The sequence below is a fragment of the Paenarthrobacter sp. NyZ202 genome (genome assembly GCF_049860755.1).
Lineage (GTDB): Bacteria > Actinomycetota > Actinomycetes > Actinomycetales > Micrococcaceae > Arthrobacter.
Genome location: NZ_CP187556.1, coordinates 2,397,561 through 2,511,220, shown reverse-complemented (window position 1 = coordinate 2,511,220; position 113,660 = coordinate 2,397,561). Strand labels below are relative to the sequence as shown.

The following is a 113,660-nucleotide window of genomic DNA, read 5'->3' as shown; positions in this document are numbered from 1 at the left end:
GCGGAAACCCTGGTGGCAAGGTTGCAGGAGGCTTTGCCTGGTTGTCCTGCTCCGCAAATCAGCGCATTGCCGGCCGTTCTGGCAGCCCACGCAGGGCTGGGTGTCCTGGCTGTCATCGTGGGGGAAGGCAGCACGGCGCAGGAACCCTGATCCTGCTTTTCCACATAGGCAAATACGGCCGCACGGCGCGCCGTCGATCCCGCATAGGCTCGATCCATGCCCCGCTGGAATCCGGATGCGTCCCAGGACGCCGCAGCCCAGGCTGTCCGGCAGCGCTTTGCCTCCCGACTGGCCCCTGAAGGGAGTCCACCGCTTCTGGACCTTCCGGAAGAGGACCGCATGGCAGGGGATCATGCCGCCTCGCCTCCCCGGTTGCGCTGGCGGACTCCATGGCGGGCCGTCGTGGTGGTCCTGCTGGGTGGAGTACTGCTTCTGGTTTGGTTCTTCTGGCAGGCGCGTGCCGGGCAGATGGTCACAGAGCCAGTCAGCCAACCGCCCGCTGCAACGGAAGTCTCCGGGCCGGAAGGGGAGAGGCCCGGCACCACCACGCCCGGCACCACCACGCCCACCGCCCAGCTGCTGGTCCATGTTTCAGGTGCCGTGCCGAAGCCGGGAGTCGTGTCCCTGCCCCAGGGCAGCAGGGTATTCCAGGCCATTGAGGCCGCGGGAGGACCGGGGCCCGGTGCCCGGTTGGACCAGCTCAACCTCGCGGCAACCGTGGCGGACGGTGCCAAAATCCACGTTCCGGTGGCCGGGGAAGCTCCTCCTGCTGGTGTACAGGACGGATCAACAGGTCCGACGCCTGCAGACGGTCCGGGAAACGGCATCAATCTCAATTCCGCATCAGCTGAGGAGTTGGGAACCCTGCCCGGAGTGGGGCCTGTCATGGCCCAGAGGATCGTTGACTGGCGCAAGGAACACGGCCCGTTCTCTTCCGTGGACGAGCTGGATGCCGTCAGCGGGGTCGGTCCCAAACTCATGGAGCAGTTGCGGGACCTGGTGACGGTGCAGGGTGGGTGAAGCCGTGCAGTCCGCAGATTCTCCGCGCCGCCTTGATCTGCGCTTGCTGCCTGCCGTTACCACCACGTGGCTTTCAGTACTTGTGGCCATTGCCGTTCCCGCCATGCAGGCATTTGTGATGTGTACTGCCCTGTTGGTGCTGGCGCTTGTTCTCTGGGGTACGGCAGGCCTGCGGCGCAGGGGCGGACACCGCCGCCGGACCATGTGGGCCACGATGGCGTTGGCCTGTGCCGTGTCAGCTGCAGCTACCGGGCACGCTGCCGCGGATGCTGTCCAGCGGCAGGACGGACCACTGGCAGCTGCACCGCAGGATGGCGGCGCAGTCGTGGCCGAGGTGGAGATCTCGGGCATACCCACGGCCCTGCCGTTTCCGGGGCGGGGAGACGGAGGACTATGGCGGGTGCCGGCAACCATGGTCAGGATGACCGCCAAGGGGCAGGTGGTTCAAGGAGCCGCGCAGCTGGTTGTGCTCGGGACCGGGGAGTGGAGCAGTGTCCGGCCCGGCACACGCGTCCGCACCATAGGCAGGCTCAAAGAGCCGGGGCCGGGCAGCGCCGGGGCCATGGTCCTGTCTGCTTCCACCAAGCCGCAACTGGTGGGACAGGAGTGGAGCCTTGTGAACGCAGCTGCCCAGCTCAGGGCGCAGTTCCGCACGTCGGCGGCGTGGCTGCCCCCCGATGCCGCCGGGTTGCTGCCGGGAATGGTCACGGGAGACACCACGTCCTTGCCGGCACCTCTGGAACTGGACATGCAAACCACAGGCATGACGCATCTGACGGCCGTTTCCGGTGCTAATTGTTCGTTGGTTCTTGGCGGTTTCATCGTTCTGGCCAGGACCCTTCGCCTCCCCAGGCCACCGGCCGCCGCTTTCGCTGCCGGCGGGCTGGCGGCGTTCGTCGTGCTGGTGGGGACGGAACCCAGTGTCCTTCGGGCCGCCGTGATGGGCTGTGCGGGGCTGGTGCCGCTCATGGGTGGACACCGGGGAAGGTCACTGTCTTTTCTCTTCGCGGCCATCATTGTCCTCCTCATTGCAGAGCCTGCCCTGGCCGGCAGCCCAGGCTTCCTCTTATCGGTCCTCGCCACCCTGGGTATCGTGCTCCTCGCCACCCGGATCGGTTCGTGGCTCCCGGGACGCTTGCCTGCATGGCTGGCCACAGGGTTCGCTGTTCCGCTGTCCGCACAGGTTCTGTGCGGACCGGTCATCGTCATGCTCCAGCCCCAGTTGTCTCCCTACGCGCTGCCTGCGAATCTTCTTGCCGGTCTTTTCGTAGCTCCCATAACCATCCTTGGAACCATTGCCGTTCCCCTGAGCGCCGTCCATCCCGGACTGGCGGTTGTGCCGCTGGCTGTCGCGGGAGCGTGCGCCGGTGTGGTGGCCGGGATCGCCAGGTTCTTTGCAGCGCTTCCTGGGGCCGCGCTGCCCTGGGCTGAAGGGCCGGTGGGTGTCCTGGCGATGTGTACGTTGTCCGTAATGACCGTCATGGTGGTGTGGGCCGTGCTGCATCCGCGTGGTGTCCGGACCGGAGTTCTTGCCCTTCATCACCGGCTGGTGGTTGCCCTGGAGAGGGCCGGAGGCAACCGGCCGTCACGCAGAGCTGCCCCCGCGAACCGGCGCGATGCGCGCCCTGGGCATGGCAAACTTGGTATCTGCACCAAACCGTCCGGAAGGAAGTACCAGTGGCTGCCCAAAACACGCGGGCCAGGAGCGCAGCAGCGAACCAGATCACCTGGCGGGACGCATCGCCGGCTCCGGTAGTGCTGGTTAGCGGCCCGGAAGAGTACCTCGGGATCCGTGCCATGGACAGTATCCGGGCGCAGGTACGATCCTCGTCTCCCGATGTTGAGCTCACCAGGCTGTCCGCGGGCTCCTACGAGGCCGGATCGTTGGCCATGGCTGTAGCCCCTTCGCTCTTCGGCGAAGGGAAGCTCATCGAGGTGGACGGCCTGGAAGCCATGAACGATGCTTTCCTGGCCGACGGACTCGCATACCTTTCCAACCCTGAAGAGGACGTCGTCCTGGTGCTGAGGCACGCGGGCGGAACCCGGGGAAAGAAGCTGCTGGACGCGGTCAAATCAGCGGGTTGGCCCCTCGTCGATTGTCAGCCACTGAAGAAGGACTCGGACAAGACGGCCTTCGTCGTCTCGGAATTCAAGGCCGGAGGCCGCCGGATAGAGGGAGAAGCCGTCCAGGCGCTGGTCAATGCCGTGGGGGCCAACCTTTCCGAACTGGCGGCCGCATGCAACCAGCTCATTGCTGACGCCACCACTACGGTGGACGCGGCGACGGTGGAGCGGTACTACGGCGGCAGGGTGGAGGCGACCGCTTTCAAGGTGGCGGACGCTGCAATGGCCGGCAACGGGCCGCTGGCCCTGTCGACGCTGCGCCACGCCTTGTCCACGGGCGTCGACCCTGTCCCGCTTGTTGCAGCGCTGGCCGCAAAGCTGAGGACCTTGGCCAAGGTAGCGGGCGCACAGGGTTCTGCTGCTTCCATCGCCAGGAACCTCGGCATGCAGCCGTGGCTTGTTGAACAGGCCCAGCGCGATGTGCGTCGATGGACCCCCGAGGGGCTCATCCGGTCAATCCAGGTTGTTGCCGAGGCTGATGCCCAGGTGAAGGGGCTGTCCAGGGATCCTGTCTATGCAGTGGAACATGCGGTCACAGTGATTGCCACGTCCGCGCAGCGCCGTTGACCCGTGAGGCAGCGCCGTTGACCCGCGAGGCAGCGCCGTTGACGCGGCAGACGGCGAGAGGCCGGTACCCCGCGGGGTACCGGCCTCTCATCAGCTCAGTCGAACTGGAAAACCTTAGAGTGCGTTGACCTTCTTGGAGATCGCCGACTTGCGGTTTGCAGCGTTGTTCTTGTGAATAACGCCCTTGCTGACAGCCTTGTCCAGCTTACGGCTGGCAGCAACAAGTGCAGTTGCAGCAGCATCCTTGTCAGCAGACGCAACGGCGGTGTTGACGGCGCGGATGGCAGTCTTCAGCTCGGACTTGACGGCGTTGTTACGCAGGCGAGCCTTCTCGTTGGTGAGGATGCGCTTCTTCTGGGACTTGATATTAGCCACGTATGAACTCTCTTTTTAATGCGGAAATGGTCTAGAGGGTTATCAGGTTGGCCATCGACTGAGCGGCGTGGGGATGCCTATGGCAGCCAACCATGCGTGACCGTCGACCTGCACGGACACACAGCTACAAATACTAGCAGAAAGACCGGCGGCGTTGCGAGCCGTGGTCAGTTCCACTGATGCCGTTCCTTCATGGCCTTGGACACGGCATTGAACCGCGACTGGCCCAGGACCGCACCCTCACGCCGGACAGCCTGTGGATCCAGGCGGATAACCCTGTCCAGTTTCACCTCGCTGGGTCGTCCTTGGCGGTCCCATGGTCCGCTTCCAATATCAACGTAGTCGCCCGCACGGTATCCGTTGTCGTGGTCCTTGGACGTCAGCATGAGGCCCAGCAGCCAGCCTCCGTCGCGTCCCACCACCAGGACCGGACGGTCCTTGCCCCGCGAGTGGTCCTCTTCGTAAGGGACCCAGCTCCAGACAATCTCCCCGGGATCCGGTTGCCCGTCCGGCTTTGGCGCATAGTTCATGCGGGCCGTGCCGGTGAAGTCGCCCGGATATGCGATGGATTGTTTTCCGGCGCCGGGCGCCCGGCCATGCCTATGGGCGGAAGGTGCGGGGGTGCCCGGCTTTGACCCGGCACCCAGTGCTTTGAGGGAACGCAATACCAGTCTGCCAAGAGGGCGCAAGTCAAAAGCCATGCACCAAAGCTACCTTGCATACCACCTGTCCGGTCCCGGATGTACGGCGGAGCACTGGTTCATGGGAGACTAGAGGATCAGAGATACGGCGCGTCCCGGCCAGCCATAGCAAAGCCGGTGGAAAAGCCGTGTGAGTGTCGACAGTAAGGATCCTGCGTGTCTCCCATGGCCCGCACCGCACCGGTGCCCGCCGCAACAGATCCGGCCATCATCCGGAACTTCTGCATCATTGCCCACATCGACCACGGCAAGTCGACCCTGGCCGACCGCATGCTGCAGTTCACCGGCGTCGTACAACAGCGTGACATGAAGGCCCAGTACCTGGACCGCATGGACATCGAGCGGGAGCGCGGAATCACCATCAAGTCCCAGGCAGTCCGCATGCCATGGGAGGTTGAAGGCACGCCCTACGCCCTCAACATGATCGACACTCCCGGGCACGTCGACTTCACCTACGAGGTCTCCCGGTCACTGGCTGCGTGCGAGGGTGCCGTGCTGCTGGTGGACGCCGCGCAGGGCATCGAGGCCCAGACCCTGGCCAACCTGTACCTGGCCATGGAGAACGACCTCACGATTATCCCGGTCCTGAACAAGATCGACCTTCCGGCAGCACAGCCCGAAAAATACGCGGAGGAGCTTGCCAACCTCATTGGCGGCGACCCGGAGGAAGTCCTGAAGGTCTCCGGCAAGACCGGTGTGGGGGTCGAGGCCCTGCTGGACAGGATTGTCCGTGACATTCCCGCCCCGGTGGGCAACGCCGATGCTCCTGCGCGTGCCATGATCTTCGACTCCGTCTACGACACCTACCGCGGTGTCGTCACCTATGTGCGTGTCGTGGATGGCCAGCTCTCGCCGAGGGAGCGGATCCAGATGATGTCCACCAAGGCGAGCCATGAGCTGCTGGAGATCGGCGTCAGCTCGCCGGAACCGGTCCCGTCCAAAGGGCTGGGCGTTGGCGAGGTCGGCTACCTGATCACCGGCGTGAAGGACGTGCGCCAGTCCAAGGTAGGCGACACCGTCACCAACCACGCCAAGCCTGCGCAGGAGATCCTTGGGGGCTACCAGGATCCCAAGCCCATGGTCTTCTCGGGCCTCTACCCGTTGGACGGCACGGACTACCCCAACCTCCGCGAGGCCTTGGACAAGCTGAAGCTCAATGACGCTGCGCTGGTCTACGAGCCGGAAACCTCCGCGGCCCTCGGCTTCGGCTTCCGTGTCGGCTTCCTCGGCCTCCTCCACTTGGAGATCGTCCGCGAACGGCTGGAACGCGAATTCAACCTGGACCTCATTTCCACCGCTCCCAACGTGGTGTACGAGGTCACCCTCGAGGACAAGTCGATCGCCACCGTGACCAATCCGTCCGAGTTCCCCACGGGCAAGGTGAACGAAGTCCGCGAACCCATGGTGGCGGCGACCATCCTTGCGCCGAACGAGTTCGTGGGCGCGATCATGGAACTCTGCCAGAACCGGCGGGGTCAAATGCGGGGCATGGACTACCTGTCCGAGGACCGCGTCGAGATGCGCTACTGGATTCCGCTGGCGGAAATCGTGTTCGACTTCTTTGACCAGCTCAAATCCAAGACCCGGGGCTACGCCTCGCTGGACTGGAAGGCCGACGGCGAGCAGGTGGCCGACCTTGTCAAGGTGGACATCCTTCTCCAGGGCGAACAGGTGGACGCCTTCAGCGCCATTACGCACCGCGACAAGGCATACGCGTACGGTGTGATGATGACGTCCAAGCTGCGCGAGCTGATCCCGCGCCAGCAGTTCGAAGTTCCCATCCAGGCTGCGATCGGTTCCCGGATCATCGCCCGTGAAAACATCCGGGCCATCCGCAAGGATGTTCTTGCCAAGTGCTACGGCGGCGACATCACCCGTAAGCGCAAGCTGCTGGAAAAGCAGAAGGAAGGCAAGAAGCGCATGAAGATGGTTGGGCGCGTGGAGGTGCCGCAGGAGGCGTTCATCGCGGCGCTGACCACCGACGAGTCCAAGGACAAGGCCAAGAAGTAGTCATGCCCAGCGTCCTTCCTTTGGGCGACCCGGCACCTGCGGACGGCCTGCTGCCCCCGCAGGTGCAGTCCGGCGTCGAACACCGCAGGTTCGGGCTGTATGTCCACATCCCGTTCTGCGCCGTCAGGTGCGGGTACTGCGATTTCAACACGTACACGGCCACGGAACTGGGTGGAGGCGCGTCTCAGGATGCGTACGCCGGCACCGCGGTGGCCGAAGTCGCTTTCGCGGCATCGGCACTGGACGCTTCCGGAGTGCCGCGCCGCCCGCTGAGCACTGTGTTCTTCGGCGGCGGAACGCCCACGCTGCTGCCTGCCGGGGACCTCGCCCAAATACTGCGTGCCGCAGTCGCGGAGTGGGGCCTTGCGCCCGGTGCCGAAGTCACCACTGAGGCCAACCCGGATTCCGTTACTCCTGAGTCCCTGCAGGTGCTGGCCGACGCGGGGTTCACCAGGGTTTCTTTCGGGATGCAGTCGGCCGTGCCGCATGTGCTCAAGGTCCTCGACCGCACACATACTCCCAGTAAAGTCCCCCAAGTGGTGCAATGGGCCAGGGAAGCAGGCCTGGCGGTCAGCCTTGACCTCATTTACGGCACACCGGGGGAATCGATGGAGGACTGGCAGACCTCGTTGGAAACTGCCCTCTCCTACGAACCCGACCACATCAGTGCCTACGCGCTGATTGTTGAAGACGGCACCAAGCTTGCCGCCCAAATCCGCCGCGGTGAGGTGCCGGGTATTGACGACGACGATCACGCGGCCAAGTACGAACTCGCCGACGCCCTGATCTCCCAGGCCGGCCTGGAGTGGTACGAGGTCAGTAACTGGGCGCGGACCCCGGACCAGGCTTGCCGCCATAACCTCGCCTACTGGCGGGGCGACGACTGGTGGGGAATCGGCCCCGGCGCCCACTCACATGTGGGCGGCGTCCGTTGGTGGAACGTCAAGCACCCTGTGGCCTACGCCTCGCGGCTGGCCGCTGGGAGCTCACCGGCCGCCGGGCGCGAAACGCTCGACGCCGGAACCCGGGAAGTGGAGCGCATCATGCTGGAGGCGAGGCTCGCCTCGGGTCTGCTCGTTGATGCCCTGGGTGGCTCCGGCCGGCACGCCATGGCCGGGCTGATCGCCGATGGTTTGGTGGACCCGGCGGCTGCCTTCCGGGGCAGTCTGCAGCTCACCCTGAAGGGGCGGCTGCTTGCCGATGCTGTTGTCCGCAGGATCTTGCCGGAGTGAGCTACTTGATCCAGCGGAGGTTGAACCGGTAGCGGTGCGGCTGCCCGTGGTTGACGCGGATACCGGCTGAGACGGAGAAGCAGGTCAGGGCCACCCAGATGGCTGTGGCAATGACCGCGAAGATGTTGCCCACCACCGGCAGGAGCACCAGGATGTTCGCCACTGCGGCGGCAATGGTGGGAGGAAGCGTGAAATTCAGTGCTTCCTTGGATTCCTGGGCCGTGAAGGGCCCGCGGTCCTTGAAGATCAGGTAGATCAGCAGGGAGGGAATGCAGCCCAGGATGCCGCCGAAGTGCGCCAAGGTGGCCCACTGGCGGTCTTCGCCTGCGGTCAGGGGGAGTGCGTTCGCAGGTGCGCCATGGTACTGGGGCTGACCAGCGGCCCGGCCCGGCTCATCAGGTGCGTTGTCTGCCACGGTGTGTTCCCTTTGCTTCGAGGTGCTGCGGTCTTGCTGTCCCAGAATACTGTGTCCCGGCCGGGTTCCGGGACCACGGTGCCGTGACCCGCGCCGGGAATTTCCGCTAAGGGGCCGTGAGGAAGTCGATGACTTCTTCCACCCTCCCCAACAGCGAGGCCTCGAGATCGGCGTAGGTACGTACCGCCCCCAGGAGCCGCTGCCAGCCCAGGCCGATGTCCTCGGCGGTGGTGTGCGGCCACCCAAAAGCCTTCAGGATTCCGGTTTTCCAGTCCATGCCCCTGGGAACTGAGGGCCACTGCTCGATGCCGAGGACTTTGGGCCTGATCGCCTGCCATACGTCCACATAAGGGTGTCCGACAATCAGTACGTTTCCCGTGGCGCCGGGAAACGTCATCGCCTCCGCAGCGATCCGGGATTCCTTGGAGCCGGCCACAAGGTGGTCCACCAGGATGCCAAGCCGACGCCCGGGACCAGGCTTGAAGGCGGCAATCGCGGCCTTGAGGTCATCCACGCCGTGCAGTGGTTCCACCACGATGCCCTCGGCCCGCAAGTCGTCACCCCAGACTTTTTCCACGAGTTCGGCATCGTGCTTGCCCTCAACCCAGATCCGGCTCGCCTTGGCTACCTGGGCCCGCTGGCCCTCCACCCGCACCGAGCCGGATGCTGTACGGCCACCTGCCGGCGAGGCGGGCGCTTTCGCCGCGGGCGGCATGAGCCGGATGGCTTGGCCTTCCAGAAGGAAGCCATAACCGAGCTGAAAGGATTTGGTCTTGCCCCGGCGGTCCTCCAGCGACACGATATGCATTCCGCCGGATTTCTCCACGCGCGTGACTTCTCCCACCCAGCCGGACTGCACGTCCTCCAGGACCATGCCCCGCTGGACGGCGACTTCAGGGAGCCCGGTTTTGGCCGGGGCGGAGAGATCGGTGGGACCCCACGTGTCAAAGGCCAAGGGCCTGCCTCTCGTAGCTGGGCGGGATTAGCAGGACGGCAAGGGTGCGCGGCCCGCGCCCGACATCCCGGCGGGCGGTTTCCATGCTAACAACGCCGGGGCGCATACTAGACTATTAGCACTTGGGCATGTTGAGTGCTAAAAACGGTGTGAGCCGTCTGTCCCGCGATCAGTGGTCGGCGGGACCGGGGAAAGTCGTCAGGAGGTGTTGCAATGAGTGAGCCACGCAAGCTTGAAGTGCTCCGTGCCATCGTTGAGGACTACGTACACTCCCGGGAGCCCGTGGGGTCAAAGGCGTTGGTGGAGAGGCACCATCTTGGCGTGTCCAGTGCCACCATCAGGAACGACATGGCGGTCCTGGAAGAGGAAGGCCTCATCGCAGCGCCGCACACGAGTGCGGGGCGCATTCCCACGGACAAGGGCTATCGCCTGTTCGTGGACCGGATCTCACAGGTCAAGCCTCTGTCTGCTGCGGAACGGCGCGCCATCCATTCCCTGCTTGAAGGACCGGATGATCTTGATGACATCCTGGAGCGGACCGTACGGCTGCTGTCCCAGCTGACCAACCAGGTGGCCGTGGTGCAGTATCCCCACTCCAAGCAAGCCCTGGTACGCCACGTGGAATTCGTCCTCCTGGGCCCAACCCAGGTACTGGCAGTCCTCATCGCCGACACCGGCAGCGTGGGCCAGAAAGTCATCGAGACCGGATCTGAGGTCTCCAACGACGCCCTGATGGCTCTGCGCTCCAAGTTCCTTGGCAGCATTGCCGGCACGCAGTTGTCCCTCCTGCCCCAGGTTCTTCCCTCGGTGGTCGCGCTGTGCCGTCCCGAGCTCCGGGGCCTGGCGCAGAGACTTGCCCACGGACTCGAAACTTTGAGCGATACCAGCAGGGAGGAGCGGATTCTGCTGGCCGGAACTGCCAACCTGGCCCGCTCCAACGTCGACTTTCCCCTGAGCATCGGCCCGGTTCTTGAAGCCCTTGAGGAACAAGTGGTCATGCTCCGGTTGTTGTCGGATATGGGCGACGACCCACGGGGTGTAACGGTCAGCATCGGGCGCGAGAACCCCTACGACGGGCTGGCGGAAGCATCGGTGGTGGCTACCGGCTACGGCTCGGGAGCCAAAGTCGGAATCCTTGGTCCCACCAGGATGGACTATCCCACCACCATGGCCGCGGTACGCGCCGTGGCCAGATACCTGTCACGAATTCTCGGTGGCTGAAGCAGCCCCGTGGTAAAGAACTGCAGTACAACAAGGAAGAGATACCGACTTTGAGCAGCCACTATGACGTTTTGGGAGTCTCCCCGGAAGCGACCGGAGAAGAGATCAAAAAGGCGTACCGAAAGTTGGCACGAAAGCTTCACCCGGACGTCAACCCGGGCGAGGACGTCGCGGAACAGTTCAAAGCAGTGACCCATGCTTACGAAGTCCTGTCCGACCCCCAGAAGCGGCGGGTGTACGATGCAACCGGCAACGAGAACGGTACCGACAACGGGTTCGGTGGCGGCTACTCCGGCCAGGGTTTCGCGTTCCAGGACATCTTCGATACTTTCTTCGGCGGTGGCGCAGGCGGCCACGCAGGCCCGGCTTCCCGTGTACGCCGCGGACAGGACGCCCTCATCAGCGTCAGGATCGACCTCAAGGATGCCGTCTTCGGTGTCAATAAGAAGCTTGAAGTAGATACCGCCGTCGTATGCCCCACCTGTGACGGCAGTTGCTGCCGCCCGGGCACGCATCCGGAGCGGTGCGACATCTGTGGCGGAAGCGGCCAGGTACAGCGCGCGGTCCGGTCCATCCTCGGCCAGGTGATGACCACGGCACCCTGCGGTTCCTGTGAGGGCTTCGGCACCATCATCAAGGATCCGTGCAACGAGTGCAGCGGCCAGGGACGTATCCGCAGCCGCCGTTCGCTCACCATCAAGGTCCCCGCCGGTGTAGCCACAGGAACCCGTATCCAGCTCTCCGGCCAGGGCGAGGCCGGTCCTGCAGGTGGTCCGGCCGGCGACCTGTACGTGGAGATCCGGGTCAACAACGATCCCACGTACGTCAGGGAAGGCGACGACCTCCACGCAACGTTGAGCGTGCCGATGACTGCAGCCGCGCTCGGCACCGAATTGAACCTTGAAACCTTTGACGGCCCGCAGGAAATCGACGTCAAGTCCGGAACCCAATCCGGTGAAATCATCACCCTGCGTGGTCTCGGTGTGACACACCTGCGTGGGTATGGCCGCGGCGACCTCAAAGTGCACCTCCATGTTGAGACGCCCAGCAAGCTGGATGCGGCGCAGGAAGACCTGCTAAGGCAGCTCGCCAAGTTGCGCGGGGAACAGTTCACGGAGGGCAAGCTGGTGGCTAGCGGCGGCATGTTCGCCAAGCTCCGGGACAAGCTCGGTAACCTGTAGCGGTGAGCAATCCCGTTTTCTTCGCCTCGCCGGGTGCGCTGGATGGCGTCGGGCCGGGCTCGGTGTTCGTCCTGGACGGACAGGAAGCCCGGCACGCTGTCACGGTAAAGCGGATCGTGGCCGGTGAATCCGTGGACATCACCGACGGCGCCGGGACCCGCCTCACCGGGACGGTGGTTGAAGCCGGGCAGGGGTCGTTGTCCGTTGAGGCCGGTGAGGTTTCCTTCGAGCAGCGCCCTGCGGTCCGTCTGGTGCTTGTCCAGGCTTTGGCCAAGGGCGACCGCGACGAGCTGGCCATTGAGACGGCTACCGAGCTTGGAATTGATGCGGTGGTGCCGTGGCAGGCTGAACGTTCCATTGTCCGGTGGAAGGGCGACCGGGCAGCCAAGGCCCATGCCAAGTGGCAGTCCGTGGTGGCAGCTGCGGCCAAGCAGGCCCGCAGGTCCTGGATACCCGAGGTTCGTCCTGTGGCGGACTCGGCCGGCCTGTCCAAGGCGGTCGCGGCAGCAGACATGGCCATCATCCTGCATGAGGACGCCAGGAACTCTCTGCGGTCTGTCCTGGAAGCGGCAAGCCTGGTGGCTGACGGGACAGAAGCACCCCTTGAAGTGCTTTTGATCGTGGGACCGGAAGGCGGCATCTCACCGCGGGAAGTTACCCGGCTCAGTGACGCGGGGGCCGTTACGGCGCTCTTGGGTCACCACGTGTTGCGGTCGTCGACGGCGGGTCCTGCCGCCGTCGTTCTTGCCAGCGATGTCCTGGGACGCTGGTAGGCGCTGCCGACAGCCCCTCCCGGCTACCGCCCGGCAGGGTTATTGGACGCGGAACAGCCGGGTATCGGTAGTGCTTTCATCGGTTTGGCCGGATGCGTCCACCTGCGAAACACGAACCTCGTACTTCCCGGGGTTCAGCGTGGCGCTGAAGGAGAAGACGCCGAGTTGCCCGGCCTCGCCGGAAGCTTTCGTCTGGCCGGTCAGCAGGTTGGCCCGGTCCCCGTTGCCATTGTCCTGCAGAATCTGCCAGGCCACGGGCAGTGAGCTGTTGGTGGTGCGTCCATTGAACTTGACGGCTCCGGGCGGAAGGGCGTTGTCTTCCTGGGGATCGATAATCCACAGGGGGGCCACCAAGGAGGCATCCCGGGACATGGGCTGGCCGAGGCGGACCTGGCCGAAGGCCATGAAATCCGTATGTCCGTCCACCAGGATGACTACCTGGATCTGCTGCCCGGAATTGATCAGTCCCGACGACGAAGCAGCCGCGGTAGCCGTATAGACGAGCTGCTGGATTGCCCGCTGCGCCATGCCGGCGTCGAGGTTGGAGTTGAAGGCATCACGGGAAACGTCGACCGTGATGACGTTCTTGCCCGAAATTGAGGTGGCCAAACTGCCGGGCTCCTGCCACGGCGTGAAGAAGTCGTGGTCCAGCGGCTTGTCGGCCATCATGATCCGCAGGGCTGTGGTCACGGGGTTCCCATCACCCGAAATGTCCCGGAACTCGCGGTAGAGGTACACCTCGTCCTTGCTGCGACCGATCCAGTACACGGGAATCTTGGTGGAAGCCTGGGTTGTTTCCAGCGGTGCATTGCTGGCCGGGGCCTCCTGGAGACTGGCCGCCGGGGGGCTGGTGGACTCCGGAGTGGAACCACCGTTGGCGATGCAGCCCGTCAACAGGAGGACAGCAAGCATTGCCGGCGCGGCCACCACGGATTTCCTCCGTTGTGGTGCGCCATGCTGGGTGTGTGCCGGCTGCTTGATGGGGGGTCCTTGCCTTGGTTTCGGCGGTGTCCGCCGGAAGTTTTTCACGTGGCGTTGTTTCTGCCCGCCATGCCAGCTTGGCACATCGGCGGCGGCGGTCACCGGGGATTTCCGGGCATGCGCCGCAACTGAAACAGTATTGATACCCGCCCGATGCCGAGTTGAGACAAAATGTCGCAGGGTGCCTGCCTGCCCGGCCGGGCGACAGAAGGCGTCCGCCGAAGGGCGGGCTGGCGTAGGATTGAAGGCAACTGAGAACCAACCCGAGGAGAACAGGCCACACGGCCACCACTATGAGTGAATCCCTGAATGGGCGGCAGCGGACCGGCAACGGGAACCCGGCCTCCACAGAGTTCCCGCACACCTTACCGGGTACGCGCACGGAAATCGTCACGTTCGACAACTCCGATCAGATGGTTCACTCGCTGGGCAGCCACGACGAGGCCTTGCGATACATCGAGGAGCAGTTCCCGGATGTCAGCTTCCACGTCCGCGGCAACGAGCTGTCCATGACGGGCCCTACGACCGTTATCCCCAGGATCATGCGGCTTTTGGAGGAAGTCCGCGGACTGGTCGCGAAAGGCACCGTAGTCACCCCGGACGTCTTGCAGCAGCTCGTGTCCCTGCTGCGGTCGCAGTCGGCCCAGAACCCCGTGGATGTTCTGACCCACAACATCCTCTCCAGCAGGGGCCGGACCATCCGCCCCAAGACGTTGAACCAGAAGAACTACGTCGATGCCATCGATGACAACACGGTGATTTTCGGAATCGGTCCGGCCGGTACCGGCAAGACCTACCTGGCCATGGCCAAAGCGGTGCAGGCCCTGCAATTGAAGGAAGTCAACCGCATCATCCTCACCCGTCCCGCTGTTGAGGCAGGGGAGCGGCTGGGCTTCCTGCCCGGAACCCTCAGCGACAAAATCGATCCGTACCTGCGTCCCCTGTACGACGCATTGCACGACATGATGGACCCTGAGTCCATACCGCGCCTCATGGCCGCCGGAACAATCGAAGTGGCACCGCTGGCGTACATGCGCGGACGCACGTTGAACGACGCCTTCATCATCCTCGACGAGGCCCAGAACACCACCCCGGAACAGATGAAGATGTTCCTGACCCGCCTGGGATTCGGTTCCAAGATGGTGGTCACCGGGGACGTCACGCAGGTAGACCTGCCTTTCGGCGCGACCTCGGGCCTCCGGATCGTCCGTGAAATCCTCAAGGGCATCGACGGCATCAACTTCTCGATCCTCGAAGCTTCGGACGTTGTCCGCCACCGGCTCGTGGCAGACATCGTGTCCGCCTACAGCACGTGGGACGACGCCCACCGTTCGGGGGACGCCCATCACAAACGTGGAGAACGAAAATGAGCATTGAGGTCAACAACGAGTCCGGTGTGGCAGTGGATGAAGAGCAGCTTGTGACGCTGTCCCGCTACATCTTCGAACGCCTCTACATCCATCCCCAGGCGGAGCTGTCGATTCTCCTGGTGGATGAGCCGGCCATGGAGAAGCTGCACATCGAACTCATGGATGAACCCGGCGCCACCGATGTCCTCTCCGTGCCCATGGATGAGCTGACCCCCGGAACACCGGACAAGCCTGCCCCGCAGGGCATGCTCGGAGACATCGCCATCTGCCCCCAGGTGGCAGAGGTCCAGGCCCGCAATGCCGGTCATCCCACCCAGGAGGAAATGCTCCTGCTGACGACGCACGGCATCCTCCACCTGCTGGGGTTTGACCATGCCGAGCCCGAAGAAAAGGAAGAGATGTTCGGGCTGCAGCGCGAGCTTCTCTCCGGGTTCCTCGGCAAGGACGCCCCCATGGAGACCATGCAGTGACCTTATTGATCCTGGTCGGCATGGCTCTGGTTTTCCTCAGCTTTGTCGCCCTGTTGACTGCCGCCGAGGCAGCCTTCAATTTCCTGCCGCGGCACGAGGCCGAGCAATCCGTCCTCCGCAGCAAGGGAAGAGCCCTTGCAAGCATCCTGAAAGACCCTGTAGCGCACACGCGGGCGCTGCGGTTTTGGCGGGTGTGGTTCGAGATGGCTGCCGCTGTTGCTGTGGCGCTGGTCCTTCACAGCCTGCTGGACAATGTGTGGCTCACAGGGCTCGCAGCCACAGGCATCATGGCAGTCATTGGCTTCGTCCTCGTCGGTGTTTCGCCCCGGCAACTGGGCAGGACGCACTCCGGTCCGGTGGTGAGGTTCACCGCTCCTTTGATCAGGTTCCTCTGCTGGGTTCTGGGGCCCATTCCCGGCTGGCTGGTTGCCCTGGGAACTGCGGTGGCACCTGGTGCGCCGGCCGGTGACGATGCGTTCGTCAGCGAAGAGGAATTCCGCGAGTTCGTCGACCGTGCCGCGGAATCAGACATGATCGAAGACAACGAAGCCGAGCTTATCCAGTCCGTCTTTGACTTTGGCGACACGCTGGTCCGCTCCGTCATGGTTCCCCGCACGGACATCGTCAGCATTTCCACGGGCTCGGACCTGGAAGCCGCGATGGCACTTTTCCTGCGCTCAGGGTACTCACGTATCCCGGTCATCGGAGAGAACACTGACCAGATCCGCGGCATCCTCTACCTCAAGGATGTAGCTGCGGCCATGCACCGCACCGAACCCGGGCTCCCGCCACACGACGTCGATTCGCTGGCAAGGGAAGTACGCTACGTTCCCGAGTCCAAGCCTGTCAGCGATCTTCTGAAGGAGCTCCAGCAGGAGTCCACCCATGTGGCCATCGTTATCGACGAATATGGCGGAACTGCCGGCCTGGTAACCCTGGAGGACCTCATTGAGGAAATCGTGGGTGAGATTGTCGATGAATACGACGCCGCCGCCGAAGAGGCTGTTGACCTGGGCGACGGAAGCTTCCGCGTCAGTGCCCGGATGAGCATCGACGACCTCGGGGAACTCTTTGACATGGACCTTGACGACGACGAGGTCGACTCGGTAGGTGGCCTGCTGGCGAAGGCCCTGGGGCAGGTCCCCATCGTTGGCAGCGCCGTCGAGGTGCACGGCATCAGCCTTCGGGCCGACCGCCTGGAAGGACGGCGCAACAGGGTCAGCCACATCATTGCGGCGGCCATGCCAAAGGAAGACACTGACTTTGAGGACCTCTTCGATGAGGCCGATACAACGCAACAGGGAGTTCCACGTGAGCAAGCAAAATAAGACGCACGGCGCCGAAGAGCCTTACGGTGGCTTCCACGCCGGATTCTCGGTTTTGGTGGGGCGTCCCAATGCGGGCAAGTCGACTTTGACCAACGCGTTGGTTGGACAAAAAGTTGCCATCACCTCCGCAAAGCCGCAGACCACGCGCCACACCATCCGCGGGATAGTCCACCGCGAGGACGCGCAGTTGATCCTGGTTGACACTCCGGGGCTGCACCGGCCGAGGACCCTGCTGGGCAAGAGGCTTAACGAGTTGGTGGCTGACACCCTCGCCGAGGTTGACGCCATCGGGTTCTGTCTACCGGCCAACGAGAAAATTGGTCCGGGCGACAAGTACATCGCAGCCCAGCTCGCCGCCGTCGGGAAGAAGCCGATCGTGGCAATCGTCACCAAGACAGACCTGGTGGACCGGCAGGCCCTGACCGAACAACTGCTGGCCGTTGCAGAACTGGGCCGCGAGGTCCTCGGGGGCCAGGGGTGGGCCGACATTGTCCCGGTTTCGGCGGCCGATGGCTTCCAGGTGGGCACGGTGGCCGATGTCCTCATTAAGCACATGCCGCCGTCGCCACCTTTGTACCCCGACGGCGAGCTGACGGATGAACCCGAGGCGGTGATGATCGCCGAACTGATCCGGGAGGCGGCACTGGAAGGCGTCCGCGATGAGCTGCCCCATTCATTGGCCGTTGTGGTTGAGGAAATCGTGCCCAGGGAAGGGCGCGCGGAGGACAATCCGCTGCTCGATGTCCGGGTCAATCTCTATGTTGAGCGTCCCTCGCAAAAAGCAATCATCATCGGCAAGGGCGGCAGCCGGCTCAGGGAAGTCGGCACGAATGCCCGCAAGGGCATCGAGACCCTGCTGGGAACGCGGATCTACCTTGATCTGCACGTCAAGGTGGCCAAGGACTGGCAACGGGATCCCAAACAGCTGGTCAAGCTCGGCTTCTGACCGGTATCTCCACAACGGCGTGGCTGGGGGGTCGATAAGGAACTTCCCAGAATCGGCCACTATGATTGCGGAGATCCACGTGTTTGAGGAAAGGTAACCGAATAGTGCGACGTCGTGACGCCCGCCCAGAGGGCCCCGGCACCGCTTCCGATGCGGCGCGCCATGGCGGGGAGGCTCTGAACACCCCACGCCATATGAATGCGCCCAAGGGACTTCCCCTGTGGTTGAAGATCGTGACCGGTGTCGTGTCGGTGGCCTTGGTCGCAGGTGTCGCGTTTGCTGCGTTTTGGTACATCAGGCTCCAAAGCAACATCACCAAGGCACCCCTGAGCGCCGGTGAAACCAGGGATACCGGCGATGCCGTGGTTAACGACAAGTCCGACCGCCTCCAGATCCTCATCCTCGGTTCGGATACCCGCGACGGCAAGAATGCCCAGTACGGCAGCGTCGAAGACTCAACGGGATACGGACACTCGGATGTCATGATGCTGCTGGACATCTCAGCGGACAACAAGCGCGTGAGCGTTATGAGTTTCCCCCGGGACCTTCTGGTGGACGTGCCCGAGTGCACCGACCACACCAACAACCAGTCGTTTCCCGCCAGGAGCGGTGTGATGATCAACGCAGCCATGGCCGAAGCCGGCATCGGCTGCGCTGTTGACACTGTCAACAAGCTGACGGGGTTGGAAATCGACCACTTCATGATGGCTGATTTCAATGCGGTCAAGGAATTGTCCATGGCCGTGGGCGGCGTGGACGTCTGCGTCAGCGACCCGGTGTTCGACCCCGACTCGGGACTGCGTTTGGCGAAAGGCAACTCGCAGGTCGAAGGCGAGCAAGCCTTGGCGTTCCTGCGGACGCGACACGCCTTCGGGGATGGCGGCGACCTTGGCCGCATTAAAGGCCAGCAGGCGTTCCTGTCTTCCCTCACGCGCAAACTTAAGTCCGAGGGCACCCTGGGTAATCCGCAACGCCTGCTGCAGATCGCGGACGTCATTACCCAGAACCTTACTGTCGACGAAGGCCTCGCATCCGTCCCCACGTTGTTGACCATCGGCGGTCGACTCAAGGACATCGATGTGTCCAAGGTTGCGTTCGTTTCTGTTCCCACGCAGGCAGCCGCCCTGGACCCCAACCGCCTGGAACTGGTGGAACCGCAGGCATCGCAGTTGTTTGCAGCCTTGCGGGCCGACCTCGACCTGACGAATCCAGGTGCGACGTCCAGCCCTACCGCGTCCGAACCCGCTCCGGGTGCCGGGACCGAAGCGCCGGCCACCCCTGCGGCCCCCGCAGCTCCCGCCTACAACAAGGCCATCCAGCCCGTAGCCGTTGCCGACGGCAGCGGAGTGGGCACCCGGGCGCAGGAGATCCTGTCCGTGCTGACCGGCAACGGCTTCTCGCAGGCCGTTTCCTACCTCGCCAATCCCGTGGAACAAACAGCCGTCTACTACGGGCCAGGGTTTGCCGACGTAGCTACAGACGTAGCCACCCTGTTCGGGATTCCGGCAGCCCAGGTCCAGCAGGCGGCCGGGGTCTCGGGTGTGCAGCTCTATGTAGGTACGGATTTTGCTTCCGGCACGGCCTACGGAGCTACCTCGGTTCCCCCGGATGTCGTCAACCAGACCGCCAACGACGCCGTGTGTCAACAGGTGAATCCGTTGTACATCACGCAGTAGCGAGTCCGGTTCCATACCTGTAGAAACCACAAAGGGCCGGGAACCTGTGAACACTTCACAGGCTCCCGGCCCTTTTTGCTGCCCAGGGTTACCAGATGCTGACCCGTTCGCCGTGGTCCATCCACATGCCGTCTCCCTCGCGCACGTCAAAAGCCTGGTGGAAGGCGTCCAGGTTCCTCGCTATTGCGTTGGTCCGGAATTCATTGGGGGAGTGGGGGTCCGTGGCCAAGCGGCGGATGGCTTCCTCCGTCCGGATCACCTGACGCCAGCCAGCGGCCCAGGACATGAAGAAACGCTGCTCCCCGGTGAAACCATCGATCACTTCCGGTTCTTTGCCGTCCAGGCTGAGCTGGTACGCCTTGTACGCAATGGTCAGGCCGCCGAGATCGCCGATGTTCTCACCGAGGGTGAGCTTGCCGTTGACCTTGTGGTCCGGCGCAGCGTACGGAGACAACGCGTCGTACTGTTCCACCAGCTTTGCAGTGCGTGCTTCGAAGGCAGTGCGGTCTTCCTCGGTCCACCAGTTCCGAAGCGCTCCACTGCCGTCGAACTGTGAGCCCTGGTCATCAAAACCGTGGCCGATCTCATGGCCAATCACAGCACCGATGCCGCCGTAGTTGACGGCGTCGTCGGCGTCGGCAGTAAAGAACGGTGGCTGCAGGATGGCAGCCGGGAAAACGATCTCATTGAGCATCGGATGGTAGTAGGCGTTGACCGTCTGGGGCGTCATGAGCCACTTGTCGAGATCGACCGGCTTGCCCACTTCATCCAAATGCCGTTCAACGTCGGCATCGTGGGCCCGTTCGACGTTGCCCAGGAGATCCTGGGGATCGATCTTCACGCCCGAGTAGTCGATCCACTTTTCCGGGAAACCGATCTTGGGGCGGAATGCTTCAAGCTTCTTGAGGGCTTCGGCCTTTGTTTCTTCCCCCATCCACTCAAGGGAGGTGATGCTTTGGCGGTAAGCCTCGATCAGATTGGCCACCAGTGTCTGCATCCGTGCCTTGTGGCCGGCCGGGAAGTGGCGTTCCACGTAGATCTGCCCAACGGCCTCGCCCAAGGCGGCTTCGACGACGGCGACGCCCCGCTTCCAGCGTTCCTTGTTACGGGGCGTGCCGCTTAGGGTGGTTCCGTAGAATTCGAAGTTGGTGTCCACGAAGTCAGAGGACAGGTAGGGCGCAGCCGAGTTCAGGACGCGGAGCGTAAGCCACTCTTTCCAGGTTTCCAGGCTTTCCGATTCGAGCAGGGCTGTGGCGCCGGTAAAGAAATCCGGAGTGCTGACTACGAGTTCGCTTCGCTTGGATGCTTCGACCCGCGCTGCTGCAAACCACGTTTCCAGGAGCGGGAAGAGTGCCTTTGCTTCTTCCGCGCTCTTAAGGTTATACGTCTTCTGCGGGTCGCGGAGCGTGACCTTGTCCCAGTGGTGGGAAGCCAGCGCGGTCTCCAAGGCGACGATACGCCGGGAGGCGGCATCGGCGTCGGGAATTCCGGCCAGGCCGAAGAGCTTGGTGATGTATCCGCCGTAGGCTGCCACAATGGGCGCGAACTTTTCTTCACGGTAGTACGACTCGTCGGGAAGCCCCAGCCCGCCCTGGCCAATGTAGAGGAGGACCCGTTCCGGGTTGCCTGCATCAGGGGCAGGGTAGATGGAGAACAAGCCGGACACGTCCGAGCGGAACAGCCGCCCCATGAGTGAGGCGAACTCCGTCACGGACGAGGCGGCTTTGATCTCCTCCAGGCGGCCACGGATCGGATCAAGGCCCTTGGTTTCGGCAGCGGCTTCGTCCATGAAGCTGGCGTACAGCCCGCCCACCTGCTGTTCGACGCCGGAGGCGTCCTGTCCCTTGGCAGCGGCTTCCTCAATGATGGCCCTGACCGCAAGTTCGGCCTCGTCGCGCAATGCGGTGAAGGTACCTTCCAGCGGCCGGTCGTCAGGGATGGTGGTGCTGTTCAGCCAGGCCCCGTTGACGTGCTGGTAGAGGTCGTCCTGCGGCCTGACGCTGTGATCGATGTTGGAAAGTGTGATCCCCGACTCTGGCAATGTGGCTCCTTGGGTGGACGCTGCCGCCGGCGTTGCCACCGTCGCGGCGTCTGCATAGTGGACGTTGCATATGGTGTTGCACTGTCATCATACGCACCGTGCTAGGGTGAATCTGTGCGTGCGGGAATGCTTCTTCTTAGCTGCCGCGGCGAGGCCTGAAAGCTATCTGACGCTGGGCCACCCTCGCCGCGGAGTTTCGTTGTGCCCGGCTAAGCTTTCACTGATTACTTAGAGAAAAGGCCACACGACATGCGCAATGCACAAAAGCCCTCCGGTATGCCGATCCACCGGTACCTGCCTTTCCAGGACCAGATCACCGTTGAGGTCCCGGACCGGACCTGGCCGGACAAAGTCATCACCAAGGCTCCCCGCTGGTGCGCGGTGGACCTGCGCGACGGCAACCAGGCGCTCATCGATCCCATGAGCCCGGCCCGCAAGCTGAAGATGTTCCAGCTGCTCGTGAAAATGGGCTTTAAGGAAATCGAAGTCGGGTTCCCCTCGGCCTCGCAGACCGACTTCGATTTTGTCCGCCAACTGATTGAAGGCGGGCATATTCCGGACGACGTCACCATCCAGGTGCTGACGCAGGCGCGCGAGCACCTCATCGAGCGGACGTACGAGTCCCTGGTTGGTGCCAAGCAGGCGATCGTGCATCTGTACAACTCCACTTCCGTGTTGCAGCGCCGGGTGGTCTTTAACCAGGACGAGGACGGAATCCTGGATATTGCCCTGCAGGGTGCACGGTTGTGCAAGAAGTACGAAGAGACCCTGACGGACACGCACATCACGTACGAATACTCGCCGGAATCCTTCACGGGAACCGAGCTCGAGTACGCAGCCCGTGTCTGCAATGCAATCGCGGACGTTTTCGAAGCATCCGCGGACAAGCAGGTCATCATCAACCTGCCGGCGACCGTGGAGATGGCAACGCCGAATGTATACGCGGACTCCATTGAGTGGATGCACAGGAACCTGCACCCGCGTGAAGGCATCATCATCTCCCTGCACCCCCACAATGACCGTGGCACGGGTGTTGCGGCAGCTGAACTGGGCTACCTGGCAGGGGCGGACCGCATCGAGGGCTGCCTGTTCGGCAACGGTGAGCGGACGGGCAACGTGGACCTGGTCACGCTGGGCCTGAACATGTTTGTGCAGGGCATCGACCCGATGATCGACTTCTCGGACATCGACGAAGTACGCCGCACGGTCGAATACTGCAACCAGCTGCCAGTCCCCGAGCGTGCTCCCTATGGTGGGGACCTCGTTTTCACGGCTTTCTCCGGTTCGCACCAGGATGCCATCAAGAAGGGCTTCGAGGCACTGGAGAAGGATGCCGCCGCTGCCGGGGTTCCCGTCCAGGACTTCACGTGGCAGGTTCCCTATCTGCCCATCGACCCGAAGGACCTCGGCCGCAGCTACGAGGCTGTCATCCGTGTGAATTCCCAGTCGGGCAAGGGCGGCGTCGCGTATCTGCTGAAGAACGAGCACAACCTGGATCTGCCGCGCCGTGCGCAGATCGAGTTCTCCGGGGTCATCCAGCGCAGGACAGATGCGGTGGGCGGCGAGGTCAGCGGTTCCCAGCTGTGGCAGATCTTCCAGGACGAATACCTGCCCTCGGACGAGGAACAGGCCCAGTGGGGCCGGTATTCGCTGGGCAGTGTCAGCACGGAGACCGATGAAACCGGTGCCATGACCATGAACGCGAACCTTCGCATTGACGGTACCGAGGTGCGCCGGACCGGGCATGGCAACGGACCCATTGCGGCCCTGCTGGACATCCTGCACCACGACGGTGTGGACGTGCGTGTCCTGGACTACAGCGAACACGCTCTCTCTGAAGGCGGCAGCGCCAGTGCAGCCGCCTACGTGGAGTGCGCCGTGGGCGAACGTGTCCTCTGGGGTGTCGGAATAGACCCCAGCACCACCACTGCCTCGCTCAAGGCCCTGATCTCGGCAGTCAACCGCGCCGTTCGGGACGCCCAGGCGTAACTGCTGTTGCGTGTGGTGGCCCCCGGTGGGCCACCACACGCAACGCGCTGTCCATGCATGGCGTCAACTTGATGCGAAGATTAGGTGTGGCCAACCCATCGTCTTTTGCAGCCCGCTCCTACCGGGATGACGCCGTGGTGCTCCGTACCCACAAGCTGGGTGAAGCTGACCGGATCATTACGCTGTTGACCAAGCACCATGGCCAGGTGCGGGCCGTAGCCAAGGGCGTACGGCGTACAAGCAGCCGCTTTGGAGCCCGGCTGGAACCGTTCATGGTTGCGGACCTGCAGTTGGTGTCAGGCCGCACGCTGGACATCGTGACGCAGGCCGTCGCCAAAGGGGCATACGGCAGCAGCATCGCTTCCGATTACGGACGGTTCACCGTGGCAGCTGCCATGACGGAAACTGCAGAGAAACTCACCGACGCCGACGCCGAATCGGGGACAGCCCAGTACAACCTGCTCGTTGGCGCTTTGGCTGCGCTCAGCAGGTCGGAGCATCCACCGGAACTTATCCTCGATTCCTACCTGCTGAGGGCGTTAGCCACAGGAGGATGGGCGCCGAGCTTCACGGACTGTGCCAGGTGCGGCACACCCGGACCGCACACCGCATTTGCTGCTCCCCTCGGAGGGATGGTTTGTGGTGACTGCCGGCCCCCGGGGTCGCCGGCGCCTGCAGCGGAGACGGTCGTGCTGCTGGCCGCGCTCCTCACGGGAAACTGGGCCGTTGCGGATGTGTCCGATTCCCGGCATCGCCGGGAGGCTGCAGGTTTGGTGGCCAGCTACCTGCAGTGGCATCTTGAACGGGCCTTGAAATCACTCAAACACGTGGAGCGAAGCTGACTGTGGCACTAGGAAAGAAGAGCAAGACACCCCCGGCAAGGACAGCGCCGGTACAGGCACCTTATCCCCATTCGTCCGGAGCAGTGCCCCCCAGCATCCCCAGTGAATTGATTCCCCGCCACGTGGCGATCGTGATGGACGGCAATGGCCGTTGGGCAAACCAGCGGGGACTGCCGCGCATTGAAGGACACAAGGCCGGAGAACCCGCGCTCCTTGACGTCATGGCCGGTGCCATTGAGCTCGGGATAAAGTACGTGAGCGTTTATGCGTTCTCCACGGAGAACTGGCGGCGGTCTCCCGAGGAAGTCCGGTTCCTCATGGGATTTAACAAAGATGTGCTGCGTCGCCAGCGGAACCAGCTTGACGAATGGGGTGTCCGCATCCGCTGGGCAGGGCGCAGACCCCGCCTCTGGGGGTCGGTAATCAAAGAGCTGGAAGAAGCCGAAGACTACACACGCGCCAATGACACCTGCACGTTGACCATGTGTGTTAATTACGGTGGCCGGGCCGAGCTGGCCGACGCTGTGTCGGCCATTGCGCAAGACGTCGCTGCCGGCCGGCTGAAGCCCGGCTCTGTAACGGAAAAGACCATCCAGAAGTATCTGGACGAGCCCGATTTGCCAGACGTGGACCTCTTCCTCCGGAGCTCCGGCGAACAACGGCTCTCCAACTTCCTCCTGTGGCAGTCAGCGTATGCGGAGTTCGTTTTCATGGACACCCTGTGGCCGGATGTCGACCGCCGCACCCTCTGGGAGGCTGTGGAAATCTATGCCAAGCGGGACAGACGCTACGGTGGAGCCGTGGACGCCGCGCCTGCAGGGACGTAGCACGCCTGTGCCATTCAATCGGGATAGGCAGCCAACCACGCAGCAACGTCCCGGTATGCCTGCTCCCTGATCGTCCGCCGGGACAGAAAAATATCGTGCAGGGCACCCGGATATCGGAAGACTGCCGTCCGCCGGCCCAAGCCCAAGGCGCGCCTGGCCGTTTCTTCGACATCGATCACGGCGTCCGCCCGCATGAGATCTTCCGTCCATTCGGCCTGAATCCGGGTGCGGCCGGACAACAGGACCAGGACGGGCGCATCGATGGTGAGCTTGCGCTCCACTGAAGCATGCCCGGCCAGCACGGCTTTGGTCCAGCCTGCGCGGACAGGGAAAGAGGCGCGCGGCCGCCACGACGGGTCCAGGAACCATTCCCCGTGCGCTTCACTGCTGACGCTTTCCCAGTAAGCGGGCATCTCCGGGAACCGGAAAGGCCGCTTCGGGTCAGTGCGGGCAAAAGGCTCTACCAGGTGCATGGCGATGCTGCGGACCAGGCTGCTTCCCTGAAGTTCCAGCCAAGGGGAGTTGAGAACGAGCGTCCCGATGCGACCGGGATGGCGGTCTGCCCAAAGCGAGGCAATAAGACCCCCGAGGGAATGGGCCACGATATGCACACGGGCTGGTGCACTGTTACCGGTCCTGGCCGCGACGTCCTTGCCTGTTTCGGCCAGGGCCGCGGCGATGTCTTGGTCGTAGATTGATAGGTCGGAGGTGTATCCGGGTGTCTGGCCGGGCCTGAGGCTGCGCCCGAATTTCCGCAGGTCCAGAGCATAAAAGTGGAATCCTGATGACGTGAGGTACTCGGCCAGTTCTGTCTGCAGGAAGTAGTCCGCCCAGCCGTGCAGGTAGAGGACTACACGTGGGGGTCCTGCCGGAGCCGCCGCTGAACCGCGGTTCCGGCGTCGGAAGATTGTGGAAAGAAAGCCCGGCCCGGTAGCTGAAGCGGGTGGAACGGGCGGGGGAGCGTGGCGGATCAGGGTTGCCCTGACGTCCCCCTCGTCGTCCGGTGGCAGCGGCAGGTCCCTGCATTCAAACCCTGGTCCCAGGATGTCCGGCCGCCAGCTGACTGATTCATCCGTTGTGGTCATGCGTCCCTTTCTCCCCGTGCGTCGGCGCATCCATGTATCCCCGGATCCAGCGCGAAAGGCGTGCATAGGCCTCCGCCCGAACGTCCGGCGCGGACAGGAACACATCATGCAGTGCCCCCTCGATGCGTTCCAGCGTCACGCTGTGTCCAAGGGCCATCGCCCGAAGTGCAATGACATCCACGTCCAGGACGGCATCGGAGCGACGCATGGCTTCCTGCCACACCATGCCGTTGGCGCTGGTGGACGAGGTCAGGACGAGCACGGGGATTTCCAGGCGCAGTCCGCGGGCGACCTGGGTGTGACCGGCCAACACAGCGCTCAGCCAGCCTGCCCTGACAGGAAACGCTAAAGGGGGACGGTATCGTTCATCCAGCGGCCACTCACCCTCGGCGGTGTTACTGATGGAACGGAAGTAGAAGCCGCGCTCAGGCAGGCGAAGGACCGCCTCGGGGCGCACCCGTGCCAGAGGTCCCACCATGGCCTGGGCGGCGCGGCGGACCAAGGAACTGCCGTGCATCTCCAGCCAGGGACTGTTCAGGATCAGGTGCTTCACGCGGCCTGGATGCCGGCTGGTCCACAGCGCGGCGACCAGCCCGCCTGTCGAATGCCCCATCAGGGCTGTACCTGTTCCTGCACCTGCCGGCCGGTCCACCTCCATGGCCTCAAGCGCGCAGCTGATTTCCGCGTCGTAGTCATCCAGGTTTGCCACATAGCCCCCGGGATGCCCGTCGGTGAGGCTGCGTCCGTGGTTGTGCATGTCCAGCGCATAAAAGCCGTACCCTCGGGCGGTCCAGAACTTGGCCAGGTCCACGTTGAAGAAGTAGTCGCTCCAGCCGTGGAGGAACAGCACCGAGCCTCGTGAGCGCTCTTTTCCGGCCGGGAAGTCAACTGGCGGACTTGCTGGCGGATCGGTGTCGGCCGGACGGTGGCGGACCAGGGTTGCGCGGCGCACAGTACCGTCCCGCCCCGCTGCTTCGATACTGCAGGACTGGAAGTCGGGTCCCAGGATGTCAGTAGACCACTCCATGCCATCAGCTTAGGCATAATCGGCCACAGCCCACCTGATCCTTGTCATCATGGTGTTCCCCGTGGCCTACACATAGCCGCACGCCAGGTCGCCGGTTTGGCGAGCAGTGGCAGAACCGGAAAACTAGGACCATGCGTGTTTACCCCACCTTTTTCAAACTGGCTTTCTCGTGGATGGATGCCGAGCAAGCACACAAGATAGGCTTCCAGGCGATCCGGGCCGCCAACCGTACCGGTGCCGGGCGGCTGCTGGCGAGGTTGACGGCGCCGAGCCCCGTGCTGCGGACCGAAGCATTGGGCCTGACCTTCCCATCGCCGTTTGGCCTGGCTGCCGGTTTCGACAAGGAAGGCCACGGCATCGAAGCCCTTACAGAATTGGGGTTCGGGCATGTTGAGGTGGGCACCATTACGGGTCAGGCCCAGCCGGGCAACGAAAAGCCACGCCTGTTCCGCCTGATCGAGGACCGCGCGGTCATCAACCGGATGGGCTTCAATAACGACGGCGCAGTTGCGGTTTCTCCCCGCCTGAAGTCGGCGAAGGCCGCTTTGCAGCGGCGGCACGCGGGAGTGCGGCCGGTCATCGGAGTGAATATCGGCAAGACCAAGGTGGTCGAGCTGGAAGACGCTGTGGAGGACTATCTGGTGAGCGCACGCAATCTCGCTCCCGCGGCGGATTACCTGGTGGTCAACGTCAGTTCTCCCAACACTCCCGGTCTGCGGCTGCTCCAGAACGTTGAAACGCTTCGGCCGCTCCTGCGGGCCGTCGGGGACGCTGCAGACGAAGCAGCCGGGCGGCACGTGCCCCTCCTGGTCAAGATAGCGCCCGACCTCAGCGATGAGGACATCGACGACGTCGCGCGCCTTGCGTTGGACCTGAAGCTTGACGGCATCATCGCCACCAATACAACCATCAGCAGGGACGGCCTGCTCTCCGACCAGGGGAAAGTTGAATCGCTGGGCGCTGGAGGCCTTTCGGGAGCACCCCTGAAGCGACGCTCGCTGGAGGTCCTGAAGCAGCTCAGGGCAGCAGTCGGCGACCAGCTGGTCCTGATTGCCGTAGGTGGTGTTGAAACTGCCCGCGATGTCCAGGACCGGTTGGATGCCGGCGCCACGCTCGTCCAGGGGTACACGGCCTTCCTTTACGAGGGACCTTTTTGGGCCTCCCGCATCAACAAGGGCCTGGTGAAGCTTCGTCGCAACCGGGCCGCGTGACCTAAGGCCCACCAAGAAAGCCCCGGACCGCCAGGTCCGGGGCTTTCTTGGTGGTCTTGGGAACCTTGCGGTTGGGGGCTACGAAGGGTACTGGCCGCGCTTGACCTGGGGCTTGGGCAGGCGGAGCTTGCGGAACTGCAGTGCGCGCATGCAGCCGTACCAGACCGTACCGCGCTCCACTTCTCCGAACTTTTCCCCCAGGCGCTTCTTAAGCTTGCGGGAGAGAATGAAAACGTCCACGAACACTGCCAGGAACATGATCCAGAAGCCCACCAGCACGTAGGTGATCTGTTCGCTGGTGGAGGGAACAACGAGGGAGATGATGACGAAGAGCAAGGCGCCGAACATCAGGTATTCGCCGAGGCTGAAGCGGGCGTCAACGTAGTCCCGGGTGAACCTCTTCTGCGGCCCTTTGTCCCTGAGCGGCAGGTACTTCTCGTCGCCGGTATCCAGGGCCTGGCGCATTTTTTGCCGCTGGTCCTGGATGGCAATGCGTTCGGCTTCCTTGGAAGCTTTCCGGTCTGTCGGAACGAGGGGCCGCTTGCGGGCGGCTTCCTGGTCCTTCCGCCTGGGCGTGGGAGTGCCCTTGCCGACAACCGGCTGCGTGGCCTGGGGCTGGTCTACTGCTGATTGAGCGCTGGGCTCTTCCTTTTTGCGTCCGAACACCACAACAGAATACCCGCAAGGGGGTGGCGCAGGTTACGCGGGGTCAGGAAGCGAGACGGGCATGCGTTGCGTGCGGCCCGGCGGGACCTGGGCTGATCTCTGTCCATACGGCGTCCAGTGAAAGGCCCAGGACGTCGGCGATGGCCGCGACGGTGGGAAACGACGGTGTTGCCACCCGGCCCGATTCGATTTTGCGGAGCGTCTCGGGTGAGACGTTGGCTTCGAGTGCGACTTCGAGCATGGAGCGCCCTGCCCTGGCATTGCGGAGGAGGGCTCCGAGCCGCTGTCCGCGTTCAACTTCATCCGGTGTCAAAGGCAACCTGACCATGGCCCCAATTATAGTACCGGGATAATATGGCCGGGATAGTTATTGGCCAGCGAGGAAGAAGCCATCCATGATTGAAATACTGTCGGCTGCCGAAATTTCCCGGGCCAGGCGGACGGGAGCCCTGGTTGCCGCCATCCTGCAAGCCTTGAAGCAGCAGAGCACTCCGGGCACAAATCTGCTGGACCTTGACCGCGCGGCGGCGGTCATGATCAAAGAGGCCGGTGCCGTGTCCTGCTATGTGGACTATGCGCCGTCTTTTGGGCGGGGGCCCTTTGGGCACTACATCTGCACGTCCGTCAACGACGCAGTGCTGCATGGGCTGCCCCACGACTACACCCTTGCCGCTGGTGACCTCGTGTCGCTGGACCTGGCGGTCTCCCTGGCAGGAGTCGCCGCAGACTCGGCCATCAGCTTCGTGGTGGGGGACCCGGCGTCCCCGGGCGGCGATCCCCTGATCGCCGCCACGGAAGAGGCGCTGCGCGCAGGCATAGCTGCTGCTGGACCCGGGGCACGCATTGGCGACATTTCCTACGCCATCGGCTCGGTCCTTACCCAGGCGGGCTATTCGGTCAATACCCAATACGGCGGCCACGGCATTGGTTCCACCATGCACCAGGACCCGCACGTACCCAACCTTGGGCGGCCGGGCCGTGGTTACAAGCTCCGCCCCGGGCTGCTGCTGGCCCTGGAGCCGTGGGTGATGGCGGACACCGATCAGTTGGTGACCGATCCCGACGGTTGGACGCTGCGCAGTGCGAGCGGCTGCCGGACGGCGCACAGCGAGCACACCGTGGCCATTACATCCGACGGGGTGGAAGTCCTTACGCTCCCGGAGTAGCGGGCTGCACGCGGCCGCAGGCCATCACGGCATACCGCACCGCAGCGCCGGTTGTAGAGTTTGGGCATGACTCCAGAGCATGCGGATACCCCGCATACACAGCAACAGAATCCAGGCGATACCCCGGCCGGTTCCTTGCACGACACAGTGCGTGCAGGGGAACTTGCCCGCGCGGTGGACAGCGCCTTCGACTCAACGCTTGCCACCCTGAAGGACCTGGTGGCCATACCGGGCATTGCCTGGTCGAGTTTCGATCCCGCGCACCTGGACCGTAGTGCCGAGGCCGTGGCTGCCCTGGCCCGCAAGAGCGGTATGGAAGACGTCAGGATCCTGCGGTGCAACAAAGCGGACGGTACCCCCGGTGGGCCTGCCGTCGTCGCGCGCCGTCCCGCCCGGGAAGGGCAGCCGACCATCCTGCTGTACGCCCACCACGACGTCCAGCCCCCGGGAGATGCTTCCCTGTGGCATTCGGAGCCGTTCGTTGCGGAAGAACGGGAGGGGCGTCTCTATGGCAGGGGAGCTGCCGACGACAAAGCCGGCATCATGGCTCACCTGGCTGCGTTTGGCGCGGTGTCTGAAGTCTTCGGTGATGCGTTCGGAACCGGGGTGACGTTCTTCTTCGAGGGTGAAGAGGAAGCCGGGTCGCCGACGTTCCGTGCTTTCCTCGAGGAGCACCGGGAGCTGCTTCGATCCGACGTCATCGTGGTGGCCGACTCCAGCAACTGGAAAGTCGGCGTACCGGCGCTGACAACCAGCCTGCGTGGCTTGGTGGACGGAACGTTTGAGGTCCGGGTCCTCGAGCACGCCGTGCATTCAGGCATGTTCGGCGGTCCCGTGCTGGACGCGCCAACCGTGCTGGCACGCCTGATTGCCACCCTGCACGACGACGACGGCAACGTTGCAGTCGCAGGGCTGGTTGCCCGGGATGACGTAGCGGTCGACCTCACCGAGGCGGAATACCGCGCCGATGCATCAGTGCTCGACGGCGTGAAGCTCGCCGGAAGCGGTTCCATCGCCTCCAGGCTCTGGACCAAACCCGCACTCTCGATCATTGGCATCGATGTTCCTGCGGTGGCGGTTGCGTCGAACACCTTGATTCCTGCTGCCAAGGCCAAATTCAGCATGCGCCTTGCGCCCGGCCAAGACCCGGACGCTGCCATGGAGGCCCTGCGGCTGCATGTCGAGTCCAACGTGCCCTTCGGTGCTGCTGTAACGTTCACGCCGGGGGAGCGGGGCGACGCTTTCTCCACCGATACATCGTCCGCGGCCGCCAAGGTGGCCTTGTGGGCGCTGGAAGAGGCATGGGGCGTGAAACCCGTGGAAATGGGAATCGGTGGGTCCATCCCCTTTATCGCGGACCTGACCGAGGTTTACCCGGACGTCAGTATTTTGGTCACCGGGGTGGAAGACCCGGACTCACGGGCCCACAGCGCCAACGAATCCCTGCACATCGGCGATTTCCGGAATGCGGTTCTCGCCGAGGCGCTGATGCTGGCCCGGCTCAACGCCGACGGACTGGAAGCCTGAGGCACTTCGCTCCGTGGGTAGGGTCCTGCCGGGCACTCCGGCCACGGGGAACAATCAAAAGCCGGGACTGGTTACGTCTGGAGTTATAGCTGGGCGTCTGCGCGACGTAGCATGGAGCTATAACCCGTACGTTATTGGGTCAGGGTAAGCGGCGTTCCGGCGCTGCTGCCGAAAGCGTCATAAGAAGGTAGGCCAATGAGCACTGCAACCAACGAAAACAGCACCGGAGCCCAGCTCGCCCCCAGCGACGAGCTTCCCACGCACGAGGTCAACCTGACCGACGTCGCAGCAGGCAAGGTCCGCAGCCTCCTGGAACAGGAAGGCCGCACCGACCTGCGGTTGCGCGTTGCAGTCCAGCCGGGCGGCTGCTCGGGCTTGATCTACCAGCTCTACTTTGACGAGCGCCTGCTGGACGGAGATGCCGTGCGTGACTACGACGGCGTCGAGGTGGTTGTCGACAAGATGAGCGTCCCGTACCTCAGTGGCGCAAGCATTGACTTCGAGGACACCATTTCGAAGCAGGGCTTCACCATCGACAACCCGAACGCCGGCGGGTCCTGCGCCTGTGGCGATTCGTTCCACTGACGGGAGCCTCCGCCTCATGTCGGCGCCTGGCACGGTGCGTCCCCGCGCATTCCGAGCCACGGCGCCGACATGTGCGCGAAAACCGCTTCATAGCGGTAAGCTCTACATCGGGTAGTAAAACTTTTTAGTGTGCCCGGTGGGCCTTTGGCCTGCCGGGAGACAGCAACAAGAGGAAGGGCCGTCTGTGAGTTCGCAGAACCGAACCGGCAGCCGACGCAAAAAGATCACCTCGATCACTGGCTTGGCACTAGCCGGCGCGTTGGTTTTGACCGGATGTTCACCAGAGGTAGAGAAGGGTTGGCTGCCTACAGAGCGCGGCACCACCAACCACACTGACCGGATCATGGACCTCTGGGTCAACTCATGGATCGCCGCCTTGGCAGTCGGTATCATCACGTGGGGCCTGCTGGTCTGGTGCATCATTGCCTACCGCCGCCGCAAGGGCACCACGGGTTTCCCCAAGCAGCTCAGCTACAACCTGCCGCTTGAAGTCTTTTACCTGACCATTCCGCTCTTCATGGTCCTGGTGTTCTTCTACTTCACGGACCAGGACCAGCGCGCGATCGATGACCGATCGCAGCCTGCCGACGTCGTTGTTGACGTCCGCGGCAAGCAGTGGGCCTGGGACTTCAACTACAAGAAGGGCGACGTCATCACGGAGGACGTCCACGAGGCCGGCGTCCAGGCGCACCTGACGGGTGCCGAAGTCGACCTTGAGCAGCTCCCCACCCTTTACCTGCCTGTCGGCAAGTCGGTTGACCTTGAGCTCAACTCCCGCGATGTCATCCACTCTTTCTGGGTTCCGGCGTTCCTCCAGAAGCGCGACATGATCCCCGGCAAGACGAACTACATCAGGTTCACGCCCACCAAGGAAGGCACCTTCGATGGCAAGTGTGCTGAACTCTGCGGTGAATACCACTCCGAAATGCTTTTCCGCGTAAAGGTTGTCTCCGAGTCTGAATTCCAGGCCCACATGGACAAGCTGCGCCAGGAAGGCAACACGGGCCTGCTCGGTGCGGAATATGACCGCAACCCGAACCTGAACGAAAACAAGTAAGGGAAGCGACGTGGCTACGTACACTCAAACCGCCGGAGTCCTCGAGACTCCCGTAGTTCCTAAATCCAAGGGGCGCATCGTCGTCAACTGGATTACCTCGACCGACCACAAAACGATCGGGTACATGTACCTGATTGCGTCGTTCGTGTTCTTCTGCCTTGGCGGCGTCATGGCGCTGCTGATCCGTGCTGAACTGTTTGAACCGGGCATGCAGATCCTGCAGACCAAGGAACAGTACAACCAGATGTTCACGATGCACGGCACCGTGATGCTGCTGATGTTCGCAACGCCGTTGTTTGCCGGCTTTGCGAACGTCATCATGCCGCTGCAGATCGGCGCCCCTGACGTTGCGTTCCCGCGCTTGAACGCACTGGCATTCTGGTTCTTCCTGTTTGGCTCCACCATCGCCGTTTCCGGCTTCATCACCCCGCAGGGTGCTGCTTCGTTCGGTTGGTTCGCCTACGCACCGCTGTCAAACACCACGTTCAGCCCCGGCGTTGGCGGTGACCTCTGGGTCTTCGGCCTGGCTCTGTCCGGCTTTGGCACCATCCTTGGCGCGGTGAACTTCATCACCACGATCATCTGCATGCGTGCCCCGGGCATGACCATGTGGCGCATGCCCATCTTCACCTGGAACACGCTGGTCACGGCCATCCTGGTTTTGATGGCCTTCCCGCCGCTGGCAGCAGCCCTGTTCGCCCTCGGTGCGGACCGCCGCTTTGGTGCCCACATCTTCGATCCCGAAAATGGCGGAGCCGTCCTCTGGCAGCACCTCTTCTGGTTCTTCGGCCACCCCGAGGTCTACATCATCGCGCTGCCGTTCTTCGGTATTGTCTCGGAGATCTTCCCGGTCTTCAGCCGCAAGCCGATCTTCGGTTACAAGGGCCTGGTCTACGCAACGATCGCCATCGCCGCTCTGTCCGTCACGGTATGGGCACACCACATGTACGTCACGGGCTCTGTCCTGCTGCCGTTCTTCGCCTTCATGACCATGCTGATCGCTGTTCCGACCGGCGTGAAGTTCTTCAACTGGATCGGCACCATGTGGCAGGGTTCGATCACCTTCGAAACCCCCATGCTGTGGAGCATCGGCTTCCTGGTGACCTTCCTCTTCGGTGGCCTCACGGGCATCATCCTTGCATCCCCGCCGCTTGACTTCCACGTCTCCGATTCCTACTTCGTTGTGGCCCACTTCCACTACGTGGTGTTCGGTACGGTCGTCTTCGCCATGTTCGCCGGCTTCTACTTCTGGTGGCCCAAGTGGACCGGAAAGATGCTGAACGAGCGCTTGGGCAAGATCCACTTCTGGCTCCTGTTCCTGGGTTTCCACGGCACGTTCCTTATCCAGCACTGGCTGGGCGTTGAAGGTATGCCCCGCCGTTACGCGGACTACATGCCGCAGGACAACTTCACGTGGATGAACCAGTTCTCCACCATCTCCTCCTTCGTCCTGGGTGCTTCGCTCCTGCCGTTCTTCTGGAACGTGTACATCACGTGGCGCAGCAACAAGAAGGTGGAAGTGGATGACCCGTGGGGCTTCGGTGCCTCGCTGGAGTGGGCTACGTCCTGCCCGCCGCCGCGCCACAACTTCACCTCCTTGCCCCGTATCCGCTCTGAGCGGCCGGCCCTGGACCTCCACCACCCGGAGCTGGCCCAGGTTCACACCGCCCAGTCCCCGGACCCGGCAGCAGTGCTGCTCGGTAACGCTGACCAGAAGGACGTCCGCAAGTGAAAATCGAATCGTGGCTCTTCGGAGCCGGAGTCTTCTTCTTCGTCCCCGTCGCCATCGCCTATGGGTTCCTGACCGAATGGGCTGAATGGGTCGGCATCCTGGGCATCCTGCTGGTCGGTGGACTCGCAGGCATGATCGGTGCCTACCTTGGCTTCACCGGGAAGCGCGTAGGCATGCGCCCGGAAGACCGCCCCGACGCTGAGATTCACGAAGGCGCCGGCGAGCAGGGGCACTTCAGTCCCTGGAGCTGGTGGCCGCTGGTTCTCGGCCTTGCCTGCGCCGGTGGCTTCCTGGGCCTGGCAGTAGGTTTCTGGGTAACCTACGTTGCCGGTGGCCTGGCCCTGGTTGCACTCGTTGGCTGGGTTTTCGAATACAGCCGCGGCGACCACGCCCACTAGCAGCAGCGTCAAATCAAAAGGGATGGGCCCCACCTTTCGGTGGGGCCCATCCCTTTTGTTGATTCAGCTTGCTGCTTCAGCGCCCCTGAGGGGCTTCCAGAACGGCTGAAAGCTGCTGGAGTACCCTCTGGGCCTCTTCGATGGTTTGATGCTCTTCAAGGGCCTCCAAAGGGACTTCCAGCAGGACTCCGCAGCCGTGGCCGAAGTCTTCGGTCATGACCTCCAGCAGAGATCCTGCATCGACCGCGTCACCGTCCACTTTCCGGATCGTTACGGCGAACCCTGCTTCATTGACTGCGCGGACGAAGGCTGCCGCAGCTCGGGCATGCAGTCCGATGTCTGCGGCAACAAAGGATTTCAACTCCGGCAAACCGGCTCCTCTAGTACGACGGTCGAGCCGTCCTTGATTTAATCCCTTCAAGCGTAGCGGCCTGCAAGCTTCCGTCGTAATAGCAGCTCCTACTGGTCTAGACCTCGGTCGGCTCTGTCCTAATCTTGATGTATGACCACCACGCCGCATGACGGGTCCTGCCATGGCTGAAGCAACAAGCATCGTGGGGGACATCGATCGTTCCAGCAACGTTCCGATCTACATCCAGCTCCGCGAGATCCTGCGGGCCTTCATCGCTGAGTCCTGCCCTCCGGGTTCGTCACTTCCCTCGGAGCGCGACCTGTCGCTCCGCTTTGGCCTCGCCCGAATGACCGTCCGCCAGGCCATTGATGCCCTGGTCGGCGAAGAAGTCATCGAGCGGGTCGTCGGGCTTGGGACCTTCGTCCGTAAGCCCAAGCTGGACCTTCAGGTAAAACTGACCTCCTACAGCGAGGAAATGCAACGCCGCGGAATGGTGCCTGCGGCCAAGGTACTGAGCTTCGAGCAAATCGCTGCGAGTGCCTTCCTGGCGCGCGAACTGCAGTTGGATGAGGGGACGCCATTGGTCCGCTTCCGGAGGCTTCTGCTGGCCGACAATGAACCCATGAGCGTGGATGAGAATTTCATTCCTGCGCACCGCGTTCCGGGGCTTCTGGACGAAGCCCCGCCGACGTCGCTGTACAACGTCCTCAGCGAACGGTTCGGGCTCGTCATGGAGTGGGGCGAAGACATGATCGAGGCCACCGCCGCCTCGCCTTCAACGGCACGGCTGCTGAACGTTGACGTAGGTTCCCCCTTGCTGAAGATCCAGCGGCACGCGTTTGTTGCCCGCGCCATGGTCGACTACTCGGTGTCCTACTATCGGGCCGACCGGTACAAGTTGTGGGTCCCGCTGCAGCGTCCAGGAGTGAGGCCAACACGCAACTACTCATCGGGTTACCGGAGCCAGTAGGACCTCAGGGGCAGCGCTCCAGGCTCACTTGCCCTTGGACGGGTTAAACGGGAAGGGCCCGGTGTTTGGATGAGATCCAAACACCGGGCCCTTCTTCTGCCTGGCGGTGCCTAGTGGCTGAGGGTCTTCTGGCTTTCGCCAGCCTCAACGGCCTCGTGGTGGCCGTGTCCGTGGGCGTGTGCCGCTTCCAGCTCCGCCGGGGTGGCGGGAGCGACGCGGTCCTCGAAGAACCACTTGGACAGTGCGGCCCGACGCTTCTCCTTGCGGGTGACGACGCCGTGCTCGTTCGGCTGTGCCGGGATCGGAGCCGGGGACTCGAAGCCAACAAGCTTGTAGCGCTTGTACTCGTCCAGCGGAGCGTGGACCTCGATGAACTCACCGTGGGGGAGCCGGACAATGCGACCGGTCTCACGGCCGTGGAGTGCGATCTCACGGTCCTTGCGCTGGAGAGCCAGGGCAATGCGCTTGGTGACAACGAACGCGATGACCGGGCCAATGAAGAACAAAGCCCGCAGCCAGTAAGTGACGTCGTTCAGGGACACATGGAAGTGCGTCGCGATGAGGTCGGAACCTGCAGCAGCCCACATCACGCAGTACCAGGTGAAACCTGCTACGCCAATCGCAGTACGCGTAGGAGCGTTGCGCGGACGGTCAAGCACGTGGTGCTCACGGTCATCCTTGGTTACCCAGCGCTCGATCCACGGGTACATGAACAGGACGGTGAAGATAATGCCTGCGGGAACCAGTGCCGGCAGGAGGACGTTCAGCGTCAGCGTGTAGCCGAAGATCACGTACTCGAAGTGGAAGTCGTTGATGACACCGGGCATGAGTCGCAAGGCGCCGTCGACGAAACCGATGTACCAGTCAGGCTGGGTACCTGCAGACACCGGGGAGGGGTCGTACGGTCCGTAGTTCCAGATCGGGTTGATGGTGAAGGCTGCAGCCATGAGGGCAACCACACCGAACACGATGAAGAAGAAGCCGCCGGCCTTCGCCGCGTAGACCGGGCCAAGGGGGTAGCCGACGACGTTGCCGTCATTGCGTCCCGGGCCGGGGTACTGGGTGTGCTTGTGAACAACAACCATGAAGAGGTGGATGACAATCATCAGCAGGATGAGGGCAGGCACCAGAAGGATGTGCAGCACGTAGAGGCGTCCAATGATGGCCGTACCCGGGAACTCGCCGCCAAAGAGGAAGAACGAGATGTAGGTGCCGATCACCGGGATGGACTTGATGACGCCGTCGATGATGCGCAGGCCGTTGCCGGACAGCAGGTCATCGGGGAGGGAGTAGCCGGTAAAGCCTGCTGCCATCGCCAGGATCAGCAGGACACCGCCCACAACCCAGTTCATTTCGCGCGGCTTGCGGAATGCGCCCGTGAAGAACACGCGCAGCATGTGCACACCGAGGGAAGCAACAAACAGGAGGGCTGCCCAGTGGTGGACCTGGCGCATGAAGAGGCCGCCGCGGACATCGAAGGAGATGTTCAGCGAAGAGCTGTAGGCCACGGACATTTCGACGTTGTACAACGGCGTGTAGGAACCCTGGTAGTGGGTTTCCGCCATCGACGGATCGAAGAAGAACGTCAGGAATGTACCCGACAGCAGCAGGATGACGAAGGAGTACAGCGCCACCTCACCGAACATGAATGACCAGTGGTCGGGAAAGACTTTGCGGCCGAACTCACGCAGGATGCCGGAGCCACCCACGCGCTGGTCAACAAAGTCAGTGAAACGTCCTACCTTGGTCTTCGCTACGAAGGGGGCTTCAGCTGTTGATGAGGCGCTCATGCTCGTCACGCTCCCAGTAACTCGGTCCTACAGGTTCTTTGAAGTCGCTGGTGGCGACCAGGTAGCCCTCTGCGTCAACTGCGATGGGCAGCTGGGGGAGCGGACGGCTTGCCGGTCCAAAGATGACCTTGCATTCCTGCGTGAGGTCGAACGTGGACTGGTGGCACGGGCACAGCAGGTGGTGCGTCTGCTGCTCGTACAGAGCGACAGGGCAACCAACGTGGGTGCAGATTTTGGAGTAGGCAACGATGCCGTTGTAACCCCAGTTTTCACGGCCCGGTGAAGGGTTCAGCGAGTTGGGGTCAAGGCGCATCAACAACACGACTGCCTTGGCTTTCTCGTTGAGCTTGCCTTCATGGAGCTCGTTCAGGCCTTCCGGAATGACGTGGAAGGCCGAACCGATGGTGACGTCCGAGGCCTTGATGGGGGTGCCATCAGGATCGCGGGTCAGGCGCTTGAGCTTGCCGCCCTCGGGTGCCCACATGGTGTGGGCAAGCTTGTCGTCCGGGCGGGGACCCAGGTCACCGAAGATGGCCAGCGCTGGCAGGGGGGCCAGGGCAACTGCGCCGAGAAGGGTGTTGCGGATCAGCGGACGGCGCTTGATACCGGTTTCCTCGACGATGTCGTCCACGATCCGGACTGCAGCCTGGCGGTCGTCCTCGGTACGGATTGCGTGGCGCTCTTCCGAGACCTCGTGATCGGGCATCAGGGCCTTGGCCCAGTGCACGATGCCGGTACCAATGCCCAGCATGGCGAAGGCCGTTCCCAGACCCAGAAGCAGGTTCTGCGTGCGGATGGTGGCGATGCTCGAGTCATCGCCAAGATCGATGGCGAAGTACGCCACCAGGAAGACCAGCGTTCCGATAACGGAAGTGCCAAACAGAATGGCTACCTGACGCTCGGCACGCTTTGCGGCTACCGGGTCCGTGTCAGCCAGGCGCAAACGATGCGGAGGAAGACCAGGATCCTGGAACTTCTCCACCTCATTCTGACCAGCCGTAGCTACGGTGCCCGAGTGGTTCGGACTGCCGTCACTATGGTTGCCCATAATTCGCCTCATCCTTCTCTCGTTGTCTCGGCCTTCGCCGAGTTAATGTTCAGTTCCAAACTGCTGACCGTGCAGCAGAAAATTTTGCCCGTCCGGACTAGGACGTACGGGACGTCAGCCAGATGGTGAAGGCGATGATGACACCGAGGCCGGCGACCCAGACAAACAGGCCTTCAGCAACAGGGCCCAGGGAGCCGAGGTCGGCACCGCCCGGAGAGCCGTTCGCTTCAATCGTCTTCAGGAAGGTGATGATGTCGCGCTTGTCTTCCGGGGTGACGTTGGAGTCGCTGAACACGGGCATGTTCTGCGGACCCGTGGCCATGGCTTCGTAGATGTGCTTGCCGGTGACATCGGCAAGGGCGGGAGCAAACTTGCCGCGGGTCAGTGCACCGCCGGCGGCTGCTGCGTTGTGGCACATGGCGCAGTTGACCCGGAAGAGCTCGCCACCGTTGGCTGCATCTCCCTTTTCGTCCAGGAGGTGCTCTTCCGGAATGGCCGGACCCGCGCCGAGGGATGCAACATAGGCGGACAGTTGCGTGGTCTGCTCTTCGTTGAACTGGAGGGGCTTCTTCTGGGCCTGCGGGCCATTCATCTGCATGGGCATACGGCCGGTGCCAACCTGGAAGTCAACAGCAGCGGCACCAACGCCGACCAGCGAGGGCCCGTCCTGGGTTCCGCTGGCACCCATGCCGTGGCAAGTGGCGCAGTTGGCGGCAAAGAGCTTGCCGCCTTCTTCTACGTCGCTGGCGCTGTAGCTGGTGGTGTCGGCCTTGGCCTGGTTGACAGATGTGGCAACGGCGTAAAGCCCACCAGTGAGGAGGAGGCCCATCAGCAGCAGCGCTATGGCTGCCAGTGGGTGACGTCGCTTCTGCGAGAGTGCCTTCACGTGGTGGTTCCTTTATTCGATCCTGCGTCGGCTCCGTGAGCCGCTTCTTGAAATTCTGCCTCTTGTAGAAAAAGAGTCAAAGCCGGGCTACTTGAGGACGTAGATGACCAGGAAGAGGCCGATCCACACGACGTCGACGAAGTGCCAGTAGTACGAGGTGACGATCGCGGAGGTGGCTTCAAAGTGCCCGAACTTCTTGGCAGCAAAGGCGCGGCCGATGATGAAGAGGAATGCGATCAGGCCGCCGAGGACGTGGAGGCCGTGGAAGCCCGTGGTCATGTAGAAGGCAGAACCGTACGCATTGGACGACAGGGAAACGTGCTCGGAGACGAGCATCGCGTATTCGGTGGTCTGGCCGGCTACGAAGAAAGCGCCCATGATGAACGTAAGGATGAACCATTCGTTCATGCCCCAGCGGCTGATCTGCAGCGGACCGCCCGTGCGGCGCGGTTCAAGCCTCTCGGCGGCGAAGACGCCCATCTGGCAAGTGAATGAACTTGCCACGAGGACGATCGTGTTGACGAGCGCAAACGGGAAGTTGAGCTTGGCCGTCTCCTCGGCCCACATCACTCCGGAGGTGGAGCGCAGGGTGAAGTACATGGCAAAGAGGCCGGCGAAGAACATCAACTCACTGGACAGCCAAACTACGGTTCCAACAGAAACCAGATTAGGGCGGTTCAGCGTCGGGTGCGCCGGGGTACTGGGGGCATGGGTCGCAGATGTCACAAGGACATTATGTCTGTAAAAGTCCAGAGTTCCCAATGCAAACCACCGATTCGGGAGACTTTTTCTACAAAGACGCGAAATCGCGCGGAAAAGTTCCCGGTCCGGTTCACATTGGTCAGGGGCGCGGCTCGGTCGATAGCATCAGGAGGTGACTTCTCCGGCATCGGCACCTGTGGCCAGCAATACCTGGCCTGGCCTCATCTCTGCACTCATCGACGGCGACGATCTCGCGGCCGCCAATACGGAGTGGGCCATGAATACCATCATGGCCGGCGATGCGACGCCTGCCCAGATCGCAGGTTTCCTTGTCGCGCTCCGGGCCAAGGGTGAAACCGTGGAGGAACTCGCCGGGCTGGTGGCTGCCATGCTTCGGAACGCCAATGAGATTTCCATCACGGGCGAGAAGCTGGACATCGTGGGAACGGGTGGGGACCGCCTCAATACGGTCAACATCTCCACCATGGCGTCGCTGGTTGCTGCCGGAGCCGGTGCCAAGGTGGTCAAGCACGGCAACAGGGCCGCCTCGTCCACTTCCGGATCGGCCGATGTGCTGGAAGCACTTGGCGTCCGCCTGGACCTGACCATTGAGCAGGTCGCGCGGAACGCCGAAGAGGCCGGAATCACGTTCTGCTTTGCCCAGGTATTCCACCCGTCGTTCCGCCATACGGCCGTGCCTCGGCGGGAGCTTGCTGTTCCCACCGCCTTCAACTTCCTGGGTCCCATGACCAATCCCGCGCATGTCCAGGCGTCAGCCGTGGGTGTGGCCAATGCACGCATGGCTCCCTTGGTGGCCGGTGTCCTCGCACGCCGCGGCAGCCGGGGCCTGGTGTTCCGTGGTGATGACGGTTTGGACGAGTTGACGCCTACCGGACCTTCCACTGTCTGGGAAATCCGCGACGGCGCTGTGACCGAGCAGGTGTTCTCGCCCGCGGAACTCGGCATCGCGCCCTCAACGGTGGCTGACCTGCGGGGAGGAGATGCTGCTGCCAACGCCGCAGTCGTCAGGGAAATCCTCGACGGGAAGACCGGACCGGTGCGGGACGCCGTGCTCCTGAATGCAGCCGCAGGCCTCGTGGCCGCTGACCTCACGGCGGAAGGCCCGTTGCTGGGGAGGATGCAGGCGGCGTATGCCAAGGCTGCCGACGCCGTCGACTCCGGGAAGGCGGCTGCCGTCCTTCAAAAGTGGACGGCCCTGAGTCGTAGCTAGTGCCCGCAGCCAACCGGGCGCAGCCAACGGGCCGTAGGCCACCGTCCGCAGGCCGGGCCGTCGCCATGGGGCGGCGTCGTGGGGGTGCCGGCTTATTCGAAGCCCAGGGCGAAGGCGGCGTCCAGGTCATGCTGCGAGTAAGCCCGGAAGGCGATATGCGTGGTGGTGTGAACCACTGAAGGTACTTTTGAGAGACGGTCGGCGATGACGTCTGCCAGGTCTTCGTGCTGCGTGACCCTGGCCACCGCGATGAGGTCCCATTCCCCCGTGACGGAGTAGACCTCGCTGATGCCCTGGATCGCCGAGATCTGCTCGGCCGTTTCCGGTATGCGCGACGCATCGGTCTTGATCAGGACGAAAGCAGTGATCAACGTGGGGCCTTTCGTGAAAAGCGTCATTGCGGACGCTCTTTAGCCTAGTGCATGGGGGTGGCGGCAGGCCCTTTCACGCCCGGCGTTGCCGTTGCCGGCGGCCCCGTCTGATCAGGGCAGCCACGGCCCGGAAGCCCAGGAGGAAGACGCCGAGGCTCAGGAGGGCCACGATGACGAACGGCACCACTACTGTCTGTCCGGTGATCGCCCGCAGCGCCATTCCCACAGCGACAGTGACGAGCCATACGCCCACGCCGGACGGCCACAGAGCCAACGGCTGCCGCCAGACGCGAAGGAGCAGCCACGCCGCTGCCGCGCCGGCCAGGAAAGGCCAAGCTGTGGCGAAAGCGCCCGTGATGATGTCACCCCGCGCGTGGGCGTCGCGGCCTACGCCTGCGAAGACGAGAATCAGGACGAGGTCGCCGATGGCAGCCGGGACCCAGGTGCGTGGTGTGGATTGCATGGTTTCGAGGTTATCCTCCCTCGCCCCGCGCAGGCGAAGCGTCGATCGGAACCGGGCGTACCGCCGTCGGGCGTTGTGTGCGGGAACCCACGCGACTAGCCTCGGACGGGGGACGTCCGGTTCCCTCCATCAAACTGTGGAAGGTGGCTCGTGCAGAAGATTTCTACCTGTTTGTGGTTCGACGGACAGGCCGCTGAAGCGGCCGGCTTCTATACATCGATTTTCGACAACTCGGCCATCCTCGGTTCCATGCCAGGGCCGGACGGATCTCCCATGACCGTTGAATTTGAAGTCGAAGGCCGGCAGTTCATGGCCCTCAACGGCGGGCCTGCCTTCTCCTTCACCGAAGCGGTGTCGCTGGTAGTGAACTGCGCATCGCAGGACGAGGTTGACCGTTATTGGGATGCGCTGCTTGAGGGCGGGGGAGAGGAGAGCCAGTGCGGATGGCTGAAGGACAAATACGGATTGTCCTGGCAGATTGTTCCCACGGCCCTCCCGCAGCTGTTGAACGGTCCGGACCCCGAAGGCTCAAGGCGGGCCATGGAAGCGATGCTGACGATGCGGAAACTGGACGTGAACGTTTTGCAAAAGGCTTACGACGGCGGCTAACGGCTTCGCGGGGCATGGCACCGCGACGTGCTGGCACGACAGCGGCGGTACAACAACGAAACAACCCTAAGGAGAAGTCATGACAATCAGGCTCAACCCCTACATTTCCTTCCGGGACAATGCCAGGGACGCCATCAACTTTTACGAATCGGTGTTCGGCGGGGAACTCACGCTGAGCACGTTCGGCGATTTCCAGGTCAGCGACGATCCCGCCGAAGCGGACAAGGTCATGCATTCCATGCTCGTGGCTCCAAGCGGACTGACCATTATGGCTGCCGATACGCCAAACGGCATGGATTACAACCCTGGCAACAACATGTCGGTCTCACTCAGCGGTGAGTCGGCTGACGAAGCCGAACTGCGCGGCTACTGGGACAAGCTTTCCGACGGCGGGACGGTCACCATGCCGCTGGAGCAGGCGCCGTGGGGCGACAGCTTTGGCATGTGCGTCGACAAATTCGGCATCGCATGGATGGTCAATATCGCGGGGGACCACCAGGCCCAGCAGTAGGGTCAACGCCCGGATGCCCCGCCCTTCAGTGGCGGGGCATCCCCTTGGCGTTCCTAGGCCTGGCGGGGGAGCACCAGCAGGTAGCCCGCCTGGAGTCCGCTGCTCCATCGGCGTGGCTCGCGGACCACAAACTGGGTGGACAGCTGTTCCGGCGTCAAAAGACTGTTTGGGGCGGGGGATGGGCCCCACTGGCCACTGCCGTGGGGGTACAGCGGATCCAGGACGTGGATGCTGGTCACGGAAAAGTCGGTGAAAAGGGCCGGGTCGCCCACGGATTCGAACCCGCTCATCACCCATGCGTGGCGGCCGCTCCACATCACCAGGCCCACGGGACGCCCGGTTTCGGTGATGGCGCGCGCTGCCGTCCGCAATGCGTCCTGGTAGTCCGGGATGCTGACAACTTCGTAGGGACCCAGCCCCACCTCTGTCAGCACCTGTGCCCAGCCCAGCGGGTTGGCGCCATTGAATGAGTTGGATGACCGCGCCCGCGCCATGTCCCACAGTTCGTTCTGCTGGGCTCGACCGGCCCACTGTGCACCGCCGGTGTCGTCCATCAGGTTGTGTGCCATTTGAATGCTTGCAGCGACACACCAGTCGAAGGTGTACTGCGGTACGAAGTCGCCCTCTTGGTAAAGGTTGAGAGCAAACGGCCCCGGGAGAGGGGGAGGGGCAGGTGCCGGCTGTGTCGGCGGAGGTGGCGCCGGGGTACTTTCGCCTGCGGGCAGCCCAGATGGAGCCGGCAGCGGTTGATCAATCTGCCCCGCTGCCGGCAGGGTCATGGTGCTCGATGGCGTTGGCTGTGTTTCTGCGTCGGGCGCGGCAGTGCACCCTGCAAGCAGGCTCGACAGAACGACGAACCATGCAAGGAGACGGGTTGGGCTGCCTGTCATGACCGGTTCATTCTAGCGCGACGGGGAAATGGCGCCCAGAACTTCCTCGCCGGAGTCAGGGGACCGGCGAATTGATTCATCTGATGAGATACGCAGAGTACTAGTGGCATCCGTGCATATTCGATTCCAAACTATTCTGTTCTAGCGTCCTCCATTTCGGGCGGACTCGAGGTGGGGAGTTTGGTGAATGGATCCTTCGATACCAACTGTTAGCATCAACCTCTGGCGCGCGGACGTTGTTGTTCTCTATGACTGGCTGATGTCCGTTGATCTGAACTCGGTCCCGACAACGCACCCGGCGGAGAAGCAGGCCTTGGCGGACCTCCTGACCTGTATTGAAACTGAGACGGACATACCTGGCGTCACCCAGACGCAGATCGACGTCGCACGGGCAGAGGTTGCCCGTGACATGGGATGGTGAGTCCAGGCCGCCGGAATTCATTGGCAGTATGTCGAGTGGGCGCAGGGCGTGACTGGTCGGTCGGGTGGAACTAGTCCTTACCTTTTACCTGGCTTTCACGGCGTAGGTCATCCAAGAGTCGGAGGGCTGCTAGCTGGGGGTATTCGTCCTGCGCAAATCGCCATCTGTCGTAGGCATTCCAATAGCTCAGAGCCCTCTGCTCTGTCAGCGCCACGAACGTTTGGTTGTCGGCGATGAACTGCCTGTAAGACTGTCGAAGTTGTGGGCGTTTTGGTAGCTCCGTCGTGAGGAATTGAAGTACGTCGGACGCGATCTCGACCACATACTCGCCACACAGTTGGATGACGTAAGGAATGGTCCACGGAGCGTCTCCCTGCAGGAGCTTCCTCAGGGCTTCCTGTCGGATTCTGCCGTCAGCGTGTCTGGTCATCCAAGCCCATAGCACCAGTAGTTGGGTTTGGTTCAAGTGCCTTGTGCGGCGCGACTCGGGCCACGCGAAGTAGACCCTGTACGGGATCTGGACGAGCTGACCCTGGACGAGTATTCCGGGCCGTTGCGAGGCTCCGGAGTGCGTGTCTTGGATTAGGTGAGGCGTCGTTTGAAGTTCCGGGCTTCCCAAACTGAGGAGTGCGGAGTCAGCGTCTGCGCGAATCGATGATGGCACGGCGCTTTGGAGGAGCGTGTCGCTAGCCGCAGCTTTGTTCATTGAGTCATTAAACAGTGCTTCAAGTGCGGTTGAGTTATCTAGGTCCCGGTAGGGTTCCTGCGTATCGAGACCAGGGTTCTGCCGCGGCTGTGGCGTGTTTCTGTGTGACTTGGTAGCTGTAGCCGAGCATTTCTGCGACGAGCGGTGCGGGGATTTCGTTGACCAAGCCGCGCAGTGATGCGTTGCGTGCGCCTAGGAGGTCGATGCCGATTTCTCTGAGCCGCGTCATGAGCGTGTTGGGGTGGACGTGTTGGCCGGCGCGGTAGCCGGGGAAGAGCCACGGACTGCCGGAGCTGCTGCCGGTACGCATGTTGGGGCGTGAGGCGAGGTGTTTAGTGAGCAGTGAGGCGAAAGGCTCGGGCACTGGCGCTGGGTGTTCTTCCCCGAGCGAGAGGCGCGGACCATCGGGCGTGAGGATCACGTCGGTGCTTTTCATTGCGGCGATCTTCACGACCGGTTGGGCGTAGAGCAGCAAGAGAGTGGCGGCGACCCGGTAGGACAGGGTGTCGATATTGTCTGTGAGGCAGGCCTTGAGCATGGTGAGCCTCTGAGCCTGGGTGAGCAGTGGCACTGTCTTGGCCTGCCGGAAGCCGATGGTGATGTTGGTGCAGGTCCGGTTCTTCACCGCCCAGACGAAAAAGGTTCTGATGGCATGTCTGGTTGTGGGGCCGTCGGCTAGCCAGGCGTCGACGTCGGCTTGGAGGCAGGAGGCGACCGTTCGTCCGTGAGTGACCTTGAGCCAGACGAGGAATTTGATGGTTTCGGTGATTTCCTGCTTCGCGCTGTGCACGGGACCGCGGGTGGGCTTCCCGTCTGTAGAGAGTGTTCTGATGCGTCGCAGGTGATGCCAGCGGGCGAAGGACTCAATGGGTCGCCGAACCTCGATGTCATCAATGTCATCAAGCTTGCCGCTTAGCCACCGCTCAAAGAGCGCGAGGTAGTGGTCCCGGACCGGGAGTAGCTTGTGGTGGACGAGCAGGCTGCGCAGGTGCTCCACCCGCAGGCTCCTGGGTTCCCTGTCCAGCGCCTCGTGACTGAGCGGGATCTCACCAATAGCGACTCGTTCGAGCAGTTCGCGGACGCCGGATTTGCGGAGCCAGGTGAGGATGCTTTCGGGGCGCTGGGCCCCGGTGAGCGCCCCGAGCAGCTTCGCTGCCGTGGTTTCCGTGCCCTGAGACTCGTCGACGTGTAACAGCCCGGCGAGGTCGCTTCGGAGTGAGCAGCGGGCGCAGGTGTTCTGGCGGTAATGCTCGGTTTCCGTGCCGCAACCGGAGCAGTGGTAGTCCTGGGTGATGCCGGCGCAATCGGCGCAGACTGGGTTATCACTGTGGGAAGCAGACCTTCCGGGGAGCATGCGTTCTGTTCCGCAGCCGGGGCAGTTCCCGTGGGTGCGCATGGCGACCGTGAAGCAGGTCCCGCAGATCCTGCCTTCGGGCCAGCTGGCGCGGTGTTTGCTGGCTGCCCGTGAGCACCTGTCGCAGGTGAATGCCCCGGTGGTGCGGGGCCGGCCCCGAATGGCCATCCGGGGGCTGATCTCAGCCGTCATCGCGGATTACCCGGGCACGTTTGGGCCGGATGGTCTTGTTCAGGTCCACGACATTGGCGTCGGAAGCGACTTTGCGGACCTTGGCATCTGTCGCCGTGACGGTGACCAGGTCTTCGGGGCCGCAGGAGAAGATGTCGCAGAGCGCAGCAATCATAATGAGTGAGACGCGCTCCGGGCGTTGGGTGACGAGCCGATAGACCTGGGAAGAGGAGAGTTCGATGCCGCGTTCCTTGAGTAGGGGGCTGAGGTCTGTGCTGTTGTGCATTCCCCGGGCTGCCATGAGTTCTGCAAGCCGCCATCGGTAGTCGATCTCTCGTTTCATGCGTTCAGTCTTCCATTCCGGCCAGCGCGTCCCGGACCGTGGAGTCCAGAGCACGGCGCAGTGTTTTAACCCGGTAGTCGCTGGAGACGGAGGTGTAGAGGGCGGTCGTTGAGGCGTGCTCATGCCCGGCCTGGTGCTGGACGAACAAAGCGTCCATGCCTGATTCGATCAGGTGCGTGACGTAGGAGCGGCGTAGCGAGTGGATGTCCAGGCCGGGGGAGAGGCCCAGGTCCTCGCAGTACCGGTTAAACCTTCGGTTCAGCGCGGTCTCCGAAACAAGGGTGCCCCGTTCTGAAGGGAACAGGTCCAGGCCGTCGGTCATGTGCGGGTGGCCGCGTTCGAGCCAGTCGGCAACGATTTCCGTGGACCAGTCGAAGACGGTCAGGACGCTGCGGCGTTTGGGTGGTGAACCCTTCATGGCTTTGCCGTAGCGGACCTGCAGGACCCCGTACTTGCCGAATTCCCGCGCGTGCGGGTTCCGGGCAAAATCGACGGTCTGCAGGTGCCTGACCTCATTGCGCCGCAGACCCCAGGAGTAAGCAACCTTGAATAGGACAGCGTCGCGGTAGGCCGGCAGCCAGCCCTTGCGGCCCAGCGTCGCGATCCTGTCGACCTCGTCATCGGCCCGGTCAAAGAAGGCCTGCAGCTCCTGCCGGGTGAACGGCCGCCGCTTGGGGTCCGATTCGTTGGTCTGGGCGTGGACCGCCGTGTTCCAGTCAAAGCAGACCTGTGAAGGGTGCGATCCAAAATACTGCTCGCAGACCCGGTCCCAGCCATAATCGGGCGAAGCGACGTACGAGCAGAATGCCCGAAGCGCCGCCTGATAGCTTCGGATCGTGGATTGGGCAGAGTGTTTCACGCTGCGCAGATCACCGAAGAACTCATCCACGTGGGCCGGCGTCCATTGCCATGGATACACGTTCGTGGACTCCTGAAACCGCGTCACCAGCCGTTCTCGGCCCTCGATGGTGCCAAACGCAAGGTTCCGGCTCAACTGCTGGTTGCGCCAGCCGCTGAGCATCTGGGTGAACACGTGGTCCTCCGGGTGAAGGAAACGCACAGCGCCGAAGTCGAGCACACGTCCCGCTGAATCAACCGCCACAAAGCCTCCTGATACATTGCATTGGATGCAAGAATCATGCAATTAATGCATAGCCCGCGCAAATCCGCGGATTCACGGGCCAATCCAGCCTGTTGCAACCCAGCTTCTGGGTCCACTGCGATGGACCAGCGACCGACTACTAGCAACCGTTAGTTCTGCGTTTCCCCAGTTCAGGGGCACATTTAGTCGTCCAGGAATGCAGATCCGGCGACCGATAAGAAGGAGAGGGTGATCATGCATCAGATGCAATAATCACTATTCAACTTTACATAATGTAGATTATCGGCGTTATTGGCGAGATTCGAAAGGGGCTGCGTCAGGCGCCTACATAAGCCCCAAGGTGCTTGCCCGTCAGCGTTGAACCGTCGGCGATGAGTTGCTCGGGCGTTCCTGTGAAAACGATCCTTCCGCCGTCGTGTCCAGCGCCCGGTCCAAGGTCGATGATCCAGTCGGCGTGGGCCATGACAGCTTGGTGATGCTCGATCACGATCACTGACTTGCCGGATTCGACCAACCGGTCCAGCATGCCCAGCAGATTTTGCACATCAGCCAAATGTAACCCGGTGGTCGGCTCATCGAGTATGTAGATGTCGCCTTTCTCGGACATCTGCGTGGCGAGCTTCAGCCTCTGGCGTTCACCGCCGGACAAGGTGGTCAGTGGCTGGCCAAGCGTCAGGTACCCGAGCCCGACGTCGGCAAGCCTGTCCAGGATCTTGTGGGCAGCAGGCGTACGGGCGTCACCGCCACCAAAGAACTCTTCAGCTTCATTGACCGACATTGCAAGCACGTCTGCAATATTCCTGCCGCCGAGCCGGTACTCCAGCACCGAGGCCTGAAAGCGCTTTCCCTCGCATTCCTCGCAGGTCGACTCGACGGTGGCCATGACGCCGAGATCCGTGTAGATCACGCCGGCGCCGTTGCAGGTGGGACACGCGCCTTCGGAGTTGGAGCTGAACAGTGCGGGCTTGACGCCGTTGGCCTTCGCGAATGCCTTGCGAATGGGTTCCAGCAGTCCCGTGTAGGTTGCCGGATTGCTGCGCCGGGACCCACGGATGGCTCCTTGGTCGATCACCAGCACGCCATCCCGCTTTGCCACCGAACCGTGGATCAATGAGCTCTTGCCGGAACCCGCAACGCCGGTCAGCACGCACAGGACACCGAGCGGGATGTCCACATCCACGTTTTTCAGGTTGTTGGTGGATGCGCCGTGGATCTCAAGACGGCCCTTCGGCGTCCGGACCGAATCCTTGATACCGGCACGGTCGTCCAGATGCCGGCCGGTGATGGTGTTACTCCCCCGCAGCCCGTCCAGGTCGCCTTCGAAGCACACAGTGCCGCCGCCCGTACCTGCACCCGGGCCGAGATCGACCACATGGTCAGCGATGGCAATGGTTTCAGGCTTGTGCTCAACCACCAGCACTGTGTTGCCTTTGTCCCTGAGCTGGACCAACAGTTGGTTCATCCGCTCGATGTCGTGGGGATGAAGGCCGATGGTGGGCTCGTCGAACACATAGGTCACATCGGTCAAGGACGATCCGAGGTGGCGGATCATCTTGGTCCTCTGGGCCTCTCCCCCGGACAGTGTTCCGGCTGGGCGGTCCAGGGACAGATACCCGAGCCCGATCCCTGTGAACGAATCAAGAAGGTGCTGGAGCCCCTTGAGAAGGGGTGCCACCGACGGCTCGTCCAGCTCACGGATCCAACCGGCCAGGTCGCTGATCTGCATCTTGCAGACATCGGCGATGCTCTTGCCATTGATCTTGGATGACCGGGCCTCGGGGCTCAGCCTGGTGCCCTCGCACTCCGGGCAGGTGGTGAACGTGATGGCCCGCTCCACGAAGGCCCGGATATGTGGCTGGAGGGCATCGACGTCCTTGGACAGCATCGACTTCTGGATCTTGGGGATGATCCCCTCGTACGTGAGGTTGATGCCTTCCACCTTGATTTTGGTGGGTTCACGGTACAGCAGATCGTGGAGTTCCTTCTTGGTGAACCTGGCAATCGGCTTGTCCATGTTGAAGTAGCCCGAGCCGCTGAAAATCCGCCCGTACCAGCCATCCATTGTGTAACCGGGCACGCTGAGTGCGCCCTCGTTCAGGGACTTGGTCTCATCGTAGAGGGCAGTGAGGTCGAAGTCGCTGACGGACCCCATGCCTTCACATCGCGAACACATCCCGCCCAGCCGGTTGAAGGACGCTTTCTCGGTCTTCGTCTTGCCCTCGCCGCGGTCCACCGTAATGGCGCCGCTGGCTTTGACGGTGGGGACGTTGAAGGAATAGGCGTTGGGCGAGCCGATGTGCGGCTGGCCCAGGCGGCTGAACAGGATCCGCAGCATCGCGTTGGCGTCCGTGGCGGTGCCGACCGTGGAGCGCGGGTTCGATCCCATTCGTTCCTGGTCGACGATGATGGCTGTGGTCAGTCCTTCCAGCCGGTCTACATCGGGCCGCGACAAAGAAGGCATGAAACCCTGGACGAATGCGCTGTAGGTCTCGTTGATCATGCGTTGGGATTCGGCAGCGATGGTGCCGAATACCAGGGAGCTCTTCCCCGAGCCGGACACGCCTGTAAACACCGTAAGCCGGCGCTTTGGGATGTCGATGCTGACGTCCTTGAGGTTGTTCTCGCGCGCACCCTGCACCCGGATGAGGTCGTGGGTGTCCGCAACATGGGTGGCAGAGGCCTGGGTGTCGGTCCTCGCGTCAATGCTCATCGTCTCTCCATCTGCTGGGCGGCGCTGCCCAACAGTCCCCCGTCGGCGCCGCGTTCCTGGAACTGGCCGGCCACGGCCAGTAGCTTCGATTCTCGTTGGTTGCCACGCCTGCGGCAACGCCAGTGTCCACCCTAAACCCACAGTCCGCCGGGCCGTGGAATGGCGCGACCCGGCCGGCGGATGGCGGGCAGGGCATTGTCTTCCACACCATACTCACTAAGAATGAAGCATGCCGGTATACGTGAGGTCCCTTGAAACCGCAGTTCCGCCGACCATCCTCGTCCAGTCCCAGGCGCGTGACGTGTTTGCCGCGCAGCCCGGGCTGACCCGCCTGGGTTCACGACTCGTTTCCACCTGCTTCGATTCAGCCGCCATCGATACCCGCTACACCGCCGTCGAGGAACTGAGCCTGGATGCACATCCGGAGAATCCCAAGTTCTTTGATCCGGGCCTGAACCAGGTGTTGAGCCCCAGCACCAAAGTCCGCAATGAAATCTTCGCCACGGAAGCCACCAAGCTCTTCATTGAATCAGCGAAGGCCGCCATCGCAGGCGTCCCGGATCTTGACCTGGACGACATCACCCATGTTGTCACCGTCTCCTGCACGGGATTCTTCAACCCCGGACCCGATTACAAGGTGGTGCGTGCTCTGGGCCTTAATCCGGCCGTACAGCGCTATCACCTGGGCTTCATGGGTTGCTATGCAGCCTTCCCCGCGCTAAGGGCCGCCAGGCAGTTCTGCACGGCAGATCCGTCAGCTGTGGTGCTGGTCATCTGTGCGGAATTGTGTTCGTTGCATGTCAGGACGTCGAACGACCCTGACACGATCATGGGCTCAGCCATTTTTGGCGACGGCGCCGCCGCTGCAATCGTCACGGCGCGCGAACCCCAGGGTCCCGAACCTGTGCTCAGGTTGGATCATTTCGAAACTGTCCTGACGCCGGTGGGTGAAGAAGCCATGGCATGGAACATTGGGGACGAAGGCTTCGAGATGGTGCTGGGCTCGTACGTGCCGCACATCATCGAAGAGCACATCACGGGGGCCCTTGAGCCGCTGCTTGCCAAGGAACCGGAGTTGGCCGCCCGTTCGTACAAGGACATTACGCACTGGGCCATCCATCCTGGCGGGAGAAGTATTTTGGACAAGGTTGAGTCCAGGCTGGAGCTCACCCGGGAGCAGCTGGTTCCTGCCCGCGAAACGCTTCGGGAATACGGCAACATGAGCAGCGCGACGGTGCTGTTCGTGCTTAAGTACCTGTTGGACAGGCCGGCCCAGGCCCGCGAGGAGCGGATATGTTCCATGGCATTTGGTCCTGGACTCACGGTTGAGACAGCCCTCCTGACGCTGGTCTCCCCTGTCCTGTGACTCCCTGGGGCGCCCTGCGGGAGAGGGACCTTGCCGCCGTCGAGGAGATGGACAAACCGGACTGCGACCTTCGACGCCTGGAGCGCAGCTACGCCAGGTTCCCGGTGGTCAACAGGCTTCTGTCGGAATGGCCGCGGACCTACCGCAGCAGGATCAGGCCCCTGCTTGCCTCCCGGGGTTCGCTGTCCTTGCTGGACATCGGCAGTGGCGGTGGGGACGTTGCCCGGAGCCTGGCCAGATGGGCCCGGAAGGACGGCTTCGACTTGCAGGTGACGGCGATCGACCCTGATGAGCGGGCGTTCGCCTTTGCGATGAGGGCAGCCGCAGTGCCGGGGGTGACTTATAGGCAGGCGCACAGCGCTGACCTCGTGGCAGAGGGCCGTTCATTCGACGTCGTCCTGTCCAACCACATGCTCCATCACCTCCGCAGGGAAGAACTGATGGGGGTCCTGTCGGATTCGGAGCGGTTGGCCGCGCATCTGGCCCTCCACAATGACCTCACCCGAAGCAACATCTCTTACTGGCTGTTCCTGGCGGGATTCTGGCCGCTTGGGCTTGGTTCCTTCATCTGCGGCGATGGACTTACCTCGATCCGCCGCAGCTATACCCCCGGCGAACTGGCGGCGATCGCACCGCCCGGGTGGCGGGTGGAACCAAACGGACCCTGGCACCATCTGCTGGTGCATGGCGACGGGAGCGGCCCCGATGGGCAGGATTGACGTCGGCATCGTGGGTGCCGGGCCGGTCGGGCTGTTCCTCGGTGTGCTCTTGCTGCAGCAGGGACTGAAGGTCCGGATCCTGGAGCGCAGGGAGGGCCGCAGCGGCCGTTCACGGGCTATCGGAATACATCCTCCTGCGCTGGCGGTGCTGGACCGGGCAGGGCTGGCGGGCCCCTTGGTTTCGGGCGGGATCCGCATCCCCAAGGGCGTCGCTTACAGCCGGGGAAGGAAGGTCGCAGAACTGCCCTTCCAAGGCGACCCTGGCTTCCCCTACATCCTCGCCGTGCCGCAGCCGGTCACCGAGCAGGTTCTTGAGCAGGCCGTGGTGGCTTTGGACCCGGAAGCGGTCATCCGGGGAGCTGACGTCCGGAGCCTTTTCGACGACGGCGGTGCGGTCACCATCCGTGCTGCAGGGCCCGAGGGCGATGCCACCTTTGAATGCCGGTTCCTGGCAGCCGCCGACGGTGCCCACTCCCTGGTCCGTCGCCGGCTCATGCCGCGCCTTGGAGTGCGGCCCTATCCGGACAGTTACCTCATGGGCGATTTTGCCGACGGAACCGGGCACGGCAACCAGGCGGTCCTGTACCTCGAACCCGATGGGATAGTCGAGTCGTTTCCCTTGCCCGGCGGGATCCGCAGGTGGGTCGCCCGCCTTGGCGCCCCGGACAGGGGCTCGACGGCGGGTGCCCTGGCAGCATTGATTACGGCCAGGACCGGCGTCCCGGTAGACCCGTCCACCACCACAATGCTGAGTGCGTTCGAGGTGCAGTCCCGGATTGCACCGCGGATGGTCCACGGGCGTGTAATGCTCCTGGGCGACGCAGCCCACGAGATCAGTCCCATCGGCGGGCAAGGGATGAACCTGGGGTGGCTGGACGCCGCGTCCCTGGCGCCGGTCATAGGTGCAGCACACCGTGGGGAACGGGTCGACCATGACCTGCCGGCGTGGGAGAAGGAGCGGATCCGGGCCGCCTCCCGCGCCTCATTCCAAGCGGGGTTGAACATGGTTCTGGGAAGGCCCATGCAGCCGGCGTTGCTCTCGGCCAGGAACCGCCTTTTTGCATCCGCCCTGAAGTCCACGGCCGTTGCCGGGCTCGTTGAAAGCCGGTTCACCATGCGTGGCCGGCCATCACCGCCGGCTGCGCGCGACTATCCAGCGGCGGTGTAGTAACAGTCGTAGGTATCCTGGCTGACGATCAGTCCATCCCTCAGTTCAAAGACTGCGGTGCTTCGCGCACGGATGGTCTCCCCCGCATCCCAATGTGGAAGGTCAAGCAGTAGCCTGGCTGACCAGTTCATTTCCAGCACCACCCGGTTGCCCTCGCAGGTGGTGCGGACGATCTCGAACTTCTGGTCCGCCACGATGCTCTTGCTGTCGTCGGCACCGGTCAGGGTTTGCTCCAGGTTCCTGGTGGACCCCATCTTGGAGAGGGCGTGCGGCCACTCCGTCAGCGTGAATTCCGGATCCAGGTACGGCCTGATGTCCTCTGCGCCGCCGCCGGCCTCGACTGTTCTAACGAAACCGATGACGTGGTCGAGGGTGCTGTTGCTCATTCGAAGAGCCTAACCCACAGCCCGGTTGTGCCAGGACTGAGGGCCGCCGGCGCTTGGCGTTAGGCTCGGAGCATGACGCACCAACCGATGACGGCCGTACAAGGTCCGGCCACTGACTACACGCGGCATCAGATCAAGGACGCCGTCCGGCGTTTGCTCGATGCAGAGGTGATGCCCCCGATTGTGCAGGCCGGACATCCCGTTCTCCGGCAACTGGCAGCACCCTTCGACGGTCAGGTCGACGATGCCGAGTTGGAAGCATTCATCAACCTCATGCGTGAGGTCATGCACGCGGCGCCGGGGGTGGGACTTGCTGCGCCACAGCTGGGCGTACCCCTCCAAGTGGCTGTTTTGGAAGACAAATACGAACTTGATCCGGCAGCGGCCGCCGCCCGCCACAGGGACCCGCTGGAATTCATGGCGGTCATCAACCCGGCCTACCATCCACTGGGAACGGAAACCGCGTCCTTCTACGAAGGCTGCCTGTCCGTCAACGGATACCAGGCGGTCGTAACCAGGCATCGGAACGTGGAACTGAAGTATGCAACTCCTGCGGGAACTCCTGTGGAGGAATGGTTCTCCGGCTGGCAGGCGAGGATCGTGCAGCACGAAACCGACCATCTTCGTGGAACCCTCTACCTTGATAGGGCCGAACTTCGGTCGTTGTCCAGCAATGCCGAGCACTCGGCCCGCTGGGCACAGCCGGACATCGATGAAGCACGCCGGGGCCTTGGTTTCCTGTGCCCTTAGGCCGAAATCGCAGGATTCAGCGGCGTGGGCAGATGCACCGCCCACCAAGCAAGGATGTGCTCAAACCGCTGCCGCCGGTGGTGCGGCGTTCCCGAGCGTGAAAGCTCATGGTCCTCACCGGGAAACACCAAAAAGGCCGTGTCCACCCCGCTCGCCTTCAGGGTTGCGTAGTAGCGCTGGCCCTGCTCCAGGGGGCAGCGAAGATCGTTCTCGCTGTGGATGACCAGCGTGGGCGTCTTCACCGCGGACGCCACGGCCATGGGACTCTGGGCCAGGAGTTGTTCCGGTGTTCCGCCGGTGTATTCGCCCCCAAAGAACCACCCGATGTCCGAAGAGCCGGCGAAACTGACCGGGTCCAGGAAACCACGTTCCACGACAGCCGCCTCGAACCGGTGGTCGTGGGCGATGATCCAGGCGCTGAGATAGCCGCCATAGGAGCCACCCATGATTCCCGTGCGGGCGGCGTCGATGACCGGGTGGGCTGCCACTGCCGCGTCAAAGAATGCCAGCACATCCAGCATGTCCAGGGTTCCCATCTGACCCTTGATGGCGCGGCCGTGGGCCTGCCCATAACCTGAGGAACCACGCGGATTGCACATCACCACCGCGTAACCAGCAGCGGCGTACACCTGGGCTTCGTCGAAGAACGCCCCGGTGTACTGCGCAAATGGTCCCCCATGGATGGTGAGCAGCGCTGGGTGTGGCCCCGGTCCGTCAGGCAGGACAACCCAGCCGTGCACGGGGTGGCCGTCACCGGATTCCACCTCGAACGCGACGGGCTCCACAATCCGCGAATAATTCCTGAGGGCTGCAGAGAAGTCCGTCAGCAGCCGGAGTTCTCCGCCTTCCAGCGAAGCCACATCTCCCGCCGTTGAGCCGTCCTGGAAGCTCACCGCGATTTCACCGTTGGCGGCGACCGTCGCCCCGGTGACCACTTTCGGTCCGAACACCAGCGGTGTGATGTCGCCCGCCGACGAGACGGTGAGCAGTTCCACGGTTCCGGCAACCGTGTTCAGCACCAGGACGCTGTCGGGTCCGTTCTGTTCCAAGGGGCCGGAGACATCCAGGTGCTCGGCGTCGGTCAGCGCCACCGGTTCTGCCGGGTCTTCCCCGGGCTGGCCGAGGGACACGGCAAACAGCACGGAATTGCGGGCAACGAAATCCGTGCCCGACTCCCCCAAGTCCTGCGCGGTGAAGAAAAGCGACCGCCCGTTGGCGGACTCGCGGACGGCTGTGACGTTTTGCGGGCCGGAGTGGCCGGCGTGGACAACGGAGGCGTCGCCGCCTGCGGCCGCCACCTTGTACATGGAGGTGACGAGGTCGTTGTCGTTGCCCTCATGCGCAGCAGCAAGGAAGTAGATATGCCGGCCGTCTGAGGAAAAGGTCGCTCCGTCGTGGTCGGCATCGTCGAAAGTGAGCTGACGCGCTGCCGGTACGTCCGCAAATTCCGCGGCGGGCATTTCATGCGCGGCGCGTCCCCGTGGCTTGACCACCGGCTCGCCGCCCAGTTCCGGAAGATCAAGGACGAACACCTGCAGGCGCTGGTCGCTGACGTACCCCACCCCGTTCATGCGGTACTTGTTCACAGCGATCAGCCGGGCATCCTCCCTACCGGGAGTGACGCCGTCGACCGTTCCGTAGCGGCCGGGCTCCGGCACCCGGGCGGTAAAGACGATCCTGTGGGAGTCCGGTGCCCAGGAGAAACCACTGACACCGCAGCGCTGGTTGGTAACGCGTTGCGGCTCACCACCGGCGGACTCCACCACGAACAACTGCGGCTTGCCGTCGGCATCCGGCCGAAGAAAAGCCAGGACCAGGCCATCCGGCGAGAACGCAGGCGCCGTGTCGCGGAAACCGCGGGTGATCCTCCTGGGATACTTGGTGGGATCCAACGGAACACTCCACAACTGGCCAACGTAATCATCGGCGTTGAAATCGGGTCTCGTCACGGAGACCACGGCCCGGCTGCCATCGGGATGGATGGCGGGAGCGGACAATGTATTGACCAAGGGCAATTGCTCGGGTTTCACGTGGGTGAGCCTAGCCGCATGGGCCCGGCGCCCCGCATCGGACACTCCGACCACCGTAGGATTGAAGCCATGTCCTCCCCTGCTGTCCAAGCCCTGCGTTGTCCCGTGTGCCAAGGGACGCTCCGGCTCCTGGATAGCCGGCCGCTGACCCTGGCGTGCCAGGCCGGACACCGGTTCGACGCTGCAAAACAAGGCTATTTCAACCTGCTGACGGGCAAGGGCACCGTCTTCGAAGCCGATAGCCCAGGCATGGTGGAAGCACGCCGGCGCTTCCTGGACGGCGGCCATTACGCCCCATTGTCGTCCGCACTTGCCGGGCACGTTGCCGGGCGGCTGTCCCGCCCTGGCGCCGTAGTCCTCGACGCCGGAACCGGGACCGGAAACTACCTCCACGCCGTCTTGGACCGCGTGCCTTCCGCGTCGGCTGTTGGTCTGGACATCTCCAAGTACGCACTGCGACGGGCCGCGCGGACTAATCCGCAAGCGGTGAACCTCGTGTGGGACATCTGGCGGCCGCTCCCGCTGGCCGACCACTCCGTGGACGTGGTGATGGTGGTCTTCGCGCCACGGAACCCGGAGGAATTCGTGCGCGTCCTCCGTCCAGGCGGCACCTTGGTGGTGGTGACACCCCGACCCGGCCACCTTGCCGGGGTTGCTGCACAGGCGGGGCTGCTGGCCATCGAGGAAGGCAAAGCTGACCGCTTGCGTGCCTCCCTTGACCCCTACTTTGAACCCGGGGATGACCAGGAACTGGACGTCCGGCTGACCCTCACCGGACCGGACCTGGCCGACCTCGCCTTCATGGGTCCCGCAGGACATCACCTGAGCCCGGCGGCGGTTGCGGAACTTGCCGGCCTGGAGGGTGTTTTCAGCCCCACGGCCAAGTTCCGGATCAGCACATTTGTCCCCCGCCCGGCAGCTTCCTGACGGTACCGGATCCACGGGCTAGGATGGAGGAACAGTGACTGTGTCCCCTGCTCAAAGGGGGTCCGGGATCAAGGGGGAATGATGTTTGAATGGCTTGGTGAGAACTGGTGGGCCCTGTGGCTTACTGTTTTCCTCGCGTTCGCAGTGGTGGAGATGCTCACCCTCGACCTCTTTTTCATCATGCTGGGCGGTGGAGCCCTGGCGGGCCTGATCGCAGACTTCGCAGGAGCGGACCTTTGGCTCCAGATCGTCATTTTCAGCGTGGTTTCCCTCCTCATGATTGCTTTCGTCCGGCCGGTTGCGCTTAAGCACCTTCACAAGGGACCAGCCGAGCAACGGACCAACATCGACCGCCTGATCGGACAATCCGCTGTGGTCCTCGAAGCCGTCACCGGAACCAGCGGCCTGGTCAAGATCGGCGGCGACGTCTGGAGCGCGCGCAGCACCAACGGCATTCTCGACGCCGGGGCCACGGTCCGGGTCACCAGGATTGAAGGTGCGACGGCGGTAGTCGCCTCCACCGCCGGCGACACCACGCCTGGCTGAACCACCAACGTATTACTGCGGGAGCCGGGCGTATCCTCCGGCGGAAGGCCGCATCAGACCACGCAATTGGGGAACGAAGGAGATGTATGGACGGCCTGGGAGGAACAGCGGCAGCAATTGTGCTGATTGTTCTGGTCATTTTTGTCATAATCGTGTTGGTCCGGTCGGTGAGGATCATCCCGCAGGCTCGTGCCGGCGTCGTGGAACGCCTCGGCAAGTACCAGCGCACGCTCAACCCTGGACTCACCATCCTGATACCGTTCGTGGATCGGCTGTTGCCGCTCCTTGACCTTCGCGAACAGGTAGTGTCCTTCCCGCCGCAGCCGGTGATTACCGAGGACAACCTCGTGGTGTCAATCGATACGGTGGTCTACTTCCAGGTGACGGACCCCCGGGCCGCTACCTATGAGATCGCCAACTACATCCAGGCTGTGGAACAGCTGACCACCACTACGCTCCGCAACGTTGTGGGCGGCCTGAACCTCGAAGAAGCGCTGACCTCACGCGACCAGATCAACGGCCAGCTCCGGGGTGTCCTCGACGAGGCCACAGGCCGGTGGGGCATCCGTGTTTCCCGGGTGGAACTGAAGGCCATTGATCCGCCCCACTCCATCCAGGACTCCATGGAAAAGCAGATGCGGGCCGAACGTGACCGCCGTGCAGCCATCCTGACGGCCGAAGGCACCAAGCAATCGCAGATCCTCACCGCCGAGGGCCAGCGCCAGGCCGCCATCTTGGCTGCAGAAGGTGATGCGAAGGCGGCGATTCTTCGTGCTGACGGTGAAGCCCAGGCCATCCAGAAGGTCTTTGATGCCATTCACAAGGGCAATCCGGACCAGAAACTCCTTGCCTACCAGTACCTGCAGACGCTGCCCAAGCTGGCCGAGGGCAGCTCCAACAAGCTGTGGATCATCCCCAGCGAGGTCGGTGAGGCTCTCAAGGGCATCGGCGGGGCGCTGGGTGGGGCCAACGGCGACTCACCCGTGGCGGGACTGTTTGGTCCCAAGGACGGCGCACCGGCAACGGCCACGGAGCCTCCGAGGCCTTCCGCTTAGGCGAAGTACCTGACAAGAGCGGTCGGCCACAGGGCCGGCCGCTCCTTCAGTTAAGGGCGGTTTTGAGGCAGGTGGCCTACCTGCGTATAATGGGATATTTGTCCGGCTGGTACAGCCTGGATGGAACATTTAAGCTTCGCCGAGCGTTGCAATGTGTGATGCAAGGTGTGCAGAAGTAGTCCGCGAGGACCGTGCAAACGACTTGCGGCAAGCGCGGGGCTCCGGCCCCGCGGACAGACAGAGGGAGTAATCATGAGCGATCGCAGCCTGCGGGGTATGCGTCTTGGCGCCCAGAGCATGGAAACCGAATCCGGTGTCGAGCCGGCGCCGCGCCAGCGGGTCGAATACCGGTGCGAGGACGGCGAGCAGGTCTTCGTGACTTTTGCCGCCGAAGCCGAGATCCCTCCCGTTTGGGTTTCCAAGACCGGCAAGGAAGCGCTGCTGGTTGACGGTGAGCGTCCTGTTGACGCCAATGAAAAGGCGGTCCGTACTCACTGGGACATGCTCCTTGAGCGCCGTACGCTTCCTGAGCTGGAGCAGATCCTTGAAGACCGCCTCAACATCCTGCGTGAGCGCCGCGGAGAGCGTCGCTCCGCCTGATAAACGCTGATTGAACGAAAGCCGGGCCGGCTCCCCCTCGGGGAGCCGGCCCGGCTTTCTAAATGCAGAGGAGCCTACTTGGCCAGTGCCGGCCGCTTGCCGGTAAGTTTCGCCCAACGGGAGGACAGGCCCCACTTGGTGACATTGATCATGGCCTCGACCACGATGTTGCCGCTCATCTTCGAGGCACCAAGCTCACGCTCCACGAACGTGATGGGGCGTTCCTCGATGCGAAGGCCAAGCTTGGCCACGCGCCAGGCCAAGTCCACTTGGAATCCGTAGCCCACCGACTCGACTTCGTCGAGTTTGAGGGCCTCAAGGGTGGAGCGGCGGAACGCGCGGTAACCGCCCGTGACGTCCTTGATCTTGACGCCCAACATGATTCGCGCGTAGGTGCTGCCAATCCTGGAGATTGCCTGGCGGTAGAGCGGCCAGTTGACCACGCTGCCGCCGGGAACCCAGCGCGACCCCATGGCGAGGTCGGCGCCGTCCTTGACTGCGTCGAGCAGGAGCGGCAACTGCTCCGGTTGGTGGGAACCGTCAGCGTCCATCTCCACCAGGATGTCGTATCCTGCTGCGAGGCCCCACTTGAAACCTGCGATGTAGGCAGCTCCCAGGCCTTCCTTGCCCTTGCGGTGCAGCACGTGCACCTGGCTGTCATCCGCCGCGATGCCGTCGGCAAGCTGTCCCGTTCCGTCCGGGCTGTTGTCGTCGACTACCAGGACATCCGACTCGGGGACTGCAGCGCGCAGTCGACCCAGTGTCTTGGGAAGCGATTCCAGCTCGTTGTAGGTAGGGATGATCGTCAGGACACGCAAGAAGAGGCCTTTCCTTGATGGAGCGGTCAGTGTGTGCCGGGCCGGCCCCGACGGGCCGGCGTCCTGGCGCAACTCTCCATTATAGGACGAGGAACGAGCCCCGGACTGCGGCTGTAATGCGGAACACAGTGCAGGTTCGGGCGCAGGAGGTGCTGCGGGCCGGTCCACAGGCCGAGGTCAGGCGGCGCTTTGTGGCCAACCAACAAATTCGCCCTAGACCCGGAGGGATTCGTGGGCGAACAACTCACTGCCTTCCCGGACCGTCTGCAGGCAGAGAGGGTCGCTGCCGGTATCAAGCGCCGGAAGCAGCGGCGTCCTGGCCCGGGGATCGGTGCTCCATGACTGCACGCGGCTGTCCGCGACCTGCACCATCAGTTCCTCGACTTCCCACACGGCAAAGCTGGCGGGAGCGCCGGGAACCAGTTGCCCCATAAGGGGGTTCCGGTGTTTGCTGGCGCGCCAGCCGGCACGGGTGTGCCCAAGGAACGCCGCCCTGGCGGAAATACGCTCTGCGTGGTTGCTGTGTTCCAGGCAGGCCCTGATGCTGGACCAGGGGCTGGGGGGTGTCACCGGGCTGTCGCTGCCGAACGCAACCGGCACCCCCTTGGAGTAGAAGGAAGCGAAGGGATTCATGGTTCGGCTTCGCTCTCCCAAACGTTGCTCGTAGAGGCCGCCGGGTGCTCCCCAGGCTGCATCGAACCCGGGTTGCACGCTTACTGTGACCGAGTATTCGGCGAGTTTCTCCACCGCGGCCTGGTCAGCCAGTTCCACATGCTCGAACCGGTGTCCCGCCGCCCGGACACGCTGGGCGCCGACTTCCGCGGCTGCAGCGTCCAAGGCTTCCAGGGCAGCAGCCAGGCCCGCGTCGCCGATGACATGGAAACCGCCCTGGATGCCCAGCAATGAACAGGCAGCAAGGTGCTTGGCTGCCTCGTCCGCGGACAGGTACAGGCTGCCCCGTTGTCCCGGTGCGTCCGAGTAATCGTCTTTCAGCGCAGCCGTCCGGGAACCGATGGAGCCATCGATGTTGAGGTCCCCTGCCAGTCCCAGCACGTGGACGCCCAAGCCATCGAGAATCTGCCGGGCGTGATCCTGGGAGCCGGCCAGTTCGCCCCAGTACGGCAGGATCTGCGGCACATTGCCAGTGTCGTTCCACGAAGCCGCAGACCGAAGGTCTTCCGGGCCACCGATATGGGGAGCCGACATCTCGGCCAGGGCAACGTAGCCGTGCGCTGCCGCCTGCCGAAGTGCAAGCTCCTGGTAAGTGCGTCGGTCATTTTCGGTGAACTGCCGCGTGAAGAGGCGTGCGGTGGTGTGGGCCTGACGCACCACCTGCGCGCTGCCGGTGAAGCCGTCCTGGCCCGGCAGCCCGGCTTCAGCCGCCAGTGACGCAGAGACGAGGGCCGAGTGGACATCGATCCGGGACAGGTACACGGGTCGCCCGCCGGAAGCCCGGTCAAGTTCTTCAAGCGTGGGAAGGCTGGGGTCGCGCCATGTGGTGTCGTCCCAGCCGTGCCCGATGACCGTCCCGGTTCCGGGGGCGGCAGCAACGGCGTCGAGCAGTTCACGGGCGGATGCGACGCCGGACAGCTGAAGCCCGGCAAGGGCGAGTCCCGTTTCGGTGAGGTGGGCGTGCGAGTCAACAAAACCGGGCGCCAGCAGCGCTCCGCGGAGATCGATGATGTCCATGGAATCGTCCGCGATGGAAGTGGCCGCCTGCTCGGAGCCGACCCAGGCTACGGTGTCCCCGTCAACCACCATCGCCGTGGCAAAGGGATCGGCGGCCGTATAGATCGACCCGTTGCGGTACAGGGTGACCTTGCGGTCGCGGGAGGTGCCGGCTGCCTGGCCTGGCTGGTTCATGCGGTGTGCTCCTAGAACGTTCTTAAGATGAATAGACCGGAATCAGGCGACAGTGGAGTACGCCACCACACCCCGTCGGACGAGATCGATGGCGTCGCGGCAGATCCGGGCAATCCGGGGGTCGAGTTGTGGAATTTTGGCCAGCTGGTCCAACAGGTCCACTACTTGCTTGGCCCAGCGGACAAAGTCTCCGGCAGCGAGGTCGGTGCCGTTGAGGACATCCTGAAGATGCCGTCCTTTGGCCCACTTGTACATTGGCCAGACCAGTCCAAGTTCCGGTTCGCCGGTCAGTGGGAGGCGGTTCTGCTCTTCGGTGTCCTCCAGCTGAGACCATTCCCGGACTACAATGTCCACGGCAGTTTCCAAGGAGACGGATGGCATCCGGGGCCGCAGGCCGCGGTCCTCCCGCTTCGCCTGGTACACCAGCGCGCTGGCAAGGGAGGCGAGCTCGGCAGCGTCGAGGTCATTGAGGGCGCCCTGCCTGATCGCCTGCGATATCAAAAGGTCCTTTTCGCCATAGATCCTGCGCAACCGCTGGCCGTCGGCACTGATGGCGACCCTGCCGCCGTCGTGGGTTTCCAGGTAGCCGTACGCGGAGAGGACATCGCACACGCGGTCGAAGGTCTTGGCAATGGTATTGGTGCGGCCCTGGATCTGGCGGACCAATCCGTCGGTTTCCTTGCGGAGCTTCCACCAACGCTCTGACCAGCGGGCGTGGTCCTCCCTCTCGCTGCAGCCATGGCAGGGGTGGGCCCGCAGCGCCCTGCGCAATTCGGTGATCTTCCGCTCCTGGTCCGGCATGCGCGCTCCGAGGCCGAAGTCTTCATGCCTGCTGTTGCGCCTGCGCTGGGGGGCTTCCTCGCTCACGGCATTGCGCACAGAAGAGGCGAGGTCCCTGCGGGACTTGGGAACCTTTGCGTTAAAGGACTTGGGAATGCGGATCCGGGTCACCGGTGCAACAGGCGCCTCGACGTCGTGGACGCTGATGCGCCGCAGCTGGCTGTCCGAGGTCAGCACCGAGGGCCTCGGTTCGCGGGCGTTGGGATCGGAATCAAGCACGACGGCGTAACCCGCCAGCCTGCCGCTGTCCACGCTGATGACGTCCCCGGGCAAGAGGCGCGTCAAGGAATCGGCCACCCTCGATTTCCGCGCCCTCTGGTGGTCGCGCGCGGCGAACTTTTCGGCATCGCCCAGCTCCCGGCGGAGCCTGGCGTATTCGGTGAAGTCGCCCAGGTGGCACTGCATGGATTTGGCATAGCCGGCCAAGGACTCTTCGCGGCCACGAACCTGCCGGGCGAGACCCACCACGGAACGGTCCGCCTGGAATTGGGCAAACGACGATTCAAGGATCTCGCGCGCACGGACGCGGCCGAACTGCGCGATCAGGTTGATGCTCATGTTGTAGGTCGGCCTGAAACTGGAGTTCAAGGGGTAGGTCCGGCGGGATGCGAGGCCGGCAACCGCCGCCGGATCGGTTCCTGGCTGCCACAGCACCACGGCATGGCCTTCGACATCGATGCCGCGGCGTCCGGCGCGCCCGGTCAACTGGGTGTACTCCCCTGCCGTGATGTTCACGTGGGCTTCGCCGTTGAATTTCTCCAGCTTTTCCAGGACCACGCAGCGGGCAGGCATGTTGACCCCCAAGGCAAGGGTCTCGGTGGCGAAGACCGCTTTGACCAGGCCATCGGCGAAGAGCTTCTCCACCACCTCCTTGAAGGTGGGCAGCATTCCGGCGTGGTGCGCCGCAAAACCCCGGACCAGGCCGTCCCGCCAGGCCCAGAAACCCAGGACATCAAGATCGTCGGCGGGGATGTCGTGGCTGGCTTCATCAACCCGCTGGGCAATGATCTGCTGTTCGCGTTCCGTGGTAAGCCAGAGTCCGGAGGCAGCACACTGCGCTACCGCGGCGTCGCACCCGGCGCGGGAGAAGATGAAGGTGATTGCGGGAAGGAGCCCCTGGCGGTTGAGGCTGTCAATGACCTGCGGGCGGCTGGCCTTGCGCACAGGGCTGCGCTGCTCAGCCGTGTGCCGGTCATCGCGGTTCCTGTCCTGGCGGCGCCGGCTACGGCCGCCATGGCCGAACCTGCCGTTGAAGTTCATCCGGCTCTCAGAACGGGCCATGGCCAGCAATTCAGGGTTCACTTCGAATTCCGGACCGGTGACCGGCTGCCGGGCCGACGGGCGGCCGGCCCGCGTGGCCACGGATTTACGGGCCGCTGCCGGCAGGGCTGCCTCGTCCGGCGCGTCCTCGGCATCGCTGAGGTCCGGTACTTCATCGTCCGGCAGCGACACCGCGATTTGGTCGAAGGTGGTGTCGCCGGCGAAGAGATCCACGATCTCCCGGCCCACCATCACGTGCTGCCACAAGGGCACCGGGCGGTGTTCGGACACGATGACGTCCGTGTGGCCGCGTACCGTGTCCAGCCAGGCGCCGAATTCCTCGGCGTTGGAGACCGTGGCGCTGAGCGAGGCGACCTGTACTTCGCTGGGCAGGTGGATGATGACTTCTTCCCAGACGGCGCCGCGGAAGCGGTCCGCGAGGTAGTGGACCTCGTCCATGACCACGAAGCCGAGGTCACCCAGGGTCTCTGAGTCTGCATAGAGCATGTTGCGGAGGACCTCAGTGGTCATGACCACCACGGGAGCGTCTCCATTGATGGTGGTATCACCGGTCAGCAGGCCCACGTTGCCGGAGCCGTACTTTTCCGCCAGTTCCGAAAACTTCTGGTTGCTCAGCGCCTTGATGGGCGTGGTGTAGAAGGCTTTCAGCCCGCGCTGGAGTGCCAGATAGATTGCGAATTCACCGACGATCGTCTTGCCCGCACCCGTAGGGGCAGCAACCAGGACTCCCCTGCCTTCCTGCAGGGAACGGCAGGCTTCCCTTTGGAAATCGTCCATCTCGAAGTCCAGGGAGCGGGCAAACGCTCCCAGGTAGCTCTTGGCCTCAGCGGCCCGTTGGGCTGCTGCCTGATAGCGGTCCGAGGGAGATGGAGAGGCTGACGTAAAGGACATGCATCAAGCCTAGTGGGCTTGGGTCTACAGATTCTCCAGATCGGACGCCGGGGTGGCGATATCGGCCGTGGCTTCTGTCTCAGCAGCCCGCTTTACTGCGCGGCGCTCCCGGCGGCGGTCGTTCAGGACGCACACTCCGATCGCGGCAAAGAACAGGAGCAGCATGGGCGCTGCCAGGTAGAACATGCTCATCGCGTCGGCGCCGGGTGCGGCCATGGCCGCGAACAGGCACACCAGGAAGATCGTGATGCGCCAGCTCTTGATGAGTTGCTGGCCCTTCACGATTCCCGCAAGGTTCAGGCCGACCAGGACCACCGGCACGAGGAAGGCAATGCCGAATGCCAGCAGCAGGCGCAAGACAAAGGCGAGGTATACCTGGGCGGTGATGAAGTTCGACGCGCCGCTGGGAGTGAAGTCAGTGAGCACCCGGACGGCATTGGGCAGAACCAGCCATGCGAGCAGGACACCGCCGATGAAGAGTGGAACGGCGGCTGCAACGAACGACAGCGCCAGGCGCCGTTCCTTCTTATGCAGGCCGGGAACGATGAACGCCCACAGTTGGTAGATCCAGACGGGGCTGGAGACGAGCAGTCCGAGGAACACGGAAACCTGGACCATGAGGTCAAAGGAGCTGGCAACGCCGTCGAAGTTCAGTGTTGCGGCACGGCCCTCCTTTTCATTGAGGTCCTTGATCGGTTTGATCAAGGCCTCCAGGAGCGGCTGGTACACGATGAAGCCCACCACGGTACCCAGGATGACACCAATGGCAGCCTTGAAGAGCCGGTTCTTGAGCTCCTTCAGATGGTCAAGGAGCGCCATCCTGGCTTCGGGGTTGGCTTTGCGCCCCTTCGTCTGTACCACTTCTTCTTAGACGCGGTTGGAGGGCGGAACGTCGGTTTCGCCGTTGTTCCTGGCCTTGGCGTCCGGGTGGTCCACGACCTTGCCCTCGACGGCGTCGGAGGCTGCAGGCGTGTCCTTGGTCTCGGAGGCGCCGTCCTTCTTCATTTCGCGGACTTCCGACTTGAAGATCCGCATGGACTGGCCGATGCTGCGCGCCATGGACGGCAGCTTGGGTGCGGCAAACAGCACCAAAGCCAGGACGATGATGATAATGAGATGCCAGCCTTCAAGCCTCATGTGGGGAGGTCCTTTCCTTGTGGATTCATCCTACGTCTAACTGAATTCTATGTCGTGCAGGGATTGGGGTTGACCCCGTCCGGCTTTGCGCTCAACGCGTTTCCGGCGACGAACTTCCTGGCGGAAGGCTTTGGCCGTCACGTAATCATGACGCATCTGTTCCGGCGAGGCAAAAATCGCCGGGCCGGGTGCGGGCGTGTTGCCGGCGCGTTCAACATCGGAGGTTTCCTGCGGCTGCGGAAGGTTGCCGAAACGTTGACCCGCGTCGCCCAACTCATGAACAGTTGCCATGAATTTGCGGAACAAACGATAGCCGAGGGTCAGGTGCAGGAGCAGGGACAGGGCAACGAGCGCGATCCACAAAAGGATCCAAAACCACCAAGGCATCTGTGTAGTCTAGCCAGCCGGGGCGTCCTGCGGGGAACGGCCACCGTATTGCGACAGGGCGGCTTCAACCCACCGGGTAGCAGCTGTCCTGAGCTCAGGCGGTTCCACGATCCTGGCCGCTCCGCCCTGCTGGGAAATAAACATGGGAAGAAGGTCGGCATTGCCAAAACGGATCTCGGCCACCATTCCGCCGTCGGGCAGGGCAGCCGTACGCTCGGCATAGTAGTCCTCGGCGATCCCCGCGCCTTGCCTGGTCAACTCGAGGACCACGTACACGTCGTCCTCCCCGGGGGTGAACAGCCGCGCTGGAAAGTCCTGTCCCGCAGTCACTTCCCCGGACACTGGACGGCCGTTCTGCTCCACGTCCACCATGCGGTCAAGCCGGAAGTTCCGCAGGCCCGTCCTGCTGTGGCAATAGGCCTCCAGGTACCAGACACTGTCCAGTGAGAAGAGGCGGAGGGGGTCCACATCCCGCTCCGTTACCGTGTCACGTTGCGGCGACAGGTAACTCAGGTGCAACTGGCGGCCGTCCTTGATGGCCTGGGTCACCGTGGCGAAGGCTTGAGACTGGCTGGGTGCCACGGACTGCCCGGAAACCGTGCCGGCCATACGGGCGGCTTCCCCGGCCGCTCCTGTGAGTTTGATGATGACGGACTCCAGCGGATTCTGTTCCGGGTCCTCCCCCAGTCCGGCCAGCTCAGGCAGGTCCCCCAGCATCGCCAGCCCGGTCAACAGGGCGGCTGCCTCGTCCCCGCTGAAACGGACAGGACGGTTCAGGTCAAGATGTTCGGTGATGTAGACGTGGTCGTTTTCCCACTGGATGTCCAGGAGGTCGTCCGGGTAGCCCTCCGGCAGGCCCGAGCAGATCAAAATCTTGAGGTCCTCGATCAGCGCCTTGCGGCTGATCCCGAAATGGTCCGCCACTTCCTGGATGTGGAGCCCCTGGTGGTGCACCAGGAACGGTACGAGTTGAAGCATCCGGGCCAGTTGGTCCTCGGACGTTCGCTTCCTTGCCCGGGGTGCGGGACCCGCTTCGGGAAAGACAACAGGAAGGGGCGGGGCGGCGTTGAAAGCGGCAGCGGCCTCGAGCCTGCGTACGACGGCGGTCCGCAAGTCGGCCGGCTCCGTCACCTTGACGTGGGGACCGTAGGAGGAAAGCTCCTCCGCAAGTTGGTCGGGGTCCCGGAAGTCGACGGTGAGCCGGTCCCGGGAGCCGGGTCCTGCAGCTTCCTCCACCGAGATGGCCCGTTTACGGAGCGCCAGCAGGCGGCCCGGGTCCACGTCAAGTACTGCCTGCTGCAGCGGCAGCTCATTCAGGGCATCCAACTCTGCCCGCGCGTTGAAGCCGCTGGGAGGTTCGAAGGAACTGTTCGATACCACTGACACCGCCGTGGTCATGCGCGACAGCCTGAAGATCCGTTTGGCGCCCCGGCCCCGGTCGAAGCCCACCAGGTACCACTGGCCGAAGCGGCTCCCCAGGCCCCATGGTTCGACTTCGCGCTCTTCCTCGCGTTCCGTGCTGCCGGCAAGGTAGCCGAAACGGACGGCATGCCGGGAGTGCATGGCGGCTACGACGTCGTCGAATGCCTGGCCAGCCGGCTTAATCCGCGGCTGGACGCCTGCGGGCAGGTCCACATCGCTGAAGCCGCCGGAGGCTTGAAGCTTCCGGACGGCGCTGGCGGCAGCGTTGCCGAGGGCGGCCCGCTCCCATAATTGCGCAGCCAGGAGAAGGACCGTGGACTCAGCGGGAGTGAGGCTCACATCCGGTAGCCGGTTGGAGTCCTTGCCGATGCGGTACCGTGTGGTGGCCGGATCCTCGCCGCCAAAACCAGGCTCGGTCAGCGTCTCAATCTCGAAGCCGAATTGTTTCAACTCCACCTTGTCCCGCTCGAACATGCGGCCAAAGGCCACATCATTCTCCGCCGAGCCATGGTAGACCTTCTCGCGCAGCACAGCGCGCGTCAGTCCGACCCGGGTGTTGAGCAAGGCCAGGAGCAGGTTAAGGAGTCGTTCAGTGCGGGATGCGGACACGGTTGCTACGTTACTAAAGTCCCGGAGAAAAGCAGCAAAGCGCGGCACCCGCCGGGAAGAATCCGGTAGATGCCGCGCTTTGCGTTGCCAGTCTTTAGCGGACCGCCACGAGGTCGACGACGAAGATCAAAGCCTCGTTCGGCTTGATGGCTCCACCGGCGCCGCGGGATCCGTAAGCGAGCTCCGAGGGAATCTCAAGGCGGCGACGGCCGCCGACCTTCATGCCCAGGAGGCCCTGGTCCCAGCCCTGGATGACCTGGCCGACGCCGACACGGAAGTCCAGCGGTGCCCCGCGGCCCCACGACGCGTCGAATTCTTCACCGGTGGACCAGGCCACGCCCACATAGTGGGTGGAAACAGTGTCGCCGGCCTTGGCCTCCTGGCCAGTGCCCTCGATGAGATCGACGATCCGCAGTTCTGTGGGGACGTCGCCTTCCGGGAAGTCGATCTCCGGCTTGGTGCGATCGTAATCACGCTGGCCAAATGACATGGTTGCTCCTTTAGTGGGGTGCTGATGGTGCCAGGAACCAGCTTAGCCAGTCCCCGGGAGGCTGACCGGCTACTTGACGCCGAGGATGTCAACGACGAAGACGAGGTCGCCCTTCGCCTCGCCCTGGCCGGCCTCACCGTAAGCGAGGTCCTGCGGAATGACCAGGAGGACGCGCGAACCGACAGTCTTGCCTGCCAGGCCCTGGGTCCAGCCCTTGATGACGCCGGTCAGCGGGAAGCTGGTGGGCTCGTTGCGGTCAAAGCTTGAGTCGAACTTGGTTCCACCCTTGAGCGTGACGCCAACATAGTTGACCGTCAGCGTGTCCGATTCCTTCACGACAGCCCCGTTGCCCTTGATCAGGTCCTGGGAAACCAGTTCGGTGGGAGCGGCAACGCCCTCCACGGAGATCTCCGGTACGCCCTGGTCATTTTCCTTGACGGTGGGCAATCCGGCCGGCGGCGTCACCGTTTCACCCTCGGGCTTCTCCAGGACAGGCGCAGGGTCCTTGGCCGCAATCAGCTTGAAAACCACCAGCTGGGTTGAACCTGTCCCGGAACCGGTGGCCGAACCCGGGGCAGCGAAAGCGACGTGCGAGCCAACCTTGGCGCCGACGATTGCGTTGTAGATGAGTTCGTTCCCTGATTTGAGCTGATCGTTCAGCTCCAGCGGCTGGGGGCCGTTCTGGTAAGCGTCCTCGACGGTCTTGCCGTCGTTGCCGTCGACGGCAACATAGGCCAGTTCCGCGACCTGTCCGGCCTTGACGCGGTCACCGTCGCCCTCGCTGACAACCTTGATGGTCGGTTCGGAAACAGTCAGCGGCTTGCTGAATTCGAGTCCGGGGGCTTTGTCGTTTCCGTTGTCGGATACCTTCACGGAGTCGAGCTTGGAGATGTCGCCCGAGGACTGGCTGGTGGGCTCTGCGGACGGGGTGCTCCCTCCCCCGCATGCCGTGATGAGCAGCAGGAGGGGGAAAAGAAGTGCTAGGAGTCGGCGCACAAAAAGACTCTTTCGTCGGGGCAATGGACACTCGGAAAGGCGCTCTGCGCATCCAAGGAAGCGGCCTCGCGAAAGGAGGCCACTATCCAGAATAGCCCGTGAAGCTGGGAGTCAGCTCATAGAGTCAAGGAGCGCATCCACCCTGTCATCCACACTGCGGAAGGGATCCTTGCACAGGATGGTCTGGTGCGCACGGTCATTCAGCTTCAGATGGACCCAGTCCACGGTGTAGTCGCGGCCCAGTTCCTGTGCCCGCCTCACAAAGTCACCGCGGAGCTTGGCCCGGGTGGACTGCGGCGGTGCATCAACGGCATCTTTGACGTCCGTTTCGGTCACCAGCCGCTTTGCGGCACCACGGGACTGCAGCAGGTAGAACAAGCCGCGTTGCCGCGAGATGTCGTGGTAGGTGAGGTCGAGCTGGGCAATGCGCGGCGAATCAAGCCCAAGGTCATGCTTGCGCATGTAACCATCCATCAGCTTCTTCTTGATGGCCCAGTCGACTTCCGTGTCGATGCTGCTGGAGTCGCCGCTTTCGATGGCATCCAGGGTACGGGACCAGAGATCAAGGATCAGGGGTACATGGGGGTTGTGCGCACCGTTGGCCGCAACGAACTCCGTCACCTTGGCCAGGTACTCCCGTTGGATATCCAAGGCGGACAACTGGCGGCCGTTGGCCAGGCGGACCAAGGCACGGCCCGTGAGGTCGTGCGAAATTTCCCGGATGCTGCGGATGGGATTCTCCATGCGCATGTCACGCATGATCACCCCCGCCTCGATCATGCGCAGGATCAGGTCCACAGTGCCGACTTTCAGCAGGGCCGTGGTCTCCGACATGTTGGAGTCGCCCACAATGACATGCAAGCGCCGGTAGAACTCGGCGTCGGCATGTGGTTCGTCGCGGGTGTTGATGATGGGCCGTGAACGGGTGGTGGCCGAGGAGACACCTTCCCAGATGTGGTCTGCGCGCTGGGAGAAAGCGAAGGTAGCCCCGTGGGGTGTCTTGAGGACTTTTCCGGCCCCGGCAATGAGTTGCCGTGTGACCAGGAACGGAATGAGGATCTCGGCCAGACGTGAGAACTCCCCGCGCCGCGGGATCAGGTAGTTTTCATGGCTGCCGTAGGAATTGCCGGCCGAGTCGGTGTTGTTCTTGAACAGGTAGACGGTGCCGTTGAAGCCTTCTGCGGCCAAGCGGGTCTGGGCCTCGTCCACGAGGTCGTCCAGGATTAGTTCGCCGGCCCTGTCGTGGGCTATGAGCTGTGCGAGGTCGTCGCATTCGGCGGTCGCGTATTCGGGGTGGGAGCCCACGTCCAAGTACAAGCGCGATCCGTTGGTCAGGAATACGTTCGATGATCGCCCCCAGCTGACCACTTTGCGGAACAGGTAGCGGGCTACTTCTTCGGGCGCCAGGGGGCGGGAATCAGGGCTTGAGTAGGAGATCCCGAATTCCGTCTCTATGCCGAATATGCGCTTGTCCATCTCAAGCCTCCTCTGAGAGCAGCTGTTCCACGTCCGCCGGGAGCAGGCGCCGGAAGGCCCGCCGCGAGCCGCGGTGGCTTTCGGATGCCCTGTCCAGGACCGCGGCTTCCACTGCGGTGGGCGGCAGCGAGTCGGCTTCCTTATCCACCGCGAGGGCCCGCAGGGCCAGGCGCAACGCCCCCGGGAAGGTCAGGCCGGCGTCCCAGGCGTCCTTGACGACGTCGGAGATCTGGTCTGCAAGTCCGCCCATCACCACGAAGCCGTTTTCATCCGCGATGGAACCATCGAAGGTCAGCCGGTAAAGGTGGTCACGTTCCTGGGTGGGTGCGACTTCGACCACAGCCAGTTCGACTTCGAAGGGCTTCTGCTCCGCCGTGAAAACGGCACCGAGGCTTTGGGCGTAGACGCTGGCCAGGCCCCGTGCTGTGACGTCTTCACGGTCGTAGGAGTACCCCCGGACGTCGGCGTACCGGACGCCGGCCTGCCGGAGGCTCTCGAATTCGTTGTACTTGCCTACGGCGGCAAAACCGATCTTGTCGTAGATCTCACCGATCTTATGCAGGGAGGGTGAAGGGTTTTCGGCAATGAGGGCGATGCCGTCAGCACAACTGATCACAATGACCGAGCGTCCGCGGGCAATACCTTTCCGCGCGAAGTCCGCACGGTCCTTCATCAACTGTTCGGGTGAAACATAGAACTGCTGCGTCATGCTAGGCCTCCCGTCCCGCGATGGCGCGCGACTCAACAATCGCGCCCGCTATCGCACCCAGTTCGCGTTCCGACACCCTGCGGTTGCCGGCACGGTTGACCGTATAGACCACCGGCCACAATTGACGCACGGGATCCGGTCCACCGGTGGCCGAGTCATCGTCCGCAGCGTCGTAGAGAGCCTCGACGGCCACGGCAACCGCTTCTTCCTCGGACAAATTGGGCCGCCACAACTTTTTGAGGGCGCCGCGGGCAAAGACCGAACCCGAGCCAACAGAGTGGTGCTCCTGCTCTTCGTAGCGGCCGCCGGTGACATCGTAGGAGAAGACCCGTCCCGTGGCTGATACGTGGTCGAAGCCGGCGAAAAGCGGAATGACCGCAAGGCCCTGCATGGCCATCGGGAGGTTGCCGCGGACCATTGCACCGAGGCGGTTCGCCTTACCAACCAGGCTGAGCAGCGTCCCCTCGATTTTCTCGTAGTGCTCCAGTTCAACCTGGAAGAGCCGCGTGATGTCGATCGCAAGGCCCGCGGTGCCCGCAATGCCCAGCACGGAGTACTGGTCGGCAGGGAAAACCTTCTCGATATGGCGGCTTGCAATGACGTTGCCCATGGTTGCCCGCCGGTCCCCCGCCATCAGCACGCCACCGGCGTACGTCAGCGAGACGATGGTGGTGGCGTGGGGAGACGGAGGAACGTTTCCGGCCGGCAATGTTTGGTTGAATGGCAGAAGTTCGGGACGCGAACGTTGAAGATGCTCCGTGAAAGAAGACGTTGCCTGGGTGGCCAGGGGGCCGGTTGATGGGTCCTGCATTGCTGCACTCCTTCGACTCTGCGTTCCGATGCCCCCGGCCTCGCGCCGGCGGGCAGTACCTCCTGCGGGCGTCCGCTTACTGGCCGCCCTTTTGGACAAAGGCCCTGACGAATTCCTCGGCGTTGGATTCCAGGACGCCGTCGATCTCGTCGAGGAGATCGTCCACACCCTGGGTCGCTTCGGAAGCCTGGGCCTCCGGTGCCGCCGGCGGGGCCTCGGGGACGTCTACTTCCTCTGTCTCGCGGGACTGCGGTTGCTGTTGCTCCTGACCTGCCATTTCCTTCTCCCTACTGTCAGCCCCCGTCAGTGGGGACTTCCTACTGCCATATTGCCACGCAATACGGCGGTCCGTACGGCTTTACGGACCTCACGCTCCGTGTGCCGTACTACTGCCTGTCCTTGGTCGGTGACGGCTCCCGGCCGAGCAGCTCCGCCAGGAAGTTTCCGGCCTCCCGGTGTCTCTCGAAGAGCGCGCCGGTGAGGGCTTCGGTGCCGCGCAAAGGTTCCCTCGTGGGCACCCGCTGCAGCTTTCCCAAGCCGGGAACATCGAAAATCACCGAGTCCCAGCTGGCACCGACCACGTCCTTGCCGAACGTCGAGACGCACCGGCCCCGGAAGTACGCCCGCGTGTCCGACGGCGGTTGGGTCACCGCGGCGGCGATGTCGCCGTCGTCCACCAGCCGGGTCATCCGGTCACGCGCCAGCAGCCTGTAGTAGAGCCCCTTTTCGGGGCGGATATCGGACCACTGCAGGTCGACCAGGCCAAGTCGGGCGTCATTCCATTCGAGGGAGTCCCGGTTGCGGTATCCCTCCAGGATCGCTTTCTTGGCCACCCATTCAACAGAGGCCGCCGCGGAGGCCGGATCGCTTCCGAGGGCTGAGAGGGTGGACTCCCAGCGTTCAAGGACCCCGTGGGTGTGCCCGTCTCCTGTCACTGCGTCCGCGACGCCGGTCTCCTGGGCGAGTTTTGCCGCGGCCTCGAAGTACATCCACTGGATGTCCAGCGCAGTGACCCTCCGGCCGTCGAGCAAGCGCACGGTGGTGGTCAGTGAGGTGTCATGGCTGATGGACTGCAGGGCCTGCACCGGCTCATGGACCTCGATCCGCGGTGCCTGGCCGGCTTCGATGAGGCTGAGGACCATGGCCGTGGTACCGAACTTGAGGTAGTTGGATACCTGGCTCAGGTTGGCGTCACCGATGATCACGTGAAGTCGCCGGTAGCGGTCAGCCGTTGCATGCGGCTCGTCACGGGTGTTGATGATGGGGCGGCGGATGGTGGTTTCCAGGCCGACTTCGGCCTCGAAGAAATCAGCCCTCTGGCTGATCTGGTATCCAGGCGTCGAGCTGTCCTGCCCCATCCCCACGCGTCCTGCGCCGCACATTACTTGGCGGGAAACGAAGAACGGAGTCAGCCCCTTGATGATGTCCCCGAACGGAACCGAGCGGGGCATCAAGTAGTTTTCGTGCGATCCGTAGGAGACCGATTTGTTGTCCGTGTTGTTCTTGTAGAGGTTGATCGGAGGGAGGCTGGTATCGGCAGCCACTTTCCGGACCGTGGCCAATGCCACCTGGTCTCCTGCAGCGTCCCACTTCACGGCGTCGCGTGGATTGGTGACCTCCGGGCTGGAGTACTCGGGGTGGGCGTGGTCCACGTACAGGCGGGCACCGTTGCCAAGGACCATGTTCATGAGCAGGGAACCGGATTCGTCCGCGCCGTCGAGTTCCAACTCCTGTCGGCCGTAGGCCAAGGCGACGGCCTCGGCGTCGAGCACCGGCGGTTGGTCGGTGAGCTGGCTGGGATCGGCGCTGGCCCTGTCCACTGTCCACCCGCGGGCGTCGTGGAGGGGTTCCTCGTCGGTGTAATCCCACCGGGTCTCGGCGCCACCGGCGGCCCGCTGCCGCGTCACCGTGGCGTAGGCCTGGATGATCCTGGCCGACATCATGGTGGCATTGGCCCCGGGTGCCGACGGAGCGTGGATGCCGTATTCGGTCTCCGAGCCCATGACGCGCATGGCGCCACCCGCGGGCAACTTTTCGGTGGGAACTCCCTGTGCTCCGGCTGTCACAGGTACTGGCCTGTGTTGGCAGTGGTTTCGATGGACTTGCCGGGTTCCTGGCCCGCCTTGCCCTGGACGATGGTGCGGATGTACGTGATGCGCTCGCCCTTCTTGCCCGAAATCCGGGCCCAATCGTCCGGATTGGTGGTGTTGGGCATGTCCTCGTGTTCGCGGAACTCATCGACCACGGCCTTGAGCAGGTGGTCGATCCGAAGACCCTTTTGGTGGTTGGTCAAGAGGTCCTTGATGGCGTATTTCTTGGCCCGGTCCACCACGTTCTGCACCACTGCGCCGGAGTTGAAGTCCTTGAAGTACAGCATTTCAGTGTCACCGTTGGCGTAGGTGACTTCGAGGTACTCGTTGGACTTCTCCGTGGAGTACATGGCCTCCACGGTGCGTTGGATCATGGCGTCAACGGTTGCCTGGACGTCGCCGCCGTACTCGGCGAGGTCCTGGGCGTGGAAGGGCAGGTCTGTGGTGATGTACTTGCCAAAGATGTCCGCTGCGGCCTCGGCGTCCGGGCGCTGGATTTTGACCTTGACGTCCAGGCGGCCGGGACGCAGGATCGCCGGGTCGATCATGTCCTCGCGGTTGGAAGCGCCGATGACGATGACGTTGTCCAGGCGTTCCACGCCGTCGATCTCACTGAGCAGCTGCGGAACGATCGTGGTTTCCACGTCCGAGGACACGCCGGTGCCGCGGGTGCGGAACAGCGAATCCATCTCGTCGAAGAACACCACCACCGGGCTGCCGTCCGATGCCTTTTCGCGGGCTCGCGAGAAGATCAACCGGATGTGCCGTTCGGTTTCGCCGACGTACTTGTCCAGCAGCTCAGGGCCCTTGATGTTGAGGAAGTAGCTCTTGAGGTCGGTATTGCCGGCACGCTCGGCGGCACGGGCAGCCAGGGAGTTCGCCACAGCCTTGGCAATGAGGGTCTTGCCGCAGCCCGGAGGGCCGTACAGGAGGATGCCCTTGGGTGCCTTCAGGCCGTGCTCGCGGTAGAGGTCCGGGTGCAGGAAGGGCAGTTCCACGGCATCGCGGATCTGTTCGATCTGGGGGCCGAGTCCGCCGATGTCCTGGTAGGTGATGTCCGGAACTTCCTCCAGGACCAGGTTTTCCACCTCGGCCCGGGGAACCTTTTCCAGGGCGTAGCCGGTCCGTGAGTCCAGGGACAGGGCATCCCCAACCTTCAAGTGCACGTTCTGCAGGGCCCCGGAGAGCCGGACCACCCGCTCTTCATCAGCCCGGCCCACCACCAGGGCGCGGTCCTTGCCCAGCAATTCCTTGAGCGTCACCAGCTCGCCGGCCCGTTCGTAGCCCAAACCGGCCACGACAAGAAGGGCCTCGTTGAGGAGGACTTCCTGGCCTACGGCCAACTGGTTGACGTTGACCAGGGGGCTGATGCCAACCCGCATCTTCCGGCCGGCATTAAAGATGTCCACGGATTCTTCCGTGGCCGCCTGCCCCGAGTTGCCCGGCGCAGGTTGCCGCCGCGGATTGATCTGCAGCACCGTTCCAAAGCTGTACGGCGGCTGGCCCTCCTGCTCCAGGGCTCCCTTGAGACGCAGGATCTCAGCCTTCGCTGTTTCCAGCATGGAAACGAGCTTGCTGTTGTTCTGGGTGGCGGCAGCAAGCTGGCGGTCGATGTGGCGGAGCTTGTCCCTGAGGATGTTGATTTGCCGCTCGGCAACAGTCAGTTCGCTCGAAGGGTCCGGCGGCTGGATGCCAAGCCTGCGGTTCGCTGCCTCTCCCGCTGCAGCGTTTGGTTCCTCCGGCGTCGGCCGTCCAATGTCGTTGTTCGACGTATCCACGATTCATCAGCCCCTTCCTGCGCTTAACAAGACCTTAGTCCCGAAAAGCTCAGGGTGCTTGGTGACATCCGGAATGCGGACCCGATTGTGATCTTTGTCAGTTTGTGACTGACGGGCCATCCTGGACATTGGTCCCGGCGATGGCGTCGCGGGCAGCCCGCCGCAGTTTCTTGTCGGAGACGGCGCGCTCCCCTACTGCTCCAGGGGTCCAGGCGTTGAGATCTTCTTCGCTGAATTCTGTCTTGGAGGGGCGTCGTTTGGTGGAGATACCGGTGACTCCTTCTGCCAGCCGCCGGGTGACCAGCAGGAATCCCGTGTGTGCCACCATGCGGTGGTCGGGGCGCACAGCCAGGCCTTCCAGGTGCCAACCGCGCACCATGGACTCCCAGGCGTCGGGCTCGGTGAAGCGGCCGTCGGCGCGGATGGCTTCGGCCGTTCGGGAAAGCTGTGTCACGGTGGCGACATAGTTGATCCAGACGCCGCCCGGTGCCAGGACGGTTGCAACCGCATCAAGGCATTCCCAGGGCGCCAGCATGTCCAGGACCACGCGGTCAACGGAGCCGGGCTCCTCGGCCTTGACCACTTCTTCCTGGAAGTCGCCCAGCGAGATCTGCCAGGCCGGATGGGGGCCGCCGAAGATGGTCTCAACGTTTCCGCGGGCAATGTCCGCGAATTCTTCGCGTCGTTCGAAGGAGTGGAGGTATCCGCCGTCGCCGACCGCCCTCAGGAGGGAAATCGACAAGGCGCCGGATCCCACGCCGGCTTCCACGACGCGGGCGCCCGGGAAGATGTCGGCCATGGTGACGATCTGCCCGGCGTCCTTCGGGTAAACCACCGCGGCACCGCGGGGCATGGAAAGAACGAAGTCCGACAGCAGCGGCCGGAGTGTCTGGTACTGCTGTCCGATGTTGTTGCTGACCACCGAGCCGTCCACCTTGCCGATGATCTCGTCGTGGTTCAGGAAGCCGCGGTGGGTGTGGAAGGCGCCCCCGACTTCCAGCGTGATGGTGTTCATGCGCCCGCGCTCGTCAGTGAGCTGGACGCGTTCGCCAACCCGGAAGGGTCCGCGCCGGCGTGCCGCGCCGGTAGGCTGGACGGCGGCTCGGGCAGCTGGCTGGCCGGTGGTTGCGCCGGCTTCGGGGGCGGCGGTTTCGCTGCTCATCTGGTGTTCCTCGCTCCTGTGCGGCGGATGGACCGCCCTTGTGTTGCTGCGTGCTGGCGCCGAAAATCGGTGGTTTTGTTTTAGGGGCCGGCAGGTAACTCTACCGGCAACAGCGTCAGGCCCGCCCGGTACCCCGGACTTCCTTGCCTGTAATGGCTGTCACGACGGCCTGTTGGCGGAGCAGGCCAGTGACGGTTCCATTGTGGTCAACGACTGCGTATTCGCCACCTTCGAGCCACGCCAGGTACTGGATCAGCTCCTGGCCCTTGGACCATTCCGGAACATAGGCACCGGCAGCCAAAGCGTGCGCCACCGCGGTGACCGGCGTCGTGGAGACTGCCTGCGGCGGCACAGCGGCAGCGGCAGCGGGGTTGACAACACCCTGCGGCCTGCCGTCAGGTCCACAGATAACGACGGCGGGACTCCCCGCCGGGGACATCGCCAGGACGTCTGCCACAGTGGCTGAGTTCGGAACGCCGACCGCGGGGTCGGCCAGGGCCGCCGCGCTGACAAGGTAGAGGCGGCTGCGCAGGCGGCCATGGTGGATGGACGCCGACGCCCCCATCCACAGGAAACCGCAGACGAGGACGGTGATCAGCATGAGGCTGATGTCCAGGGGTGCGCCGCTGATGAGCGGCAGGCCGATGAACCAGATGACCAGCGCGGCAACGATCGCGCGCCCTGACCAGCCCGCAGCGATGGTTCCTTTGTCCTGGCTGCCGGTGACCTTCCAGACAGCCGACTCGACCAGGCGCCCGCCGTCCAGGGGAAGCCCTGGCAGCACGTTGAAAATACCGATCAGGAGGTTGGCCCACATCAGGATGTTCGCCAGGATGTCGGCCACACCGGTGAGGGCACCGGTGGACAGCACGAGCCACATGCCGCCTGCCAGCACGAAGTTGGACACGGGACCGGCCATGGCAACGATCACTGAACGGCCGGGAGAAGCGGTAAAGCTCTCAAACTGGGTGTGGCCGCCCCACAAATTCAGGACGATCTTCTCCGTGGGCCAGTTGAAGGCCTTGGCACTGAGTGCGTGGGCGAGTTCGTGCACCAGCACGGACAGGGCCAGCAGCAAGGCATAGCCAAGGGCCACAAAGTATGCCCCGGCGCCGAGTTCCGGCATCCTGACCAGGAGTGCAGGTCCGTAGACGATGACCGTGAATCCGGCAATCACGAACCACGAGTACGCCAGATACACAGGGATTCCCGCGATTTTTCCGAGGGGTATTCCGTCCTTCTTGCTGGCCGCGTGGTGTGGCGCGGAGGGACTGCTCACTTAGTTGGCCCTTTCCAGCAGGCCTGCGTCCGGCGTCTCCGTTGCCGCCTGGGCGGATGCCGCGCGACCATGGACGAGTTGTGCAACATCGTCGGTCGCTTTGCCGGCCAGAGTGTCCCACAGGATCATGTCCGGGAGTTCAGGAAGGGGGACCTGGTGCGGTATGCCTACAGTGACGACGCCGGAGGCCAGTGCCGCAGTGGCACCGGGAATGGAGTCCTCCAAGGCGACGCAGTGGTTGATGGTGAGGGCAGGATCGTCGAGCTGCAGACGGTCGATAGCCGTGAGGTAGGCCTCCGGGTGGGGCTTGCCGTTAGTCACGGTGTCACCAGTGACCAGGAACTCGAAGTATGGCTTGGGGAGGCTTTCGACCACCACTCCGGCCAAAGGCCCCTCGGACATCGTGACCAGGGCACAGCGGATGCCGGATTCGTGGAGGTCGTTCAGCAGTTCCCGGGCGCCTGGACGCCACGGGACCTCACGCCGGACCTGTTGGATGACTTCGGCGCTGAGGTGGTCCACGATGTCCCGGGCCTTCATCCGGACGCCCGCAGCCTGCAGGATGGCGGCCGAATGCATCAATGACTGCCCTACCAGCTGCATGGCCTGCTGGTGTGACCATGTTCCGCCGTGCGCTTCAACGAGTGCGCGTTCAGCGGCAATCCAGTAAGGCTCGGTGTCCACCAAGGTGCCATCCATGTCCCAGAGCACGGCTTTGAGGTGGGGCTGACCGGGAGATGAATGCATGGCTTCAAGTCTACGTGGAATGCGGCGGTGGCCACGCCGGGGTTGCGCTGTGGGCGATACGGGACACGCTTCGGTGTGAAATGCCATGCATCCGCATCGGACTTGGACGTAGGGTGAGTGGATGAACAGTGTCGACGGGACCCCCGAAGGACAGGACATCACAGCGGAGCCCGAGCGTTTCCTCAAGGAACCTGCGGACGGCGAACGCGTCACCGTCATGATCGCCGCTTTTGAAGGATGGAATGACGCCGGTGAAGCTGCCAGCGATGCCCTGCATTACGTGAACAAGCTCTGGGACGGCAAGAAGGTCGCCACAGTGGACGCCGAGGAATACTACGACTTCCAGTTCACCCGGCCTACGGTGCGGCGGACCTCCTCCGGCGCGCGGAAAGTGAAGTGGCCCTCTACGCGGATCTACAAGGCAGCCGTACCGGAGAGCAACGTGGACGTCGTGATCGTGCTCGGCACCGAACCTTCCTACCGCTGGCGCGCCTACACCACGGAACTGCTGGTTCATGCTGAAGCCCTCAAGGTGGACTCCGTGATCCTGGTGGGCGCCCTGCTGGCAGATGTGCCCCACAGCCGGCCCATTCCCGTCAGCACCACCACAGAGGACAACTCACTGCGGGAACGCTTGAATCTGGAGGCTTCACAGTACGAAGGCCCCGTGGGGATCGTGGGAGTGCTGGCCGAATTCGCCATGCTCGCCGGGCTGCCCACCGTTTCCCTGTGGGCAGCGGTGCCCCACTACGTTGCCCAGCCGCCCTCCCCCAAGGCCCAGCTCGCCATCCTCCACAGGATCGAAGACCTCCTGCAGGTCCCCTTGGACAGCCGTGCGCTGGCAGAAGAATCCGAGGCCTGGGAACGCGGTGTGGATGAACTGGCCACGGAAGACCCGGAAATTGCCGCCTACGTCAGGCAACTCGAGGAAGCAAAGGACACGGCGGACCTCCCCGAGGCCTCGGGAGAATCGATTGCCAGGGAGTTTGAGCGCTACCTCAAGCGGCGCGGCAAGGACCGGCCCTGAGGACCCGGCCAACCAAGCGGAAGGGCCCCGGCAGCGACCACGTCTCTGCCGGGGCCCTTCCCTGTTCCCGGGAACAGCGGGACTAAAGTTCGACGCCGAGGAGGGCGTTAACCGCGTCCGCCACCAGTTCGGAATCTGACGGGGAGTGCGGCGCCGCGTTGCGAAGTGCTGCTTCTGCCCAGGAATCGACGGCGGTCAGCGCACCCGGCGCGTCGAGGTCATTGGCCAGCTCCTTCCGCATGGCCTCGACCAAAGGTGCTGCCGATCCGGCCGGAGCTTGCGCCAAAGCACGCCGCCAGGTTGCCAGACGGTCCTTGGCGGCCTCGAATTCTTGGGCGGTCCAGGACCAGTCTGAGCGGTAGTGGTGGGCCAGGATGGCCAACCGGATGGCGGCGGGTTCTTCTCCGGCAGCGCGAAGATTGGAGACGAGCACCAGGTTGCCTTTGGATTTGCTCATCTTCTCGCCATCCAGGCCCACCATCCCCGCGTGTGAGTAGTGGTGCGCCAAGGGGACGCCGGACAGTGAGTAGGCGTGTCCCGCGCCCATTTCGTGGTGCGGGAAGATCAGGTCCGATCCGCCGCCCTGGACCGTGAACGGCGCAGGGAGGTACTTCTGCGCGATGACCGTACACTCGATGTGCCACCCGGGCCGACCGTCGCCCAGCGATGCCCCGGGCCAGCTGGGCTCCCCCTCGCGTGCAACCCGCCAAAGCAGGGGATCGAGCGCCTGGCGCTTGCCGGGCCTGGCCGGGTCGCCGCCACGCTCGGCGAACAAGGCAAGCATTTCGGCTTCGTTGAGGCCTGAGACAGCGCCGAGGGACCAGGCGTCCGTAGCGTCTGAGCGCTTCCCGGCCGTCTCGACGTCGTAATACACATCCCCGTCCGGTTCGCCGTCGGTGCCGTTCACGCGGTAGGCGACACCGTCGGCGATGAGTCGCTCGATGGCGGGCACGATGTCCGGGATGGCTTCCACGGCGCCGATGTAGTGGTCCGGGGAAACGACATTGAGGGCGTCCATGTCAGTGTGGAACAGTTCGATCTGGCTTTGGGCCAGTTCACGCCAGTCCACGTTGGTGGCGTTGGCCCGTTCGAGCAGGGGATCGTCGATGTCGGTGACGTTCTGGACGTACGACACCCGGGCCCCGGCGTCACGCCATACCCGGTTCAGGAGATCGAAGGCGACATAACTGGCCGCATGCCCCATGTGGGTGGCGTCGTACGGCGTAATACCGCACACGTACATGGACTGTTCCGGCCCGGGTTCAAGAGCCACCACACGGCCCAGGGACGTGTCGAAGAGGCGAAGGTCGGACAAGCTGCCGGGCAGCTCAGGAACAGGGCGGGAGGTCCACGATTTCACGAGTCAACCTTAGTGCTAGGCGCTGATCACACCGAAACCGAGCAGGACATACAGGGCCAGGCCCAGCAGGATCCGGTACCAGACGAAGAGCCTGTAGCTGCGGGTGGAGACGAACTTGAGGAACCAACCAATGATGATATAGCCCACCACGAATGCAATAACCGTGGCCAGGGCGGTCTCGCCCAAGCCGTAAGGGCCGGCTATTCCTTCGTTGGAAACCGTTTTATACAACTGGTAGAGGCCGCTGCCGAAAACAGCAGGGATGGCCAGGAGGAATGAATAACGCGCTGCCGCTTCACGGGTGTAACCCATCAGGAGGCCGGCGGTGATGGTGCCGCCGGACCGGGAGACTCCGGGGATCAGGGCCATGGCCTGGGCGAAACCGTAAAGGATGCCGTGCTTGTAGCTGAGCTGGGTGAGGTCCCGCTCCTGTCGGCCCACTGCGTCTGCGACGGCCAGGATCATGCCGAAGACGATCAGCATGGTGGCCACAATCCACATGCTCCGGAGAACCGACTCGATCTGGTCCTGGAAGAGCAGCCCGAGGACGATGATCGGCAGGCTGCCGAGGATCACCAGCCATCCCATCCTCGCGTCGGGATTGTTCCGTTCAACCTTGCCGGTCAGCGATCCGAACCAGGCTCCGATGATCCGGACGATGTCACGCCAGAAGTACACGATGACGGCGGTCTCTGTGCCCAGCTGGGTGATGGCCGTGAAGGCGGCGCCCGGGTCGGCTGCATTCGGAAGGAACGAACCAACAATCCGCAGGTGCGCGCTTGAGGAGATCGGGAGGAATTCGGTGAGGCCCTGCACAAGGCCCAGGAGGGCTGCTTCTATCCAGTTCACGTGAATAGACCCTACGTCATGAAGTCCTGCAACTGCCCGTAAGCTAGCAGCATGCAGCAGCGTTATGTCGGCAACAGCGGCTTCCGTGTGTCCTCGCTTTCCCTGGGGACCATGTCCTGGGCACAAGAAACGGATGAACAGGATGCCGCGGCGTTGCTTCACGACTTCGTGGATGCCGGCGGCACGGTGATCGACACCGCTGCTTCCTACGCCCAGGGCCAGGCCGAAGCCATGCTGGGTTCCATGTTGGGCGACGTGGTGGCCCGTTCGGAAGTGGTCATTTCCACCAAAGCCGGAGTGTCGTCGTCGGATGGCCGGCGCAGCGTCGATGCCTCCCGCGGTGCCATGCTGGCGGCGCTGGACGCCAGCCTCGCCCGGTTGCGTACCGATTACCTCGACATCTGGTTTGTCCACGACTGGGACGGCAACGTTCCCTTGGACGAGACACTGTCAGCTTTGGAACTCGCCCAGCGCAGCGGCCGGGCACGCTATGTGGGAATCTCCAACTACAACGGCTGGCAGACGGCGAAAGCGGCCGCAGTGGCCGGATTCACGCTGGTGGCCAACCAGTCCGAGTACTCCCTGGTCCAGCGAAAGGCCGAAGAGGAACTGATTCCCGCGGTGGAAGATGCGGGACTGGGGCTGATGGCTTGGGCTCCCCTGGGGCGTGGCGTGCTTAGCGGCAAGTACCGGGGCCAGGTGCCCACTGATTCGCGCGCGGCGCAGGGCAGGCTTGCCGGCTATGTGGAGCAGTATCTTGAACCGCGTGCGTCACGGGTGGTTGAAGCCGTGACCATGGCCGCGCGGGGGCTGGGCCGCTCGCCACTGGATGTTTCCCTGAGCTGGCTGCTGTCCAGGCCGGGAGTAGCCACCGCAGTGGTGGGAGCAAGGACACCGGTCCAGCTGAAGGAATTGCTGGATGCCCAGCTGACTGCGCTGCCCGCCGAGATTTCCCGTGCCTTGGAGGACGTTTCGGGGTGATGACGGACGGTCACTGCCTCTCGAGGATATCCATGAGGTAGCTGCCGTACCCGCTCTTGGCCAGCTTGCCTGCCTGCCTGCGAAGCTCGTCGTCGCTCAGGTAGCCCATGCGCCACGCGACTTCCTCCGGGGCTCCGATCTTCAGGCCCTGCCTGTTTTCTGTGGTGCGGACATAGTTGGAGGCATCATTCAGGTCGGCGAAAGTACCGGTATCCAACCAGGCGGTGCCCCTGGGGAACTTCTGCACATGGAGTTTGCCCAGTTCCAAGTACTGCCGGTTGATATCAGTGATTTCAAGCTCGCCGCGGGCTGAAGGCTTCAGATCCTTCGCCATGGCTACTACGTCGTTGTCGTAGAAATAGAGGCCAGGCACGGCGTAGTTGCTCCTGGGAGCGGACGGTTTTTCCTCGATCGAGATGGCGAGGCCGTGGTCGTCGAATTCCACCACACCGTACGCTGCGGGATCCTTGACCCAGTAACCGAAGATGGCGCCGCCGTCCACGTCGCTGTATTTCCTCAGCTGGGCTCCCATGCCGGGGCCGTTGAAAATATTGTCGCCGAGGATGAGGGCAACTTTTCCGCCGCCGATGTGCTCTTCGCCCAGGATGAAGGCCTGGGCCAGGCCGTCAGGGGTGGGTTGCTCGGCGTAGGTGAGGCTAATGCCGAATTGGGAACCGTCGCCCAAAAGGCCATGGAACTGCACTGCGTCTTTTGGCGTGGTGATCACCAGAATGTCCCGGATCCCGGCCAGCATCAAAGTGCACAGCGGGTAATAGATCATGGGCTTATCGAAAACAGGCACCAGTTGTTTGCTGATTCCCAGCGTAATTGGATGGAGCCGTGACCCGGTTCCGCCGGCCAAAATAATTCCTCGCATACTTTGCTGTCCCCTCCCCTGCCGGTGTGCCCGTATGGGCGGCTACGCTATCGCCATGCAGAGAATCCTTGTCACCGGCGGGGCCGGATTCATCGGATGCAACTTTGTCCACTACATCATGGAGCACAGCAGCCTCCATGTCACTGTTCTGGACAAACTGACCTACGCCGGAAACCTTGCGTCACTGGACGGGCTTCCGGACAGCAGGTTCGACTTTGTCAAGGGCGATATCTGCGATGCAGGGTTGGTTGATACATTGACGGCCTCCGTAAATGCCGTGGTGCATTTCGCCGCTGAATCGCATAATGACAATTCCCTGCAGGATCCCCGGCCATTCGTGGACACCAATCTGGTGGGCACCTACACCCTGATCGAAGCCGCAAGGAAGCACGGAACCCGGTTCCACCACGTCTCAACGGACGAGGTGTACGGCGACCTTGCCCTGGACGATCCGGAACGCTTCACAGAGGAATCCGTTTTCCGGCCGACAAGTCCCTATTCGGCAACCAAAGCGGGGTCCGACCTGCTTGTACGGGCATGGGTCCGCTCCTTCGGACTCCGGGCCACCATCAGCAACTGCTCCAACAACTACGGGCCATTCCAGCACGTGGAAAAGTTCATTCCCCGGCAGGTCACCAACGTCCTGGACGGTATCCGCCCACGCCTCTACGGCGAGGGGCGCAATGTCCGGGACTGGATCCATGTGGAAGACCATTCCTCCGCCGTGGCCGCGATCCTGGAGCGGGGACGGCTCGGAGAGACCTATTTGATCGGGGCCGACGGTGAACTGTCCAACCGTGCCGTGGTGGAGAAGCTCCTGCTGGTCATGGGCCAGCCGCCCGGCGCGTTCGACCTCGTGACGGACCGCCCGGGGCACGACCTGCGGTATGCGATCGACTCCGCCAAGCTGCGCCGCGAACTGGGCTGGACCCCCCGGTTCGGGAATTTCGACGACGGCCTGGCAGCCACCGTCCGCTGGTACACGGACAACGAAGCGTGGTGGCGGCCGCAAAAGGCTGAAACGGAACTCAAATACGCCGGACAGGGACACTGACGCCGATGGCTTCCGCGCAGGGAATGACGGCCAGGACCACTCCCATCCCCGGCCTGCTGCTCTTTGACCTGCCCGTCCATGGCGATGCCCGGGGGTGGTTCAAGGAGAACTGGCACCGCGGCAGGATGCTCGCGTTGGGGCTGCCGGACTTCGGGCCGGTACAAAACAACATCTCCTTCAATGCCCGCCGGGGCACCACGCGCGGGATTCACGCCGAACCGTGGGACAAGTTCATTTCGCTGGCGTCAGGAAAGATCTTCGGCGCCTGGGTGGACCTGCGGGAAGGGCCGACCTTCGGGACTGTCTTCCATGCAGGGATGACTGAGGGACAAGCAGTGTTTGTGCCGCGCGGAGTCGGGAACGCGTTCCAGACCCTGGAAGACAACACCGCGTACACCTACCTGGTCAACGACCATTGGAGTGCCGGTGCGCAGTCCGGATACACCTTCCTCAATGTGGCCGATGAGGACACTGCTGTCCCGTGGCCTGTTCCGCTGGACCAGGCCATCCTGTCCGAGCAGGACAAGCAGCACCCCCGTCTCCGGTCGGTGGTTCCCATGAAGCCGCGGAGGATCCTGGTGCTGGGTGCCAACGGCCAGCTGGGCAGGGCGCTGAGGCAGGCCTTCGATGATGCCGCCCACGTCGACTTTGTCGGAAAGGACGGCTTCGACATCACACATGAAGCCGCGTACAGCACCTTGGAGTGGAAGAAGTATTCGACCATCATCAACGCCGCAGCCTTCACGGGCGTGGATGCGGCGGAAACCACGCAGGGGCGTTCGGCTGCCTGGAGCGTCAACTCCGGTGCGGTCTCCCGCTTGGCGCGGACCGCCGTCGAGCATTCCCTCACGCTGGTCCATGTATCCAGCGACTACGTCTTCGACGGAACTGCTCCGGTCCATACGGAGGACGAACCTGTGAGTCCCCTGGGCGTGTATGGCCAGAGCAAGGCCGCCGGCGATGCCGCCGCGGCGGTGGCGGCCCGGCATTACATCGTGCGGTGCAGCTGGGTGGTGGGAGACGGCCGGAACTTTGTCCGCACCATGGCGGGCCTGGCTGCCAAAGGGGCGGCTCCCACGGTGGTGGATGACCAGGTGGGGAGGCTGACCTTCGCGCAGGACATCGCAGAGGCCATTCGCCATCTCCTGGACTCGCAGGCGCCCTTTGGTACCTACAACCTCAGCAGCGATGGCGAACCGCAGTCCTGGGCAGACATTGCCAGGGAGGTCTACCGTCTGTGTGGAGCCGATCCCGGCCAGGTGACTCCCGTCAGCACCAAAGAGTATTTCAAGCCGGGGACAGCTCCGCGTCCGCCCAGCAGCGTTCTGGACCTCGGGAAAATCCGGAGCGCCGGATTCGAACCGCCCCAAGCGTCCAAGCGCCTGGCCGCGTACCTCGAGGATCCGAACCTCTGGCGCGGTCCCTGAAACAGGCCTACAGTTGGCCGTACGGCAGCCGTTGGCGCGGCCGGGAGACAACTCAAGAAACACAGGGCGGCAGGTGCTGCCCGCGGCGATCCGGGCAGTGCAGCAGCCCCGGGTCGTCGCGCAATATTGTGCCATGAGTCAAGACCCGGACCTGAGCCTGGAGAGCCGAGAATGCTGCAGCCCAAGACACCCTTCGGCAGGAACGCCACCGCCGCGCGCGATGCACTCCACGCCGCCACCGTCCTGCACCGCGGTACCCGCGCCGGCACCCGCCCCGGCAGGGGCGCGGGCGGACCGGGAAGCCCGCAGCCGGGCATGCTCGAACTCGGCGGCGTGCCGGTGCGGCTCATGGACTTTGATGATGCCGTTTCCGGCATCATTGCGCGCGCAGAATGCAGTACCGGACGTCCACTGGGTGTCTGCTCGGCCAACCTGGACCACATCCTGCACTTTGGCGCCGGGGGCCGGTGGGCGGGCGTCCTCGGGCAGGCCTCCTCCGTGGAGTGGTTGACCCTCATGGACGGGGCTCCGTTGGTCTCGGCGGCCCGCCGCATGACCTCGACATCCTGGCCAAGGCTTGCGGGAAGTGACCTGATTGGTCCCTTGCTTGACGAGGCTGGGCGTCGAGGGCTGCGGGTGGGGTTCCTGGGCGGATCGGACGAAGCGCAGGCGATGATCAAACGGAAGCTTGCCGCGGAACGCCCGGATGTGGCCGTTGCCGGTTGGTGGGCACCGTCGCGGGAAGTGCTGGGCAATCGGGAAGAGTCCCGGGCGTTGGCTGCCCGGATCAAGGAAACAGCCCCACACATCCTGGTGGTTGGCCTCGGAAAACCTCGGCAGGAGTTGTGGATCGACGAGTACGGTCCACAAACCGGAGCCAGGGTGTTGCTGGCCTTTGGAGCCGTGGTGGACTTCCTGGCCGGAAGGGTACGCCGGGCACCGGCCTGGATCAGTTCCCATGGACTTGAGTGGGGCTGGCGGTTGATGCTTGAACCCCGCAGGCTCGCCCGCCGGTATCTGGTGGACGGCCCCGAGGCCTACTTCAGGCTGCTGCGGACAAGCGGCCCTTGGCTGCCGGCGGCAGAACCGGCACCATCACGGCCGACGCCGGTGCAGGCCGCCGGCCACACGGCCGGATCGTTCGTTCCCGCGGAGGTGGCTGCCGACGTCGCGGTTCTTGCCGTGACCTACAACAATGCCGATGACGTGGATGCGCTGATCGCGGGCCTCCGGCAGCAAACAGCCGCCCAGTCACTGAAGGTCGTGGTGGCGGACAATTCACCCACCGGTGAAACCCTGCAGGCTCTTGCCCGCCACCCGGATGTTGTTGCGGTAGCCACCGGGGGCAACCTCGGATACGCCGGCGGAATCAACGCCGCCATGAGGCAAGCCGGAGAGGCCGGGGCATATCTGGTGCTGAACCCGGACCTGCGGGTTGAACCAGGTGCGGTCGCAGCCATGCGCCACAGGATGGAGGCAACGGGAGCCGGGATGGTGGTGCCCGTCCTCCTGGACGATGACGGCAGCGTGTATCCGTCCCTTCGGCGCGAACCCGGCGTCCTGCGGGCGCTGGGAGACGCGGCACTGGGCAGCCGCCTGCCGCGCCGGCCGGGCTGGCTGGCAGAGATGGATTTTGAGCCGGAGAGCTACCGGCACGCCCACAGGGTGGACTGGGCCACCGGCGCGGCGATGCTGATCCATGCCGACGTAGCCCGCGCGGTGGGCTGGTGGGATGAGCGCTTCTTCCTCTACTCGGAGGAGACGGACTACTGCCGGCGGGTCAGGGCGGCCGGTGCCTCGATCTGGTTTGAGCCGGAGGCGCGGATGTGGCACGAGCGGGGAGGCTCGGGGACCTCCCCGCAGTTGACGGCGCTGATGTCCGTCAACCGCGTGCGCTACGCGGAGAAGTACTTCGGCCCGGGCCGCCTGGCGGCATTCCGCGTGGCAGCTGTCCTGGCCGAGGTCCTGCGATCAGGTAAGCCGGGACATCGGGAAGCTTTGGAAGCACTGCTCAGCTCCCGGCGGCGGGAAGCTCTGCCCGGGGCGACCCTGCAGCACGGCAGCGCCGCTGCTCCCCCGTCCGGGACCATTGTCATTCCGGCGCATAACGAGGCGGCGGTGATCGGGCGCACGCTCACCGCGCTGGCGGACGTGATCGGCTGGGGAACGGTGGAGGTCATCGTGGCCTGCAACGGTTGTTCGGACGGGACAGAGGAGATCGCATCCGCCTTTGACGGTGTGCGGGTGCTCCACGTTGCGGAAGCGTCGAAGACCGCTGCCTTGAATGCTGCCGACCAGGTGGCCAAGGCCTGGCCCCGCCTCTATCTGGATGCGGATATCGAGGTAAGCGCCGAGGCTGTGGGGCAAGTTCTGAGGCGCTTGGCTGAAGGCACGTCGCTGGCTGCACGGCCAGCCTTCGTCTACGACACGCAGGGGGCGTCGCCACTGGTGCGGAGCTATTACCGGGCGCGCATGCGGATCCCGTCCAACTCGCAGGCACTGTGGGGTGCCGGCGTCTTCGGGTTGAGCCGCAAAGGCCACGCTCGCCTGGGCTCGTTTCCGGCGGTCACCGGGGATGACTACTACGTCGACCGGCTGTTCGGGCAGCACGAAAAGGCCGTCCTGGAGACGGAGCCCGTGGTGGTGAGGACGCCGCGTTCAGCCTCTGCCCTGCTCGGCATCCTGGGGCGGAACTACAGGGGAAATGCACAGCAGGATACGGCCGGCGGAACCACGGCGCGCGGCACCGTGCGGCAGTTGCTGTCGTCCGTCCGGGGTCCGCTGACTGCCGTTGACGCCGCCGTGTACGTGGCCTTCGCCGGTGCGGGCCGCCGTCGTGCGGTGTTGTCACGCAAGACAGCTTCCGGATGGGAGCGCGACAACAGCAGCCGGTGATCAGAAACCGCAGGTACCTCCCCCTTCGATGCGGTAGAGGTGCACAGCGTTGCCATCCGCGAAGCTGTCGGTGAACGTGCCGTCATTGATGGCCAGTGTGCGGTTTTCATCGATGACGACGGCGGAGCTGCCGCCGCACTTGAGCGTGAACATGGCGGGACCGCCGGCCTTCTGGTTGGCTCCGGCGAGGATGTAGATCGTGCCGTCGTGGAGCTTGGTGGCATGGTCCACCGGACCACTGATGCTGACGGCGCCGTCCAGGAAGGGGGCGTTGAGGACGGGGGCAAGATTCTTGACCTGTTGGTTGACTGCGGTGAGGGCGGGCACGATGTCCTTTCCGCAGTCCCTGATCACGTGTTGGGTCACGCAGTCGCCACCAAAATTGTGGTTGAAATAGATGATGCCCCTGGCTCCATGAATGAGGCTGCTCCACACCGCCCCCCTGAGCTCAGGACCGGTGATGGTGGCGGTGTTGGGAACATCACCTGAGGGATGGCCGTTTTCGACGAAAGCCCACACGGGGATCCTCGCTGCGGGGTCCTGGAGGTTTCGCAGCCTGTCGACGGTCCAGCCATAATTGGCCGCCAGCCGGCATTCCTCCTGTGTGAGGTCACGGGCGTATCCCACGATCGCGCCACCTTCCCCGCGACCGCAGATATTGGGATCCGTAAACCAATAGTTGTCTGCTGAGACGAGGTCCTGCACACCACGGAGGAACCCTCGTGCTTCTTCGTCCGACTCCCAGAAAGTAACGCCTTTGCCGTAGTTGGAGTAGAGCAACACACCTTGGGGCGCAACGGCCCGCCTCTCCTTCTGGATTGTGTATCCGCACGGCGATCCTGCCGGGACGCAGGGTTCTCCTTCACCGGGGTACCTTCCTGACCACTGTGCGGCACCAGGCCCGGCCCACATGTCCACTTCGTCACTCAGGGCGAAGCCCGCGGCGGCCGTGTGCGGGAAAGCCGGGATCGCGAACATGCCGGAGTCCCTGACCAGCTGGACATCGGAGTTTGCCGTCAGTTCCACATAGGTGTTCAAACCAGCAGCCGAGTCCATGGCTACGTTGCCCTTGTCCAGGACGCTTTCCAGCCACACTCCGATGGGAAAAAAGGCGGGGTCGGCGGGCAGGCTGCCCTTGAACCGCGCGTAGTAGTCCGGGCCGCCATCCACCTCACGCAGAGATATGGCGGTGGTCCCCGCGGACGTCGCGTCTGCGGCCTTTCCCGTGGCGGAGGGAGTGGCATCCCGGGAACCCGGCCCGGATGCCACGGCAGCAACAATGCCCACCGCGGCGACTGCGAGCGCACTTCCGGCCCACAGGCCCATGGTCTTGCCCCTCAAGGTTTCCTCCCGGTTTGCTTCAGATCAATGCTGCGAGGGCGCGGGCGCTTGCCCGGACGTCGTAGGACTCTTCAAGGCGCAGGCGGGCCCGCTGCCCCATGGCTGTGGCTTGCGAGGGACTGTGGAGGGTGTTGAGGATTGCTGCTGTTAGTTGGTTGGAGTTCCCGGGCTCAACCAAGGTGCCGGTGTGTCCGCTGGCCACCAGGTCCGGAACTCCCCCGGCCGATGTTGCGACGATCGGCACTTGCATGGCCATGGCTTCCATGATGGCTACTCCCAGTGGTTCCTCGTGGCTGGCCAAGGCGAAGAGGTGTGCGTTTTCGAGTTCAGCTTTGATGCGGCTTTCGGGCACGGCGCCCAGCAGTGTTACCCGGGGGGTGAGCCCGCGCTCCGTTACGGCACGTTCCACTGCTGCCCGGTAGCCTTTCCCGCCGTGGTCGTCCTCTCCGGCGATGGTCAGGACGGCCTCCACGCCTGTGTCGACCACGGAGCGGAGGGCGGAGAGGAGTTCGATGTGGCCTTTGCTGGGGTTGAGCCTCCCGCAGCTGAAGATGCGGGCCGGGCCGGTGCCCTGCCAGGGGATGTATGGTGCTGCGCGGCTGAAGGCAGCCAACTCCACGCCCATGGGGGCGACTTCGACGTTCACCGGCATGAATCCATCCAGCTGCTTTCGGGTTTCCCTCAGGAGTTTCTCGGTGATGACGATCGAGAACTTGGCGTTCCGCCATTTCTGCTGCTGGTTGGGTCCATAGTCACTGAGGGGTCCGTGGAGGGTGAGGCTGTAGGGAATGCCTGTGAGGAGGTGCGCGAACAGGGCTACCTGGGCTGAGTCGGCGCAGGAGTGCACGTGGATATGTGACCACCCCCGTGTGTGTGCATGATGTGCCAGTTCGGCTCCGGCCCAGAAGAGTCCTGCGGTTCGCAGGACATCACGGGCCATGGCCTTCGGGTTTGACTGTCGGCGCAGGCCCGAAGCTTCTGCCAAGAGGGCAGGATGGTGCAGCCCGGGCAGGGCGGATTTGGCTGATCCGCTGACGCTCTTAGGACTTGGGGGCATCAGGAACTTGGTCTCCGGCAAGCCGTCCTGTGCCCATGGTGGCGTGATCCCTGTTTGCCTGGGCCTACGGGTGGACACTGGTTCGGGATGTTGCCCGAGGTCCATGAGGGCTTTCAGCTCCCGCCAGAAGAAGGCATGGGTTTGACCGGGGAACTCCGGTACGAGATATCCGAATCTGGTCATCGCCTGTGCTCTATTCGGGCGTTCAGCGCGTGTTTGCCGTTTTGAGGGGGTCTTTCGGTGCGGTCTGCCGGCGTGCTTCAGACCGTGGACGTGGGTCGCTTGCCACAAGAGTTTCCAAGTGGGCGAGTGCCGCCGCCTCCTCGGGTGCAGGTGGGACCGGTCCCGGCACGAGTGGCTTTGATTGCCGGCGTGTCCGGTTCCTGGGTTCACCGTTGCTGTTGTTGTTCCGGGTCCTGGAGGCTTCCACGGCACGGGCGAGGGAGACTGTTCCAAGCGTGAGGACGATCCCGGCCACCACGACAACGATCACCGACCTGAGCCTGCTGGAGAACTGTTCTGTGGCTTTGTCGGGTGGGGCAACCGCCAAGGCCGTAAACAGGTACCTGTCGGAGGCTCCATTGATGGTTTGAATGGTGCGCAGGTCTTGCTCCAGCCGTTCGCCGAGGGCCTTCGCGGTGGCGATGGCCTGCTCCTTGTCGTCGGAGATCCCCGAGATATCGATGAGGAAGGCGTCAGAGGGCCGCTCCACTTTGTAGTCCGTGCTCAGTCCGCGCGAGGCAAGGAAATCGCCGGTGGCGACATCGTTAAGCCGTGTGACCGCCACTTGCGCTACCAGGGACGTGTCCGCGGACCGAAGATAAGGATTGTCAGTGTTCAACAATCCGAGGGACGGGTCCTTTTCGATGTCCTCGGACGTGGGAGTCTTTGGATTGACGATCGCGTACGTCGTCCGCGCTTCGTAGGTCCGTGGGGCGTACGAAAACATGTAGACCGCGGCCACGGCTGTCAGAAGGAGGACCGGCAGCACGAAGATCTTGTAACGCCACAGTGTCTTGAATACGGCTACGGGGTCCATGATCCCTCCTTGGGGAGTGGTTGCGTGGTACTTGGGCGTTCCGGGGGCTCGTGATGCGGGGCTTCGCCTGGTTCCTTGAGCTGGATTTCTCGGCGGACCATGTTCCAGGCTCCACCTGCCAATCCGACGATGAAGGGGTAGGTGAGGGCGAAGACCGGGAAGGACATGGAGTCGAAGGTGAAGGAGCAGACGGCGGCGACGATGCCTGCGGCCGCAACGGCGCCGGCGAGGCATCGGAGGGCCGGGATGCGGGATGCGCGGGCTGCAAGGAGTGTCGAGAGGCCCGGCAGGGTCAGGTAGGCGATTAAACCCACGAGCCCCACCAGGCCGATGGTCACCGTGGCGTTGAGGTACTGGTTGTCGAGGATGTGGATGGCGTTGCTGGGCATGTAGTTCCCGGGCCCAACGCCGAAGAAGGGCCGCTCTTCCACCATGGCTGCTACCCGTGGATAGTTGTTGGTTCGCGTCGTGATGGAAGGATCATTGTCGCCGGCGGTCAGTGACGCTGTCAGAGTGCCCACGAGCCCGGGCACACCGAGGAAGAGGGCCGCCACAATGGCGGGGGCGGCGATGAACGCCCAACGGCGCGCCATCCTGGGCAGGAAGGGAATGAAAACGGCCATACCGGCCAACAGTCCCAGGATTCCGGAGCGCGAGACTGTGGACGCAATGGCGAATACCAGCAGCGCCGTGATGGTCCAATGCACCCATTTCCTGCCCTTTACGTCGTACAGGCTCCTCCAGATGGAGAGGGGAAGGAGCATGGAGCAGATGACGGCCAACTCGATGGAATGGAACGTGCTTCCCGAGACGCGCATCATGGCGCCACGTATTTGGAAGGCTGTGTTCCCGCCGTTATTGGTGAAGCCCGGCATGGCCATTTGCAGCCACTGCATGGGGTCCACCCTGAAGAAGAACTGGACGACGGCGACGAGGCAGCAAAAGGCGGCACCGGCCAGCAAAGCCCTGGTTAGTGCAATGGCCGCGTTGAGTGTTCGTACAGCTTCGGCGGTTACGAGGATGATGCCGGCACTGGCCAACAGGAGTATCAGCCATCGATCGGCGGCGGCGCGCGCCGGGCTTTCGCTTCCGCCTGTGTAGCCCGAGTACATGGCCGCGTACGAGGCGCAGGTGCCCACCCACAGCAGAACGAAGCCCATGCGCCCCGGATGCCGGTTCTCGAGGGGGTTGGTCAGTCCGAAGAGCACGGAACATACCCATACGGCCAGCAGGAGCAGCGCAATGATCAAGGGCAGGGTGCCGACTGCCCCCAGGGGCTTGAGCACCATGTTGGAGGGGAAAAAGAAGATCCCGAACGCTGCGAACTTCAGGAGCAACGGCACGTGCGACGTGCCTTTGCCGGGTTCGAGGCCGTCGATTCCGGCAAAAGCGCTGGGCCGCATTGCCGGCCTGAACCTGGTGCTGCTCATGGCGATCCCGGAAGTATGGTGTTGCCTGAGCACGCCGACTCCAGCACCTCGGCAAAGGCGTCTGTAGATACTCTCCAGTCCAGCCGCCTCCGTGCGGCAATCCTTGAGGCCCGGTCCTGGATGTCGTTGGCCTCCACGGCGCGTGCCAGGGCTCCGGCCAAACCGCTGGGGGTGGCCGGTGCCCAGATAACCTCCGGATCCTTCAAAACCTGCGCGGCGAACGCTGATTCGTTCAGGACCGGGACGTTGCCCGCGGCCAACAGTTCCTCCGGAACAAGGGAGATGTTGGTGAATGACAGGGCAAGGCCTGCGACGGTGCTGTTGTACAGCCTGTTGAGATCTCCGGGTGGCAGGTTCCCATGATTGTTCACAGGAATGGACCACCCGGTGATGCTGTCCCCGTAGATGTGGATTTCCTGGTCGGGGTGCATGGCATGGAACTGTTCCAGAGCCAGCTTCGCCAGGAGATAGCCGCGCCGGTCTACAGCCCGCTTGGCGTAATACACCACCCCGTGGCGGGTCGGTGCCCCCTCCGGCCCTTCAAGCAGCCTGTATGTCCTGGTGTCGCACGCGAAGGGCACGGAAGCCGCGGGCTCCATACCCAGTTCGGACTTCATGACGGCGCCGATCATTCCCCCAAGGGCGATGTTGGTGAACCCGAGCCGGTAACTGTTTTCTGCGAGCGCATACAGGGTGCCCCTCGGGTAGAAGTAGGGTTCGTAGTCCTGGATGAAGTAGAAACTGTGGAGGTGTCGGCTGCCGTGGGCTGCGGCCGCATAAGCCGTAGGCCAGGAGCTGGCGACGATGGCGTCCATGCCGTGGAAACCTTCGGCGACGCTGCGGATCTCCGCTTCCATGAGTGGCCAGTGCTTTCTGATGACAGCGGCGTGGCGGGATACGTCGTCGCTGTTCCTGTCGTACAGGAAGAGGGCACAGCGGTGTCCGCGTTCTTCCATGCCCTGCACCATGCGGAAGAAGGTGGTGTGGCCGCCTGAGCCTGGACCGGGCGGTGTGCAGACCCAGCCGACATTCATGGCGCCGGATACCGGGTGGGGCTGACGGTGTGGTGCGTTATTGGCGGACGCCTGAAGATCTTCCGTGCGGACGGGCAGGTCGGGTTCGTTCACGGACAGCCGTTCGAGGGCCTTGCCTGCTGCCTTGTGGATGATCTTCCTGGTGACTGCGGGCCAGCCGTCTCGTTGTGCGTGTGCCATGACGCGGTGGAGTACGTTCATGGGCGGACTCCCCGATGGTTGGATCCTTGGCGTGCCTGCCTGAAGGCCTCCAGTGCCTGCCTTCGGTCCTGCAGGGGGATCCCGGCCTTGGCGGAGAGCATCACCACGTTCTTGTCCGGCGGTGCTCTGCGCAGAAGGCGTTCAATGTCCGCTTGGGTGAGCCTTTTTTCTTCCGAGTGCACGATCCCTTGCATTTCGCTGACGTGGGCACCGGGACCCGCGGCGACTTCATCCACGTACAGCCCGTACAGCATCATCTCGGAGAAATGCAGTTCGGCCCCGACGGCCGTGGACCAAAGGCGTCCTTTCACCTCCTGGATATGGAGGAGCATGTCCCGCACCAGCCGCGGTTCCCAGAGGCACGGCCAGCAGATGTAGTCGTCCAGGTCTCCGTCCGGTGGCGGTTCAAGGCCCAGCAGCCTTCGGGCCGACGCGTGCCAGAGCCTGTGGCCGGGCAGTGTTTTGTCAACACCTCCGGGTTTGCGGTACAGGGCGATGGAGCCATTGTGCCTGAACGTGTCGAGGTTGGTCTCGCGGATCAGCACGCTGTCGGAGTCCAGCAGCAGGGCTCCATCGACGTGCAGCACGGATACCGCCGACAGTTTCAGGATCTGCTGGGTAATCCAGCCTCGGACCGGTGGCCAGGGGCGGGCGCCATTGACCCAGACGTTGACTCCGGGAGCCTTGATGAAGGACCGGGGAAGGAACTCGCGGGCATCGTGGACTTCCGTCCTGGGTCCTTGGAGTTTCCTGAACGCCGGAAGGTCCTGGGCCGGCACAATAATGTGGTGCACCACGCCGGGGGCCGTCAGTTCAAGGACGGAACGGTTGAGGTCAACGCAGAGTTCGAGGTCAGGCAGGTAGCTTGGCGTGACCACTGAGAGGTTGCTGCCGTGCATGGACGCCGGACTGGCAGGTATTGGAGGCGGCATCATGCGGCACCCTCTTTCGCGGTTTCGGGCAAGGCAGTGTTCAGCCGGCCCCGCAGGAGGTTCCTCAGGGTCAGAAGGAGCACCCTCCCCTGCCGATAGGTCAGCGTGCCGTATACAGCGACACCCGCCAGGCCACCCAGCAGCAGCGGGACAACGGATCCCTGCACGGTTCCTGCGACCAGCCAAGCCGCGGTTCCTGCCGCTGCTGCGGCCAGCAGCGGCACGATGCTCCCCCGCATCAAGTCCAACGCCCGGATGCCCAAAACCAAGGTCAGGACCCTGACATACATCGGAATGACCACCAGGCAGGCCACGACCGCATGTGCAGCGCCCGCGCCGGCAATCCCCCACTGGCTGATGCCGACGTACAGGGCAGGCACCAGGGCGGCCAGCCACACTACCTGAACCCAGAAGAGCCACATGGTCCGGCCGGCGCCAACCGACAAGTCGGCGAAGAGTTCCACCAGGATGCGTGTGGCACCGAACACTCCCAAGGTAGCCAAAGCCACTGAGGCCGGGGCCCAGGTGGATCCGTAGGCTACGACGATCAAGGGGTGCGCCAGGCCCACCACCATCGCTGAAACCGGGAAGGCGAAGTATGCGATACCTGCAACAAAACGCCCGGCCAGCGTCCCCAGGGTGCCGTCGGCGTACAACCGTCCGAAGGTTGGGACTGCGGTCGCCCTGATCACCGACGTAATGACGGCGCTGGGGAGCCCGGCCAGATTGAATGCCAGCAGGTACAGACCCAAAGCCGTGGGGTCCAGCAGCCTGCCGATCAGGAAGTAGTCAACATTCAGGGTGATGAAGACCACCAGGTTCGCCATCGCCAGGGGCATCCCAAGCTTCACCACCTCCAGCGCCACGGAGCGGTCGTAACCCGGCAGGTAGCGGCGCGGGGTGATGATCCAATAACCCACCAGGGCCACCAGCTGGCCACCAACCCGGGACCACGCCAGCGCCATGGCACCCCAGCCCTCGGCAGCCATGGGAACCACCAGCACGAGCACCGTCAGCACGCTTCCGACATCCACGAAGACCCGGGCCTTTTGCAGGTACTCCCGCCACACCATGGTGGACGGGACCGCACCGAGGCCTTGGAGCAGGATTGTCAGCGACAACACCTGGATGACGGGGGTCGCTGCGGGGTCGTCGAAAGCCGCTGCGAGCGCGGGTGCGGTGATGATAGCCGCTGCTGTCATTACGGAACTCGTCACCAGGGCGATCGTGAACACGGTAGGGGCTACCCGGTCGGGATCCCCGGTGCCCCGTGCAAGGGACGCCGTGGCACCGAGTTCAGCCATGTTCGTGGCTATGGTTTGGACAACGATCGCAACTGCGAGAGCACCAAAGTGTTCGGGCGCGAGCATCCTCGCCACGATGATGGTGGTGGCGAACTGCACAATGCGCCCCAAAGCCATGTTCACGCCACCCCAGAGGGTGGCGCCTACGGCCCTTTTTCCCAGTGCTCCCCCGGTTTCCGTCATGAGATGCCCGTCATGGCCCACAACCGCCAGCGCACCCGGTCAAGCTGGCCCCGGATAAAGGCAAGCGATGATGCGGCGCCACCAGGCCCGCGTCCCCGCGTTGCCCGGGCGATCCTCGCCTGGAGCAGGTTTGCCCTGCGCACATTGCCGGGGACATCGTGCAGTGACTCGACGAATTTCCTGAGTTCTGTGGCCGTTTCCACGGACACCGGGCCCGCCAATTCGCTGCAACCGAGGCGGGTTGCTTCCCGGCACAGGGCTTTCTTGGCGCGCAGCAGTTGCTTTGTCCGTACGGCGGCAGGGGCCGGGAAACGCGGATCTTCCAGCACACGGAAGGCATCCAGGCGGTGCTGGATGTCCACAGCGGCGGAGGCAAACCGGGTCTGGTGCATGTTGCTGCCGTGCACGCGGTAGTACGCCTGGACCGGACCGTTGATCCGGCCCACATCCCAGGACGCTGCTGCCCTCAGCCAGTACTCAAGGTCACCGGAGTGTGGCAACAAGGGGCTGTACGCCCCGATGCCCAGAACGGCTTCGGTCCGCATCACGACTTCCGGGGACAGGATAAAGTTCCGCCCCCGGGCGCAGGCCAGTGACATCCACGTCCGGCCATCCCACACTGTCCACGTTTCGCGTTCCGGCGGGCCGGCGGGCGGCGGCTGTTCCGTGAAATCCCTGGGGAGGCCGTACACAAGCCCCACACGCGGATTGGCTTCCATCAGGGCAGCGGCCCGGGCCAGCGCACCGGGTGCCACCAGGTCATCGGCCGAGACGAGAGTGACGTACTTGCCGGCAGCCCGGGACAGGCCGTCGTTGTAGGTAGCGATGTGTCCCTGGTTGCTGCTGTGGGCCACTACCGTGATGCGGGGATCTGCCGAGGCCAACTGCCGGGCAACGGCCAGGCTGTCGTCGGTGGAGGCGTCATCGACGACGATCACTTCAACATCCACCCCGTCCTGCGACAGGGCGCTCGCGGCCGCCTCCGGCAGGAAGCGCCCGTAGTTGTAGCAGGGAACCACCACCGACACCACGGGACGGCGCGGCAGGGGGCGGGGGCGCATGATCTTCACAGGATGCCCTCCAATGCCGGGAAGTTCCCGCGTTGTATCACCTTGGCCGGCACGCCGGCCCAGGTTTCGTCCTGGGGGACGTCGTGGAGGACCGCAGCACCCATCCCGATCGTGGCGCCGGCACCGACGGAGCGGCGCTCGCGGACACTGGCGTTCATGCCGATGTAGGCTGCCCGGCCGATGACCACGTTGCCGCCCAGCGATACGCCGGCTGCGAAGGTGCTGAAGTCGCCGGCCACGTCATCGTGGGTGAAGGTGACGCCGGGCATGGCAACCACGTGGTTGCCCAGGGTCACCGACGCCGTCATGGTCACGTGGGCCAGGATGATGCTCCCGTAGCCGATATGGCAGCCTTCCGGGACATGGACGGACGGGTCGACGGCGGTGGCGTACCGGTCTTCTGCCAGGCCCAGTGTTCGCAGCCGCATGGCCACGCTTTCCCTTCCGCTTCCGGAACCGATGCACAGCAGCAGCCTGGCGTGCGGAAAGAGGAGCGCGTCCCGGATGGGTCCCAGGACATGGGCTCCGTCAACCACCCGACCCAGTTTGTCCTCGTCGTCATCCAGGATCCCTATGACGTCGTACTGCCCGCTGTTGCGCACCATGGCCAGGACTTCCCGGGCCAGTCCGCTGGCGGCGATCAACAGGAGCTCGGTCATCGTCCCTGCCCCGCCGCCCGCAGTACGGAATCGATCACCCGGAGCTGGTCCCCCAAGGTGAGCTGGTGATACAGGGGCAGGATGAGCGTGTGGTCGGTGAGCCACTCGGTGGCCGGAAGGGACACCGGGCCCGCGGCCGCGTAGGCCGGCTGCCGGTGCGCGGCCATGATGCCGCGCCGGGCCGAAATTCCGTCCTCCGCCAGCTTCTCCATCAGGGCATCCCGGCCGAGCCTGAAGCCCGGCCCCACTTCGATCCAGCACGACTGGAAGTTGGTTGTACCGTAGCCGGGGTCGGCAACCAGGCGCAGGCCCTCGATGTCCGCGAAGGCATGGGCGTACTCCGCGGCCAGTTCCCGCCGTCGCCGGACCGCCTCCTGGAGGCGGCCTAGTTGGACAAGCCCGACGGCGGCCTGAAGGTCGGTCATGCGGTAGTTGTAGCCGACTTCGAGGTACTCTTCGGCAGGGGCCAGGATGCTGGCGTGGCGATCGGCTGCCGAGACGCTCATGGCGTGTTCGCGCAGGCGGCGGGCTCTGTCCGCGAAATCCTTGCGTTGGGTGGAGAGCATGCCGCCCTCACCGGTGGTCAGGATCTTGCGGGGATGGAAAGACCAGGCAGCGAGTTCCGCTCCTGCCCCGGCAGGGCGTCCGCGGTACAACGAGCCGATGGCACATGCGGCATCCTCCACCACAGTGATGCCCATGGGGTCGCACAGGCCCCGGATGGGGTCCAGGTCCACGGGGACGCCGCCTTGGTCCACGACGATGACTGCCGTGGTGCGGGGAGTCAGGGCGGCCCCGATGGTCTGCGCCGTCACGCATCCCGTTGCCGGGTCCACATCGGCAAAGACCGGCCTTGCGCCGAGATATGTCGGGGCGTTGGCCGTGGCTATGAAGGAGAACGAGGGAACCACCACGTCGTCACCGGCTTGGACGCCCGCCGCAGCCAAGGCCAGGTGCAGGGCTGACGTGCAGCTCGAGACTGCAACTGCAAAAGCGGCTTCCTGCCGGGCAGCGAAGGCGTCCTCGAACTGGCGTACCTTGGGACCTTGCGCCACCCAGCCGCTGGCAATGACGTCAGCCACGGCCTGGGCTTCTTCGGTGCCGAGCCAGGGTTTCATCACATCAATGCGCGCCACGGATGTCCCGTAGGTAGTCATCGGGCACCTGCCACGGGTGTCTCCCGGCGTGTCACTTCACGGGCTGCCGCAATCTCCTCGCGCAACGGGCGCCACCAGGCAACCAGCGAGCGCAAGCCGTCTTCCAGGCCAATGGCGGCTTCGAACCCCAGGTCGCTGCGCGCCGCCGTCGTATCCGCCAAGCGGCGCACCACGCCGTTGACGGCGCGTTCGGGTCCGTGCTCCAGGTGCAGTGGGGAGCCCATGACGGCCAGGAGGGTTTCGGCCAGTTCCGCCAGGCTGGTTTCCGTGCCGCTGGCGATGTTGTAGATGCCCTCCCTGACGTTGCTGGCGGCAGCGAGGACATTTGCCCTTGCCACGTCGGCGGTGTGGATGAAGTCCATGGTTTGTTCGCCGGTGCCGAAAATCAGTGGCGGCAGGCCGTCGGCAATCCGCTCCATCCACCGGACGAGCACCTCGGTGTAGAGCCCGTGCACATCCATGCGGGGCCCGTAAACGTTGAAGTAGCGGAGGAGGACATAATCCAGGCCGGACATGGCCCGGAAACTCCTGGCCATGCCTTCGTTGAAGGATTTTGCTGCACCGTAGAACGTGTCGTTGTTGTGATGGTGGTGGTTTTCCTTGGTTGGGAACGTCTCCGCCATGCCGTAGACCGACGCGCTGGAAGCGGCAATGAGCTTGTCGATGCGGTGCTCCACGGCCGCTTCGAAGACGTTGAAGGTCCCGTCCACCAGCACTTCCAGGGCCAGCCGGGGTTCTTCGGCGCACTGGGTGATCCTGATGGCTGCCTGGTGGAACACCAGGTCCTTCCCGGTCGTCAGGTCGTGGACCAGGTCGCGGTTCCGGAGATCCCCTTCCACCAGGTGCACGCGTTCGGTGGCCAGGGCGTCATCAAGGTTGGCCCGGCGTCCGCGGACGAGATTGTCCAGCACGTCAATGTGTGCGGCTCCGGCGTCAAGCAGTTGGTCGACGAGCGTGGAACCGATGGTGCCGGCCCCTCCCGTGACCAGGACGTTGGCGCCCAGGAGCGTTTTCACTGTGCAACCTGGAGCGTGACCTCATTGCCCTGAACCAGTGCCGACTGGCCGTCGGTGCCCAGGCTGCGCGAGACGGCCTCCAACACGGAGAGAACCCGCAGCCCCGATTCTCCGCTGGTGCGCGGAGTGGTGTGGTTCCGGATGGAGGCGGCAAGTTCACCGACTACCTGGCCCAGCGGTTCGCGTTCCTGCAGCGCCGGCGACCACGTGTCTCCGAGCCGGTAGGAGATCGCTGAGTTCTTCTTATCCGCTGCCGAGCGGGGTTGGTGTTCCAGGCTGACTCCCCGGTCGTAGACGCTGATTCTTTGCTGGGGGTTCAGGTCGTCCCACACGAGCGTGCGTTTGGATCCGCCAATGATCATTTGCCGGATTTTGGTGGGGCTGAGCCAGTTCACATGGATGTGGACCATGGCGTCGTTGGGGAGGCCGAAGGTCAGGTGGCCCACACAGTCGCGGCCTGTGCCCAGGGGGTCGGCGCCGTGGGCGGAGATTTCGGTGGGATGCAGTCCGCCGGGGAGGATGAAGTCAAGGATGGACAGGTCGTGCGGTGCCAGGTCCCAGAACACGTTGACGTCCGGTTGCACGAGTCCGAGGTTGATGCGTACCGAGTCCACGTACAGGATGTCCCCCAGGGCCCCGCTGGACACCAATTCCTGGATTTTCAGGACGGCCGGTGTGAAGCAGTATGTGTGGTCTGCCATGAGGACCAGCCCACGGTTCTTTGCTTCCTGAACCATTTCCAAGCCTTTGGCCCGGCTGTCGGCCAAGGGCTTCTCCACCAGGACGTGCTTCCCCGCGCGAAGGGCCGTCATGACCACCCCGTGGTGGGTATGGGCGGGCGTCGCCACGGCGACTGCGTCCAGGTTGTAGGTGTCCAGCAGTTCATCCAAGGATTCGACGACGGGCACGGAGCCGACGGTTTCGGCCAGCCGCAGTCCGCGTTCGACGTCGAGGTCGCAGATGGCCACAAGCTCCCAGTCGGGGCTCGCTTTGAGGTTCCGTGCCAGGTTCGGCCCCCAGTAGCCGGCCCCTACGACGGCGATGCGGAGTTTGGGGGTCAGCCCGTGGCCGTTGAGGTGGCTGGTGGGTATCGGTCCTATGCTCATGTTCCACTCCAGGTTTCTGTGGATGGCTTGAATTCTTTTCTGCTGGTTGTTGCCCGGGTCAATAGGCGCCGGACGGGGCTGTCATGGCCTTGAAAGTGCGCCACATGATCATCACGTCCCCGGCGATGGACCAGTTCTCCACGTAGTAGAGGTCCAGGCGGACGGCTTCGTCCCATGGAAGGTCGGATCGGCCGTTGATTTGCCACAGTCCTGTGATGCCGGGCTTGATCAGCAGGCGGCGACGGGTGTGCCGTTCGTAACTGTTCACTTCCCGCAGCAACGGCGGACGCGGCCCCACGAGGCTCATGTCGCCGGTCAGCACATTCCAGAACTGCGGCAGTTCATCCAGTGAGTACTTCCTCATCCAGCGGCCGCATCGCGTGATCCTGGGATCACCGCGGATCTTGAAGAGGACGCCGGCCCCTTCATCCTGGGATTGCAACCCGGCCAGCCGCGCTTCGGCGTCCACCACCATGGATCGGAACTTGAGCATCTGGAAGGTGGAGCCTTGCTTCCCGATCCTTTCCTGGCGGAACAGCACGGGGCCGGGGCTGTCGAGTCGGACAATGAGCGCCAGGATCAGCAGCAGCGGTGACAGTACCAGCAATGCTGCAGTCGATACCGTGATGTCCATGAGCCTCTTGAGGGTGTGTTTTCCTCCGCTGTAGTGCGGAATGTCCACGTGCATCAGCGGCAGGCCTTCCACGGGCCGCCAATGGATGCGGGGACCTGCGACGTTGGTGAGGGTGGCTGCCAGCACGAGCTCGGCCATGTCGTCCTCCAGCCGCCATCCGAGTTCCTGGATGAACTGGTTCCCGCCGGGAACAGGGCCGGCCACGATCACTGCGTTCGCGCCCGTCTGCCGGACGGTGTGGGAGATTCCGTACAGGGAAGACAGCACCGGTACACGGACGCCGTCCACCACGAGAGCGGCTCCCTTGCGGGCTCCTGGCAGGCACGCACCCACGATGTCGTAGGGGGCCCCGCTGCGGCGGTTGATCTGCTTAATGACGTATCTGGCGTCCTGCGGTTCGCCCACGACTATCGCCTTGGACAGGCAGTACCCCTGTGCCTTTTGCCGGGACAGCCAGCGACGGAAACACCACCTGCTTCCCGTGAGTGCCACCAGGCCAACGGGCAGGGACACCAACACGAAGGAGCTGACGGATTCCAGGTGGAACACCACGGCGAGGATTCCGAGGAATCCGAAGACCCGCAGACTGGCCGACAGCACGCGCTTGTATTCTTCCGGGCCCACACCCAGGACTTTCGGGTCCCGGGTCCTGTAGACCTCAAGTGCTGCCATCCATGCCGCGGCAAGGAGCACGCCGAGGAGGGCTTGTTGACCATGCCCCGCTCCGACGGCCCAGGGAGCCTGTCCCTCTGCGATCGGCAGGAACCCCGCGATAACGGCGCCCATGACGAGCAGGCTGTCGGAGAGGCGGAGGCTTACGGTGAGGAAAAGCTTCCAGTTGTTCCGGCTTCCGTCGGCCCTGCTTCGCATATCGGCCGGGGGAAGTCCGGGCAGGGTGACTGGCGGCGTGGTCATCGGGGTGACATCCGGACCCAGCGCCGCCAGTCCCGCCTTTTCAGTCCGCTGTGCAGCAACGGACTTGTCAATCCAGGGAGACACCGGCAGATTGACATCGGCCGTGGCAGGGACGCCGGTGAAGGCAGCCTTGGTGGAAAGCCGGTGCGCACCGCCAGGTGCCGCTGCCCTGCCCATTCGCAAGACCGGAACTTTTACCATGTCAGCCTTCTTCGCAGACCCGCCATTGCCTACAACCCAGTGAAGCGGCGGCGCTGAAGAGGCGCACCAGTAGTCTGTACTCAAGTTTGCTCAGGATTACCCATACGTCATACTCGCGAGTACCTAGCTGGCAATCGCGGGACTACGTGGTCGGGTTCACGTCCAATGCGTGGCCAAGTGCCGGGCGACGGGGTTGACGGCACAAAAAACGGCCGCCCTGGGGCGGCCGGTTTTTGTGAAAATTTACTCCTCCAAGGACTCCAGGTCCTCGTCCAGGATGTCGTCCTCTTCCTCATCCTCATCGTCGAAAACCTGGAGAGGGGTGACCTCGGAGTACGTGTCATAGAGAGCATCCTCGTAGACTTCGAAGGCATCCGCCACCGCGAAAAATGCTGCCTCGACAGCCGGATCGCCTTCACCCCGGCGCGCGGAGGCCGCGGCCAGGTGCTCCTCGAGTGCTGCGGTCAACGATTGAAGTGCGACACGCGGATCGATGCTCATGACTTCACGTTAGCCGGAAAAAGACGAAAATGGAGAGGGATGAAGGAACAATTTAGCGGCGGCTCCGTAGAGCGCCAACGAGACTACGCACGCCAGTACGAATACCTCGTGCTGACGGTTGGACCTGAGGATTCCCTCCATGAGGCCCGCCGGCGGCTCGCGGAACATTCCGAATACGGCAAGTGGGAACTGGAGCGCAGCCGCATGTACATGGGTGGAGGACGCCGGTTCTGGCTGCGGCGCAAGGTCTACTCCATCCAGCGCACCGTCTAGCGGCTTTCCTGGCTCTCCAAAGGCCCCAGCCATGCGTTGGCGACGGTGTTGTGGGCGGATTCGTCGTTGGAGGGATGGAAAATACCCGCCAGCACATCGCGGTAGAGCCGTTCCATCTCGGAACCCCGGAAGTAGCTTGACCCGCCCGTCACACGGATGGCGAGGTCCACAACATGGCGTGCATTCTCGGTCGCCCTGGATTTGAGTCCCACGAGCTTGGGGAACCATTGCGGACCGTGGTCCACCAGATTGTCGACGTCGCGGGCAAGCAGTGTCAGCTGCGGCTGGATGCCGTCCATGGCCATGGCGGCATCAGCGACCTTCCACCGGATATCAGGGTCCTGGGCATAGCTTCGTCCGCCGTGTTTGGCCGAGACCCGGCGCTTGACGTTCTCCACGGCCAGGGTGAGGGCACGCTCGGCCAAGCCCGTGTAGACAGCAGCCAGCAGTGTTTCGAAACAGGCAAAGATCGCAAAGATCAGCAGGTCCTGGTTGGGACCTACCGGCAGCTTCCGGAAGATCCGTTCCGGGGGCACCACGGCGCCGTGCAACAGTGTTGTATTGGAGGCGCTGGCACGCATCCCCAAGGTGTCCCAGTCGCTCAGGGTTTCGTGCCCGGGCTCGTCCCGCCGGATGAAACCGAACACGAGCTCCCCCGCGCCGTCCCGGGCCTCCGGATCCTTGCCGAACGTCCCCAGCCGGGTCCAGCCCCGCGACAGGCTGGTGAAGATCTTGCGGCCCGTGAACCGGTAGCTGCCGTCCGGCAAGGGTTCTGCAACGGTTCCGGAGTCGAACAGCATGGAATCGTTGCCGGCTTCGGAGATGCCGAACGCGAAGATTTCGCCTTGTCCGGCCTCTTGCAGCAGGAAGCCCAGTGCATTGTCTCCCCTGGCCGCCATGACAGCCGCGACGCCGGTCCACACCAAGTGCATATTGATGGCCAGCGCCGTGGCCGGCGCTGCCGTGGCCAGGCGCTGCTGAAGCGCCGCGACCGCTTCAAGGCCAAGTCCCGGTCCGCCGTCGGCCTCGGGTACGAACAACTTCAGGTAGCCTGCCTCTGCCAGATCATCCAGATCCTCCTGGATGAACCGGTTGTTTTGGTCGTAACCGGCCGCGCGTCCGCGCAGCCGGTCCAGGAGAGCCTCGGGCAGGATGTCTTCGGGTGCCATGCGGATCCCTTCCTGTGTGTCCGTCAGTAGGTGGTGAGGAGCCTGTTGAGGACGCGTGCGCCAAACTGCAGGGATTCGGCAGGGACGCGTTCGTCCACGCCGTGGAACATGCCCGTGAAGTCGAGTTCGTCCGGCAGCATCAGGGGCGCGAAGCCGTAACCGGTGATGCCGATCTTGCTCAGCGACTTGTTGTCCGTTCCACCGGACAGGGTGTAGGGCAGCACCTTGGCCCCCGGGTCTTCTGCATGCAGGGCATCAATCATCGAATCAACCAGGTTGCCGGCAAACGGAACTTCCAGCGAAACGTCCTTGTTGACGTAGCTGATCTCGATGCCTTCTCCTGCCAGTTCCTTGATGGTGTCGAAAACCAGTTCCTGCTGACCGGGAAGCGTCCGGCAGTCCACATAGGCTTCGGCTGATTCGGGGATGACGTTGTGCTTGTAACCGGAGCGCAGGAACGTCGGGTTGGAGGTGTTCTGCAGCGTCGCGCCGACGAACCTGGCAACAGTTCCGAGCTCCTTCAGGATGATGTCCGGATTGTCGGGATCGAATTCGACGCCGGTCAGTTCCGTTACGCCGTCCAGGAACTGCCGGGTGGTGGGCGTCAGCTCCACGGGCCACTTGAACTCGCCGATACGGGTGACAGCCGCGGCCAGCCTGGTGACTGCATTGTCCGTGTTGATCTGGGACCCGTGCCCTGCCCTGCCGTGGGCTACCAGGCGCAACCAGGAAAGACCTTTCTCAGCCGTCTGGAGCATGTATGTCCGCTGGCCGCCGATGGTGGTGGAAAAGCCGCCTACCTCGGAGATGGCCTCAGTGGCACCGTCAAAGAGTTCGCGCCGGTGCTCCACAGCGTAGCGGGCTCCATACGTGCCACCTGCTTCCTCGTCAGCGAAGAAGGCAAAGATGATGTCCCGCTTCGGCTTCCTGCCGGTCCGGGCAAAGTCCCGCATCACGGACAGGATCATGGCGTCCATGTCCTTCATGTCCACGGCGCCCCGGCCCCAGATCAGTCCGTCCTTGAGTTCGCCGCTGAAAGGATCGACGCTCCATTGGTCCTTCAGGGCGGGCACCACGTCCAGGTGTCCGTGCACCACCAGTGCGCCGGCCGATGGATCCTCACCGGCGATGCGCGTGACCACGTTGGCCCTGCCCGGCGCGGATTCAAAGATCTCCGCATCAAGTCCAACCTCGGTGATCAGGCCGGCCGTGTACTCGGCTGCCGCGCGTTCGCCCGGACCTGTTCCATCGCCGAAGTTGGAGGAGTCGATCCGGATGAGCTCCTGGCAGATCCGGACAACTTCATCCTCGGGGCGGATATCAGACATGAATCTCTCCTTGCGTGGCTGGCTGCAGGTTTCCGGTGGCCCGGCGCGGACGATGCACCGCTGCTGTCCCTTTACCCCCAGCCTACTCATCACAACCGCGACATGTCCGGTGCCCCGTCATCCGCAGGACCTCAGGCCACCGGGGCAGGGTTTCGGGGTGATGGCCGATTTTTCAGTTGCCTTGTCCCCGTGTTAGAGTTTTTCTCGCTGCTTCGGAGGAAAGCGGGATGCTGCAAGGTGTCCACAGGGCCTCTGAATACCACTCTGCGCGGGTGGCGGAATGGCAGACGCGCTAGCTTGAGGTGCTAGTCCTCGAAAGGGGGTGGGGGTTCAAGTCCCCCTCCGCGCACCAAGAACAGGGCCTGGAATGAAGATTCCAGGCCCTGTTTCTTTTTTTGACCAGGGTCATGTTTGTTCATGATGGGTCAGCCCATGGAGCGCACACTGCCGCTGAAATGCCTGCGCCCGCTGCGCGGGTTCCACGCAACGTAGTCGGAGCGTTCCCAGGCTCCCGCATCGGTCTGGGTGGTGGCGATGTCCAGTGCCACCTTGGCCGGCAGGAAGACCGGAGCGTCGAAGGCAACCTCCCAGACGAAGGCATCGGACTTGGCAGAACCAACATCAGCCAGTGCGCGGGCAGCAAGATACATGCCGTGCGCAATAGACCCCCGCAAACCCAGTGCCTTGGCGGACAGGGTGCTGAGGTGGATGGGGTTGAAGTCACCGGAGACCGTGGCGTAGCTCCTGCCTGTCTCCAGGCCCAGTTGCCACACGGCGGTAGGGTCCGGCGGTGAAAAATCGCCTCCACCTGAAGATCCGTTCGAGTGGCCCGGCTTATCAACGCCTGGCAGGAACACGCCCTTGGCCAGGTACGTGGACACCCCGCGCCAAACGAGCGCATCCGAACCGCCGGAACGCACCTCGGCCACCACATCGAGTTGGGTTCCGGACCGGTGGCCGGCCAGGTTCTCCGACCAGGCCCGGACATCCAGGGCCTCGGTGAACAGGATCGGCGCCCGCTGTTCCACAACGTTCCGCAGGTGGATCATGCCCAGCAATGGCAAGGGAAAGTCGTCACGGTTCATCACGCTCATGGCGACGGGAAAGGCCAGCGCATGGACGTAACCGGCGGGAAGGACGTCGCTGGCGGTCTCGCCCACCAGGTGCTGGTACGCGGTCAGGTTCTCCACGTCCGCCAGCACGCCCCTGACCTCATGGACTGCTGAAGGCAGCCTTTTCCTGCCGGGAGCCGAGCCCAGGACCCGCCGCCTGGCCGCATTTGCCGCGGCGTTGACGTAGAGCTTGGACAGTGAGGGAACTTCACCAAGAATCACGGGCTGGGTCCGGCTCATGCCCCCACCAGTTGCTGTCCACAGACCCGCAGTACGCCACCGTTGATTCCACCGGCCGGTTCCGTTGCCAGGAAAGCAATGGCCTCTGCAACGTCCACCGGCAGGCCTCCCTGCTTCAGGGAATTGAGCCGCCTGGCGGCCTCACGGATGGCAAAGGGCATTTTGGCCGTCATTTCCGTCTCGATGAAGCCCGGCGCCACGGCATTGATGGTTCCGCCGAAGGATTCCATGAGTGGCGCCGTGGCCCGGACCATGCCGATCACGCCGCCTTTGGACGCCCCGTAATTCGTCTGGCCCCGGTTTCCTGCGATGCCGCTGGTCGAAGCGACGGAAATGATGCGCGGTGCCTCCTTGAAATGTTCCGATGCCAAAAGAACCTCATTGATGCGCAGTTGCGCTGCGATGTTCACTGCGATCACCGACTGCCACCTGCCCTCGTCCATGTTGGCCAGCAACCTGTCCCTGGTGATGCCGGCGTTGTGGACCACGATATCGAGGCGGCCGTGCCTTTCCACAGCGTGCTCGATGATCCGCGCCCCGGCATCGTCACGGGTGATATCCAATTGCAGGGCAGTGCCGTGGACCTGGTTGGCCACGGCCGCAAGGTGGTCGCCGGCAGCAGGGATGTCCACCACCACGACCTTGGCGCCGTCCCGGTACAAAGTCCTGGCGATGGCGGCGCCAATGCCCCTGGCGGCGCCGGTCACTACGGCGACCTTGCCCTGAAGGGGCTTATCGACATCAGCAGGCATGCTGCCCGAAGCAGAGGTTACCGTCAGGAATTGGCCGTCAACGTATGCGGAGCGGCCCGAGAGGAAGAAGCGGAC

106 protein-coding genes and 1 tRNA gene (2 of these 107 cut by a window edge) are annotated in these 113,660 nt (G+C 63.6%); 44 read left to right on the top strand and 63 right to left on the bottom strand.

Annotation, left to right across the window (positions count from 1 at the left end):
* From ACPFL9_RS11615 to holA, 4 genes are all read left to right on the top strand, one after another.
* A protein-coding gene (locus tag ACPFL9_RS11615; RefSeq protein WP_426002797.1) for a DegV family protein crosses the window boundary here: on the top strand, window positions 1-150 show its 3' portion. It extends 837 nt beyond the left edge of the window; the window shows 150 of its 987 coding nt (coding positions 838-987); its start codon lies off the left edge, out of view; the stop codon is at window positions 148-150.
* Between the two features lie 66 nt (window positions 151-216).
* Window positions 217-1,020, top strand: a complete 804-nt coding sequence (locus tag ACPFL9_RS11610; RefSeq protein ID WP_426002796.1) for a helix-hairpin-helix domain-containing protein — start codon at window positions 217-219, stop codon at window positions 1,018-1,020.
* Between the two features lie 4 nt (window positions 1,021-1,024).
* Complete coding sequence (locus ACPFL9_RS11605) at window positions 1,025-2,776, top strand: ComEC/Rec2 family competence protein (RefSeq protein ID WP_426002794.1); 1,752 nt, start codon at window positions 1,025-1,027, stop codon at window positions 2,774-2,776.
* Window positions 2,698-3,711 (top strand): DNA polymerase III subunit delta, encoded by a 1,014-nt coding sequence (gene holA, locus ACPFL9_RS11600; RefSeq protein WP_426002792.1) that lies wholly within the window; start codon window positions 2,698-2,700, stop codon window positions 3,709-3,711. Before ACPFL9_RS11605 ends, holA begins: the two co-directional genes overlap by 79 nt.
* Window positions 3,712-3,825: 114 nt before the next feature.
* Here holA and rpsT read toward each other — a convergent pair whose 3' ends face one another.
* A complete protein-coding gene (gene rpsT / locus ACPFL9_RS11595) occupies window positions 3,826-4,086 on the bottom strand; it encodes a 30S ribosomal protein S20 (protein WP_021470575.1) in 261 nt (86 codons plus the stop codon).
* Window positions 4,087-4,253: 167 nt separating this feature from the next.
* On the bottom strand, window positions 4,254-4,787 hold the full coding sequence (locus ACPFL9_RS11590; RefSeq protein WP_426002790.1) for a type II toxin-antitoxin system PemK/MazF family toxin: 534 nt from the start codon (window positions 4,785-4,787) through the stop codon (window positions 4,254-4,256).
* 156 nt (window positions 4,788-4,943) lie between these two features.
* On the opposite strand from ACPFL9_RS11590, the gene lepA reads away from it, so the two are divergent.
* Window positions 4,944-6,797: a translation elongation factor 4 gene (lepA, locus tag ACPFL9_RS11585; protein ID WP_426002788.1), complete on the top strand. Its 1,854-nt coding sequence runs from the start codon at window positions 4,944-4,946 to the stop codon at window positions 6,795-6,797.
* A gap of 2 nt (window positions 6,798-6,799) precedes the next feature.
* Window positions 6,800-8,029, top strand: a complete 1,230-nt coding sequence (gene hemW / locus ACPFL9_RS11580; protein ID WP_426002786.1) for a radical SAM family heme chaperone HemW — start codon at window positions 6,800-6,802, stop codon at window positions 8,027-8,029.
* A gap of 1 nt (window position 8,030) precedes the next feature.
* Here the strand turns inward: hemW and ACPFL9_RS11575 are convergent, their stop codons facing one another.
* The gene (locus ACPFL9_RS11575; RefSeq protein ID WP_426002785.1) at window positions 8,031-8,444 is read right to left on the bottom strand and encodes a DUF4870 domain-containing protein; all 414 of its coding nucleotides are present in this window, start codon (window positions 8,442-8,444) and stop codon (window positions 8,031-8,033) included.
* Window positions 8,445-8,550: 106 nt separating this feature from the next.
* A complete protein-coding gene (locus tag ACPFL9_RS11570; protein ID WP_426002783.1) occupies window positions 8,551-9,399 on the bottom strand; it encodes a DUF3097 domain-containing protein in 849 nt (282 codons plus the stop codon).
* A 213-nt stretch (window positions 9,400-9,612) separates the two neighbouring features.
* Here ACPFL9_RS11570 and hrcA point away from each other — a divergent pair, with 213 nt between their 5' ends.
* Genes hrcA through ACPFL9_RS11555 form a run of 3 tightly spaced genes read left to right on the top strand, consistent with a single transcriptional unit; the run spans window position 9,613 to window position 12,574 of the window.
* A complete protein-coding gene (gene hrcA / locus ACPFL9_RS11565) occupies window positions 9,613-10,620 on the top strand; it encodes a heat-inducible transcriptional repressor HrcA (RefSeq protein WP_426002781.1) in 1,008 nt (335 codons plus the stop codon).
* A 50-nt stretch (window positions 10,621-10,670) separates the two neighbouring features.
* Window positions 10,671-11,801 carry a molecular chaperone DnaJ gene (gene dnaJ, locus ACPFL9_RS11560; protein WP_426002779.1) on the top strand — a complete coding sequence of 377 codons (1,131 nt, stop codon included), beginning with the start codon at window positions 10,671-10,673 and terminating at the stop codon, window positions 11,799-11,801.
* A gap of 2 nt (window positions 11,802-11,803) precedes the next feature.
* Window positions 11,804-12,574, top strand: a complete 771-nt coding sequence (locus ACPFL9_RS11555) for a 16S rRNA (uracil(1498)-N(3))-methyltransferase (RefSeq protein ID WP_426002778.1) — start codon at window positions 11,804-11,806, stop codon at window positions 12,572-12,574.
* 39 nt (window positions 12,575-12,613) lie between these two features.
* On the opposite strand, the gene ACPFL9_RS11550 is transcribed toward ACPFL9_RS11555, so the two are convergent.
* Entirely contained in the window at window positions 12,614-13,486 is an 873-nt protein-coding gene (locus ACPFL9_RS11550) for a GerMN domain-containing protein (protein ID WP_426007540.1), read from the bottom strand.
* A 362-nt stretch (window positions 13,487-13,848) separates the two neighbouring features.
* Between ACPFL9_RS11550 and ACPFL9_RS11545 the strand changes: the two genes are divergently transcribed.
* The 5 genes from ACPFL9_RS11545 to ACPFL9_RS11525 all read left to right on the top strand — a co-directional run bounded on the left by ACPFL9_RS11545 (window position 13,849) and on the right by ACPFL9_RS11525 (window position 19,345).
* Window positions 13,849-14,925, top strand: a complete 1,077-nt coding sequence (locus tag ACPFL9_RS11545) for a PhoH family protein (RefSeq protein WP_426002776.1) — start codon at window positions 13,849-13,851, stop codon at window positions 14,923-14,925.
* Complete coding sequence (ybeY, locus tag ACPFL9_RS11540; RefSeq protein ID WP_426002774.1) at window positions 14,922-15,395, top strand: rRNA maturation RNase YbeY; 474 nt, start codon at window positions 14,922-14,924, stop codon at window positions 15,393-15,395. The genes ACPFL9_RS11545 and ybeY overlap by 4 nt, the downstream gene beginning before the upstream one ends.
* A complete protein-coding gene (locus tag ACPFL9_RS11535; protein ID WP_426002773.1) occupies window positions 15,392-16,723 on the top strand; it encodes a hemolysin family protein in 1,332 nt (443 codons plus the stop codon). The genes ybeY and ACPFL9_RS11535 overlap by 4 nt, the downstream gene beginning before the upstream one ends.
* Complete coding sequence (era, locus tag ACPFL9_RS11530; protein ID WP_426002771.1) at window positions 16,707-17,669, top strand: GTPase Era; 963 nt, start codon at window positions 16,707-16,709, stop codon at window positions 17,667-17,669. Before ACPFL9_RS11535 ends, era begins: the two co-directional genes overlap by 17 nt.
* A 194-nt stretch (window positions 17,670-17,863) precedes the next feature.
* Window positions 17,864-19,345 carry an LCP family protein gene (locus tag ACPFL9_RS11525; RefSeq protein ID WP_426002769.1) on the top strand — a complete coding sequence of 494 codons (1,482 nt, stop codon included), beginning with the start codon at window positions 17,864-17,866 and terminating at the stop codon, window positions 19,343-19,345.
* A gap of 88 nt (window positions 19,346-19,433) precedes the next feature.
* On the opposite strand, the gene ACPFL9_RS11520 is transcribed toward ACPFL9_RS11525, so the two are convergent.
* Entirely contained in the window at window positions 19,434-21,386 is a 1,953-nt protein-coding gene (locus tag ACPFL9_RS11520) for a M13 family metallopeptidase (protein ID WP_426002768.1), read from the bottom strand.
* Between the two features lie 249 nt (window positions 21,387-21,635).
* On the opposite strand from ACPFL9_RS11520, the gene leuA reads away from it, so the two are divergent.
* From leuA to ACPFL9_RS11505, 3 genes are all read left to right on the top strand, one after another.
* Window positions 21,636-23,375, top strand: a complete 1,740-nt coding sequence (gene leuA / locus ACPFL9_RS11515; protein WP_426002767.1) for a 2-isopropylmalate synthase — start codon at window positions 21,636-21,638, stop codon at window positions 23,373-23,375.
* Between the two features lie 71 nt (window positions 23,376-23,446).
* The gene (gene recO / locus ACPFL9_RS11510; protein WP_426007539.1) at window positions 23,447-24,217 is read left to right on the top strand and encodes a DNA repair protein RecO; all 771 of its coding nucleotides are present in this window, start codon (window positions 23,447-23,449) and stop codon (window positions 24,215-24,217) included.
* 2 nt (window positions 24,218-24,219) lie between these two features.
* Window positions 24,220-25,044: an isoprenyl transferase gene (locus ACPFL9_RS11505; protein WP_426002765.1), complete on the top strand. Its 825-nt coding sequence runs from the start codon at window positions 24,220-24,222 to the stop codon at window positions 25,042-25,044.
* A gap of 14 nt (window positions 25,045-25,058) precedes the next feature.
* On the opposite strand, the gene ACPFL9_RS11500 is transcribed toward ACPFL9_RS11505, so the two are convergent.
* A complete protein-coding gene (locus ACPFL9_RS11500) occupies window positions 25,059-26,129 on the bottom strand; it encodes an alpha/beta hydrolase (protein ID WP_426002763.1) in 1,071 nt (356 codons plus the stop codon).
* Window positions 26,113-27,156, bottom strand: coding sequence for an alpha/beta hydrolase (locus ACPFL9_RS11495; protein ID WP_426002762.1), 1,044 nt, complete (start codon window positions 27,154-27,156; stop codon window positions 26,113-26,115). Before ACPFL9_RS11495 ends, ACPFL9_RS11500 begins: the two co-directional genes overlap by 17 nt.
* A 131-nt stretch (window positions 27,157-27,287) precedes the next feature.
* On the opposite strand from ACPFL9_RS11495, the gene ACPFL9_RS11490 reads away from it, so the two are divergent.
* Entirely contained in the window at window positions 27,288-28,367 is a 1,080-nt protein-coding gene (locus ACPFL9_RS11490; RefSeq protein WP_426002760.1) for a quinone-dependent dihydroorotate dehydrogenase, read from the top strand.
* A 78-nt stretch (window positions 28,368-28,445) separates the two neighbouring features.
* Here ACPFL9_RS11490 and ACPFL9_RS11485 read toward each other — a convergent pair whose 3' ends face one another.
* Complete coding sequence (locus tag ACPFL9_RS11485) at window positions 28,446-29,033, bottom strand: DUF3043 domain-containing protein (RefSeq protein WP_426002758.1); 588 nt, start codon at window positions 29,031-29,033, stop codon at window positions 28,446-28,448.
* Between the two features lie 43 nt (window positions 29,034-29,076).
* The gene (locus ACPFL9_RS11480; protein ID WP_426002756.1) at window positions 29,077-29,361 is read right to left on the bottom strand and encodes a helix-turn-helix domain-containing protein; all 285 of its coding nucleotides are present in this window, start codon (window positions 29,359-29,361) and stop codon (window positions 29,077-29,079) included.
* A gap of 67 nt (window positions 29,362-29,428) precedes the next feature.
* On the opposite strand from ACPFL9_RS11480, the gene map reads away from it, so the two are divergent.
* From map to ACPFL9_RS11450, 6 genes are all read left to right on the top strand, one after another.
* Window positions 29,429-30,199 carry a type I methionyl aminopeptidase gene (gene map / locus ACPFL9_RS11475; protein WP_426002755.1) on the top strand — a complete coding sequence of 257 codons (771 nt, stop codon included), beginning with the start codon at window positions 29,429-29,431 and terminating at the stop codon, window positions 30,197-30,199.
* Window positions 30,200-30,265: 66 nt separating this feature from the next.
* Complete coding sequence (locus tag ACPFL9_RS11470; RefSeq protein ID WP_426002754.1) at window positions 30,266-31,726, top strand: dipeptidase; 1,461 nt, start codon at window positions 30,266-30,268, stop codon at window positions 31,724-31,726.
* 195 nt (window positions 31,727-31,921) lie between these two features.
* Window positions 31,922-32,311, top strand: coding sequence for an iron-sulfur cluster assembly accessory protein (locus tag ACPFL9_RS11465; RefSeq protein WP_347107546.1), 390 nt, complete (start codon window positions 31,922-31,924; stop codon window positions 32,309-32,311).
* Between the two features lie 184 nt (window positions 32,312-32,495).
* Window positions 32,496-33,368 (top strand): cytochrome c oxidase subunit II, encoded by an 873-nt coding sequence (gene coxB / locus ACPFL9_RS11460; protein ID WP_426002753.1) that lies wholly within the window; start codon window positions 32,496-32,498, stop codon window positions 33,366-33,368.
* Between the two features lie 10 nt (window positions 33,369-33,378).
* Window positions 33,379-35,100 (top strand): cytochrome c oxidase subunit I, encoded by a 1,722-nt coding sequence (gene ctaD, locus ACPFL9_RS11455; protein WP_426002752.1) that lies wholly within the window; start codon window positions 33,379-33,381, stop codon window positions 35,098-35,100.
* On the top strand, window positions 35,097-35,498 hold the full coding sequence (locus ACPFL9_RS11450) for a cytochrome c oxidase subunit 4 (RefSeq protein ID WP_426002751.1): 402 nt from the start codon (window positions 35,097-35,099) through the stop codon (window positions 35,496-35,498). Before ctaD ends, ACPFL9_RS11450 begins: the two co-directional genes overlap by 4 nt.
* A 76-nt stretch (window positions 35,499-35,574) precedes the next feature.
* On the opposite strand, the gene ACPFL9_RS11445 is transcribed toward ACPFL9_RS11450, so the two are convergent.
* The gene (locus ACPFL9_RS11445; RefSeq protein WP_426002750.1) at window positions 35,575-35,868 is read right to left on the bottom strand and encodes an HPr family phosphocarrier protein; all 294 of its coding nucleotides are present in this window, start codon (window positions 35,866-35,868) and stop codon (window positions 35,575-35,577) included.
* Window positions 35,869-36,031: 163 nt separating this feature from the next.
* On the opposite strand from ACPFL9_RS11445, the gene ACPFL9_RS11440 reads away from it, so the two are divergent.
* Window positions 36,032-36,820, top strand: a complete 789-nt coding sequence (locus ACPFL9_RS11440; RefSeq protein ID WP_426002748.1) for a GntR family transcriptional regulator — start codon at window positions 36,032-36,034, stop codon at window positions 36,818-36,820.
* Window positions 36,821-36,930: 110 nt separating this feature from the next.
* On the opposite strand, the gene ACPFL9_RS11435 is transcribed toward ACPFL9_RS11440, so the two are convergent.
* From ACPFL9_RS11435 to ACPFL9_RS11420, 4 genes are all read right to left on the bottom strand, one after another.
* Window positions 36,931-38,610: a cytochrome b gene (locus ACPFL9_RS11435; RefSeq protein WP_426002747.1), complete on the bottom strand. Its 1,680-nt coding sequence runs from the start codon at window positions 38,608-38,610 to the stop codon at window positions 36,931-36,933.
* Window positions 38,588-39,658: a Rieske 2Fe-2S domain-containing protein gene (locus ACPFL9_RS11430; protein ID WP_426002746.1), complete on the bottom strand. Its 1,071-nt coding sequence runs from the start codon at window positions 39,656-39,658 to the stop codon at window positions 38,588-38,590. Before ACPFL9_RS11430 ends, ACPFL9_RS11435 begins: the two co-directional genes overlap by 23 nt.
* A gap of 97 nt (window positions 39,659-39,755) precedes the next feature.
* Window positions 39,756-40,544 (bottom strand): c-type cytochrome, encoded by a 789-nt coding sequence (locus ACPFL9_RS11425; protein WP_426002745.1) that lies wholly within the window; start codon window positions 40,542-40,544, stop codon window positions 39,756-39,758.
* A gap of 87 nt (window positions 40,545-40,631) precedes the next feature.
* Window positions 40,632-41,306 (bottom strand): cytochrome c oxidase subunit 3, encoded by a 675-nt coding sequence (locus ACPFL9_RS11420; RefSeq protein ID WP_426002744.1) that lies wholly within the window; start codon window positions 41,304-41,306, stop codon window positions 40,632-40,634.
* Window positions 41,307-41,418: 112 nt separating this feature from the next.
* Here ACPFL9_RS11420 and trpD point away from each other — a divergent pair, with 112 nt between their 5' ends.
* Complete coding sequence (trpD, locus tag ACPFL9_RS11415) at window positions 41,419-42,477, top strand: anthranilate phosphoribosyltransferase (protein ID WP_426002743.1); 1,059 nt, start codon at window positions 41,419-41,421, stop codon at window positions 42,475-42,477.
* A gap of 92 nt (window positions 42,478-42,569) precedes the next feature.
* Here the strand turns inward: trpD and ACPFL9_RS11410 are convergent, their stop codons facing one another.
* Both ACPFL9_RS11410 and ACPFL9_RS11405 read right to left on the bottom strand, forming a co-directional pair.
* The gene (locus tag ACPFL9_RS11410; protein ID WP_426007537.1) at window positions 42,570-42,848 is read right to left on the bottom strand and encodes an Lrp/AsnC family transcriptional regulator; all 279 of its coding nucleotides are present in this window, start codon (window positions 42,846-42,848) and stop codon (window positions 42,570-42,572) included.
* Window positions 42,849-42,921: 73 nt separating this feature from the next.
* Complete coding sequence (locus ACPFL9_RS11405) at window positions 42,922-43,311, bottom strand: DUF3054 domain-containing protein (RefSeq protein ID WP_426002742.1); 390 nt, start codon at window positions 43,309-43,311, stop codon at window positions 42,922-42,924.
* Between the two features lie 150 nt (window positions 43,312-43,461).
* Between ACPFL9_RS11405 and ACPFL9_RS11400 the strand changes: the two genes are divergently transcribed.
* The gene (locus tag ACPFL9_RS11400; RefSeq protein ID WP_426002741.1) at window positions 43,462-43,920 is read left to right on the top strand and encodes a VOC family protein; all 459 of its coding nucleotides are present in this window, start codon (window positions 43,462-43,464) and stop codon (window positions 43,918-43,920) included.
* Between the two features lie 79 nt (window positions 43,921-43,999).
* A complete protein-coding gene (locus ACPFL9_RS11395) occupies window positions 44,000-44,431 on the top strand; it encodes a VOC family protein (RefSeq protein ID WP_426002739.1) in 432 nt (143 codons plus the stop codon).
* A 53-nt stretch (window positions 44,432-44,484) separates the two neighbouring features.
* On the opposite strand, the gene ACPFL9_RS11390 is transcribed toward ACPFL9_RS11395, so the two are convergent.
* Window positions 44,485-45,321 (bottom strand): hypothetical protein, encoded by an 837-nt coding sequence (locus ACPFL9_RS11390; RefSeq protein ID WP_426002738.1) that lies wholly within the window; start codon window positions 45,319-45,321, stop codon window positions 44,485-44,487.
* A 259-nt stretch (window positions 45,322-45,580) separates the two neighbouring features.
* Here ACPFL9_RS11390 and ACPFL9_RS11385 point away from each other — a divergent pair, with 259 nt between their 5' ends.
* On the top strand, window positions 45,581-45,742 hold the full coding sequence (locus tag ACPFL9_RS11385) for a hypothetical protein (protein ID WP_426002736.1): 162 nt from the start codon (window positions 45,581-45,583) through the stop codon (window positions 45,740-45,742).
* A 740-nt stretch (window positions 45,743-46,482) separates the two neighbouring features.
* Here ACPFL9_RS11385 and ACPFL9_RS11380 read toward each other — a convergent pair.
* The 4 genes from ACPFL9_RS11380 to ACPFL9_RS11365 all read right to left on the bottom strand — a co-directional run bounded on the left by ACPFL9_RS11380 (window position 46,483) and on the right by ACPFL9_RS11365 (window position 52,128).
* Window positions 46,483-47,994, bottom strand: coding sequence for a hypothetical protein (locus ACPFL9_RS11380; protein WP_426002735.1), 1,512 nt, complete (start codon window positions 47,992-47,994; stop codon window positions 46,483-46,485).
* Window positions 47,984-48,316: a helix-turn-helix domain-containing protein gene (locus tag ACPFL9_RS11375; RefSeq protein ID WP_426002734.1), complete on the bottom strand. Its 333-nt coding sequence runs from the start codon at window positions 48,314-48,316 to the stop codon at window positions 47,984-47,986. Before ACPFL9_RS11375 ends, ACPFL9_RS11380 begins: the two co-directional genes overlap by 11 nt.
* A gap of 4 nt (window positions 48,317-48,320) precedes the next feature.
* Window positions 48,321-49,418 (bottom strand): tyrosine-type recombinase/integrase, encoded by a 1,098-nt coding sequence (locus ACPFL9_RS11370; RefSeq protein ID WP_426002733.1) that lies wholly within the window; start codon window positions 49,416-49,418, stop codon window positions 48,321-48,323.
* 316 nt (window positions 49,419-49,734) lie between these two features.
* Entirely contained in the window at window positions 49,735-52,128 is a 2,394-nt protein-coding gene (locus ACPFL9_RS11365) for an ATP-binding cassette domain-containing protein (protein ID WP_426002731.1), read from the bottom strand.
* 229 nt (window positions 52,129-52,357) lie between these two features.
* Here ACPFL9_RS11365 and ACPFL9_RS11360 point away from each other — a divergent pair, with 229 nt between their 5' ends.
* From ACPFL9_RS11360 to ACPFL9_RS11350, 3 genes are read left to right on the top strand one after another with little or no spacing between them, the layout of a single operon-like run.
* Window positions 52,358-53,494: a type III polyketide synthase gene (locus tag ACPFL9_RS11360; RefSeq protein ID WP_426002730.1), complete on the top strand. Its 1,137-nt coding sequence runs from the start codon at window positions 52,358-52,360 to the stop codon at window positions 53,492-53,494.
* Entirely contained in the window at window positions 53,491-54,213 is a 723-nt protein-coding gene (locus ACPFL9_RS11355) for a class I SAM-dependent methyltransferase (RefSeq protein ID WP_426002727.1), read from the top strand. The genes ACPFL9_RS11360 and ACPFL9_RS11355 overlap by 4 nt, the downstream gene beginning before the upstream one ends.
* A complete protein-coding gene (locus ACPFL9_RS11350) occupies window positions 54,179-55,381 on the top strand; it encodes an FAD-dependent oxidoreductase (RefSeq protein WP_426002726.1) in 1,203 nt (400 codons plus the stop codon). The genes ACPFL9_RS11355 and ACPFL9_RS11350 overlap by 35 nt, the downstream gene beginning before the upstream one ends.
* Here ACPFL9_RS11350 and ACPFL9_RS11345 read toward each other — a convergent pair.
* Entirely contained in the window at window positions 55,363-55,767 is a 405-nt protein-coding gene (locus tag ACPFL9_RS11345; RefSeq protein ID WP_426002725.1) for a nuclear transport factor 2 family protein, read from the bottom strand. The two genes, ACPFL9_RS11350 and ACPFL9_RS11345, sit on opposite strands and share 19 nt — an antisense overlap.
* A 72-nt stretch (window positions 55,768-55,839) precedes the next feature.
* Between ACPFL9_RS11345 and ACPFL9_RS11340 the strand changes: the two genes are divergently transcribed.
* On the top strand, window positions 55,840-56,517 hold the full coding sequence (locus ACPFL9_RS11340) for a peptide deformylase (protein ID WP_426002724.1): 678 nt from the start codon (window positions 55,840-55,842) through the stop codon (window positions 56,515-56,517).
* On the opposite strand, the gene ACPFL9_RS11335 is transcribed toward ACPFL9_RS11340, so the two are convergent.
* Window positions 56,514-58,547 (bottom strand): prolyl oligopeptidase family serine peptidase, encoded by a 2,034-nt coding sequence (locus tag ACPFL9_RS11335; protein ID WP_426002723.1) that lies wholly within the window; start codon window positions 58,545-58,547, stop codon window positions 56,514-56,516. The two genes, ACPFL9_RS11340 and ACPFL9_RS11335, sit on opposite strands and share 4 nt — an antisense overlap.
* Before the next feature lie 69 nt (window positions 58,548-58,616).
* Between ACPFL9_RS11335 and ACPFL9_RS11330 the strand changes: the two genes are divergently transcribed.
* The 4 genes from ACPFL9_RS11330 (at window position 58,617) to ACPFL9_RS11315 (ending at window position 61,675) form a co-directional block, all read left to right on the top strand.
* Complete coding sequence (locus tag ACPFL9_RS11330; RefSeq protein ID WP_426002721.1) at window positions 58,617-59,474, top strand: methyltransferase domain-containing protein; 858 nt, start codon at window positions 58,617-58,619, stop codon at window positions 59,472-59,474.
* A gap of 81 nt (window positions 59,475-59,555) precedes the next feature.
* On the top strand, window positions 59,556-60,020 hold the full coding sequence (locus ACPFL9_RS11325) for an NfeD family protein (RefSeq protein WP_426007536.1): 465 nt from the start codon (window positions 59,556-59,558) through the stop codon (window positions 60,018-60,020).
* An 86-nt stretch (window positions 60,021-60,106) separates the two neighbouring features.
* The gene (locus ACPFL9_RS11320; RefSeq protein ID WP_426002720.1) at window positions 60,107-61,075 is read left to right on the top strand and encodes an SPFH domain-containing protein; all 969 of its coding nucleotides are present in this window, start codon (window positions 60,107-60,109) and stop codon (window positions 61,073-61,075) included.
* A 252-nt stretch (window positions 61,076-61,327) separates the two neighbouring features.
* Window positions 61,328-61,675, top strand: coding sequence for an RNA polymerase-binding protein RbpA (locus ACPFL9_RS11315; RefSeq protein WP_397321881.1), 348 nt, complete (start codon window positions 61,328-61,330; stop codon window positions 61,673-61,675).
* 74 nt (window positions 61,676-61,749) lie between these two features.
* On the opposite strand, the gene ACPFL9_RS11310 is transcribed toward ACPFL9_RS11315, so the two are convergent.
* From ACPFL9_RS11310 to ACPFL9_RS11225, 18 genes are all read right to left on the bottom strand, one after another.
* The gene (locus tag ACPFL9_RS11310) at window positions 61,750-62,493 is read right to left on the bottom strand and encodes a polyprenol monophosphomannose synthase (RefSeq protein ID WP_426002718.1); all 744 of its coding nucleotides are present in this window, start codon (window positions 62,491-62,493) and stop codon (window positions 61,750-61,752) included.
* 213 nt (window positions 62,494-62,706) lie between these two features.
* Entirely contained in the window at window positions 62,707-64,356 is a 1,650-nt protein-coding gene (locus ACPFL9_RS11305) for an amidohydrolase (RefSeq protein WP_426002717.1), read from the bottom strand.
* A 42-nt stretch (window positions 64,357-64,398) separates the two neighbouring features.
* Entirely contained in the window at window positions 64,399-67,368 is a 2,970-nt protein-coding gene (locus tag ACPFL9_RS11300; protein ID WP_426002715.1) for a DEAD/DEAH box helicase, read from the bottom strand.
* A gap of 24 nt (window positions 67,369-67,392) precedes the next feature.
* Entirely contained in the window at window positions 67,393-68,229 is an 837-nt protein-coding gene (tatC, locus tag ACPFL9_RS11295) for a twin-arginine translocase subunit TatC (RefSeq protein WP_426002714.1), read from the bottom strand.
* Window positions 68,230-68,235: 6 nt separating this feature from the next.
* Window positions 68,236-68,505 carry a Sec-independent protein translocase subunit TatA gene (tatA, locus tag ACPFL9_RS11290; protein WP_426002713.1) on the bottom strand — a complete coding sequence of 90 codons (270 nt, stop codon included), beginning with the start codon at window positions 68,503-68,505 and terminating at the stop codon, window positions 68,236-68,238.
* A 36-nt stretch (window positions 68,506-68,541) separates the two neighbouring features.
* The gene (locus ACPFL9_RS11285; RefSeq protein ID WP_426002712.1) at window positions 68,542-68,892 is read right to left on the bottom strand and encodes a hypothetical protein; all 351 of its coding nucleotides are present in this window, start codon (window positions 68,890-68,892) and stop codon (window positions 68,542-68,544) included.
* Between the two features lie 9 nt (window positions 68,893-68,901).
* A complete protein-coding gene (locus tag ACPFL9_RS11280) occupies window positions 68,902-70,923 on the bottom strand; it encodes a helix-turn-helix transcriptional regulator (protein ID WP_426002711.1) in 2,022 nt (673 codons plus the stop codon).
* A gap of 94 nt (window positions 70,924-71,017) precedes the next feature.
* Window positions 71,018-71,413 carry an FKBP-type peptidyl-prolyl cis-trans isomerase gene (locus ACPFL9_RS11275; protein ID WP_426002709.1) on the bottom strand — a complete coding sequence of 132 codons (396 nt, stop codon included), beginning with the start codon at window positions 71,411-71,413 and terminating at the stop codon, window positions 71,018-71,020.
* A 69-nt stretch (window positions 71,414-71,482) separates the two neighbouring features.
* Window positions 71,483-72,409: an FKBP-type peptidyl-prolyl cis-trans isomerase gene (locus tag ACPFL9_RS11270; protein ID WP_426002707.1), complete on the bottom strand. Its 927-nt coding sequence runs from the start codon at window positions 72,407-72,409 to the stop codon at window positions 71,483-71,485.
* Between the two features lie 111 nt (window positions 72,410-72,520).
* The gene (gene pafA / locus ACPFL9_RS11265) at window positions 72,521-73,885 is read right to left on the bottom strand and encodes a Pup--protein ligase (RefSeq protein ID WP_426002706.1); all 1,365 of its coding nucleotides are present in this window, start codon (window positions 73,883-73,885) and stop codon (window positions 72,521-72,523) included.
* Between the two features lies 1 nt (window position 73,886).
* On the bottom strand, window positions 73,887-74,594 hold the full coding sequence (gene prcA / locus ACPFL9_RS11260) for a proteasome subunit alpha (protein WP_426002705.1): 708 nt from the start codon (window positions 74,592-74,594) through the stop codon (window positions 73,887-73,889).
* A gap of 1 nt (window position 74,595) precedes the next feature.
* The gene (gene prcB, locus ACPFL9_RS11255) at window positions 74,596-75,405 is read right to left on the bottom strand and encodes a proteasome subunit beta (RefSeq protein ID WP_426002704.1); all 810 of its coding nucleotides are present in this window, start codon (window positions 75,403-75,405) and stop codon (window positions 74,596-74,598) included.
* A gap of 76 nt (window positions 75,406-75,481) precedes the next feature.
* A complete protein-coding gene (locus ACPFL9_RS11250; protein ID WP_426002702.1) occupies window positions 75,482-75,682 on the bottom strand; it encodes a ubiquitin-like protein Pup in 201 nt (66 codons plus the stop codon).
* Between the two features lie 109 nt (window positions 75,683-75,791).
* Window positions 75,792-77,417: a depupylase/deamidase Dop gene (gene dop, locus ACPFL9_RS11245; protein ID WP_426007535.1), complete on the bottom strand. Its 1,626-nt coding sequence runs from the start codon at window positions 77,415-77,417 to the stop codon at window positions 75,792-75,794.
* A 50-nt stretch (window positions 77,418-77,467) separates the two neighbouring features.
* Window positions 77,468-79,273, bottom strand: coding sequence for a proteasome ATPase (gene arc / locus ACPFL9_RS11240; protein ID WP_426002701.1), 1,806 nt, complete (start codon window positions 79,271-79,273; stop codon window positions 77,468-77,470).
* 97 nt (window positions 79,274-79,370) lie between these two features.
* Complete coding sequence (locus tag ACPFL9_RS11235) at window positions 79,371-80,435, bottom strand: tRNA (adenine-N1)-methyltransferase (RefSeq protein WP_426002699.1); 1,065 nt, start codon at window positions 80,433-80,435, stop codon at window positions 79,371-79,373.
* Window positions 80,436-80,550: 115 nt separating this feature from the next.
* Window positions 80,551-81,714, bottom strand: a complete 1,164-nt coding sequence (locus ACPFL9_RS11230; RefSeq protein WP_426002698.1) for a site-2 protease family protein — start codon at window positions 81,712-81,714, stop codon at window positions 80,551-80,553.
* Entirely contained in the window at window positions 81,715-82,461 is a 747-nt protein-coding gene (locus ACPFL9_RS11225) for an HAD family hydrolase (protein ID WP_426002696.1), read from the bottom strand.
* A gap of 121 nt (window positions 82,462-82,582) precedes the next feature.
* Between ACPFL9_RS11225 and ACPFL9_RS11220 the strand changes: the two genes are divergently transcribed.
* Window positions 82,583-83,488 carry a PAC2 family protein gene (locus tag ACPFL9_RS11220; protein ID WP_426002695.1) on the top strand — a complete coding sequence of 302 codons (906 nt, stop codon included), beginning with the start codon at window positions 82,583-82,585 and terminating at the stop codon, window positions 83,486-83,488.
* An 82-nt stretch (window positions 83,489-83,570) separates the two neighbouring features.
* Here ACPFL9_RS11220 and mshC read toward each other — a convergent pair whose 3' ends face one another.
* On the bottom strand, window positions 83,571-84,848 hold the full coding sequence (gene mshC / locus ACPFL9_RS11215) for a cysteine--1-D-myo-inosityl 2-amino-2-deoxy-alpha-D-glucopyranoside ligase (protein ID WP_426002693.1): 1,278 nt from the start codon (window positions 84,846-84,848) through the stop codon (window positions 83,571-83,573).
* Between the two features lie 15 nt (window positions 84,849-84,863).
* The gene (locus ACPFL9_RS11210; protein ID WP_426002692.1) at window positions 84,864-85,697 is read right to left on the bottom strand and encodes an undecaprenyl-diphosphate phosphatase; all 834 of its coding nucleotides are present in this window, start codon (window positions 85,695-85,697) and stop codon (window positions 84,864-84,866) included.
* 51 nt (window positions 85,698-85,748) lie between these two features.
* Here ACPFL9_RS11210 and ACPFL9_RS11205 point away from each other — a divergent pair, with 51 nt between their 5' ends.
* Window positions 85,749-86,678 (top strand): aldo/keto reductase, encoded by a 930-nt coding sequence (locus ACPFL9_RS11205; protein ID WP_426002691.1) that lies wholly within the window; start codon window positions 85,749-85,751, stop codon window positions 86,676-86,678.
* A gap of 10 nt (window positions 86,679-86,688) precedes the next feature.
* On the opposite strand, the gene rfbA is transcribed toward ACPFL9_RS11205, so the two are convergent.
* Window positions 86,689-87,555, bottom strand: coding sequence for a glucose-1-phosphate thymidylyltransferase RfbA (rfbA, locus tag ACPFL9_RS11200; RefSeq protein WP_426002689.1), 867 nt, complete (start codon window positions 87,553-87,555; stop codon window positions 86,689-86,691).
* A 55-nt stretch (window positions 87,556-87,610) separates the two neighbouring features.
* Here rfbA and rfbB point away from each other — a divergent pair, with 55 nt between their 5' ends.
* The 3 genes from rfbB to ACPFL9_RS11185 all read left to right on the top strand — a co-directional run bounded on the left by rfbB (window position 87,611) and on the right by ACPFL9_RS11185 (window position 92,931).
* Complete coding sequence (rfbB, locus tag ACPFL9_RS11195) at window positions 87,611-88,609, top strand: dTDP-glucose 4,6-dehydratase (protein ID WP_426002687.1); 999 nt, start codon at window positions 87,611-87,613, stop codon at window positions 88,607-88,609.
* A 5-nt stretch (window positions 88,610-88,614) separates the two neighbouring features.
* Entirely contained in the window at window positions 88,615-90,036 is a 1,422-nt protein-coding gene (locus ACPFL9_RS11190; RefSeq protein WP_426002686.1) for a sugar nucleotide-binding protein, read from the top strand.
* Between the two features lie 171 nt (window positions 90,037-90,207).
* Window positions 90,208-92,931, top strand: a complete 2,724-nt coding sequence (locus ACPFL9_RS11185; protein WP_426002685.1) for a WecB/TagA/CpsF family glycosyltransferase — start codon at window positions 90,208-90,210, stop codon at window positions 92,929-92,931.
* Here the strand turns inward: ACPFL9_RS11185 and ACPFL9_RS11180 are convergent, their stop codons facing one another.
* The 14 genes from ACPFL9_RS11180 to ACPFL9_RS11115 form a co-directional block, all read right to left on the bottom strand.
* Window positions 92,932-94,272 carry a hypothetical protein gene (locus ACPFL9_RS11180; protein ID WP_426002683.1) on the bottom strand — a complete coding sequence of 447 codons (1,341 nt, stop codon included), beginning with the start codon at window positions 94,270-94,272 and terminating at the stop codon, window positions 92,932-92,934.
* A gap of 19 nt (window positions 94,273-94,291) precedes the next feature.
* Entirely contained in the window at window positions 94,292-95,512 is a 1,221-nt protein-coding gene (gene epsE / locus ACPFL9_RS11175) for an exopolysaccharide biosynthesis GT4 family glycosyltransferase EpsE (RefSeq protein ID WP_426002681.1), read from the bottom strand.
* A gap of 22 nt (window positions 95,513-95,534) precedes the next feature.
* Entirely contained in the window at window positions 95,535-96,368 is an 834-nt protein-coding gene (locus ACPFL9_RS11170; protein ID WP_426002680.1) for a chain-length determining protein, read from the bottom strand.
* Window positions 96,356-97,798 carry an O-antigen ligase family protein gene (locus ACPFL9_RS11165; protein WP_426002679.1) on the bottom strand — a complete coding sequence of 481 codons (1,443 nt, stop codon included), beginning with the start codon at window positions 97,796-97,798 and terminating at the stop codon, window positions 96,356-96,358. The genes ACPFL9_RS11170 and ACPFL9_RS11165 overlap by 13 nt, the downstream gene beginning before the upstream one ends.
* Entirely contained in the window at window positions 97,795-99,033 is a 1,239-nt protein-coding gene (locus ACPFL9_RS11160) for a glycosyltransferase family 1 protein (protein ID WP_426002678.1), read from the bottom strand. The genes ACPFL9_RS11165 and ACPFL9_RS11160 overlap by 4 nt, the downstream gene beginning before the upstream one ends.
* Window positions 99,030-99,968 (bottom strand): DUF6492 family protein, encoded by a 939-nt coding sequence (locus ACPFL9_RS11155; RefSeq protein WP_426002677.1) that lies wholly within the window; start codon window positions 99,966-99,968, stop codon window positions 99,030-99,032. Before ACPFL9_RS11155 ends, ACPFL9_RS11160 begins: the two co-directional genes overlap by 4 nt.
* On the bottom strand, window positions 99,965-101,452 hold the full coding sequence (locus ACPFL9_RS11150) for an oligosaccharide flippase family protein (RefSeq protein WP_426002676.1): 1,488 nt from the start codon (window positions 101,450-101,452) through the stop codon (window positions 99,965-99,967). The genes ACPFL9_RS11155 and ACPFL9_RS11150 overlap by 4 nt, the downstream gene beginning before the upstream one ends.
* Window positions 101,449-102,513 carry a glycosyltransferase family 2 protein gene (locus ACPFL9_RS11145; RefSeq protein WP_426007534.1) on the bottom strand — a complete coding sequence of 355 codons (1,065 nt, stop codon included), beginning with the start codon at window positions 102,511-102,513 and terminating at the stop codon, window positions 101,449-101,451. The genes ACPFL9_RS11150 and ACPFL9_RS11145 overlap by 4 nt, the downstream gene beginning before the upstream one ends.
* 5 nt (window positions 102,514-102,518) lie before the next feature.
* Window positions 102,519-103,181, bottom strand: coding sequence for an acetyltransferase (locus ACPFL9_RS11140; protein ID WP_426002674.1), 663 nt, complete (start codon window positions 103,179-103,181; stop codon window positions 102,519-102,521).
* Complete coding sequence (locus ACPFL9_RS11135; protein ID WP_426002673.1) at window positions 103,178-104,338, bottom strand: DegT/DnrJ/EryC1/StrS family aminotransferase; 1,161 nt, start codon at window positions 104,336-104,338, stop codon at window positions 103,178-103,180. Before ACPFL9_RS11135 ends, ACPFL9_RS11140 begins: the two co-directional genes overlap by 4 nt.
* On the bottom strand, window positions 104,335-105,354 hold the full coding sequence (locus ACPFL9_RS11130; protein ID WP_426002672.1) for an NAD-dependent epimerase/dehydratase family protein: 1,020 nt from the start codon (window positions 105,352-105,354) through the stop codon (window positions 104,335-104,337). Before ACPFL9_RS11130 ends, ACPFL9_RS11135 begins: the two co-directional genes overlap by 4 nt.
* Window positions 105,351-106,460 (bottom strand): Gfo/Idh/MocA family protein, encoded by a 1,110-nt coding sequence (locus tag ACPFL9_RS11125; RefSeq protein WP_426002671.1) that lies wholly within the window; start codon window positions 106,458-106,460, stop codon window positions 105,351-105,353. Before ACPFL9_RS11125 ends, ACPFL9_RS11130 begins: the two co-directional genes overlap by 4 nt.
* A 58-nt stretch (window positions 106,461-106,518) precedes the next feature.
* Window positions 106,519-108,210: a sugar transferase gene (locus ACPFL9_RS11120; RefSeq protein ID WP_426002669.1), complete on the bottom strand. Its 1,692-nt coding sequence runs from the start codon at window positions 108,208-108,210 to the stop codon at window positions 106,519-106,521.
* A gap of 243 nt (window positions 108,211-108,453) precedes the next feature.
* Window positions 108,454-108,711 carry a hypothetical protein gene (locus ACPFL9_RS11115; RefSeq protein ID WP_426002668.1) on the bottom strand — a complete coding sequence of 86 codons (258 nt, stop codon included), beginning with the start codon at window positions 108,709-108,711 and terminating at the stop codon, window positions 108,454-108,456.
* Between the two features lie 39 nt (window positions 108,712-108,750).
* Here ACPFL9_RS11115 and ACPFL9_RS11110 point away from each other — a divergent pair, with 39 nt between their 5' ends.
* A complete protein-coding gene (locus ACPFL9_RS11110; protein WP_426002667.1) occupies window positions 108,751-108,984 on the top strand; it encodes a DUF5703 family protein in 234 nt (77 codons plus the stop codon).
* On the opposite strand, the gene ACPFL9_RS11105 is transcribed toward ACPFL9_RS11110, so the two are convergent.
* Window positions 108,981-110,153, bottom strand: coding sequence for an acyl-CoA dehydrogenase family protein (locus tag ACPFL9_RS11105; protein ID WP_426002666.1), 1,173 nt, complete (start codon window positions 110,151-110,153; stop codon window positions 108,981-108,983). The two genes, ACPFL9_RS11110 and ACPFL9_RS11105, sit on opposite strands and share 4 nt — an antisense overlap.
* Window positions 110,154-110,176: 23 nt before the next feature.
* Complete coding sequence (locus ACPFL9_RS11100) at window positions 110,177-111,481, bottom strand: M20/M25/M40 family metallo-hydrolase (protein WP_426002665.1); 1,305 nt, start codon at window positions 111,479-111,481, stop codon at window positions 110,177-110,179.
* A 266-nt stretch (window positions 111,482-111,747) separates the two neighbouring features.
* Between ACPFL9_RS11100 and ACPFL9_RS11095 the strand changes: the two genes are divergently transcribed.
* Window positions 111,748-111,833, top strand: a tRNA-Leu gene (locus ACPFL9_RS11095).
* A gap of 73 nt (window positions 111,834-111,906) precedes the next feature.
* Here ACPFL9_RS11095 and ACPFL9_RS11090 read toward each other — a convergent pair.
* Together ACPFL9_RS11090 and ACPFL9_RS11085 are read right to left on the bottom strand one after the other, a co-directional pair.
* Window positions 111,907-112,833: a MaoC/PaaZ C-terminal domain-containing protein gene (locus tag ACPFL9_RS11090; RefSeq protein ID WP_426002663.1), complete on the bottom strand. Its 927-nt coding sequence runs from the start codon at window positions 112,831-112,833 to the stop codon at window positions 111,907-111,909.
* Window positions 112,830-113,660 carry the 3' portion of a 3-oxoacyl-ACP reductase gene (locus ACPFL9_RS11085; protein WP_426002662.1) on the bottom strand. Its footprint extends 510 nt past the window's final position, so only the last 831 of its 1,341 coding nucleotides appear in the window; its start codon lies off the right edge, out of view; its stop codon occupies window positions 112,830-112,832. Before ACPFL9_RS11085 ends, ACPFL9_RS11090 begins: the two co-directional genes overlap by 4 nt.

What these genes read in the sequence shown, in the direction of transcription:
- ACPFL9_RS11610 (WP_426002796.1), top strand. Translation starts at nt 217, where the DNA reads ATGCCCCGCTGGAATCCGGATGCGTCCCAGGACGCCGCAGCCCAGGCT.
- ACPFL9_RS11590 (WP_426002790.1), bottom strand. Translation starts at nt 4,787, where the DNA reads ATGGCTTTTGACTTGCGCCCTCTTGGCAGACTGGTATTGCGTTCCCTC.
- hemW (WP_426002786.1), top strand. Translation starts at nt 6,800, where the DNA reads ATGCCCAGCGTCCTTCCTTTGGGCGACCCGGCACCTGCGGACGGCCTG.
- hrcA (WP_426002781.1), top strand. Translation starts at nt 9,613, where the DNA reads ATGAGTGAGCCACGCAAGCTTGAAGTGCTCCGTGCCATCGTTGAGGAC.
- ACPFL9_RS11550 (WP_426007540.1), bottom strand. Translation starts at nt 13,486, where the DNA reads ATGCTTGCTGTCCTCCTGTTGACGGGCTGCATCGCCAACGGTGGTTCC.
- ACPFL9_RS11545 (WP_426002776.1), top strand. Translation starts at nt 13,849, where the DNA reads ATGAGTGAATCCCTGAATGGGCGGCAGCGGACCGGCAACGGGAACCCG.
- ybeY (WP_426002774.1), top strand. Translation starts at nt 14,922, where the DNA reads ATGAGCATTGAGGTCAACAACGAGTCCGGTGTGGCAGTGGATGAAGAG.
- ACPFL9_RS11525 (WP_426002769.1), top strand. Translation starts at nt 17,864, where the DNA reads ATGAATGCGCCCAAGGGACTTCCCCTGTGGTTGAAGATCGTGACCGGT.
- leuA (WP_426002767.1), top strand. Translation starts at nt 21,636, where the DNA reads ATGCGCAATGCACAAAAGCCCTCCGGTATGCCGATCCACCGGTACCTG.
- recO (WP_426007539.1), top strand. Translation starts at nt 23,447, where the DNA reads ATGCGAAGATTAGGTGTGGCCAACCCATCGTCTTTTGCAGCCCGCTCC.
- ACPFL9_RS11500 (WP_426002763.1), bottom strand. Translation starts at nt 26,129, where the DNA reads ATGACCACAACGGATGAATCAGTCAGCTGGCGGCCGGACATCCTGGGA.
- ACPFL9_RS11495 (WP_426002762.1), bottom strand. Translation starts at nt 27,156, where the DNA reads ATGGAGTGGTCTACTGACATCCTGGGACCCGACTTCCAGTCCTGCAGT.
- ACPFL9_RS11490 (WP_426002760.1), top strand. Translation starts at nt 27,288, where the DNA reads ATGCGTGTTTACCCCACCTTTTTCAAACTGGCTTTCTCGTGGATGGAT.
- ACPFL9_RS11480 (WP_426002756.1), bottom strand. Translation starts at nt 29,361, where the DNA reads ATGGTCAGGTTGCCTTTGACACCGGATGAAGTTGAACGCGGACAGCGG.
- map (WP_426002755.1), top strand. Translation starts at nt 29,429, where the DNA reads ATGATTGAAATACTGTCGGCTGCCGAAATTTCCCGGGCCAGGCGGACG.
- ACPFL9_RS11470 (WP_426002754.1), top strand. Translation starts at nt 30,266, where the DNA reads ATGACTCCAGAGCATGCGGATACCCCGCATACACAGCAACAGAATCCA.
- ACPFL9_RS11465 (WP_347107546.1), top strand. Translation starts at nt 31,922, where the DNA reads ATGAGCACTGCAACCAACGAAAACAGCACCGGAGCCCAGCTCGCCCCC.
- ACPFL9_RS11440 (WP_426002748.1), top strand. Translation starts at nt 36,032, where the DNA reads ATGGCTGAAGCAACAAGCATCGTGGGGGACATCGATCGTTCCAGCAAC.
- ACPFL9_RS11435 (WP_426002747.1), bottom strand. Translation starts at nt 38,610, where the DNA reads ATGAGCGCCTCATCAACAGCTGAAGCCCCCTTCGTAGCGAAGACCAAG.
- ACPFL9_RS11430 (WP_426002746.1), bottom strand. Translation starts at nt 39,658, where the DNA reads ATGGGCAACCATAGTGACGGCAGTCCGAACCACTCGGGCACCGTAGCT.
- ACPFL9_RS11405 (WP_426002742.1), bottom strand. Translation starts at nt 43,311, where the DNA reads ATGCAATCCACACCACGCACCTGGGTCCCGGCTGCCATCGGCGACCTC.
- ACPFL9_RS11395 (WP_426002739.1), top strand. Translation starts at nt 44,000, where the DNA reads ATGACAATCAGGCTCAACCCCTACATTTCCTTCCGGGACAATGCCAGG.
- ACPFL9_RS11390 (WP_426002738.1), bottom strand. Translation starts at nt 45,321, where the DNA reads ATGACAGGCAGCCCAACCCGTCTCCTTGCATGGTTCGTCGTTCTGTCG.
- ACPFL9_RS11385 (WP_426002736.1), top strand. Translation starts at nt 45,581, where the DNA reads ATGTCCGTTGATCTGAACTCGGTCCCGACAACGCACCCGGCGGAGAAG.
- ACPFL9_RS11380 (WP_426002735.1), bottom strand. Translation starts at nt 47,994, where the DNA reads ATGACGGCTGAGATCAGCCCCCGGATGGCCATTCGGGGCCGGCCCCGC.
- ACPFL9_RS11375 (WP_426002734.1), bottom strand. Translation starts at nt 48,316, where the DNA reads ATGAAACGAGAGATCGACTACCGATGGCGGCTTGCAGAACTCATGGCA.
- ACPFL9_RS11365 (WP_426002731.1), bottom strand. Translation starts at nt 52,128, where the DNA reads ATGAGCATTGACGCGAGGACCGACACCCAGGCCTCTGCCACCCATGTT.
- ACPFL9_RS11360 (WP_426002730.1), top strand. Translation starts at nt 52,358, where the DNA reads ATGCCGGTATACGTGAGGTCCCTTGAAACCGCAGTTCCGCCGACCATC.
- ACPFL9_RS11350 (WP_426002726.1), top strand. Translation starts at nt 54,179, where the DNA reads ATGGCGACGGGAGCGGCCCCGATGGGCAGGATTGACGTCGGCATCGTG.
- ACPFL9_RS11345 (WP_426002725.1), bottom strand. Translation starts at nt 55,767, where the DNA reads ATGAGCAACAGCACCCTCGACCACGTCATCGGTTTCGTTAGAACAGTC.
- ACPFL9_RS11340 (WP_426002724.1), top strand. Translation starts at nt 55,840, where the DNA reads ATGACGCACCAACCGATGACGGCCGTACAAGGTCCGGCCACTGACTAC.
- ACPFL9_RS11330 (WP_426002721.1), top strand. Translation starts at nt 58,617, where the DNA reads ATGTCCTCCCCTGCTGTCCAAGCCCTGCGTTGTCCCGTGTGCCAAGGG.
- ACPFL9_RS11325 (WP_426007536.1), top strand. Translation starts at nt 59,556, where the DNA reads ATGTTTGAATGGCTTGGTGAGAACTGGTGGGCCCTGTGGCTTACTGTT.
- ACPFL9_RS11320 (WP_426002720.1), top strand. Translation starts at nt 60,107, where the DNA reads ATGGACGGCCTGGGAGGAACAGCGGCAGCAATTGTGCTGATTGTTCTG.
- ACPFL9_RS11315 (WP_397321881.1), top strand. Translation starts at nt 61,328, where the DNA reads ATGAGCGATCGCAGCCTGCGGGGTATGCGTCTTGGCGCCCAGAGCATG.
- ACPFL9_RS11305 (WP_426002717.1), bottom strand. Translation starts at nt 64,356, where the DNA reads ATGAACCAGCCAGGCCAGGCAGCCGGCACCTCCCGCGACCGCAAGGTC.
- ACPFL9_RS11300 (WP_426002715.1), bottom strand. Translation starts at nt 67,368, where the DNA reads ATGTCCTTTACGTCAGCCTCTCCATCTCCCTCGGACCGCTATCAGGCA.
- tatA (WP_426002713.1), bottom strand. Translation starts at nt 68,505, where the DNA reads ATGAGGCTTGAAGGCTGGCATCTCATTATCATCATCGTCCTGGCTTTG.
- ACPFL9_RS11285 (WP_426002712.1), bottom strand. Translation starts at nt 68,892, where the DNA reads ATGCCTTGGTGGTTTTGGATCCTTTTGTGGATCGCGCTCGTTGCCCTG.
- ACPFL9_RS11275 (WP_426002709.1), bottom strand. Translation starts at nt 71,413, where the DNA reads ATGTCATTTGGCCAGCGTGATTACGATCGCACCAAGCCGGAGATCGAC.
- pafA (WP_426002706.1), bottom strand. Translation starts at nt 73,885, where the DNA reads ATGGACAAGCGCATATTCGGCATAGAGACGGAATTCGGGATCTCCTAC.
- prcA (WP_426002705.1), bottom strand. Translation starts at nt 74,594, where the DNA reads ATGACGCAGCAGTTCTATGTTTCACCCGAACAGTTGATGAAGGACCGT.
- prcB (WP_426002704.1), bottom strand. Translation starts at nt 75,405, where the DNA reads ATGCAGGACCCATCAACCGGCCCCCTGGCCACCCAGGCAACGTCTTCT.
- ACPFL9_RS11250 (WP_426002702.1), bottom strand. Translation starts at nt 75,682, where the DNA reads ATGGCAGGTCAGGAGCAACAGCAACCGCAGTCCCGCGAGACAGAGGAA.
- dop (WP_426007535.1), bottom strand. Translation starts at nt 77,417, where the DNA reads ATGCGCGTCATGGGCTCGGAGACCGAATACGGCATCCACGCTCCGTCG.
- ACPFL9_RS11235 (WP_426002699.1), bottom strand. Translation starts at nt 80,435, where the DNA reads ATGAGCAGCGAAACCGCCGCCCCCGAAGCCGGCGCAACCACCGGCCAG.
- ACPFL9_RS11225 (WP_426002696.1), bottom strand. Translation starts at nt 82,461, where the DNA reads ATGCATTCATCTCCCGGTCAGCCCCACCTCAAAGCCGTGCTCTGGGAC.
- ACPFL9_RS11220 (WP_426002695.1), top strand. Translation starts at nt 82,583, where the DNA reads ATGAACAGTGTCGACGGGACCCCCGAAGGACAGGACATCACAGCGGAG.
- ACPFL9_RS11205 (WP_426002691.1), top strand. Translation starts at nt 85,749, where the DNA reads ATGCAGCAGCGTTATGTCGGCAACAGCGGCTTCCGTGTGTCCTCGCTT.
- rfbA (WP_426002689.1), bottom strand. Translation starts at nt 87,555, where the DNA reads ATGCGAGGAATTATTTTGGCCGGCGGAACCGGGTCACGGCTCCATCCA.
- rfbB (WP_426002687.1), top strand. Translation starts at nt 87,611, where the DNA reads ATGCAGAGAATCCTTGTCACCGGCGGGGCCGGATTCATCGGATGCAAC.
- ACPFL9_RS11190 (WP_426002686.1), top strand. Translation starts at nt 88,615, where the DNA reads ATGGCTTCCGCGCAGGGAATGACGGCCAGGACCACTCCCATCCCCGGC.
- ACPFL9_RS11185 (WP_426002685.1), top strand. Translation starts at nt 90,208, where the DNA reads ATGCTGCAGCCCAAGACACCCTTCGGCAGGAACGCCACCGCCGCGCGC.
- epsE (WP_426002681.1), bottom strand. Translation starts at nt 95,512, where the DNA reads ATGACCAGATTCGGATATCTCGTACCGGAGTTCCCCGGTCAAACCCAT.
- ACPFL9_RS11170 (WP_426002680.1), bottom strand. Translation starts at nt 96,368, where the DNA reads ATGGACCCCGTAGCCGTATTCAAGACACTGTGGCGTTACAAGATCTTC.
- ACPFL9_RS11165 (WP_426002679.1), bottom strand. Translation starts at nt 97,798, where the DNA reads ATGAGCAGCACCAGGTTCAGGCCGGCAATGCGGCCCAGCGCTTTTGCC.
- ACPFL9_RS11160 (WP_426002678.1), bottom strand. Translation starts at nt 99,033, where the DNA reads ATGAACGTACTCCACCGCGTCATGGCACACGCACAACGAGACGGCTGG.
- ACPFL9_RS11155 (WP_426002677.1), bottom strand. Translation starts at nt 99,968, where the DNA reads ATGATGCCGCCTCCAATACCTGCCAGTCCGGCGTCCATGCACGGCAGC.
- ACPFL9_RS11150 (WP_426002676.1), bottom strand. Translation starts at nt 101,452, where the DNA reads ATGACGGAAACCGGGGGAGCACTGGGAAAAAGGGCCGTAGGCGCCACC.
- ACPFL9_RS11145 (WP_426007534.1), bottom strand. Translation starts at nt 102,513, where the DNA reads ATGCGCCCCCGCCCCCTGCCGCGCCGTCCCGTGGTGTCGGTGGTGGTT.
- ACPFL9_RS11140 (WP_426002674.1), bottom strand. Translation starts at nt 103,181, where the DNA reads ATGACCGAGCTCCTGTTGATCGCCGCCAGCGGACTGGCCCGGGAAGTC.
- ACPFL9_RS11135 (WP_426002673.1), bottom strand. Translation starts at nt 104,338, where the DNA reads ATGACTACCTACGGGACATCCGTGGCGCGCATTGATGTGATGAAACCC.
- ACPFL9_RS11125 (WP_426002671.1), bottom strand. Translation starts at nt 106,460, where the DNA reads ATGAGCATAGGACCGATACCCACCAGCCACCTCAACGGCCACGGGCTG.
- ACPFL9_RS11120 (WP_426002669.1), bottom strand. Translation starts at nt 108,210, where the DNA reads ATGGTAAAAGTTCCGGTCTTGCGAATGGGCAGGGCAGCGGCACCTGGC.
- ACPFL9_RS11115 (WP_426002668.1), bottom strand. Translation starts at nt 108,711, where the DNA reads ATGAGCATCGATCCGCGTGTCGCACTTCAATCGTTGACCGCAGCACTC.
- ACPFL9_RS11110 (WP_426002667.1), top strand. Translation starts at nt 108,751, where the DNA reads ATGAAGGAACAATTTAGCGGCGGCTCCGTAGAGCGCCAACGAGACTAC.
- ACPFL9_RS11105 (WP_426002666.1), bottom strand. Translation starts at nt 110,153, where the DNA reads ATGGCACCCGAAGACATCCTGCCCGAGGCTCTCCTGGACCGGCTGCGC.
- ACPFL9_RS11100 (WP_426002665.1), bottom strand. Translation starts at nt 111,481, where the DNA reads ATGTCTGATATCCGCCCCGAGGATGAAGTTGTCCGGATCTGCCAGGAG.
- ACPFL9_RS11090 (WP_426002663.1), bottom strand. Translation starts at nt 112,833, where the DNA reads ATGAGCCGGACCCAGCCCGTGATTCTTGGTGAAGTTCCCTCACTGTCC.